This is a genomic window from Pseudomonas sp. NFR02 (assembly GCF_900119375.1).
Lineage (GTDB): Bacteria > Pseudomonadota > Gammaproteobacteria > Pseudomonadales > Pseudomonadaceae > Aquipseudomonas > Aquipseudomonas paracarnis.
The window spans coordinates 57,672-145,862 of sequence record NZ_FPJJ01000010.1 but is presented as its reverse complement, the minus strand read 5'-3'; the positions used below and the strand labels follow the sequence as shown (position 1 = coordinate 145,862).

Below are 88,191 nucleotides of genomic sequence, written 5' to 3'. Positions count from 1 at the left end.
TAGTCCACCGCAACGATGCGATCCAGCTCATAACGCAACAGCAACGAGCGACCCGCGCCGTTATCCAGCCGCTCAATCCGCCCGGAACGATCACGGCAAATGCGTAGACGGTTGTCATACGCATCGCTGATCGCAGTCAGTACACCGTCGCGAAAGTGATAGAACCGTGACGCTTGGGCCAGCACCAACTCGTCAGGCGCCGAACCCAAATAGATCGCCGCTTCCGCCAGGCTATTGGTGATTGCGGGTCGAGAGTCGCTGGGCAATGGAAACTGCGTATGGCGGTTCTCATGATCGGTCCACACCACCGAATCGCCCGACACCACCAGCCGATGAGCCAGCGCATGGCTCCAACCCAACCCCAGCCCACAATCGACCTCCACCGCGCTAGTGCGATACAGCCGTGTCCACTCAAACGGCAAAATCCCGTCCAGCGCGCCGTCGGTGAGGGTGAGCAATTCCTCGCCGGTGACCATCGACACCGGGCAACCGTGGGTAACGGTCTTGTCCGCTGGCGCCGCCGCGTCCCCCTTCGGATTTGAAGCCATGGCCGGCACATCATCGACAGGCTCCTGACGGACCAACGTCGTGCGCTGGGCCTTGCCGCGCACCATCGGCACCGGGTTCGAAACCAGCGTGTCGCCCGCCTTCAACGGCACAGCCGGCACCGTCTTAATCGGCGTCGCCGCACTGCTCAGCAACACCGGCTTGGCGGCCTCGACATGGGTTTCCAGCCGAGGCCCCGTCACCTGCTCGGCCAGCAACTCCAACAACGCCCGCGCCCGCCCGGATTTGACGTGACTGAGCACACGAGCCCCCAATCGCACCACCACGCCCATCGCACCCAAGACGCGAATCAGCAGCAGATTGATCAGCACCTCACCGGTAATCTCACCCCACAGTTCAGCCATCTCCGGTGGCGGGAGCATGCGCATCCAGCTGACCAGCGCCGACAGGTAGATAAACAGCAGCGGCTCATCACTGAGCACCAACAAGCCTTGGGCTATCGCATCACTGCCCAGTGTCAGCAGTTCATCGAGCTCGGTTTGAGAAAGGTATTGCAGCAGTTTTTCGCTGTTGGGCTTGAGGTCGGCCAGCAGCGCAGACAGCTCGCCAAGGTTGTCCCACAGGCTGTAAAGCGCCTTGCCCAACCCACTGGCAAAAGCCGCTTCCAGCAAGCGGCGCCGCTCAAGCGGGCGGGCGTCTGCATAATTTTTCCACTGGGCCTGGAAGGTGTCGGTCCACTCTTTGCGCAGCCGGGCTTCCAACGCTGCGATCACTGACTGGTAGGACGCATACAGTGCTTTGAGGTGATCCTGGGAAACGTTGGGGTAGAAACTCACCCGGTATTGCTGGTTGCGATCACACTCGGTGACTTCGAGGATGCCACTGGGGCCGATGGTCTTGTGGAGGGGATCACCCAGCGGGCCGCCGTTTGGATCAACGCGTTGCACGATCACCGGGGTGTTGCCGATGGGTACGAACCTCGTGCTCTGGAACATATGCACCAGGATCAAGGTACCCGTGGCCTGGCAGGTGGCGACGGTGCTGCTGGGAAACAGGGAGCGATTGATCGGGGCAACCAGCGCGACGTCATCCCCGACCTTGAACACCTGTTCGACGTCCAGCGCGGAGAAGCTCCAAAAGCTTTTGGCCCACTCGTCAAAGGTGTTCAAGCAATCGCGAAAGTCACGGAAGACGCCCTCGACGTCGACCGTTTCCACGTTCATTGGCGTCAGCGCCAGCCTGCCAATGGCCGGGTTCAAGTGGCGGCCCCGTCAGCCGCACGCGTCACGAAAAAAACCATCTGCATTCCCTCGCACTGTTTGATCAGGCGAGGGACTTTGCAGAGGTTTGCCGGGGTGAGGAGTAGAGCTTATCCGGCAGTGGTGTGGGATGTTTCAGTTACTGCCAGGCACTGGGTTCGGCATGCCGACGAACCCCGGTTAGACTTACCTGTCGATATCAGCACTGCCCGGCCCGTCGTTAACCAAGGAAGCCTCATGTATTCAACCCGTCTGCTGTTCTGCCTTATTCCGTTGTGGGTACTGGCCGGTTGCTCCACTTCCCGTGGCCCCCAGCAGCCCGAGCGCAGTGAAGCCGAGGTGAAGGCGCAGATCGTGCGCCTGCTGCCGGCCAAGGTGTCGGACCGCAACGGTTGGGCCCAGGACATCTACACCGCCTTCGACACCCAGAAAATCTACCCCAGCACCGAAAACATCTGTGCGGTATTGGCGGTGACCGAGCAGGAGTCCACCTATCAGGTCGACCCGCCGGTGCCGGGCATGGGCAAGATCGCCCAGGATGAAATCCTGCGCCGCGCCGCCAAGGTGCATGTGCCGGCATTCGTGGTGCGCAGCACCTTGCAACTGCGCTCGCCCACCGGCAAAACCTACGCCGATCGTTTGAATGCCGCCCGTACGGAAAGGGATTTGAGCGGCATCTTCGACGACTTCATCAGCATGGTGCCCCTGGGCAACACCCTGTTTGGCGGGTTCAACCCGGTACACACTGCAGGCCCCATGCAGGTCAGTATCGACTTTGCGCAGAAACAGGCGCGGGGTTATCCCTACACGGTGGACGGTACGATTCGCCGCGAAGTGTTTACCCGTCGCGGCGGCATGTACTTCGGCATCGCCCACTTGCTCGGCTACCCGGTGAGCTACGACCAGCCGCTGTACCGCTTTGCCGATTTCAACGCCGGTTGGTACGCCAGCCGCAATGCCGCGTTCCAGGCTGCAGTCAGTCGTGTTTCAGGCAAAGAGCTGGCGCTGGATGGGGATTTGATCCGCTATGGCTCATTGCTGCCCGGCACCACCGAGCTGGCGGTGCGTTCACTGGGGGCGAAGTTGGATATGCGCAACCCGAGCATCCGCAGCCAACTGGAGCAGGGCGAGCAGTTGGATTTCGAGGACACCACCTTGTACAAGCGCGTTTTCAGCCTGGCCGACCAGGCGGCCGGCAAGCCGCTGCCTCGGGCGATCCTGCCGGGTATTGTGCTCAAGAGCCCGAAGATCACCCGCAACCTGACCACGGCCTGGTTTGCCAAGCGCGTGGATGAGCGTTACCAGCGCTGCATGAAGCGCTGATCAACCGCGACGCTTGACGAACCGGCGCCACAAGCCCACCCACAACCACACCACCGGGAACGCCAGGATCACGAAGGGCAGCACATAGCTGGCACGTTCCAGGGCGTCTGCGGTGCCGTTCACCAGGTTGTCTCCCAGGTTGCTGAACATCCGGGTGAACCTTGACACCTGGTTGGCGCCGTCGGAGGAGCGGAAGTTCAAGGTCACGCGGTTGGTGTCGAGGCGGCGTTGCTGGCCGGCGGCAACCTGAGCCAGTTCCTGCAGCTCGTTTTCAATGCCGGCTTGCTCTTTGCTCAGGACGATCAGGTCGCTGACGGTGATGTCCTCGCGCTTGGCCAGTTCATCGAGGCGTTGCTGCTGAGCTTGCAGGCGGTCCTGGCGGCGGCGCACATCCGCCACGGCATCGGCCAGGTCTTCGGCAGTGGTGATGCGCTGGCCGAGCTTACCGCCTTCGGCCGCCAGGGCGACCATCGGCTCCACACCCGTGGGCGCGATCCGCAGGATGATCTGGCCACCTTGGCCGTCTTCGGTAATGCCAAGGATATTGCAGGCACCAAAGCGCGCCGTTTCACACGCCTCACGAGTGGCCTGCATACGCGGCGCAAGCAGGCCGCCGGGCAGGGCCAGGGTCAATTCATGCTCATAGGCCAGTTGCGCCCCGGCCTTGCCCTGTTCGCCATTGATGACGGTGGCGCGAGAGTGGTCCTTGGGGGAACAACCGGCCAAGGCCAGGCCAGCAAGCAAGATCAACAGCGGCGCGCGAAGCGGGTGGGAGTTGCCGTCCAGGTGGCGCATGGCGTTTCCTTGAAATGTGCAGGAGAAATTGGCCGAGATTAAAGCGGGTCTGGCCCATTAACGCAAAGCATTGCCCGGGATTTGCCCGGCTGATGGTGGTGGCTGCCGGGTCGAGGCTGGCGTACACCTCAAGCCTCACACCAGGGAAGCATCCGCCATGAACGCTCAGACCGTCCCCCAAGGCTTTGTCCCATTGCCGCGCAGCAGCCCGTTGCTGGAACTGCTCGGCCCGGCGTATTGCCGTGGCGAAGGTTTGCAATTGGAAGTCGGCCTGCGCGCCGATCATCGCCACGCCAATGGGCGAGGTACGGTGCACGGCGGGGTGCTGGCGACGCTGGCCGATATCGGCATGGGGTACGCCATGGCGTTTTCCAGTGAGCCGCCGTTGCCGTTGATTACCGCCAGCATGACCGTGGATTACCTGGGCGCCGTGCAGGTAGGGGAGTGGATGGTGGTGCGTCTGGAAAGCCATAAGCGCGGACGGCAGATGGCGTTCGCCACGCTGAGTTTGCAAGTGGAGGAGCGCGTGGTGCTGCGGGCGAGCGCGGTGTTCGCGGTGCCGCAAGCTGACAGGCAGTGAGATCAAATGTGGGAGCTGGCTTGCCTGCGATAGCGGTGTGTCAGTTAGCAATGATCTGACTGATAGACCGCTATCGCAGGCAAGCCAGCTCCCACATTTTTATCGAGTTCATTCAGGGGATATCGATAAAAGAAAAGGCCTGGCTTTTCGTGGAGCCGGGCCTTTTCTGTGTTGCTCTTATTGGCATGGGGGCCGCTACGCAGCCCAACGGGAGCAAGCTCCCTCGCCACAACCGCGATCCGGTTCAGTTGCGTTCGAGCGCCAGGGCCACGCCTTGGCCGCCGCCGATGCACAGCGTTGCCAAGCCTTTCTTGGCATCGCGCTTGATCATTTCGTGCAGCAGGGTCACCAGTACGCGGCAGCCTGAAGCACCGATCGGGTGGCCGATGGCGATGGCGCCGCCGTTGACGTTGACCTTCTGCGCGTCCCATTCCAGCTCTTTGCCCACCGCCAGGGATTGCGCGGCGAAGGCTTCGTTGGCTTCGATCAGGTCTAGATCAGCCAACTGCCAGCCGGCCTTGTCCAGGCAGCGGCGGGTGGCCGAGACCGGGCCGATGCCCATTATGGCCGGGTCGACGCCCGCGTTGGCGTAGCTGGCGATACGCGCCAGTACGGGCAGGCCGAGAGCCTTGGCTTTGTCGGCGCTCATCAGCAGCACGGCCGCAGCGCCGTCGTTCAGGCTCGAGGCGTTGCCGGCGGTGACGCTGCCGTCTTTCTTGAACGCAGGCTTGAGCTTGGCCAGGGATTCGGCGGTGGTGCCGGCGCGGGGTTGTTCGTCCACCGCGAAGGCCACCGGGTCGCCTTTGCGCTGGGGAATCAGGATTGGCGTGATCTCATCGGCAAAGCGCCCGGCTTCGATAGCGGCGGCGGCTTTTTGCTGGGAGGCGGCGGCAAAGGCGTCCTGGGCTTCGCGGCTGATGCCGTACTTGTCCACCAGGTTCTCGGCGGTGATGCCCATGTGGTAATCGTTGAACGCATCCCACAGGCCGTCGGTGATCATGCTGTCGATCATCTTCGCGTGGCCCATGCGCAACCCGGTGCGTGCGGCAGGTAATACGTACGGGGCCAGGCTCATGTTCTCCATGCCACCGGCAATGATCACCTCGGCGTCGCCGCAACGGATGGCCTGTGCGCCCAGGTGCAAAGCCTTGAGGCCCGAGCCGCAGACCTTGTTCAGGGTCAGGCTCGGCACCGCGTGGGGCAGGCCGGCAAGGATCGAAGCCTGGCGTGCCGGGTTCTGGCCGCTGCCTGCGGTGAGCACCTGGCCGAGGATCACTTCATCCACTTGCGCCGGGTCCAGGCCGGTCTGCTCCAGCAGGCGACGGATCACGGCGGCGCCCAGTTCCGGGGCCGGAATGTTCGCCAGCGAACCTTGGAAGCTGCCCACGGCGGTGCGGGTGGCAGCAACAATCACGACGTCTTGCATGGAATCTGTCCTCACTGGAAGTGCATTTCTGGAACGTGGTCCGGGACGATCAGTTTACCGGCGGTCTTGCTCACAATCTCTTCAACGCTGACGCCAGGTGCGCGTTCCTTGAGGACAAAAGCGCCATTTTCGATTTCCAGGTACGCCAGGTCCGTGAGCACACGCTTGATGCAGTTGGCACCGGTCAGCGGCAGGCTGCATTGGCTGAGCAACTTGGACTCACCGTCTTTGGATGCGTGAGTCATGATCACAATGATGTTTTCTGCGCCGGCCACCAGGTCCATGGCACCGCCCATGCCCTTGACCAGTTTGCCGGGGATCATCCACGAAGCGATGTTGCCCTGTACGTCCACTTCGAATGCGCCCAGCACGGTGAGGTCGACATGCCCACCGCGAATCATCGCGAACGACTCGGCGGAGGAGAAGATCGAAGCGCCGATGCGCGCGGTGACGGTTTGCTTGCCGGCGTTGATCATGTCGGCGTCGATGGTTTCTTCGGTCGGGAACGGGCCCATGCCAAGCAGGCCGTTTTCCGATTGCAGCATCACTTCCATGCCGTCGGGGATGTAGTTGGCCACCAGGGTCGGAATGCCGATACCGAGGTTGACGTAGTAACCGTCCTGCATCTCGCGGGCAACGCGTTGAGCCATTTGTTCGCGGGTAAGCGCCATGATTGTTTCCTCTTATTGTTCTGGACGGGGATTATTTGCGGACGGTGCGCTGTTCAATGCGCTTTTCGAAGGTGCCGCAGATGATCCGGTCGACGTAGATGCCAGGGGTGTGGATCTGCGCCGGGTCCAGCTCGCCCGGTTCGACGATTTCCTCGACTTCGACCACGGTGATCTTGCCGGCGGTGGCGGCCAGCGGGTTGAAGTTCTGGGCGGTGTGACGGTAGATAACGTTACCGAAGTGGTCGGCTTTCCAGCCTTTGACGATGGCAAAGTCGCCGGTGATGGACTCTTCCATCAGATACGGGCGGCCCTTGAATTCGCGGGTTTCCTTGCCTTCGGCAACGGGGGTGCCGACGCCAGTGGCGGTAAAGAAGGCCGGAATGCCGGCACCGCCTGCGCGCATTTTTTCTGCCAGGGTGCCTTGAGGGGTAAGCACCACCTCAATCTCGCCGCTGAGCAGTTGTTTCTCGAAGAGGGCGTTTTCACCCACGTAGGAAGCGATCACTTTGCTGATCTGCTTCTGTTCCAGCAGCACACCCAGGCCGAAGCCATCGACGCCACAGTTGTTGGAGACCACCGTCAGGTCGCGGGTACCTTTGCGCTTGATTTCGGCAATGAGGTTTTCCGGAATGCCACACAGGCCAAAACCACCGGAGAGCACGGTCATGCCGTCTTCCAGGCCTGCCAGCGCTTCTTCATAGGACGCCACGCGTTTATCGAAACCTGCCATATGCACCTCTTTTATTGTTTGTGGTCCAGCCAGTGAGTTGAGTGTTGCGCCAGCGGATTGATTTGTTAAGTTGTTTTTTAAGGTTGATTGATTTAGAAAACAGCATAGTCCAGTCGTCGTCCGGAGCTGCGTCATGACCGTTAAACAGATGCGTGCCTTTCTCGCTGTTGCTCAGAGTCTGAGTTTTGCCGCTGCCTGCGAGCGTTTGCACCTCTCCCAGTCGGCGTTGAGCTTGACCATCAAGGGCCTGGAAGAAGGCTTGGGCGGGCGCCTGTTCAGCCGTAATACCCGTAACGTCGCGCTGACCCCTGAAGGTGAGTCCCTGTTACCCCTGGCCCGCCGGTTGATTGCCGACTGGGACAACGCTGAGGACGAACTGCGCCAGCGTTTTACCTTGCAACGGGGGCGTGTCACGGTGGCCGCTATGCCGTCATTCGCCGGCAACCTGTTGCCGCCGATCCTGAAGATATTCCGCGCCCGTTACCCTCAGGTGAACGTGACGGTGCATGACCTGATCAATGAGCAAGTGCTGGAGATGGTGCGCGACCGTCAAGTGGAGCTGGGGGTGGCCTTCGAGCCGTCTGAGGGCTCGTCATTGGCGTTCACGCCGTTGTATCTGGATCGCTTTGTCGCCGTGGTCCCAGGCGATTCAGCCTTGGCACAGTGTGCTGAAATCGACTGGGAAGCCTTGTTGGAACAGCCGTTCATCACCCTGCAACGGCCTTCCACTGTGCGGGTGATGCTGGAAGAACACCTCGGCGCCTTGCAGATGAAATTGCCCGTTGCCTTGGAAAGCCATCAACTGGCGACGGTGGGCAAGATGGTTGCCAGCGGTTTGGGGGTTAGTGCAGTGCCAGCGTTATGCGCCAGGCAGATGGAGGAGGCGGGAGCCCATTGCATTACCTTGACTGGCCCGGTGATCGAGCGGCCGATTGGGGTGCTGACCAAGCCGGGGCATGAACTGTCGGCGGCGGCGCAGGTGTTGTTTGATATCTTTCGGGATGAGGCGAGGAAGGGCAGGTTTCCAACTTTCTAAACCAGTCAATACACCTGTGGGAGCTGGCAAGCCAACTCCCACATTGATTGAGTACTACTTAGTAGTAACGGTCGATCACTTTAACTTGCGAGCTGTCTTTGAAAGACGCCCAGGCATTGTTAAGTGTGTCGAACACTTGCTCGATAAAGTTGCGATCAGCGGCGGCCTTCTTGCCGACATAACCCTGGCCACGGCGGTACATCTTCAGGCGCGCCGCCAGCTCACGGTTGTTACGGTCAAACTCGGCTTCTTCGGTATGGGGCGCCAGGCAGTCAATTTGCACTTCGCCGGATTTGCCAATCCACAGGATATGGTCGTCGAGTGTGTCTTTCTGCGCTGCGAACATCTCAGCCAATTCATCGATAGTGGGTTGGTTGTTCAGATTCATGTGTAAGCCCCTTGACCAGTTGGCGATCTATCAGTTGATTCGTTAATACCAGTAAGTTGTCTCCGGTCACTAAAACCGGGCGTCAGCGACGGGCTGCCGAATACGGGCAGGGTCTTGAAGCTGATGCATGTAGTCTTGCTGATGGACTGCTACGCAATGCTCTGATCACGAAGACAAGCCGCGTTTGAGCGCCTTGTACCTGTCCCTTCCGGGGCCGGTCAGCTTCATCAATCTGCCTTGTGGGCAGTGCACATCCGGAAAAACAGCTCGGCGGTCAGACGAGCCTGTTCAAAACGCTTGTTACCAACGCTCTCGATCCGAGAGACGTCTAGATCATGCAAGGACAAAAAGGTTACGTCAACGGTTATGTAGTGATTATTTTTGCTCACTACATAAATTGCCGCGGGGACGGGGGAATGCGCGAAAACGTGACTTGGGCGTCATTTTCTGTGCGGTGGGTCGCAAGGTTTTGGTGGCGAGTTTACGCAGATCCCCTGTGGGAGCTGGCTTGCCTGCGATGGCGATGTGTCAGTGAGTACATGTTCGCCTGACACACTGCTATCGCAGGCAAGCCAGCTCCCACATGTTGATGCGTCGCTATCTCAATCTCTCGGACAGTAAGGGTAATAGCCGCTCGCACGAGGCCTGGATCTTCACCTGCAACAGCTCATCACCCCGAGTCTTGCCCAGGTTGATGGCGATCACCGGCTTACCCTGATCGACCATCGCCTTGCACAGGCGAAACGCCGAATAGGCCATCAGCGATGACCCCACCACCAACAGTCCTTCGGCATGCTCTACCGCTGTCATTGCCTTGAGCGCCGTCGCTGGTGCGACGTTCTCGCCAAAGAACACCACATCCGGTTTCAGCCGTTCGCCATTGCAATGTGGGCAGCGGGGTACCTGGAAGCGCTGTTCAAAGGCCGGATCGAGCAAGGTGTCGCCATCCGGCGCTTGCACCGCATGAACCTGTGCCATGTGCGGGTTATCGACCTCCATCTGCCGCTGGATCACGTCGCGCTCGCTACGCAATTGGCAATCCAGGCACAGCACCCGATGCAAGCTGCCATGCAGCTCGATCACACCCTGGCTGCCGGCCTGGTCATGCAGGGTGTCGACGTTCTGCGTAATCAGCCCGCTGATGTGGCCACGGTGCTGCAGCGTCGCGAGCGCCAGGTGGGCCTTGTTCGGCTGGGCAATGCGCACCCGTGGCCACCCCAGCATCGCCCGCGCCCAGTAGCGGCGCCGCGCCTCGGGAGTGGCGAGGAATTCCTGGTACATCATCGGTGGCTTGCCCCGGCGTACACCTTCCCCGTCCCGGTAATCCGGGATACCTGAAGATGTACTGATCCCTGCGCCGGTCAGCACCAGGAAACGCCGGCCGGTCATGGCCCGGTGCAGGGTGTCGAGGTGATCTTCCTGATGGTCCAGCGTGTCGAGCATGGGTTCCCCCTATTCGCCGCGGATGTACTGTTCCAGCTGCTGGATCAAGGCCGCTTGTTCGGCAATCGCTTCCTTGACCAGGTCACCGATGGACAGCAGGCCCAGCAGTTTGCCGTCTTCGACCACCGGCAGGTGGCGCAGGTGACTGTCGGTCATGATGTTCATGCATGCCTCGACACTCTTGTGAGTATCCACAGTAATCACTGGCGAGCTCATCACCTCGTGGACCTTGGTGGTAACTGACGAGAGGCCCTTGAGCATAATTTTGCGCGCGTAATCCCGTTCACTGATGATGCCGACCACCACGTCATCCTTGACCACTGGCAAGGCACCGACGTTTTTCTCGGACATCCGCACCAGCGCTTCAAACACGGTGTGGTCCCATTTGATCGTGTGGACGTCCTGGTTTTTCTGATCCTTGGCTTTCAGCAGTTGTGCAACGGTCTTCATGGCGGCCACTCCGGTGTTGTTGTTGGTAGTCCAGATCCCCTACAGAATCCTAGACCGAACTCGCCGGAGCAAGGGCCAATGCGGCGTTAAACCTGTCGAAAAACGTCATGTGCCGGTTTTTTTTGGTATCTATCCCGCATTTACCGGCTTTTTCCCGCGTTTGGGGCTGGCGCCGGCCTTGCGCGGGGCGGCCTTGCGTTTCTTTTTCCAGGGCGTTGCACCTCGTCCAGCCGGGCTGGCGGGGCCAGTGATAGTCATGCGCATGCCGTTACAGCGTGCCACCTGCTTGCTCATCCACGCCGCTTGCTTGGCGACGAATTCCTCCAGGCTCATTTCGCCGCTTTGCACCATGTCCAGTGCCTGTTCCCAGATGGCGGTGGTGCCGGGGTCGGCGATGGCGCGGGGCACTGCGTCAATCAGGCTGAACGCGGCCGGGGTTGCCGACAGGGCCTTGCCGTTTTTCACCAGATAACCGCGGTCCAGCAAGCCCTGGATGATCCCGGCGCGGGTGGCCTCGGTGCCGATGCCAGTGGTGTCCTTGAGTTTTTGCTTGAGCAACGGGTCCTCCACCAGCTTGGCGACGTTTTTCATGGCCTTGATCAGGTCGCCTTCGGTAAAGGGCTTGGGCGGCTGGGTCCACAGGTCCTTGAGGTTGACCTTGGCCACGGCGTAGTCGTGGCCCTGCACCAGCGTCGGCAACGCTTGGGGCGCAGGCGCTTCGCGACCTTTGGCGGGTGCCAGCGCTTCGGGCAAGGCGCGTTTCCAGCCCGGCTCGATGATGACTTTGCCCACCGCGCGCAACGCGTGGCCGGCACAGTCGAAATCGGCCTGGGTGCGGTCGTATTCATGGTTGGGCAGGAACTGCGCCAGGTAGCGCGCACGAATCAGCGTATAGACCGCACGGTGCTTGCCGGTCAGTTGGCTGACCTCCTTACCGGCTCCGGTGGGGATGATGCCGTGGTGGGCGCTGACTTTCGCGTCGTTCCAGGCCCGCGAACGGCGCCGAGGGTCGATGTGCGACCTCAGCTCGTTGACCGCCGTGTCCGCACGGCCCAGCGCCGCAAGAATCTTCGGCGCTTCACTGTGCTGGCTCAACGGCAGGTAGCCGCAATCGCTGCGCGGGTAGGTGATGGCCTTGTGGGTTTCGTACAGGGATTGAGCGATGTCCAGGGTTTCCTGGGCGCCCAGGCCGAGCTTCTTCGAACAGATCTCCTGCAAGGTGCCGAGGTCGAAGGGCAGGGGCGCCACTTCGCGCATGCGCTCGGTACGCAGTTTCACCAGCCGCGCCGTGGCGGCGCTGAGCATGGCGTCGGCGGCGTCCCGCGCCAGTTGCGGGTTGAGGCAACGGCCCTGGTCGTCACAGGCATCGTCAGGGGCGCGCCATTGGGCGGTGAAGGTCATGTGCTCGTGACGCAGGTCGACATCAATGGCCCAATAGGCCACCGGCACGAAGTCGGCAATGCTGCGATCACGGTCCACCACCAGGCGCAGGGTCGGGGTTTGCACGCGGCCTACCGGCAGCACGCCCTGGTAACCGGATTGGCGCCCCAGCAGGGTAAACAGGCGACTCATGTTCATGCCGATCAGCCAGTCGGCACGCGAGCGCCCCAGGGCCGAATGATACAGGCTGAAGGTTTCTGCACCGGGTTTGAGCGCCGCCAGGGCCTTGCGAATGGAGGCGTCGTCGAGCGCCGACAACCACAGCCGCTGGATCGGCCCGCGGTAGCGGCAGTGTTCTACCAGTTCACGGGCGATCATCTCGCCTTCACGGTCGGCGTCGGTGGCGATCACCAGTTCCTGGGCTTCGCCCAGCAAGCGCTTGACGGCCTTGTATTGGCTGGCGGTCTTGGGCTTGACCAGCATCTTCCATTTTTCCGGGACGATCGGCAGGTCGGCCAGCACCCAGCGTTTGTATTTGGCGTCGTAGGCGTCGGGCGGGGCGGTTTCCAGCAGGTGGCCGATGCACCAGGTGACCGTGACTCCATTACCCAGCCAGCACCCATCGCCACGGCGGCTGGCGCCAAGCACAGCCGCGATATCCTTGGCCTGGGAGGGTTTTTCACAGAGGTACAGCCGCATGGTCATCACATCAGATCGGGTTGATGCCTTGCAGGATGCTTATTTGAAGGGGTTTGAGCAACCATTATCTGTATGGATGTACAGCAATTTGTGTGGGTGCCATACGTCGCTGTAGGAGCGAGCTTGCTCGCGAAGGTCGTTAACGATGCCGCGGGGCGCCTGGTGCCCCGCGTTGCTCTCAGGTTCTTCGCGAGCGAGCTCCTACAAGGGAGAGGTATCAGTTTTTTTCGATATCCACATGCCGGGTTTCCTTGAGGCAGAACAACCCGACGATCAGGCTCACGCCCGTCACCACCACCGGGTACCACAACCCATAGAAGATATCGCCGGTGTACACCACCAGGGCAAACGACACAGTGGGCAGGAACCCGCCAAACCAGCCGTTACCGATGTGGTAGGGCAGGGACATCGAGGTGTAGCGGATGCGCGTCGGAAACAGCTCCACCATCAACGCCGCCAAGGGCCCGTAGCACATGGCGGCGATGAAGATCAGCACCACGATCAGCACCACCACCATCAGCTTGTTGACCTGAGCCACATCCGCCGATGACGGGTAACCGGCCAGGGCCACGGCGCCACGCAGGGCCGCTTCATCAAAGCCGTCGATACGCACATCGCCGACGCTCACTTGCACCGGGCTGCCCGCAGGGGCGGCGGCGCTGCTGTAGGGCAGTCCCTGTTTGACCAGGAAGGTCTTGACCTTGTCGCAGGGGCTGTCAAAACGTGCCTTGCCCACCGGGTCGAACTGGAAGGTGCAGGTGGCCGGGTCGGCCAGTACGGTGATCGGCGCCTGTTGGCTGGCCTGGTCCATTGCGGGGTTGGTGTAGTGCGCCAGGCCCTTGAAGATCGGGAAGTACAGCGCGGTCGCCAACAGCAGGCCGAGCATCAGCACCGGCTTGCGCCCGACCTTGTCCGATAGCCAGCCAAACAGAATAAAGAACGGTGCGCCGATCACCACGCTGATGATCAACAGCATATTGGCTAGGGCTGGGTCCATGCGCAGGAACTGGGTGAGGAAGAACAGCACATAAAACTGCGCTGCGTAGAAGGTCACCGCCTGCCCGCCGTTGATGCTGAACAGCGCGATCAGCACCACCTTGAGGTTTTCCCACTTGCCGAAGGACTCGCGAATCGGCGCCTTGCAGGCCTTGCCTTCCTCTTTCATCTTCAAGAAGGCGGGCGATTCGTGCAGGCTCATGCGGATCCAGGTCGAGATGCCCAGCAGCACGATGGAAAACAGGAACGGAATGCGCCAGCCCCATACTTCGAACTGATCGCCGGTGAAGTAACGGCAGGCCAGCACCACCAGCAGCGACAGCAGCAAGCCGAGGGTGGCGGTGGACTGAATCCAGCTGGTGTGCAGGCCGCGCTTGCCCGGTGGCGCATGCTCGGCCACGTAGGTAGCGGCGCCGCCGTACTCACCGCCCAGCGCCAGGCCCTGCAGCATGCGCAGCACAATGAGGATGATCGGCGCGGCAATGCCGATGCTGGCGTAGGTCGGCAGCAACCCGACGCAGAAGGTTGCCACGCCCATCAGGATGATGGTCACGAGGAAGGTGTACTTGCGCCCGATCATATCGCCCAGCCGGCCGAACACCAGCGCACCGAATGGCCGCACCACAAAGCCTGCGGCGAAAGCCATCAAGGCAAAGATAAACGCCGTGGTGTCGTTGACCCCGGCGAAGAACTGCTTGCTGATCACCGCCGCCAGGGCGCCGTAGAGGAAAAAGTCATACCACTCGAACACCGTCCCCAAAGAGGAGGCGAAGATGACCTTTCTTGATTCGTTGGCGGTACTTGCACTGGCCGCCGAGCCCAGGGGTTGAGCATGTTCTGACATCGGGTGTCCCTCACAGTGATTATTTATTGTTTTTCCACTGTCGGCGCCAACCTCGGCGCCGGTGTTTTTCAACTTCATATAGCGTTAATGATTACGCGGGGTGCCCTGTGGTGCGCGGTGCTGTTGGGCTTTTCGCGAGCAAGCTCGCTCCTGCAGTGTTGGGTGACAGGATCAGCTGTGCGGCCTTCTCCGCGATCATCAGCGTGGGTGAGCAGGTATTGCCGGAGGTGATGCGCGGCATGATCGACGCATCGGCAATGCGCAGGCCGGGAATGCCGTGTACGCGCAGTTGGCTGTCGACCACGGCGTCTTTGTCATCGCCCATGCGGCAGGTGCCCACCGGATGGAAAATCGTGGTGCCGATCCGTGCAGCGGCCTCGTGCAGTTGTTCTTCAGTTTGCAGGGCTTCGCCGGGCAGGTATTCCACCGGTTTGAACTGGCTCAGGGCCGGAGCGGCGACGATGCGCCGGGTCAGGCGAATAGCGTCGGCCGCTACACGCAAGTCTTCGGGGTGGCTGAGGTAATTAGGCTGTATCAGCGGCGCATCCGCCGGGTTGGTCGAACGGATATCCACCCGGCCGCGACTTTGCGGGCGCAGGTCGCAGACCGACGCGGTAAATGCCGGGAAGCCGTGCAACGGTTCGCCAAAGCGTTCCAGGGACAGTGGCTGCACATGGTATTGCAGGTTGGCCGAGGTCTGCTCCGGGCCGGAGCGGGCAAACGCGCCAAGCTGGCTGGGCGCCATCGACAGCGGGCCGCTGCGGTCGTACAGGTAGCGCAGGCCCATGCCCATCTTGCCCCACAAGGTACCGGCGATCTGGTTCAGGGTGCGGGCATTTTCCAGCTTGTAGATCAGGCGCAGTTGCAGGTGATCTTGCAGGTTGCCACCAACCCCTGGCAGCTCGTGCACCACGTTGATACCCAGCGGCTTGAGCACATGGGAAGGGCCGATCCCTGAGCGTTGCAGAATCCCCGGTGAACCCACGGAGCCGGCGCACAGCACAATCTCCTTGCGCGCCTTCCAGCTCATCGACTGGCCGTGTTGACGCCCCAGTACCTGGCAAGCACGCCCGTTCTCCAGTAGCACACGCTCAACCTCTACCTCAGTCAGCACGGTGAGGTTAGGGCGCTGGCGGATCGGCTTGAGAAACGCCTTGGCCGCATTCCAGCGCACACCGGCTTTCTGGTTGACCTGGAAATAGCCACAGCCCTCGTTGTCGCCCTGGTTGAAGTCATTGATATTGGCGATGCCGCTTTGAGCCGCCGCCTCACGAAACGCATCGAGGATCGGCCACGACAGGCGCTGTTGCTCGACGCGCCACTCGCCGCCCTCGCTGTGGAATTCAGAGCCGCCGGCAAAATGGTTTTCGCTCTGTTTGAACAGCGGCAGTACGTCTTTCCAAGCCCAGCCCGCGTTGCCCGCCGCCGCCCAGCCATCGTAGTCCTGGGCCTGGCCGCGCATGTAGATCATGCCGTTGATGGACGAGCAGCCGCCCAGCACTTTGCCGCGAGGGTAACTCAAGGCGCGCCCCTGCAGGCCGGCTTGGGGTTGGGTCTTGAAGCACCAATCGGTGCGTGGGTTGCCGATGCAGAACAGGTAGCCGACGGGGATATGGATCCAGGGGTAGTTGTCGCGACCACCGGCTTCCAGCAGCAGGACACGGTGAGCCGGGTTGGCGGACAGACGATTGGCCAGCAGGCATCCGGCAGGGCCGGCGCCGACGACGATGTAATCGTACTCAGCAGTTGCATTGGGCATCTGGGGCCTCGCTTGTTTTTCTTATTGGGCCCATCCTAGTTGTTAGTTTTCGTCTTAAAAATGTTAGTTTTTACCCACCCGCTGTGCGTTTTTAAACAACGCCGGCTGGCCCAGGCTCTGGAGGCGATATGTTCGACTGGAATGACCTGCGGTTTTTTCTCGAGTTGCAGCGCAGTGGCCGCCTGCTCACCGCCGCCCAACGCCTGAAAACCACGCATGCCACCGTGGCGCGGCACATCGACGCCATCGAGAAAAGCCTCGGCACGGCGCTGTTTGTGCAGCACGCCCAGGGCTATGAACTGACGCCCGCCGGCGAAGCGTTGCTCAAGCATGCCGAGGCTATGGAAAATGTGGCACTGCTGGCCGAAGATGAACTCACCCATTCTGCTGCGCCCCTGGGCAAGATCCGCCTCGGCGTAGCCGAAGGCCTGGGCGTGATGTTTCTGGCCGCACGCATGGGCGGGCTATTTGAACGCTACCCAGGGTTGGAGGTGGAGCTGGTCGCGGTGCCGCGCTTTGTCAGCATCCTCAATCGCGAAGCGGAGATCAGCATTCACCTGGAGCGCCCCAGCGCCGACCAACTGGTGACGCGCAAACTCACCGACTACCGCCTGGCGCTCTACGCCAGCCGTGCCTATCTGGCACGCAACCCGCCCATCGAAAAACGTGAAGACCTCGCTGCCCATGCCTGGATCGATTATGTCGATGACTTGCTGTTCAGCCAGGAACTGAAGTTCCTCAACAGCTTCTGCCGTAGCCCCAAGGTGGTGTTCCACAGCACCAGCGTGATCGCCCAGCACCAGGCGGCGCGTTCGGGGTTGGGGATTGCGGTGTTGCCGTGTTTCATGGCAGCTGGCGATGAGGCGTTGGTGCCGTTGTTGCCGGCAGAGGGCATTCAGCGCAGCTATTGGATCAGCTCGCGCCGGGAGCTGCACAAGTCGGTGCGGTTGCGGGTGTTGTGGGATTATGTAGTGGGGTTGTGCGCGCGGGAGCAGGGCTTGTTGCTCGGTGAATCCCGCTGACGCACACGGATTAAACGGTGGGAGCTGGCTTGCCTGCGATGGCGGCGTGTCAACTTGCACATGAGTGGCTGATACACCGCCATCGCAGGCAAGCCAGCTCCCACATTTGGATCGGGGTGTGTCAGGGGCAGTCTAGAACTTTACTACCTGATGCACCTGCTCGGCACAGGCCCGAGCCTCTTCAATCATCTTTCCGAACGCATCGCTGGTGACTTCGGCATGGGTCAGCCAGCGCTTTTTCTGGCTCAGGCGATAGTGGTAGCGCAGCGAGCCGTCCTCGAGTTTGCCGTCCAGGTCGAGGTCGTACCAGGGCGAGCGCACCTTGCAGCCGGGGATGGCTTTTTCCATCTTCCCGCCAGCCAGGGTGTAGGTGTAGTCGTAGGTCTCTGGGTTGCCCAGGTAGAGGTCAGCCTGTTGCCCCTGGCGGCGATAGTTGATGTAGCCCTCCCAGCGGTCTTTCAAGGACGGGTCGGTGTAGACATAGTCATTGGCCAGTTTTTCCAGGGCGCGCTGATCGTTCATGCGGGCGGTGACGCTGTAGCCGTCATGTACCACAAAGCGGGTGGGTTCGCGGGTGATCTGGCAGTCGCTGATATCGTTGCCGAAGTTGGCGCAGATGTTCTGGTCGGTGGCGGTGGTGCCTTGCTGGCGGTCTGCGACGCTCAGTTGCATCAGCGGCAGGCGGCTGAAGGTAATAGTCGCCTTGACCGCGCCATCTCCCTCTTTGCCGTACTGCACCTGTTTGTCCAGGCGTATCGAGACTTCGGGGCGCTCCAGTGGGATGTGTTCTTCGCGCACCTGGCCCTGCGCATCGTTGACCAATACCCAGCGGTCCTGAATGTCGGGCATGGTTTGGCCAGGGGCGAAGACCGGGTTGGTCGGGTCAAGCCACCACACCTGTCCATTCACTTCGGCACGCACGATGGCATGGTTCGGCGCCTGGGTGCCGGGGATCAGCAAGGCATCGACCACGTCGCCACGGCTGACCCACGCGGTCTCAGCCTTGATGCCGCTGGTCTTGAGCATGGCTGTCAGCAGGGTCGCCAGGTCCTTGCAATCGCCGTAGCCGTGCTGCTCGATTTCCGCCAGGCTGAACGGCACATAACCACGCTCGCTGGCGCGCCAGTCGCCCAGGTAGCGGTAGTGATCATTGATGTGCTGCATCAGCGCGGCCACTTGCTCAGCCGGCGCCAGGCTGCGTGCGGCGGCCACCGCGGTGGCGGCTTGCGCCGGCAGGGTGGCGCCGAGGATCTGGTTGTAACGCTGGGCGAAATCACCGAAGTACGCCTGGCGGTCCACGGCGCTGCCCACTTCAAGGCGTGGGACGCGCAGCAGTGCGGCGGCGGAGGATTCATTGATGTAGTTGAGGTAGGTCGGGGCTTTTTGCACCACGTCCAGGGTCTTGCCGTTGCTCGAAGGCGTTACCTTGAAACCGTCGAACAATTCACTTCGCCACTGGATCGGCCGTTCGGCGGTAAAGCGCGCCTTGAAGCGATCGCGGCGGGCTGAGCTGGGCCCGAATTTGAGCACATAGTGGAACTGAGTCATCAGCGGTTTGGCCGGGTAATGCTGGCGTACCGTGTAGCGGATCTGCGTGCCCACGCGCAGGTTGGGGAAGGCCAGGGAGGTTTGCTTGTCGCGGCTGAAGCCTTGGTCCGGGTTGGGTGCGCTGCGGGTATCGATTTGCGTGGCAGCCAGGGCGACCGGCTTGGCGCCAGGCTGAGTGGACTGTGCACTGACCACTTCAAAGGTGTCGGCTTCGGAGTAGTCGAAGTCGATGCGCGAGAGCATTTCGCGGCCGTTGGCCTTGAGAATTGTGTAGCGGTAGGTGGTGGTGCAGTCAGTGCTGGCGTCGCGGTTGAAGTGGCAGTGCAGCTCGGTGTCACTGGCCAGCGGGGCTTCGGCTATGGGTTGCAGGGCCGCGCTGACGGAATGGGAAACCAGCCCCAGACTGATGGCAATCAAAGGGCGGTGAAACGGAAAACGGTACATGGGCGCCTCGGGTGACACATTGAAACAGCTACCCGTCGGGTAGCGAGAAGGCGCCGGATGATAATGGATCTCAACGGCAAAGGCCAGGATTGTTCGACAATTTATCGGGCTGAAAGGCCCGTGCTAGAGCCTTTCTTTGATTTGGATCAAGGTTTTTATGCCGCGAGTGCGTCACGCGCTTAGAGGAACCAGCGATATTCCCGCGCCTGGATCTCCTGCTGGAAAGCCAGGTGGTCCTGGCGTTTGTTCTCGCAATACACCTCGACAAATTCCGCGCCCAGCTTGTCGCGCAGTACTGGTTGCTGCTGCATGGCACGCACGGCGTCGAGCATTTCCACCGGGAAATCGGCGCCGCTGTTGCGGTCCTCGTTCAGTGGCGCGATGGGTTCGCGCTTGGCCTCAAGCCCGTGCTCCAGGCCCACCAGGATCGCCGCCAGCACCAGGTAAGGGTTGGCATCGGCGCTGGCCAGGCGGTGCTCGATCCGCAGGTTGCGCGGGTCGGACTCGGGGATGCGCACACAGGCATCGCGGTCTTCAAAGCCCCAGCTCGCCCGCGTCGCAGCGTTAACCGTGCCGCCCAGGCGGCGGAAGGCATTGTGGTTGGGCGAGAAAATCGGCATGCAGTGGGGCAGTAATTCCAGGCAACCGGCTACGGCGTGGCGCAATGGCCGCTGCTGATGGGCCGCTAGCAAGTTATTGCCCGCTGCGTCGTAAAGGCTGACATGCACGTGCATGCCGCTGCCGGGAAATTGCAGGTAGGGTTTGGCCATGAAGCTGGCGCGGTAACCATGCTTGAGCGCGACGCCACGGGTGCTACGGCAGAACAGGGCGGCCCAGTCGGCGGCGCGCAGGCCGTCATCGCAGTGGCCGAAGTTGATCTCGAACTGGCCGGGGCCGATCTCGGCGGTGATCACCGTGATGTCGATGCCTTGGTCCTTGGCGGTTTGCGCCATGTCGTCGAGCACGTCGCTGAAACGCGACAGCCGTTCGATATGCAGGTTGGGCTGGTCGTCGGCATCCCCACTGAGCGGGTCGCGGGCAAATTGCGGCAGGCCGTTTTCCAGCTGTTTATCAAACAGGTAGAACTCCAGCTCAAACGCCACCACGGGATGAATGCCCTGATGCTGCAAGCGTTCCAGCACCTTGGCCAGGACTTCGCGGGGTTCGAACTCGATGGGCGCTTCGGTGCCGTCCGAGGTGATGAGCATTTGCCCCAATGGCTGCGACTCCCAGTTCACCGGTTTGAGCGTGCCGGGCACCAATCGGCGATTGGCGTCCGGGTCGCCATCGTTGAAGCAGTAGTCGCCAATCTTGAACAGCCCACCCTGGGCTCCCAGTAGCACCGCATTCTGCGGCAGCTTCAGCGGGCTGCCGGCGGCGATTTTTTCAAGCATCTCCACTGGGTAGCGCTTGCCGTAGAAATGCCCGGGAATGTCCAGGGCGATCAGGTCGACATAGCGCACGTCGGGGTGGTTCTGGCGAAAGCTCCGTACTTCGGCCAGCAACGTGGAGGAATGGCTTTTCACGGGTGCAGCTCCTAGTTGTAAACCCACAAGACGCGGGCGGGCAGGTCGGTCAGGTTGGCGTAGCGGCAGTGGGCGAAACTGGCGAGGTGGAAGCTGTCGCCGGGGCTGAGGGTGACTGGCTCGGCTTCGTCATCCACCCACAGGGTCAACTCGCCTTCGAGCACAAATCCGGCCTGTTCGGCACGGTCGCTCATGCTCTGTTCGCCGCTGTTGGCACCGGGGGCCAACAGGCTGTCGAGCATCGAGAACGCGCCGTTCATGCTCGGCGACACCAGGATGTCGGTGATGCCGTTGGCGTAATACACCGTGCGCCGCTCGTTGGGGCGGGTCACCCAATCCACCGCCTTGGGTTTGGGCAGGCTGTAGAAATACGTGGTGGGCACGTCGAGGGCGTGGCTGATGGCGGTTAAATCGGCCACGGTCGGGCGCGACAGGCCACGTTCGACCTGGGACAGAAATCCCACCGACCTTTCGATTTTTTGCGCAAGTTGGGCCAGGGTGAGCTTCTTGTGCTTGCGCAGGTCGTGGATCAGCGCCGCGAGGGTGGCGAGTTCTTCTTGTGGGGTCATGAAATTTATATCGAATAATTTCATGAAAAATTACATGATAAATTTCACGAAAGCAATCTCTGGCCACAGGGAAACCCGGCTGAATGATTGCGCGCCGCCACGGTCGGAATCTGGGTACGCACCATTAATTGAAGGAGCACCCATGAAGTCGAAAACCTTAGCCGCTTGCCTGCTGGTCGCTGCCAGCTTTTCCACCGTCAGTGCTGTCGTGCAGGCCGGCGATACCCCTCAGGAAACCGTGCAACCTTCAAGCATCAACGCCCGTGACTTGAAAGAGGGTGATCGCGCCCCGGACATCTTGATGCGCGAGGAATCAGCGATTAAAGACTGGAAAAAACGCGGGCTCAAACAGCCCGAAGAAGAAAGCCAATGGGCGCGTGTAGGTGACAAGTACGTCCTGCTCAAGACCACCAACGGCACCATCCTGGAGATTACGCCAGTCAAGAAATAATCCCGCCGGGCACCTGCTCGTTTCATGTTTCTTGCGTTAAGGTAACCGACCGCAATGGTCGCGTTACCTTTGAAGAACGAGAGCAGGATGCTTGCCACCATCAGAAACTACCCCCGCACCGTGAACCTGTTGCTGTGCGCCACGTTGCTGCTGACGCTGGCCAAGGCCATCACCTTTCCTTATCTCGTGATCTACCTCACCAGCCACTTCGCCTTGGACATTACCCAGGTCGGCCTGGTAATCGGCAGTTCGCTGATCGTCGGTTCACTACTCAGTGTCTACGGCGGTTTCCTGGTTGACCGCATCAACAGCTATCGCCTGTTGCTCGGCTTGAGCCTGGTGTTTGTGCTGGGGTTTATCGGTACGGTGCTGGCGCAGAATATCTGGGCGTTCTATGGCTGCCTGATCCTGATCAACCTGGCCTACGCCGTCATTGATATTGCGGTGAAAGCCGGCTTCGCCAGCCTGCTGCCCGAAGACGCGCGCAGCGAAGTATTTTCCATCAAGTACACCCTCACCAATATCGGCTATGCCGTAGGGCCGTTCTTTGGCGCGATGGTGGCCAAGCTGGATATCAGCTTGCCGTTTGTTCTGTCGGCGCTGTTGGGGCTGGGGTTTTTTCTGCTGTATGGGCGCTGGGGTGACCGTAACTTGGCCACGGTGGACGCCACGCAAAAGCCGCTGCCGTTCCTTGCCGTCGCCCGCGTTTTGCTGCAGGACCGTCGCCTGGTGTGCTTCACCCTCGGCGGTTTACTCAGCGCGGTGGTGTTCGGCCAGTTCACGGCCTATCTGTCGCAATACCTGGTGACCACCACGACCGCCGAATACACCTACACGGTGATCAGCGCGGTGCTGACCACCAACGCCGTGCTAGTGATTGCCTTGCAGTACCTGATTGGCCGGCGCATCTCGCACCGTTACCTGAGCCAGTGGCTGATCGCTGGCTTGAGCATGTTCATGCTGGGGTTGATCGGCTTCGGGCTGTCCACCAGCGTGGTGGGCTGGGTGCTGGCGATGGCGGTGTTCACCGTCGGGGAGATCATCGTGTTCCCGGCCGAGTACATGTTTATCGACCGAATTGCCCCGGACCACCTGCGGGGCATGTATTACGGGGCGCAAAACCTGTCCAACCTTGGTGCCGCGCTGGGGCCGGTGCTGTGTGGGCTGGTGTTGGCCAGCCTGCCGGCCCATTACATGTTCTACATGCTGGGGGCGTTTATCGTCGCAGGTGGGGTGTTTTATTTCATGGGAGCGGCGATAAAGGCAAATCATCCAGCGTGAGCTTGCCGACGTTGTTGCTTTGCAGCTCGTAGCGCAATTCATCCACCATTTTCGCTACTTCCTGCGGGGTCTGCAGGCGGTTGGTGCTGATGCCAGTGACCACCAGGTCGACGCGGCCGGTCTCGGCATCATAGACCTTGAGGGTCAAGGACGCGTCCCGGCACAGGGTGAATTCGCACGTCAGCGGTGACAGGCCTTCTTCGATGCAGTTGCGCAGCTGAGAGAGGGTAAACATGCGGGTTCCTTCTAGGCATAAATACGATCCCTTGAAGGTTATTGCTTGCACCGCCGCTCAATAAGGCGAATTCGCACTAGACGCACTAGTGCATTTGCAGGGTCAGGGCTTGTTTTTCAGGCGCAAATCACCGGCAAACAGCCCGCGTTCACGAGCCCAGACGATCGCTGCACTACGGCTGTGCACCCCCAGCTTGGAATACACCGTGGCCACATGGTTACGCACGGTGTTGGGCGCCAGTTTCAGGCGCGAGGCGATCTCTTTGTCCGCCAGGCCCTCGCAGATCAGGCCCAATACATCGCGCTCGCGGGCGGTGAGGTCGGTGAAGGAAACATTCGGCAGGTTGGGGCTGTTGACGCTCTTGGCGTTGGCCAGCTTCTCGATCAGGGTCTGGCTGAACCAGGACGCGTCCTGCATGACTTCCTCGATGGCCGCCACCAGTTCCAGCTCCGAGCGTTTGCGCTCGGTGATGTTCATCAGCACCATCAGGTAGCAGGGCACGTCCTGGATAATCACGGTGTCGGCGGATACCACGCAGTCGATCACCTCGTTGCCTTTCTTGCGCACCTTGAGGTCCTGGCCTTCAAGGTTGCCGGCTTTTTCCAGGGTGGCGAACAACTGCGCGCCGGCCTGGGGGCTGTCGATGAAGTTGATGTCTTCGATGGATTTGCCGATCAGTTCCTCGCTGATATAGCCGGTGATGCTCATGAAGGCTTCGTTGATGTCTACCACCTGGCGGTTGTCGGCACTGCATACCAGGGTCGGCACGGGCGTCAGGCGGAAGGATTTGGCGAAGCGTTCTTCGCTCTGGCGCAGGGCGATCTCGGCTTTACGCCGTGGCTCCAGGTCGGTGAAGGAAAACAGCATGCAGTCTTCCTCGTTCATGTCCAACGGTTGGCCGGCGACGATCACCAGTTTGCTGCCACCTTCGGGCAGTCTCAGTTCGGCCTGCATCTGCGGGATGGTCGCGCCTTCGCCCAGGCGCTGGATCGCCAGGTCCTTGCGCTCGGCCTGTTCCAGCACATCCAGTTCATACACGGATTTGCCGATGACCTGGTCGCGGTTGTAGCCGGTCATCTCCAAAAAACCCTGGTTGACCTTGATGTAGCGCAGGTCGCTGAGGCGACAGATCACGGCGGGCGCCGGGTTGGCGTTGAAGGTTTTCTCAAAACGTTGCTCGGCGCTGGCCCATTCGGTGGCGTCGCTGAGGATCAGCACCAGCAACTCCGGCTCACCCTGGGCATCGGTCAGCACCAGGCTGCGCAGGCGATGTACCCAACTGCGGTGTTCGTCGTCGGCGGGCGTGACTTCCACCACCACATCGCTGAACTCTTCACCGGCAGCCACGCGGCTGAGGGGGTAGCTGTCCAGTGGCAAGGGATGGTTGTTGCGATAGCGCAGGGCAAAGCGTTTGGCGTACGCCTCGGTATTGGCGCCCAGTTCCTTGACCTCGCTGACCCCATGCATGGTCAACGCCGCTTCATTGGCCCAGAGAATGGTCTGGTCGACCTCGGCCAGAATCACACCGTCGGACAGTCCCGAGATGATGGTCTGCAGTTGGCGGCGGTTGGTTTCTTTGGCGAGAACATCCTGGGTCATAACGTCTCCGATTAGGGCAGGGCAAGGCACATTGGGTTACGACATCCTGGCGTCAGGATAGTGCAGAGTAATTGCCCACGGGGCAGTGCGAATGCACCAGGGCGCCTGGTGCATATGGGCCAGGACTGAACGTATGTCGTTTCGCCACACTCACACCCATCAAGGCGCATTGCCTTGCTCCTCAATTTGAAAAGGACCTTTGTATGACCACTGTCTATGAAACCAATCGATCGCTGTTTCGAGTGTCGTGGAGCTCGGTATTGGCCGGTAGTGCAATCGCACTGGTCACCTACCTGGTTTTGAGCGTGTTGGGCACCGCCATTGGCGCCAGTGCCGTTGACCCGATGGAAGCGGGCAACCCGTTGAGCGGTTTTGGCACGGGTGCGGGTATCTGGCTGTTTGTATCGACACTGGTCGCCATCGCGTTGGGCGCCTTCGTGGCCGGCCGCACCGCGCCGGATCGTGGCGGTCTGCATGGGGTGCTGACCTGGACCTTGACCACCTTGCTCACCACTTGGCTGTTGGCGGGCCTGGCTTCCAGCGTAGTCGGTACGGCCGGCAACGTGGTGGGTAAAGGTCTGTCTGCTGCGGGCAGTGGCATTGCTGCCGCCGCGCCGGGGATTGGCAATAGCATCAAGCAACAGTTGAATGAGCAGGGCATCGAGCTGGACTGGAACAGCCTGCAAGGCCAACTGGATACGTTGCTCAAGCAGAGCGGCAAGGCTGAACTGGACCCTGCCAATGTCGAGCAGAAAGCCGATCAGGCAGCTGCCGATGGCAAGCAGTCGGCTACCGATGCAGCGACCAATCCTGCCCAGGCCGGTGATGAGCTCAAGCAATGGTTCGAACGTGTGAAAGCGTCCGGCGAGCCAGCATTGAATGCAGCGGATAAAGAGGCGCTGGTCAACATCGTCGCGGCCCGCACTGGCAAGAGCAAAGAAGAAGCCACCCAGATCGTCGACAACTATGCCCAGGCTTATCAGCAAGCCATGCAAAAAGTCGATGAGCTGAAAAAACAGGCTGAACAGAAAGCCCGTGAAGCCGGTGAAGTCGCTGCCAAGCAACTGTCCCGCGCCGCCTGGAGCACCTTGGCCATGCTGCTGTTGGGTGCGGCGTTGAGCTTCTTTATTGGTCGTATCGCGCTGACTACCCGTCGCGTGCCTTTGGCTTAAAGATGTCTGCGGCAAGGACGCCGCCTGTGTGAAGGGGTAAAATGCTGGCATTTTACCCTTATCCCACAAAGGTGACCCTTGAGCGCAGGCAAAGCCGTCGGACTGTTATTACTCACTTCCCTGTTGGCGGCGTGCGGCACCTCGCCGCCACGCACGCCCAACGACCTCTGCGGTATCTTGCGCGAAAAAGACGACTGGTACGACGCCGCCAAGGTCACGCAAAAGCGCTGGGGCGTACCGATCCAGGTGCCGTTCGCCATCATGTATCAGGAGTCGGGCTTTCGCCACGACGCCAAGACCCCGCGTAAATACCTGCTGTGGATCATCCCTTGGGGTCGCGTCTCCACCGCTTCCGGCTATGCCCAGGCCAAGGATGAAGTATGGAACGACTACCGCAAAGCCACCGGCCGCAGCGGCGCTGATCGCGAAGACTTCGACGACGCGATCGACTTTATCGGCTGGTACATGGACAAGACCTACACCATCAATGGCGTCTACAAGTACGACGCCTATGGCCAATACCTGAACTACCACGAAGGCTGGGGCGGCTACCGCCAGCGCACCTACGCCAGCAAAGCCTGGCTGCCGCCGGTAGCGAGCAAGGTACAGGCGCGTTCGCAGATGTATGCGCGCCAATATGCCGGGTGCAAGGATGAGTTGGGGCGCGGGTTCTGGAGCCGGTTCTGGCATTGGTTGTAAAGGGTCGACACAGCGACCTCTGAATGCATGCAGATTTAATGTGGGAGCTGGCTTGCCTGCGAAAGCGGTCGTGCAGTCACAGGGGCATTGACTGACACACCGCCTTCGCAGGCAAGCCAGCTCCCACATTGGATTCTGACGCGGCTGTATGCATTCCAGCGAACGGTCCACCATCACGCTGGCCATTCCCCTGCACTTGCCAAACCCATCCGATTCTGGGAAAACCCCAGCCTTTGACCCCTTCAATGAGAACCCCATGAGCAACGATGAACTGCAGGTCACAGACATCCGCCTGGGCGACGGCAAAGCCGTGGTCAAGGGCGCGCTGATCACCACCCAATACACCGGTACCCTGGAAGATGGCACGGTGTTCGATTCCTCCTGGGAGCGGGGCAAACCGTTTCAGTGCGTGATCGGCACTGGCCGCGTGATCAAGGGTTGGGACCAGGGCTTGATGGGCATGCAGGTTGGCGGCGTGCGCACGTTGTATGTACCCGCGCACCTGGCCTATGGCGAGCGCTCGATGGGCGCGCATATCAAACCCAACAGTAACCTGCGCTTCGAGATTGAATTGCTGGAAGTGCTGACGCGGGATTGAAGAGGTTGAACATGGACGTTGATCTACATCTGTTGCCTGGCAGCTCCTTGGAAGGCATTCGGGTGGTTGAGCTTTTGGGTTGCGATGAGGCTGAGTTGCAGCAGTTTTTTGAACAGGCACCCGATTACTTCATCGCGGTGAATGGCGAACCGGCTACCCCGACCGAAGCACGGGAAGAGTTACGCGGCCAATTGCCCGCTGGCTGGCATTGCAGTCGCCTGTACTGGCTGGGTTACCGCGATGCGCAGGGCCACTTGGTCGCCGTGGTGAATATCGCCGCTGATTTGCTCGCCACCGGGGTGTGGCACATCGGGTTACTGCTGGTGCATGCGCGCTGGCACGGCAGCGGGCTGGCGCAGCGTTTGCACACCGACCTTGAGGCGTGGGCGGTGGCAAAGGGCGCTCAGTGGCTACGGCTGACGGTAGTGGTGGGCAATACCAGAGCCGAGCGTTTTTGGCCCAGGCTTGGCTATGTACAGGTGCGCACCCGTGAGGGGATCACGATGGGCCGGCAGGTGAATAGGGTGTCTATCCAAGTGAAGGTTGTGGCTAGCGCGAGCATTGAAAACTACCTGGCGCTGGTCGAACGGGATCGCCCAACGTGGGGTTGAGAAAGGCGTTCCTGAACCCATCCTGAAGAATTTTCTTATTCACCATGCAGGCACTTTCCTACGGTTTACTCTGCCAACATCGGGGCGTAAGCTTCGCGCGTTTTCATCAATAGCGGAGACCCTCAGTGGGTACTTGTTCGAGTGACAGTCGTCGGCCGGTTTCGGTAACCGGCCTCTTGGCAAGGTAACGCGCATTTTCCAGATGCCGTTGTCTCGCCTCACAAAGCGAGAAGCGGCATCCCGGCGGTGACCAGTCCTGGCACCCGCCTGATTCCCTCTCATCGACGCTGACCAGCACCTGGGTAACGCCTGGATGCTACGGACGCGCCTGCCTGTTACGGCGGGCGGGCCAGGTTCGGCTGTGCCTGTGTGACGGGCGCGGTGTGGACGGGCAGTACCTGCACGACGGTTTTTCCTCGCGCAGGAGTTACACCATGAACCTCACTTTGCTCAAAGAGTTCTTCGCCGGTTTCCTGCGGACCCGGCATATCGCCCGGCATTTTCGCCGCCTGGCGATGCTGGAGACCGTGACCGATGCCAGTGTCAGCCGCGAAGTACCGCCCAGCCTGGCGCAGACATTGGTGGCGTCTGCCAACCGCAGCACTGTGCAATTGCTGGGCGTGCTGGGCAGCCACACCGAGGGCCTGAACACTCAGGAGGCCGACGCCCTGCGCGTGCAGTACGGCCTCAATGAAGTCGAACACGAGCAGCCGCTGCCGTGGTGGGTGCACCTGTGGCATTGCTACAAGAACCCGTTCAACCTGCTGCTGACTCTGTTGGCGGTGATCTCTTGGCTGACCGAAGACATGAAGGCCGCCACGGTGATTTTCTCCATGGTGGTGCTCTCGACCTTGTTGCGCTTCTGGCAGGAGGCCAAGTCGAACAAGGCCGCCGACGCCTTGAAGGCCATGGTGAGCAACACCGCGACGGTGCTGCGCCGCGATGCTGCCAAGCGCATTGAACTGCCGATCAAACAACTGGTGCCAGGCGATCTGATTGTATTGTCGGCCGGCGACATGATCCCCGCGGACTGCCGCGTGCTCAGCGCCAAGGACCTGTTCGTCAGCCAGGCGGCGATGACCGGTGAATCCATGCCGGTGGAGAAGTTTGCCCACCAGCAGGACGCCCACACGCGCAACCCGCTGGAGCTGGAAAATATTCTGTTCATGGGCACCAACGTGGTGTCCGGCGCCGCCACGGCGGTGGTCCTGGCCACCGGCAACAGCACGTATTTTGGTGCATTGGCGCAACGCGTCACGGCGACGGACCGTGCGACCACCTCGTTCCAGCAGGGGGTCAACAAGGTCAGTTGGTTGCTGATTCGCTTTATGTTCGTGATGGCGCCGCTGGTGCTGTTCATCAACGGCTTCACCAAGGGCGACTGGACCGAGGCGTTGCTGTTCGCGCTGTCGATTGCAGTTGGCCTGACCCCGGAAATGCTGCCCATGATCGTCACCTCGACGTTGGCCAAGGGCGCGGTGTTTCTGTCGCGCAAAAAGGTCATCGTCAAGCGCCTGGACGCGATCCAGAACTTTGGCGCCATGGACGTGCTGTGCACCGACAAGACCGGCACGCTCACCCAGGACAAGATTTTCCTGGCGCGCCATGTGGACGTGTGGGGCCAGGAGTCGGACGACGTGCTGGAAATGGCCTACCTCAACAGCTACTACCAGACCGGCTTGAAAAACCTGTTGGATGTGGCCGTGCTCGAGCATGTGGATATCCATCGCGAGTTGAAAGTCGGCACCGCGTTCAACAAGGTTGACGAGATTCCCTTCGACTTCAACCGCCGCCGCATGTCGGTGGTGGTGGCCGAGCAGCATCAACCGCACTTGTTGATCTGCAAAGGGGCGGTGGAGGAAATTTTGTCGGTGTGCAACCGCGTGCGCCATGGCGACGTCGATGAAGCGCTGACCGACGAACTGCTGGCGCGCATTCGCCAGGTGACGGCGGCTTTTAACGAAGAAGGGCTGCGGGTAGTGGCGGTAGCGGCGCAGCCGATGCCGGCAGGGCGTGATACCTACAGCCTGGCGGATGAAAACAACCTGACGCTGATCGGCTATGTGGCATTTCTCGACCCACCCAAGGAAAGCACCGCCCCCGCCCTCAAGGCCCTGAAGGCCCACGGCGTGGCGGTGAAAGTGTTGACCGGCGACAACGAACTGGTCACGGCGAAGATCTGCCGCGAAGTGGGTCTTGCGCAACAAGGCTTGCTGATGGGTAACGACATCGAGGCGATGAGCGACGCCGAACTGGCCCTGGCGGTGGAAACCACCAATGTGTTTGCCAAGCTCACCCCCAGCCACAAGGAACGCATCGTACGGCTGCTCAAGGCCAACGGACATGTGGTGGGCTTTATGGGCGATGGCATCAACGATGCTCCGGCGTTGCGCACGGCGGATATCGGGATTTCGGTGGACAGTGCGGTGGACATCGCCAAGGAAGCGGCTGACATCATCCTGCTGGAGAAGAGCCTGATGATCCTGGAGGAGGGCGTGCTGGAAGGCCGGCGCACCTTCGCCAACATGCTCAAGTACATCAAGATGACCGCCAGTTCCAACTTCGGCAACGTGTTTTCGGTGTTGGTAGCCAGTGCCTTCATTCCGTTTCTGCCGATGCTGCCGATGCACCTGCTGGTGCAAAACCTGCTGTATGACATCTCGCAAATTGCGATTCCGTTCGACAACGTCGATGACGAGATGCTTGCCACGCCGCAACGCTGGCAGCCCGGGGAAGTGGGACGTTTCATGTTGTTCTTCGGGCCGATCAGTTCGATCTTCGACATCACCACGTTCGCACTCATGTGGTATGTGTTCGATGCCAACACTCCAGACCACCAGACGCTGTTCCAGTCCGGCTGGTTCGTGGTGGGGCTGCTGACCCAGACCCTGATCGTGCACATGATCCGCACGCCGAAAATCCCGTTCCTGCAAAGCCGTGCAGCGCTGCCGTTGATGCTGATGACCGGCGTGATCATGGCCGTGGGGATATTCCTGCCGATGGGGCCTTTGGCGCACTACTTCAAATTGCAGGCGCTGCCGTCGCTGTACTTCGTGTTCCTGCCGGTGATTTTGCTGGCGTACATGGCGCTGACCCAGGCGGTGAAGGGCTACTACATCCGCAGGTTTGGCTGGCAGTAACAGGTCCCATGCAACATCGCCAAACCCTGTGGGAGCCGGGCTTGCCCGCGATGACGGTGTATCAGTCGCCAGACTCATGGGTCGGTGTACCGCTATCGCAGGCAAGCCAGCTCCCGCAGGGACCTGCGGTGTTTTTCAATTTGTCGCTGCATTCATGGAGATTTTTTATGCAGGCAATCAACAACATCAACCTCAACTCCCTGGTCGACACCGTGGTCAGCCTCAGCGCTGCGTTTATTCTCGGTGGCCTGATCGGGTTCGAGCGCCAGTACCGCCAACGCACCGCCGGCTTACGTACCAATGTGCTAGTGGCGGTAGGCGCGGCGATCTTTGTCGACATGGCCAACCGCCTGGGCGGTGCGGAAGGCGCGGTGCGCGTGGTCGCTTACGTGGTGTCGGGCATCGGCTTTTTGGGGGCGGGTGTGATCATGCGGGAGGAGGGCAATGTACGCGGGCTTAACACTGCCGCCACCCTCTGGGCTTCGGCGGCGGTGGGCGCCTGCGCCGGGGCCGACCTGATCCTCGAGGCTTTGCTGGGCACGCTGTTTGTGCTGGCGGCCAACACCTTGCTGCGGCCGATCGTCAATAACATCAACCGCCAACCCTTGGACGTGGTGTCGGCAGAGGTCACCAATATCCTCTATGTCATTGCGCGCCGCAGTCAGCAACAGGCGGTGATGGCATTGCTGGAAGCCGAGTTGGCCCGCTGCAACTACCCGGCCAGTGATGTCGATGTGCGGCCGTTCGGCAGCGACGAAGTGGAAATCGAGGCCATCCTGGCCGCCACGTCGGTGGATGGCGATGAACTGGATGCACTGGTGGCGCGCCTCTCAACATCAACCCTGGTGGTACAGGCTTTCTGGAGCCCGAGTACCACCGATTGATCCCCTTTGGGCTGGCCAGGATTGGCTAAGCTTGTTTGTGGAAAAATCCTACATGTAGTCCGGATTATCCCTTCAGTTGAAACATCATTGCGTTGCTAAGGTTGGGCACTTGCGGCTGTTGGGTCGTTGAGGTCCGGCGTCCGTGGTTATGCTGAGTTAATTGAAGGGGCCAGACACCGCCTCGTTACCGTCCTCAGAGGGCAGCGCCGCTCGTCGGAACTGTCAGTTCTCACAGGTACCCAGGTCCGGTGTGATGTGTAAGGGTATTTTGTCCACATAGGGAAGTTTTATGAGCAAAGCATTAATTGTGGATGACCATCCGTTTATCCGGGCGACGGTCAAATACCTCCTGCAAGCGGAGGGGTTTGATGAGATTTTTCAGGCAGGGGATGGCGCAGATGCCATGCAGTTGGCGAGGGAGCAACGTCCCGAGCTGATTATCCTCGACCTGGCAATGCCTAAATTAGGCGGGTTGGAGGTTATCAGCCGCATCAAGGCGTTGGGCCTGCCATGCAAGATTCTGGTACTGACCTCCTACCTGGCGGTGTTTTTTTCTACCCGCTGCATGCGTTCCGGTGCCATGGGGTTCGTCGCCAAGACCGGTGAACTGGATGAGCTGCAAAAGGCTATCAAAGCCATCATGTCGGGCTACAGTTGCTTCCCCAGTTTGCCGACCAGTTCGGTGCGTCGCGACGATCTGCAAGAAACGGAACGGCAGATGATCGACTGCCTGTCGGATCGTGAATTGACCGTGTTGCAGATGCTGGCCCTGGGGCTGGGTAACAAGGAAATCGCCGAGCAAATGCTGCTGAGCCACAAGACCATCAGTACCTACAAGACTCGACTCAAGGAGAAGTTACGAATGTCCTCGGTAGTGCACTTATCCAAGTTTGCCCAGCGCAACCATCTGATCTGATCCGAACTGAAATGGTCACCACCGCGTTGATGAGGTTCGCCACGGTCCTTTGGATGAGCCTGTTACCCCTGATCGCGGTGGCCCTCGAAGAGCCTCACGCTTTGCGGCTGTTGGGGCACTCTCATATCGAAACCCCGCAAGTGACGCTGGACGAGGCCGACTGGCGTTGGCTGCGTGAGCGGCGCTCATTACTGATGGGCGTCTCGGCGCCCGATTACGTACCTTTTGACTTGACTAACAACAACGACGAGCTCGAAGGTATCACGGCCGATTTTGCCGCATTGGTCGGCCAGGCCCTGCATATCTCCATCGAGGTTCGGCGTTACGACACACGCGATGAAGTGATCGAGGCCCTGAAGCAGGGAGCGGTGGATTTCCTCGGTTCCGCCAATGGCTATGAAGCGGCCGATCCGCAACTGCTGTTGTCTCGCTCTTATGCCAACGATCAACCGACCCTGGTGACCCGCAGCGGTGACAGCCAGGTGTTGAATGATGACCTGGCCGGCAAGCGCGTGGCGATGCTGTATCACTATATGCAGCCCGACGCCGTACGGGCGTTTTACCCCCAGGCCCAGCTGGAACTGTTTGCCTCGACCTTCGAAGCCATTGGTGCCGTGGCGTTTGGTCGTGCCGACGTCTACCTGGGGGATGCCATCAGTAGCAACTACCTGATCAATCGCAACCACCTCAACAATGTACGCATGGCGGATTTTTCCGGCCTGGAAGTCAATCCGTTTGCGTTTGCCGTCACCCGGGAAAATACGCGTTTACTGCCCATCCTCAATGCTGCGCTGGAGGCGATTCCCGCCAGCGAGCAGATGGAAATTCTACGCCGCTGGAGCGGGGGTAACCTGGGCATAATCGGCGTTGACCGGCTGCACTTGAGCGCCAGTGAACAACGCTGGGTGCAGAAAAATCCACGGGTCAGGGTCGCGGTGCTCAATGATTTCCTTCCCTTATCGTTTATCGGCGATCAAGGCCAATTCGAAGGGCTGAGTGCCGAAGTGCTGTCGCGCATCAGTTTGCGTACCGGCTTGAAGTTCGATGTGGTGCCAGGCAGTTCGTTGCCGCGCCAGATCAACATTGTCAGCGCGGGCACGGCGGACATGCTGGCGGTCGTCACGCCTAGCGTGGAGCGGGCTGATAAAGTGCGCTTTACCCGGCCCTACTTGACCAACCCCTTTGTGCTGGTTACCCGCGACGGTCCGCACAGCCCGCTCACGCTGGAGGACATGGTCGGCAAACGCCTGGCCATGGTGGTTGGCAATGGGCTGCACGATGAGATAGCGCAGAATTTTCCAGGCGTGATGTTTGTCGACGTGGAGACCCCCCAGCAAGCCATGGCGCTGGTGGCCAAGGGTGACGCCGATGGCGCGGTCAACTCATTGATCAGCGCACGCTATCTGATCAACCGGTATTACCGCGACCGCTTGCGTGTCACCAGTACGGTCGGCACCGAGCCTGCACGCGTGACCTTTGGGGTCAACCGCAGTCAATTGGAGTTGTATTCGATCCTCGACAAGGCACTGCTGAGTATCACCCCGCAGGAAATGGACGAGTTGATTGGCCAGTGGCGCAGCGAGGTCATCATCGAGGACAGTTACTGGTTGCGCTATCGCAACGTGATTCTTCAAGGCTTTGGGTTGGCGGCGCTGTTGTTGGCCGTCACGCTGGGCTGGGCCATTTACCTGCGCAGCCTGATTCGCAAGCGCCTGCAGGCCGAGCGGGCGCTGAGCGATCAGATGCGGTTCATGAGTGTATTGATTGACGGCACGCCGCACCCGATTTACGTGCGTGATCGCCAAGGGAGGCTGATGGCCTGCAATAACGCCTACCTCGACGTGTTTGGCTACAAGCTTGAAGACGTGATCGGCAGGACGGTGGTGGAAACCGACGTCGAAAACCCGCCACAGGCCCAGTCGTTTCATGAGGATTATCTGCGCTTGATGGCTGGGGGCGAGCCGCAGATTCATGATCGAATACTCAAGGTGCCCAACGGCGATGTGCTGACCATTTACCAGTGGATGCTGCCGTACCGCGACGGCGACGACAAGGTGGTGGGTATGATTGCCGGTTGGGTCGACGTGAGCGAGCGGCACCGCTTGCTCGGCCAGCTACAGGAAGCCAAGGACGATGCCGACGCCGCCAATCGCGCCAAGACTACCTTCCTGGCGACCATGAGCCACGAGATCCGCACGCCCATGAATGCCGTGATCGGCATGATTGAGCTGGCGTTGAAAAATGCCGAACAGGGGCGGGTCGACCGCGACGCCCTGGAGGTGGCCTCGGTGGCTTCGCGGGGGATGCTGGAGTTGATCGGCGATATTCTCGATATCGTGCGGATCGAGTCCGGGCACTTGTCGCTGACCCTGGAGCCCGCCAACCTGCATGAGCTGTTGGCGTCGGTCGCACGGGTGTTCGAGGGGCTGGCCCGAGCCAAGGGGTTGGCGCTGCAGGTTGAATTGGACCCGCTGATTGACCAGGCAGTGCTGGTCGACCCGCTGCGATTCAAGCAAGTGGTGTCGAACCTGCTGAGCAATGCCATCAAGTTCACTCCCCATGGGCAGGTCAGCCTGGTTGCACGGGCGGTGGTCGAGGGCGATCGCTTGGCCGTGCAATTATGGGTGCAAGACACCGGCATTGGAATTAGCGTCGCCGACCAGCAGCGGCTGTTCAGCGTGTTTATTCAGGGCAGCAACAATCAGCAGTCGGCACGCAGCGGGTCTGGGCTGGGGTTGGTGATCAGCCGCAGCTTGTGCGAAATGATGGGCGGCCAATTGCACTTGAGTAGTGTGCTGGGGCATGGCACTCGGGTGGACGTGACGTTGGCCCTGGCCATGACCGCCACGCTGCCGGCCCCGATTGAGCCTGTGCAAGAGGCGGCGCCTGAGGGCCGTGCGCTGAGCATTCTGGTGGTGGACGACTACCCGGCCAATCGCTTGCTGCTGGCTCGACAGTTGAGCTTTCTGGGCCACCGTATCGTCACGGCCGAAGACGGTGTGCAGGGGCTGGAGCAGTGGCGAGCGGGGCAGTTCGATGGCGTCATTACCGATTGCAACATGCCCTTCAAGAACGGCTATCAACTAGCACAGGACATTCGCGCGCAAGAGCGTGAGCAGGGTCTTGAACCCTGCCTGTTGCTGGGGTTCACCGCCAACGCCCAGCCGGAGGAAGCTGAGCGCTGCCGGCAGGCGGGCATGGATGGGTGCCTGTTCAAGCCAACCGGGCTTGACGACTTGCGGTCGGCGCTGGCCTCGCGTTTGGCAGACGCGGGCCCGCAGCCTGTGCCGACATTCGATTTGAGCACACTCGTCGCGCTGACCGGCGATGATCACGCAGCGCTTGTCGGATTGTTGGCGCCGTTGCTTAAAAGCCTGGGGGAGGACCGTGCCTTGCTGCCACGCCTGGCAAGCCAGGCAGATTTTGCCAAGCTGCACGACCTGGCCCACCGTGCCAAGGGCGGCGCGCGAATGGTCAAGGCAAACCTATTGATCAGTGGGTGTGAAGCATTGGAGGCCGCATGTGAACAGCGCGACCGTCAGGCATTGGGGCCCGCGGTTGACGGCGTGAACGAAGCGCTTGATGTTTTGCATCGTGGCTTGAAAGCTTATTGCAATCAGCCCTGACTGCGGTTGATCGCCATTCGGGAAATTTGGGAAAACTCTTACACAAACCGGGAACATGCCTGATTTTGTCGTCGGCATATGTCTGGAGAATGGGCTGCGCTCACTGCCGAGCACTGCCTGCCCAGGGGTTTGCCATGCCGAACAAAGCACTGACCATCCTGATTGCCGATGAACAGCATCTGCAACGCTTGTACATCGAGAAAATGCTCAACCAGTTGGGTTATTACCGGATCGTGCCGGTGCAAACATTCGAAGAGGTGCGGATTCTCACTGCCATTCCTGCCGAACCCTTCGACGTGCTGATAATCAATGCGGGGCTGATGGCCCAAGCCCATGAGCCTCTGCCCCAGGTGCGTCATGTACTCGTCTACGAGCATCTGGACCTGGGCGCCCCTTGCGGCGTAACGCCGGCTGTGCGAGTGCGATTGCCGGGTGTGCCGGACCACGTCAACCTCGAACACTTCATGGACATCGTCGACCCCTGCGAGACTGCCAACGGCCTGCGGGTGTTGCCGTGGCTTCGAGAGCTGTCCCGCATGCCGGTGGCCCGGGCCTAGTCCACAGCCATTGTTTGTAGGAGCTCGCTCGCGAAAAACTCGCAGGCGCTGCGTTTATTCAGGAAGCACGCGTTATCGTTGACGTTTTTTTGCGAGCAAGCTCGCTCCTGCACGAAGGCGATTCAAGGGTGCATCGTGTTTACCGTATGCCACGAAATTTACGCGCCAGTTCAATCTTCGCAGAAGCAGGCAAGAGAAGGCATCGAGCACACGCCACTACCGGCCCATGCCCGCCCACTGCAGGAGTTTGCCAAACAGAATTCCAGGCCGATCTAATGTTTTTCACCGATCAGTCGGCTTTGCCGTGTTCCCGCAAACGCTCGGCGGCACTGCGTAACAACTGCTCGGTCCCGTCCCAACCCAGGCAACCATCGGTCACCGAAACGCCGTATTTCATCGACGCGCTCAGCGGCTGGCAGCCTTCGAACAGGTGACTCTCAAGCATCATGCCGACCAGCGAGGTATCACCTTGCAAACGCTGCTCCAGCACGTCATTGAATACCGCCGGTTGGCGCAGCGGGTTCTTGCCGCTGTTGGCATGGCTGCAATCGACCATGATTCGTGGCGCTACTTTGGACTTGGCCAGGTCATGCTTTACGTCGGCCACGCTTTGCGCATCGTAGTTGGGCCCACGATGGCCGCCGCGCAGCACCAAATGAGTGTCGGGGTTGCCGGGCGTCTGGATGATCGCCGGGTGGCCCTGGCTGTCGACGCCGAAATGACGATGCGGGTGAGAGGCTGAGCGCATTGCATCGCAGGCAATGGCGACGCCACCGTCGGTGCCGTTTTTGAAGCCCACGGGCATGCCCAGGCCGCTGGCCAATTCGCGGTGAATCTGCGATTCGGTCGTGCGTGCGCCAATGGCGACCCAAGTGAGCAGGTCATCGAAGTAGCCGGCGGCCATGGGTTGCAGCAACTCGGTGGCCACCGGCAGGCCCAGGCGCAGCATTTCACGCATCAGTTGGCGGGACAGGGTCAGGCCGGCGGCCATGTCATCGCTGCCGTCCAAGTGCGGATCGTAGGCCAAGCCTTTCCAGCCCACAGTGGTGCGCGGTTTCTCGACGTAGGCACGGATCACCAGCAGCATCTGGTCGCTGACTTCAAGCGCAAGCTTCTTCAGATTACGCGCGTATTCCATGGCCGATTCCGGGTCGTGGATCGAGCACGGGCCGACAATCACCAGCAAGCGTGAATCTTCGCCATTGAGGATGGCGCGCACGGCTTGGCGATGGGCGTGGACTTGTTCGTTGAGGAACGGGCTGAGCGGGAGTTGGTGCTTGAGTTCAAGAGCGCTGGGCAAACGCTGGGTCAGGGCTTCATTGGCGCTGTTGAGGGCAGAGACGGGCAAAGCGGCGACGGAGGAGTTCATATTCAAGGCTTCCTGGGCAAGCGGCGGGCGATTCCCGCACGCTTGGCCTACTGGGGTGTTCGACAATTGGCCGTATCGGCTACGTGTGTTGGCTTGCCACCACGGGGTGACCGGTCGGAGGCGGCAGGCTGTCCCGAACGGAGCTGGCTAAATCGCCATGCAGTGCAAGTGTCGTAGCGGTAATAGGTGGCGTAGTTCATGGTGTGATTCCTTTAAGTGAGCGTGAAAAACAAATTGTCAGGCGCTGAAAAAACAAAACCCCCGGTCGGGGAGCCGACCGGGGGTTTAGATTTCTCTGGTAGGCGACCCCTTGAGTAGTGGGCGCCGATTTCAGGTATCAGGCGCGCCAGTGGCTAAACCAATACCCAAAATAAAAGCCGGCCAGTGCGCTCGAACCATTCACATGGGTAGCCGACACCGAGCGCAAGGCGCTGGCAGCAGGGCAAACCTGAGTGTGGGTGAGTGGCAACATGGGGCTCTCCAAATGATGGAGGGAGCTTACTAGAGGCGTGCGGGTGGATTCAATCAGTAATTTCTATCGCGTGGCAGTAGTTACCGCTATGGGCGTAGGTATCTACACAACTTTGCTGCGACGCTGGACCTGTGGCGAGGGAGCCTGCTCCCGTGACGGCCTGACAGCCGGCGCTGATCTGGCTGAGGCACCGCGATCCAAATGTGGGAGCTGGCTTGCCTGCGAAGACGGCCGGACCGTCAACACAGTTGGACCGTGTACATATCCATTCCTGCGGTAACGGCGATACCTATGCCGCTATGGGGCAAGTGTGGATATGCTGACGGCTCTCAAACAATGATTGCCAGGACGCGACCATGACTGCCTTGACCCTTGCTGCGGCGCAAACCGTTTCCATCCCGGGCGATGTCGCTGCCAATATCCAGCGGCACCTGGCGTTGATGCGGGCCGCGGCTGAACAGGGCGTGCAATGCCTGGTGTTTCCAGAACTGTCACTGACGGGCTACGAGCCGTTCCTGGCGGCCGACTTGGCCATCGACCCGCAAGACGCCGTGTTGACGCCTTTGCGTGAGTTGGCGCGGGAGCTGCGGTTGACGGCTGTGGTGGGCATGCCGGTGCGTCTGGCGCCACAAACAGGTGTGCTGATCGGCGCGCTGGTGCTTGGGGCGGACGGTTCAGTAGGCGTCTACACCAAGCAGCATCTGCACCCCGGCGAAGAGCTGGCATTTGCCGCGGGGCAGGGCGGTGAAGCCCTGGAATTGGCAGAGGAGCGCATCGCGCTGGCGGTGTGTGCGGACTTTTCCCAGGCCAGCCATCCACGCCAAGCGGCGGCAGCGGGCGCCACAGTGTATGCCGCAAGCGTACTGATCAGCGAGGCAGGCTACGCGGCGGACAGTGCTTTGCTTGAAGGCTATGCGTCCCAGCATGGCCTGTTGGTACTGATGGCTAACCATGGTGGCCCGTCCGGAGGCTGGGCTTGTGCGGGCCGCAGTGCAATTTGGACCGCCGATGGCAACTTGCTTGTTGCCGCCCCCAGTGTCGGCGACGCGTTGGTGATCGCCCGTCGCGACGGCGGGCAGTGGACCGGCCAAGTGGTCGCCCTCTGAATGAGGTTTCATTTGCGCCGGGCCATCGAGCAGGACCTGCCGTTTGCCCGCACCCTGACCCAGCAGGCCATGAGCCATTACTACCGTCAGAACGGCTTGTTGTGGTCCAGCGACGGCTTCGACGTGGCCTGGGCGGGCCGCGAGAACTGGCTGATCTGCAACGATGACGTCGTCATGGGCTTTATCAGCCTGAGCCGCGATGGCAAGGCCCTGTATATCCGCGAGCTGCACCTGCTGGAATGCTGGCGCAAGCAGGGCGCGGGCACATGGGTGCTGGAGCAAATGGCGCTCAAGGCACGCGTCGAAGGCCTGGGCTTTCTACGTTTGACGGTGTTCAAGACCAACCCGGCAAGAAGGCTGTATCAGCGCTTGGGGTTGAGCATTGTCGGTGAAGAGGATGGCTTCTGGCGGATGGAGCGTGAGTGTCGCGCACTCACATCGGACTAAAACATGCACGTCCTACAAATAGGCGCATACTGCTGTCAGTTAGTGCTTTGTTCGTCGTGGGATTGAGCGCTTGGCTCATCCACGATAACGCCCTCTTTCATGCCCAGAAGTACCGCCACTTTATGGGCTTCTCCACGCCGTCCCTTTTTGCGCCCGGAGAGCACTTGATACGTGGTTGCCGGGTCTACGCCATGCTCCCGGGCGAACGCTTGAACTGACTTTCCTTGATGTTCCAGCCAGGCCTTGGCTTGTGCAGCAGTACGGATTCCGGGCATAGTTCAAAACCGTTCAAGTTTGTTTAACGAAGTGATGGTGTGACACCTCTTGGGGTGTGCCAATTTAGGATCATACATCCAAATGAGTGGAATCGGTTCGCGCTTAAGGCAAGAAAGAGAGCGACTTGGCCTGTCGCAGAAAGTTTTTGGAGAAATTGGAGGCGTTGAAGCGAACGCCCAAGGCAAATATGAAAGCGGTGGTCGTGCACCCAAGGCCGACTATTTGTCTCGCGTCGCCGAAAAAGGTGTGGATATCCTGTACGTGTTGACCGGCAGCCCAACGCCGATCCAGCTGGATAACCTGAGCAAGATCGAAGAGAAAGTGCTGGGCAATTACCGAGCGATGTTCAAGGAAGACCAGGACGCAATCCGTCGCTTGACCAGTACCTTGGCTGAGCATTCATCCGTGGTGAACGGAAAAGCCAAGTCGCCCCCCCAGGAATCCTGACCTTTAGCCCAGGAAACAGGGCTGTTCGCCAGCCGGCGAACAGCCGCAGCACGTTTAATCTCTATATATATGACACTTGCAACTAGGTCTGCGCCTTGGTTTTTTGCTAAGGTGTTCAGCAACCTATAAGACCATATCGCGAGGTGTCTGCTTGATTAGGGTGCTAGTAGTCGATGACCATGATCTCGTTCGTACAGGCATTACACGAATGCTGGCTGACATCGACGGCCTGCAAGTAGTCGGCCAGGCGGAGTCGGGGGAGGAATCCCTGATCAAGGCCCGGGAGTTGAAGCCCGATGTGGTACTGATGGACGTCAAGATGCCTGGGATTGGCGGTCTTGGTGCCACGACCAAGTTATTGCGCAGCCATCCGGACATCAAGGTCGTGGTGGTCACGGTGTGCGAGGAAGACCCGTTTCCCACCCGTTTGCTGCAAGCCGGTGCCGCCGGCTACCTCACCAAGGGCGCAGGCCTGGCCGAGATGGTGCAAGCCATTCGCCTGGTATTTGCCGGCCAGCGTTACATCAGCCCGCAGATTGCCCAGCAATTGGCGATCAAGTCGTTCCAGCCCACCAGCGATTCGCCATTTGATGCGCTGTCGGAGCGGGAAATCCAGATCGCCCTGATGATCGTCGGTTGCCAGAAGGTGCAGACCATCTCTGACAAGCTGTGCCTGTCGCCCAAGACCGTCAATACCTACCGTTATCGTATCTTCGAGAAGCTTGCCATCAGCAGTGATGTTGAATTGACCCTGCTCGCAGTGCGCCACGGCATGGTGGACGCCAGCGCCTGACATGACCACACCGTTTGATCCGAGTGCCTTTCTCTCCACCTGCAGTGGCCGCCCCGGCGTGTACCGCATGTTCGACAGCGAGGCGCGCCTGCTTTACGTGGGCAAAGCCAAGAACCTGAAGAACCGTCTGGCGAGCTACTTTCGCAAGACCGGCCTTGCGCCGAAAACCGCCGCCCTGGTGGCGCGTATCGCCCAGGTCGAAACCACCATCACCGCCAATGAAACCGAGGCGCTGCTGCTTGAGCAGACGCTGATCAAGGAATGGCGGCCGCCTTACAACATCCTGTTGCGTGATGATAAATCCTACCCTTACGTGTTTTTATCCGACGGCAACTTTCCGCGCCTGAGCATTCACCGCGGGGCAAAGAAGCAAAAGGGCAAGTACTTCGGGCCTTACCCCAGCGCCGGTGCGATTCGTGAAAGCCTGAGCCTGCTGCAAAAAACCTTTTTTGTGCGTCAGTGCGAAGACAGCTTCTACAAGAACCGCACACGGCCGTGCCTGCAATACCAGATCAAGCGCTGCAAGGCGCCCTGCGTGGGCCTGGTGGAACCTTCGGAGTACGCCGAGGATGTGCGCCATTCGGTGATGTTCCTCGAAGGGCGCAGCAACGCACTCACCGATGAGTTGTCCGGGGCCATGGAGCAGGCCGCCAGCACCCTGGATTTCGAAAAGGCCGCCGAACTGCGCGACCAGATCTCCCTGCTACGCCGTGTCCAGGACCAGCAAAGCATGGAAGGCGGCACCGGTGACGTTGACGTGATCGCCGCGTTCGTCAACCCTGGCGGCGCCTGTGTGCACCTGATCAGCGTACGAGGCGGGCGGGTATTAGGCAGCAAGAACTTCTTCCCGCAGACCGGTATCGACGAAGACGTGGCAGAGGTCATGGCCGCATTCCTTGGCCAATACTACGTCAGCAGCCCTGAGCGCGACCTGCCGTCTGAACTGATCGTCAACGTCGTGCATGAAGACTTTCCCACCTTGATCGAGGCCATCCACGAGCTGCGCGGCCGCGAGCTGGACATCAGCCACCGCGTACGCGGCACCCGTGCTCGCTGGCAGCAACTGGCCGTCACCAACGCTGAACAGGCCCTGGGTGCACGCCTGGCCAATCGACAGCACGTTGCCGCACGCTTCGACGCCCTGGCCGAGGTCCTCAACCTGGACGAGCCGCCCCAGCGCCTGGAGTGCTACGACATCAGCCACTCCAGCGGTGAGGCCACGGTGGCCTCCTGCGTGGTATTCGGGCCGGAAGGGCCGATCAAGGCCGACTACCGGCGCTACAACATCGAAGGCGTTACCGCAGGCGATGACTACGCCGCCATGCACCAGGCGCTCACGCGGCGATTCAGCAAGTTGAAGGACGGGGAGGGCAAGTTGCCCGATATCCTGCTGGTAGACGGGGGCAAGGGCCAGTTATCCATGGCCCGTGACGTGCTCAACGAACTGGCGGTGCCCGACCTGATCCTGCTCGGTGTGGCCAAGGGCACCACGCGCAAGGCCGGCTTCGAGACGTTGTACTTGAATGATGCCGCCCATGAATTCACCTTGAAGGGCGACTCACCCGCGCTGCACCTGATTCAACAAATCCGCGACGAAGCCCACCGTTTCGCCATTACCGGCCACCGCGCCCGCCGTGGCAAAACTCGGCGAACCTCAACCCTGGAAGGGGTTGCGGGGGTAGGCCCGACGCGACGTCGCGACTTGCTTAAACATTTTGGTGGCTTGCAGGAGCTGTCCCGTGCCAGCATTGACGAGATAGCCAAAGCACCCGGTATCAGTAAAAAGCTCGCTGAGCTGATTTATGCAAACCTGCACAGCGAATAGAATGCCTTCTCACCTCGTAGCCAGTTGTGCCGATGAATATCCCTAATCTGATCACCGTACTACGCGTCCTGCTTATCCCGATTTTCATATTGTTGTTCTATTTGCCGTATGAATGGAGCTACGTCGCGTCCAGTTCGGTATTTGCCTTCGCAGCCGCCACCGACTGGCTCGACGGCTACCTGGCCCGCCGCCTGGAACAGAGCACGCCCTTCGGCGCGTTCCTCGACCCCGTGGCCGACAAACTCATGGTGGCCGTCGCCCTGGTGCTGCTAGTGCAGGAACACGGCAACCTGTGGCTGACCCTCCCGGCCGCCGTCATCATCGGCCGCGAGATCGTCGTCTCGGCCCTGCGCGAATGGATGGCCGAAATCGGCGCGCGCGCCCACGTCGCCGTTTCCAACATGGGCAAATGGAAAACCGCCGCGCAGATGCTCGCGCTGGTGATCCTGCTGGCCAACCCGTCGGACTTCTCGTTCTGGGTGCTCACGGGCTACGCCTTGCTGCTGGTCGCGGCCGGCCTGACCCTGTGGTCCATGCTGCAATATCTGCGTGCGGCCTGGCCCCATCTGCGAACCACCGTTGAAAAGAAATAAAACTTTTTTGAATCAAGGGGTTGACGGGTGCTGAGGATTCTATAGAATGCGCATCACCAAGCGGGAATAGCTCAGTTGGTAGAGCACGACCTTGCCAAGGTCGGGGTCGCGAGTTCGAGTCTCGTTTCCCGCTCCAAGCATTAATGAAAAAGCCACTCTAACGAGTGGCTTTTTTTTGCCTGTGATTTACGGAATAGACGCTTAGGCGTCTTTTTTTGAGTGCAAAACCGTGGGTGCTCAGGGTGATCCGGTAAGACTCAAATTCGTATTTCTACTGGATTCGCTCAGTTCACCTGTCACCAAGCCTGCTACTGTTTATTCATCTTCCCGGCGTGCATCGACCTTTGGTTACGCGTCACTTCTGGTACCGATAATCCTGAGTCGCGGTGGTTTCCAGGCGGTGGACTTGCCCCATTATGCGACAGCAGCAGCTCGCCTTCATCAGCTCAACCCCGACCACCGTCCTATCCTGGCAACTGCTTGAAAAGGCCTCGCTGTGTGATGCGCCCCCAATGCTCACCCGAAGAAGCTATGCGACATGAGAATTGGACCCCATGAACTCGGTGTTTATACTCAGTGAAGCTGCATTGTGAACGGGGCAAAAAACACATGGAGCTTCACAAGGAGCAAGGAATGGTCTACGGCCAACGGAAAGAAACGCACACAGGGCGACGATCAACGACTCTTCGCGCTGCCAGCGCGGAATGGTCCGGCGTGCGTCTGCGGGTAGTGCTGACGGAGTGCAAGATCGCGCCAATGGATTTCGCGCTATTTCTGAAGATCAGCCCCCAGCGGCTGACCAATTGGTTTTCTCGTGGTATCCCACACTCGCAGCTCGATAAGGTAGCCAGGCTGTTGAGCGTTAATGCACAGTGGCTGGAAACAGGGGCTGGCAAGAAATTCCCGGCGACAAGCGAGTAGCGGGGCCTGCGCGAGCACATGGCAGAGAGCCCTCGACAGGCGGGGGCTCAAAGTCTCGTGGTTGATTGGGTTACGGCGTGACGGTTCGCAATATCAGGTGGGTCGCCGTAGCGGCGATGCTCTGCGCGCACATCCCCCCAATCGCCGCAGATGTGCCGGCGCACATAAGGCAGCGGGGTCGAGCAGATCCTGTCGGATCAGGGCGTTCACGCAGCGGGAGATGGTCAGGCCACCGAAGGGAAATCGGGGCTGGAGGTTGACGGAGGCGGCATGGGGATATGCAGATCCTCCACGGCAATGGGGCTTCGTACTCTGGCAAGGTAGAACGTCTCGGCGGCGAGGTCGCGGTCACAATCACGCACGTAATGGCGTTGCCTATGAGGGCAGCAGGCATGCTCTATGGGTAGAAAAATCCATCGCGAGAGTGTTAGTGACAGGCTGCCGGCTAGATGTCAAACCCGCAGGTACTTCCATCGTTCGCTGACCCATGACGGCATCACTTTTTATGGGGGAGGGTGTTCGCCTCGCTGGTTTCCCTGACCGCAAACATTAGGCAGCGCATCGCTTCACGATCCTGTTCCGACAAGCAACGGTAGTAGTGGACCAGGCGCTCTTCTTCTCGATTGAGTTGTCGGGACCGCAGGGCTGTACTGACGGCGGTACGCAATGAGGGAAAAAATGAGGTATTTAGCATGATCCAAGTTCTTCATGAGGTGAATGGAGACGTGGGCTTCTTGCCCGGAACAACTGAATACATAACGTTTATTTTAGAAAAGGGCTTGTCGTTTTTCGTGACTGTTGGGTATTTCAGATGGGGCCGTCGGAAGTGTTTGGAGAAGGTGTAGGAGCGATCTTTCAAAGGCGGTGGAAAACACGCGATAGGGGGACGCTACCGCGGATCGGGTCCTATGCGGTGCCTGAGAGGTCCCAGTGCTGGCTTTCGATCAGGTAGTCACGAGCGGTTTCATTAAATGATTCAGAGGCACAGACCGTCGAGTACGTGCGCTCAGCGTCAAGTAACAATGGGCTGCCTCACCTTGCGACTTAACCCCGGTGTCTTGCCCGTAACACGTTTGAACGCGCGACTGAAAGCGGCCTGGGATGTATAGCCCAAGCGTTGTGCTACCTCTTCGATCGGCAGCCTTTCCAGGGTCAGCCACTGGCTTGCGAGCCGCATTCGCAGTTCGGTGACATAGCGCAGCGGCGTCATGCCAATCGTCACCTGGAAGCGATCCGCGAAGGCTGAGCGTGAGGTATTGCATTGCTCTGCCAATTGCGCAACGGTCCAGTCGCGGCCCGGTTGTTGATGGAGCGCGAGCAGTGCACCGGCCAAGCGTGGATCGCGCAAGGCGGCGACCAGGCCAGAGGCATTACCGCAGGCACACTCTACCCAGCCGCGAACGACCATGGCGGCCACCACGTCGGCCAACCGCGCGAGGATACCGGCGAAGCCCACACGTGCGGCGCTGACCTCGCGTTCCATGGTGGTCAGGATAGGCACCAGTCCAGGGTAGCGCTGGCCGTCGGCATCAATCAACATCAGGCCCGGCATCAGTTTGCCGAGGCCATGGATGCTGCCCAGTTCAAACTCCATACAACCACTGAACAAAATGGTGCTCGGCGTTGGGCTGGCATCGGTTCCGGTGTGCACCGCGCTCACGGTGTCACCGAGGGGGACGCCGTCTAGGCGGTCGATGTCCTGAACGGGTACGTCCGCATGGGAATACAGTTGATGGGCCGCGCCGTGGGAGATGAACACGGCGTTGCCGGCAGACAGCGCGTAGGTGGTGCCGTCCTCCATTCGCAGTACCGCATTGCCGACGGCCATGAAATGGAACCAGGCATGCCCAGGTTTTTCAGCGAAGCCCAAACCGAAACTCGGACTCGTTTGTATACGCCGGTATTCGACGCCACGCAGGCGCATACCGCGCAACAGTTCGTTGATGAGATCCGAGGAAAGAGCAAACTGTTCTGCAGACATTGTTCAGGTGTTTTAGTCAAAAATGAGAGATCTTGGATCATAGATCATCCAGATTCGCGCGCCTAGACTGCGGGTCGCAATGATGATTGGGAGATCGCTGTAATGACTGACTGTGTATGTGACGCCGTATCCAACCGCCATCCCGGCGCCTTCTCGGATGCAGAGCCTGCGGCCCCCGCGTGGATGGCCGTCTTCTCACTGGCAATGGGAGTGTTCGGATTACTGACTGCGGAGTACCTTCCGGCCAGTTTGTTAACACTGATGGCGACTGATCTGGGCGTGTCCGAAGCGCTGGCTGGCCAGGCGGTAACGGTGACAGCAGTGGTAGCGTTGTTCGCCGGTTTGTTGGTGCCAGGCCTGACCCGCGGCATCGACCGACGTTGGGTGTTGCTGGGGTTTTCAACGTTGATGGTTGCCTCCAATCTGTTGGTCGCCGTTTCTTCCAGCTTCGCGGTGCTGCTGTTGATGCGCATCTTGCTGGGGATTGCCCTGGGCGGGTTCTGGAGCATGGCTGCGGCGGTGGCGATGCGCTTGGTGCCGAGTGCTTTGTTGCCTCGGGCGCTGTCGATCATTTTCAGTGGGATTGCCATCGGGACGGTCGTTGCCGTGCCACTGGGCAGTTATCTGGGCGGGCTATACGGCTGGCGCAGCGCGTTCTTTGCAGCGGCGGCGGTAGGCATGGTGACCCTGACGTTTCAGTCATTGACTTTACCGCGCCTCGCGCCGCGCCGGCCAGCACGTCTGCGCACGGTTTTCGACGTGTTGCAGCGCCCAGGCATCGCCATGGGCATGTTCGGTTGTGTGCTGGTGCATAGCGGTCACTTCGCGATGTTCACCTACGTTCGGCCATTTCTTGAAGGTACTACCGGCATCGGCTCGCAAGGGCTGTCGCTGATGTTGTTGGGGTTCGGTGTGGCGAATTTCTTCGGCACGCTGTTGGCTGGCAGGCTGCTGGAGCACCGCCCGCTGGCGACTCTGGTGTTAATGCCTGCGCTGGTCGGGGTTGCAGCACTGGCGTTGGTGCTGTTGCCACCCTCGTTGCCGGGGCAGGCGGTACTGCTGGCAATCTGGGGCTTGGCCTTTGGCGGTGTGCCGGTGGCGTGGTCGAACTGGGTCGCCAGCGCGGTACCTGACCAGGCGGAAAGCGCCGGGGGTATGGTGGTGGCCTCTGTGCAGTCCGCCATCGCCATGGGCGCCGCCGCTGGCGGTGCAGTGTTCAGCCTCGGTGGCAGCGCGGGCGTATTTATAGCGGCGGCGGTGCTGATGTTGCTGGCTGCGTTGCTGATTGCGCTGCGTGTCCGGGTGCCTTCTGTCCATGTCGTCAATGCTGGGAGGGCTAGCGCTCAATAAAATGAGGACTATTGAGTTTCTAGGTAACCCTTGACAGTCCCCCGTGACCCGCACTCAATCGACCCCGGCCATCCGAATCGAGGCCATCTGGCACGTCATCTGAAAAGGGACCAAGGGCATGGGCGTTTTCGATTACAAGGGCATGAAGGGCGACCCCGCCAAGGCGCTGCTGAGCAACGCCTTGGCTTTATCCGAGTACGCGTATGACTCCACCGGCCAACCCCTGGCAACCGGTGGCTGGGCGCCTATCGGTGCGCAGGCCCTGGGCGTGACGCAGCATGTGGACAAGCAAGGCACCTTCTGGGGCGAGACAGCCTTGGCCCCTTCGGCCAACGTCGAGATTCTGGGGCAGTACGATGGGCTTGGCAGGCTGATCGCCATGGGGATTGCCTTTCGTGGCACGTCCTTTGGCTTGACCTGGGATGGCGCGGGCGACGTGGCCAGCGACCTGGCGGCCGCAGCACTGCCTGGATACGCCGCCAATTACGCCAAGTTCGCCTTCAGCGCCTTGCTCGAAAACGTCGCTCGTTACGCCGCGAGCCAGGGCTTGAGCGGCAAGGATATCCTGGTCACCGGCCATAGCCTCGGCGCACTGGGCGCCAACAGCCTGGCGACCTTGAGCCACGATCACTGGGGCGGCTTTTATCAGGATGCCAACTACGTAACCTTTGCCTCACCCGCTCAACGCTCGGGTGATACCCCGGTGTTGAATATTGGCTATGAAAATGACCCGGTGTTCAAAGCCATTGATGGCAAAGGCATCAATACCTCGGCACTCTTCTGGGGCAACGACCGGGGCTGGGATGCGGCCGCCAACAACCTCGTCAGTTTTACCGATAATTACGCGTCGTTCTCGGCACATTTACCTAATAGTCTGAATTGGGGCGTGGCCAAGGCTCACTCCCTGGACGGTTACATCCAAGGTTTGGGGCGTATCGCGTCCTCCGAGTTCTACGACCTGACCAGCAAGGATTCGACCATCGTGGTCTCCAGCCTGACCGAGGCTGCGCGTGAAACCACCTGGGTACAAGACCTGAACCGTTACGCTGAAAAACACACTGGCAATACCTTCATCCTCGGCACCGAGGGCAACGACCTGCTCAAGGGCGGTGTCGGCAACGACTTCCTGGAAGGCGGCGCCGGTCATGATCGTTTTCGCGATGATGGCGGCTACAACATCCTGCTGGGCGGGCAGGGCGATAACGTCTTCGAACTGCACAAGCCACTGGCCAGCTTCGGCTTTGCCAATGATGGCGATGGCACGCTCTATATCAACGACGCCTATGGCGGCATCAGTATGACCCGCGATATCGGTGCATTGGTGAGCCAAGAGCAGTCCTACATCATGTGGAATTCAATCCCCTGGGGTACCCACGATGTAACCTATAACGTAACCGGCCAAGGCCTGCTGGCCGGCACAGCCTTGACGCCCTACACGGCCTCTGCCAACGGCGATGAGCAGGACAATGTCCTCACCGCTCATGCTGCGGGGGAATGGTTGTTCGGTCTGGGCGGCGACGATTATTTGATCGGTGGGCAGGGTAATAATGTGTTCGTCGGCGGGGCGGGCAATGACCTGATGGTGTCGGGCGGGGGCAGCAACACTTTCCTGTTCAACGGCCTCTTTGGCAATGATCGGGTCGAGGGCTACCAGGCCAGCGATAAGCTGGTATTCATGGGGATTCCTGACCTGGGCCAGCAATACGATTACCGTTCCCATGTCTCGATGTTCGAGGACAATGCCCTGTTGTCCTTTGGCGACAACTCGGTGACGTTGGTTGGCGTGAACATGACTCAACTCAATGGTGCAGGCATTTATATTTCCTGAATACCCACACAATGGGCTGTTGAACCTGTGGCGAGTGAGCTTGCTCCCGTGACGGCCCCTCAGCCGACACATACCTACCTGACGCCCCACGGACCAAAATGTGGGAGCTGGCTTGCCTGCGATGGCGGCTGTCAGACCGCTACGGGAGCAGCGGATATCTACCGCGGGTTTGTCATCGAGCTCAAACCCGCTACCTCATAGCCTCCGTTACTTGAGCGTAACGTCGAGCATCGGCGGGATGTAACCGTAGTCATACTCGGCGACCACGAACGTTTGCTGCCCTTTGATCTTGATGCCCACCGTCGGTGCTTCGGTGCCGCCGATACGGATCTGCGTGCCGGTGTTGTCGGTCGGTACGCTGTCGATGAAGGAGGTCACCAGGCCGTTGGGCATGACGCAGTGCGAGTAGGTCTGAAACGGTTGGGAGGACGGGTTGCCCAGTACCAGGCCAGAGCCGTTCAACGGCACATACGGGCCGAACAGCGAATCGGCGACGAAGCCGTATACCCCGTCCGGGCCGGTTACACCGTCGGCGTAGGTGAAGGTGTGGCTGATGGTGAACAGGTAGTACTTGCCGTCCTGGAACACAAAGTGCGGGCGTTCGGTCTGGTCGTTGACGCCGACCGCGGTCAGCAGCGGTGGCAGCATTTCCCAGTCGTCGCCGTCTTCGTCGCGGGCCACGGCGATCCCGACGCAGGCGGTCTGGAAGCGCGAGTTGCCGACCTCTTCATAGCCGGGTGGCACGTCGCCGATTTCGGCGTTACCGACCTTGTGCGAGCCGCGTTCGCCGGCCACGTTGCCTTCGAACAGCATGTACAGCTTGCCGTCTTTCGGGTCGCGAAACGGCCATGGATCGCGAAAGCCCCAGAAGGCGTTTTGCGCTTCGGTCTGGTACATCTTGCCGTCCGCCTCGAACAGCGGCTTGACCTTTTCGAAGCCCACCAGGCTGACGCCATGCTCGGTGGTCACCACGCGGCCACGCACCTTGACGATGGTCGCGCCGGGCGTGACGGCGGTGTAGTACAGGTCCACTTCGCCTTGTTCGTTCAGCAGGATCGGTGTGCCAGCCCATTCGCGCACGGTGGGTGAAACCCCTTCAGCCATCACTCGGCCGCCGAGCTTCCAGTCTTTGCCAGTGCGAGAAAACCAGTAGTACATCTTTGCCCGGCCATGGCGATCGTTCCAGTCGCGGATGACGTCGTAGTTGCCATTCTGATCGAGGTATTGCGGGTCGTTCGGGTGGCGATCCGCAGTGAGGGTGAAGATCACCGACCAGCCGTCAACGGAGGTGATGTTGCCGTCGATATCACGCAGCGGCATGGTGTCCCAGATAAAAACCTCGTCACTCAATACCGGGAAGTTCGCACTGACCAGTGGCTGGGTGGTGGTGGGGTCGTCCGCACGCACTTTAAGCGCATCGGCTCGGGTCCACAGGCTGGGTTGATGGGGTGTTTTTCCAAATTTCGAAGGGGTGTTTTTCATAGGAAACCTCGTCCATGTAGGGATTCAAGTCACTGTATTTATATACAGTGATTCGAATTTAAAAGACTCGGATCTGTGGGTCAAGGATAAAAATGCATTTATGCATTTTTTGAGTTTTTCATTCAGCTGATACGTTTCACCTTGTCCCGTTTACAGAAGTTATTTCATTGGCGTGGCGCAGTGATGGCCATGAGCGAGAGGGTGGTTAGTTCAAGCCACGCATGAACTGGTCACTGATCAGGTCAGCCAGCATCCGCACGGGTTCGGTAAGGCTTTGGCGAGAACGGTGTATGAGTCCGATATCCCGGTGAAAGGTGTGTATGCCCAGATCGAGTGCTCGAACACCCATAGGCCACTCCGGATCTCTGCACGTTTGCGGCACCAATGCGACGCCTACGCCCTTTTTGACTAATTGAAGGATGGCCTCCAGCTCATCCAGTTCGCACACCTCATGCAGCGTGAAATGCATCTGCCGCACAAAACGATCAACCTGCCTGCCGCCGAACGATGAGCGGTCATAGCGAATGAAAGGATGGCTGGACAGCAGCGCCGACCAGTCTTCACCCGGCACTTCGCTCGGTACTATTAGCCGGTAGGGCTCCCGCGCCAGCGTCGTCCAGTGCAGGTCACTCTGGAGCGAGAAGGGCGGGCGAATGATGGTGGCCATGTCGATCTCGCCAGCGTCGACGAGGTTGACCAATTCCATCGACAGCCCTGGAATGACTCGCGTGCGACATTGCGGGCATTGCTGGTGAAACCTGGCCAGCGATTCGGGCAAATATGAGCGCTGCACCGACGCGATTGCGCCGATAGTCACCCGCTCGTTGGTGGGTTGTCCCATCGTCGAGGAACCCAGGTTGTCGTAAAGATTGAGCAACTCCTGAGCTTGCAAGAGTACCTGGTGGCCCATTCTATTGAGATGCGCAGAGCGTCCTTTTCTGTCGAAAATTTCAACGCCCAGTTCAGCTTCGAGGCGCTGGATTTGCGCGCTCACAGCGGCCTGGGTCAGGCCGATTCTGTTGCCGGCAGCGGCAAAAGTGCCTTCCCGCGCAACAGCGATGAGTGTCTTGAGTTCTTTGATCATTCATAAATATTAATTGTGTTTCTAAGAAATATATATTGATTTTTATGTTGGGTTTTCCGTCCTACGATGTTTTCCATTCCCGGCAACGGCTGAGCCAAGCGAGGCAATGACGGGGGAATGTTCGCCAAACCCACAAAAAAAGCACTGGAGATCTGATGAGCCTCTCGCCATTCCACCTCGCAATACCTGTTTACGACCTGGCTTCAACACGGACCTTCTACGGTGAGGTTTTTGGTTTAGAAGAAGGGCGGTCCAGCACTCAATGGGTCGATTTCAATTTCTATGGTCATCAACTGGTGATTCACGAGCATCCCAAAACCGCCTCTCAAGAAAGTGTTCATAGCAATCCGGTCGATGGTCATGATGTTCCTGTTCCGCACTTCGGCATCATTCTGGGTTGGGAGCAATGGGAAGCGCTGGCCGAGCGACTGAAGTCGTTTGGTACCGAATTTGTGATCGAACCGTACATTCGTTTCAAAGGTCAGGTTGGCGAGCAAGCCACCATGTTCCTGTTTGATCCTTGCGGCAATGCCCTTGAATTCAAGGCGTTCAAGGATATGGGCCAGCTCTTCGCGAAATAAGAACACCCATGGCACAGCTGAGCTGTGCCATGGGGGCTCACGTGAGCTGCAAGCTCATGACTCTAGCAACTGCTGATAACGCAGACCTTTCATTCCAACAAGAAGGCTAGACATGAAACGTATTCCCTTGGTGTGGCAAATCGTTGCCGGGCTGTTGCTTGGCGTGCTTGTCGGTTGGTACTTCAATACCCATCCGCTCTATCAGGCATGGGTTAGCGTGCAGGTTCTGAAACCGCTTGGTGACATCTTTATCAAGATGATGAAGATGGTCGTTGTGCCAATCGTGTTCTGCTGCATGATTCTGGGCATTGCAGGTGGCCCAGACAGCAAGTCATTTGGCCGCATGGGTGTGCGCTCGCTCGGTTATTTCTTTGCGATTACCGCGCTGGCCGTCGTCATAGGCTTGTGTTTCGCAAATCTCTTCGAACCGGGAACAGGTACCGATATTTCCGGTGTTTCGCACGGTGCCGCATCCATCACGCTGGAGCCGCCGAAAGGAGCGCTGGTAATATTGCAGAACATCGTGCCCGATAACGTATTGGCTGCGATGTCGGAGGGGAAGTTGCTGTCGGTGTTGTTTTTTGCCGTGCTGTTCGGCCTGGCATTGAACGCCTTACCGAAAGAGAAAAACGCACCGGTCATCGCACTGCTTCAAAGTGTTTGCGATGCGATGTTCAAGGTTGTCTCCATGGTTATGGCTTATGCGCCTGTGGGTGTGTTCGGCATGATCGGCGCGACCGTGGCGACGTTTGGTTTCGCTTCCTTGTTGCCATTGCTCAAGTTGATTGGTGTTGTGTACCTGGCGCTGATTGTTTTCGCGTTGGTGGTACTTGGCGGTATCTGTTACTTGATAGGCGAAAACATTTTCAAGTTGATCCGGTACTTGCGCGATGAGTTGATGCTCGCATTCTCAAGTGCCGCCTCAGCCGCAGTGATGCCGCAGTTGATGACAAAAATGGAAAGTTACGGCGTGCCGCGTCGGATCGTCAGTTTCGTGGTGCCGGTGGGGTATGCGTTCAACCTCGATGGTGCGTCGATTTTTCTTGGGGTGGCGACGATCTTTGTCGCGCAACTCCATGACATCGACCTGTCGTTATCCCAGCAGATCCTGTTGGTGGTGACCATGGTGCTGACTTCCAAGGGCGCAGCAGGGGTGCCAGGTTTCGCCATCATCATCTTGTCAGCGACATTGGCCTCAGCAGGTCTTCCACTGGAAGGCGTCGCGTTGATCGCTGGCATTTTCAGAATCATCGACAGTGGTACCACTACGTTGAACGTGTTGGGCAATGCCATTGCGCCGTTAGTCATCGCCAAGTGGGAAAAGGTCGAGCTCAGACCTTCAACGGATTATCCAGCCGCACGGGTCTAGTCGTTTGCAGGAGCAACGATAGGCGAGAACGCAGGAGGTCATTCGTCAGGTATTGCTAATGTTTTGTAGACGACCGGTCTAGTTTTGGATAGACTCTCGTCATTATGAAAAAATCTAATCTGGACATGCGACAGCACATCATCGATGTAGCGAAGACACTGATGACCCACAAGGGCTATACCGCCGTCGGTCTTATGGAAGTATTGACGACGGCGGGCGTGCCCAAGGGCTCGTTTTATCACTACTTCCGCTCCAAGGAGGAGTTCGGCCAGGCACTACTGGAAGAGTATTTCCAAGAGTATATCGGTCGGGTAGACATCGTCATGGCAGCGCAAGGGACTGGCGCCGAGCGGCTGATTGGCTACCTGAGTTACTGGGCGAAGACACAGGCGTTCGATCATCCCGAGGAGAAATGCCTGGTGGTGAAACTCGGCGCAGAAGTGTGCGACCTCTCGGAGGACATGCGCAGCGTACTTGAAGCGGGCACCGCGCTGATTATCCAGAGGATCACCCGGTGTATTGAACAGGGGATGGCTGACGGGTCCATCACGTCGACCCAGAACGCCGAGACATTGGCTGAATCGTTGTATCAACTGTGGCTTGGGGCTTCACTGTTAGTGAAGGTGCGAAACACAACGGCTGCTTTCGAAACAGCGCTGAACACGAGTAAGCGTCTGCTGGCATAGGGGCGTTTTTTTTTACCACTTTACTAGACGACCGGTCTAATTTATCAAGAGGCTTTATGACCGATATCACCACGGATACCGACCTTTTTTCTCCCATGCATCTGGGGGCGCTGCAATTGGCTAACCGGATAGTCATGGCGCCCGTCACACGTAGCCGGATGGCCGACGACGGTGTGCCAAATGAAATGCACGCCACTTACTACGCTCAACGTGCCAGTGCCGGCTTGATCATTGCCGAAGCGACGAACATTTCTGCCCAAGGACGTGGCTATGCCATGACTCCGGGAATCTGGTCGCAAGAACAGGTGGCCGGCTGGAAAAAGGTCACCGACGCAGTGCACGCGGCGGGCGGCAAAATTGTCAGTCAGTTGTGGCACGTGGGACGTTTTTCCAGTGTCGAGTTGCAACCCAACGGCGAAGCGCCGGTAGCGCCTTCGGCGATCAAGGCTGAAGGTAGCACCTACACCGAAAATGGCTTTGTCGAGGTGTCGACGCCTCGTGCGCTGCAAACCTCGGAGATCCCAGGGATCATCGAGCAATACAAGCGGGCCGCCGAGAACGCCAAGCGAGCCGGTTTTGATGGCGTAGAAGTGCATTCGGCCAACAGCTATCTGCTCGATCAATTCCTGCGTGATTCCACTAACAAACGCACCGATCAATACGGTGGCTCCATTGAGAACCGGGTGCGACTGACCTTGGAAGTCACCGAAGCCGTGGTTTCGATATGGGGTAACGACCGTGTCGGTATTCGCCTTTCACCGGTGACCCCTGATGCCGGTAATACGCCTCCTGACAGCAATGTCATGGCGACTTATGGCTACCTGATCCAGCAGCTCAATCAATTGAACCTGGCGTACCTGCATTTTGTTGAAGGCGCCACGGCGACCTCCCGCACCGTGCCCGAAGGCGTGGACCTGGATGCACTGAGTGCCCAGTTTGAAGGGCCATTCATAGGCAATAACAACTATGACCTGGCGATGGCAATCGAACGCCGGGCGCAGGGCCGGATTGATGCGGTGGCATTTGGTCGCTTGTTCATTTCCAACCCCGACCTCGTAGAGCGTCTGCGTCGCGGTATTGAGCTGACCATCGCTCCACGCGAGAGTTACTACGGCGGGGGTGCAAAAGGTTACATCGATTGGCCAACCGCTGACGCCTCAATAGCAAGGTCCCGCGCTAATTAAGGCGCTGGCGTCGCAATAGCATTCATTGCAAAAAGGTATTGAACATGAATTACCTGCAAAACAAGGTAGTCATCGTCACGGGCGCATCCTCAGGCATCGGCGCGGCAACCACCCGGGCGCTGGTAGCGCAAGGTGCGCGTGTGGTTGCCGCCGCCCTTGATGAAGAGGCGTTGGAGTCTTTCGTCGCTGACCTGCGCGAGGCCGCAAGTGAGGTGGTCGCGTTTACTACTGATGTGACTCAACCGGATCAAACCCAGGCACTTGCCAGGTTTGCCCGTGAAACATACGGCGCCATCGACATTCTGGTGAACAACGCTGGCCTGATGCTTTTTTCCCGTTGGGTTGATCTGGCCGTGCAGGATTGGGAAAAGATGATCGATGTGAACATCAAGGGTTACCTCAACATGACGGCTGCAGTATTGCCGTTCATGTTGGAACAGAAGTCCGGGCAGATTCTCAATATGGACTCTGTTGCGGGGCATCAGGTAGGGCCGTATGCGGGTGTCTACAGTGCGACCAAGTTTTTCGTCCAGGCCATGACCGAGTCCATGCGCAAAGAACTTGGCGTGCAGCACGGTATTCGCGTTAACACGATCAGCCCTGGCGTCATCAATACAGGGTGGGCGGACAAGGTCAGTGATCCGCAGGGGCGCAAGGCTGCCCAGGCGCTGAACCGGATTGCAATTGGGCCTGACGATGTCGCCCGTGCAGTGATTTACGCGCTCAACCAGCCGGAAAACGTCACCGTCAATGACTTGATCATCTCGCCGACGCGCCAGGATTGGTAGCGGGCGGCGGTCATTGACTCATTCAGCAAGACCCCTCGGCTATGTCAGGCGAGCGGTGTGGCATCTCGTCCCCCATGAAAGGAAAAACAAGCATGTCGAAGAATATCAAGGCAGTACCCACCCACGAGTACGACGCTGTCATCGCCACAGCCAATCAGTACGTGGAAGGTCTGCGTACCGGTAATGCTCAAAGCGTTGCACAAGCCTTCCATCAAGACGCAGTGATGTATGGGTTCACCAATGGCGAGTTGCTCGGCGGCCCGATCAACAAGCTGTTTGATTTCGTTGCGAAGAACGGCGGCGCACCCCAAATCACCACTCGCCTTGACGTATTGGCAATTACGCCGAGCACCGCAGTAGTACGTGTCGATATGGAAAACGATGCGATTGGCGCCGATTACAACGACTACCTGACACTGATCAAAATTGAGGGTGTCTGGAAGGTGATTGCCAAGGTGTATCACCAGTTCGACGCGTAAGCATCAACCGATCCCGGCACCCCTGATGTCGGGATCGCCGGGCTGTCTATTCAAAGGGTCATACGATGCCAATGGTTGAATTCTCCGCTGTTTTGAACGCCGTGCACAACGCGCCTGGAGCGTGATGAAGAAGTTTGGTGAGATCCAGCAATGGCACCCTGCGATTGTCAAAAGCAGCCTCGAAGACGGCGAGTCCGATGGGGCTGTTGGGTGTCTGCTTGCTCAGTGTCGATGAGTCCAACGGTAGGCCCTTAAAAATAATGAACCCTGCCTGCGCCTGTGCACCCAAAGTTACATAACCTGGAGGTGCATCATGCAAGCCACTTACTTCTGGATAGGCCTGGCAGTGATCCTCGTACTGCTTGATGCGTGGATCATCAACAGCATCTGGCGCAGCGATAACGCCTCGGCGAGCAAGGCAGGCTGGAGTGCGATAGTCGTGGTCCTGCCGTTCCTGGGCGCCGCAATATGGGCGATTGCCGGCCCAAGGGGTGTCACCAAGGGGCCGTCTTCTCCCGAGCACAGCAAGGGCTGAGTCCGGGCCGCGCTATGAACAACCCAGGCCCCGACGACTTACAGAGCCGCAACTACCCGGTACCGGAAGATATGGCCTTGCAGCGCAAGGTCTGGCGCTTTGAGCGGGTGGGTTGGTACGCGCTGCTGGTGCTGATGGGGCTGAGCCTGGCGGGCCTGTTTTCCAGCGGGCCGCTGAGCACCCGCCAAGTGCGCAGTGCCGATGGACAGTTGCGCGTGGAGTACCAACGCTTTTTGCGCAATGGCGCCTCCGATGGGCTGGTGATTCATGTGCAAGGCAAGGCCCAAGAACCCCTGGAGGTCGAGTTGAGCGGTGAACTGCTGCGCGGCTTCAATATCGAGATGCTGCAGCCTCAGCCGCTCAAGGCCAGGGCTGCCGGGGAGGGTGTAAGCGTCTGGATGCTGAGTGACAGCGCTGGCCAGGCCGTGTTGTACCTGACCTTGCGCAGCGACACGGTGGGCAGTGTGGATACCCAGGTGTCGCGACCAAAAACGGGCGCGTCCGTGCGCTTTTCTCAGTTCATCTACCCTTGAACGCCTGCTCCACTCCTACCGGCGTGAGCGGCACAGTTTTTCGATCAAGGTGATCAACGAATCATGGCCCACGGGCTTGCTGACATGCGCATTAAAGCCCGATTCAGTCGCCTTTTTCTGGTCATTGCCTGCGCCGTAGCCGGTCAATGCAATGGCGGGAGCCTGTCGAAGGTGGCCTACTTTACGCAGCTTCTGCATCAACTCATGGCCATTCATTTTCGGCATGCCGATGTCCGAAATAATCATGTCGTACTGGGCATCCCGGGCTGTTTCAAGCGCGCTCAAAGGGTCGCTGAAGGCGCTCACTTCGGCGCCTTCCATTTCCAGCAGCATGTTCAGCACCTCAAGCACTTCGGCTGAGTCATCGACCAGTAAAACCTTGAGGCCATTGAGGCGCTGATCTTCGTGCTGGGTAGCGCCGCTATCCAGCAGATGATTCTGTTGTTCGCACAGCGGCAACCAGATCGAGAAGGTGCAACCAAAGCCCAGCCCTCGCGAGTGCACACTCACCGAACCACCATGGGCCTCCACCAACTGCCGTACCAGCGACAAGCCAATGCCCAGGCCTTCACGCTGGTGGGTCTGGTGCTGGTTTTCCGCTTGCCCGAACAGGTCGAAGATTTTCTCCAGGCTGTCTGCGGCCAGGCCTGCGCCGCTGTCGATGACATCCAGTTGTGCGCGCCCGTCAGTTCGGCTGACTACCAACTGCACCTGGCCGTCCTCGGGAGTGAATTTCAGGGCATTGTTGACCAGGTTCCAGATCACTTGCTCGATGCGCGTCGGGTCTACGTCAACGATCAGTGGGCCCGGCACCGAAGGGGTTTGAAGGCTGACCTGGCGACGATGACCGTCGGCAAGCACCACGCTGTGAATGTCCTTGACGGTGCGAATCAGGTCGATCGGTTGCTTTTTCAGCTTCAGCTTGCCCGTGCGAACCCGGGCGACATCCAGCAGGTCGTCAATGATCCGCGCCTGGCTGGACACCGCTTCGCAGATGGTATTGACCGCCTTGATGGCCGGGCCCGCGACCTTGGTGGCGGGCAAGCGCCGCAACAGTTCGGCGTTCAGCTGGATCAGGTTCAACGGATGCTTGAGTTCGTGGGACATCACCGCGAAGAACTCATCCTTGAGATGGCTGTTGGTCTGGGTTTCCTTCAAGCGCTGATTCTGTTCGTCCTGGGTGCGTTTGTGGCCGGTAAGGTCCCGGGCAATCTTGACGTAGCCGCGCAAACTATTGCTCTTGAGCTGGGTGACCTCGCCGCTGCAATAGAAGCGGCTGCCGTCCTTGCGCACATGCCAGCGTTCATCTTCGCCACGCCCATGTTCGCGGGCGGTGCGCAGTTCTTTCTCCGGCACGCCAGCGGTGCGGTCTTCCGGGGAGAAAATCAGATCGTAGTAAGCGCCCAGCACCTCGTCCTTGGTGTAGCCGAAGATCAGTTCGGCACCGGTGTTCCAGTCGGTGATGGCGCCATGGTCATCGAGGATGATGATGGCAAAGTCATGGGTGCTCTCGGCGACCAGGCGCATGCGCTCCTCGCCCAGGCGCAGTTCCTCTTCGGCCTGACGCCGCTTGGTGATATCAATGAAGGTCAGCACGGTGCCATCAATGTGATCTTCGCTGGAGCGGTAGGGCAGCAACCGCGCAATGTACCAGCGGTCGTCGTTGCTGCTGATTTCCCGCTCGATCATGCTCAGGGACTCAAACACGGTGGCGGCGTCTTCGGTCATTTGCGGGTAATTGAGGCGGTGGGTGATGTCCAGCAACGAGCGCCCGGTGTCTACCGGCAGCATGCTGAAAATATCCGTGGCCCGGGGCGTGAACCAACGGATGCGCATGTTGCGGTCGACGAAGACCGTGGCGATGTCGGTGGACGCGATCAGGTTGGTCAGGTAATCGTTGACCTTGTCCGTCTCTTCCACCTTGGTCTTGAGCTCGAAATTGACGGTCAGCAATTCTTCGTTGATCGACTGCAGTTCTTCTTTGCTGGTTTCCAACTCCTCGGTGGCCGAGCGCAGTTCTTCGTTGACGGCCTGCATTTCCTCGTTGGAGGCCTTGAGTTCCTCGCTGGAGACTTCCGCCTGTTCGATGGTGTCCTGCAGGTGCAGCTTGGTGCGTTGCAGCTCGCGCTCCAGGTTGCTCATGATCGCGTTTTCGGCCTGGCTGACGGTGTCGATGTCGGGCAGCTGTGGGTCGACGGCGGTTTCCTGGAAGATCACCAGCACGTAGTCGTTTTCGGTCGCTTCATCGCGGTAGGGGCGGGCGCTGATGTCCACCAGGAAGGGGCCTTGCTCGCGTTGGATGCGGATCTTGCGTGAGGACACTGGGTTATTCGATTGCTGGACCTGGAACAGCGTGGTGCGAATATCCAGGCGCAAATCGGGGTGCACCAGCGTGACCAGGTTGTGCGTCACCTCGCCGGCCACGTAGCGCAGGAATCGACCAGCGCCTTCGCTCATGTGCAGGATATCGGCCTGCATATTCACGATAACGCTGGGCGGCGCGGCTTTTTCCAGGGCGCGCAGATGGATGTCTGCGAACGAGACCTTGCTGGGCGCCTTGGTTTCAATCGCCAGCGTCGTGGCGCTCGGGCGCAGATAGCCGCCTCGCGGCATGGTCGGGGCGCGGCGCACGGCGGACGAGCCGGCACGCACTCTGAAAATGCGGTTGCGCTTGTCCACCGGTACAAACAGGTCCAGGCAGCCGTCGGCCGACTCCGAGGAGCCGAGGAACAGGTAGCCACCGGGGCGCAACGCGAAGTGGAACATTTGCAGGATGTCGCGTTGCACTTCGCGGTCCAGGTAGATCAACAGGTTGCGGCACACGATCAGGTCGATCTGCGAGAACGGTGGGTCGGCCAACAGGCTGTGTTTGGCGAACAGTACCTTTTCGCGAATTTCCTTGCGCACCCGGTAGTGCTGGTTCTTCTCCTTGGCAAAGTACTGGCGCAGCCGTTGAGGCGGTACGTCGGTGATGATCGCTTCGGGGTACACGCCGTTGCGGCCATGGGTAATGGCCCGCTCATCAATATCGGTGGCAAACACCTGCATCTTTGCACCGCTGGCGTCCAGCGCCAGTTGCTCGGCCACCAGCATCGCCAGGCTGTAGGCCTCTTCGCCGGTGGAGCAACCCGCCGACCAGATGCGCACCTCCTCACGGTGCGGCACGCTGTCTTCCAGTGACTTCACCAGGTTGGGGATCACGTCCCGCTCAAGGGCTTCGAAGGCCTCGCGGTCGCGGAAGAAGTTGGTCACGCCAATCAGCATGTCGCCCAGCAACGCCTTGGTTTCGTCCGGGTTGGCCTGGAGGAAGTTGTAATAGGTGGCCAGATCGGGTTGAGCCGTGACCTGCAAGCGCCGCTCGATACGACGCAACACCGTGGCGCGTTTGTAATGCTTGAAGTCATGCCCGGTACTGGCGCGCAACTGGATCAGAATATCCAGCAACAGCTGCTCGGCCACGGCGGCATCGCGTTCGGAGCTGGGTGGGATGGTCTTGATCTCAGGATCGTTGGCGGTGGGCAGCACAATCGACTGGGCATTGCGCCACAGTTCCAGCAGCTTTTGCGGCATTTCCACCACCGGCAGCACCAGGTCGACCATCTGGGTTTCGATGGCCGCCAGCGGCATGCCATCGTACTCGGCGTCTTCCGGCGCCTGTACCAGGGTGATACCGCCTTGCTCTTTGATCCGCGACAGCCCCACCGCACCGTCTGAGCCGGTACCAGACAGGATCAGGCAAAACGCGCGTTCTTTATGGGTGTCTGCCAGGTCGCGAAAAAACAGGTCGATGGCAATGTGCGGTCCACCTTCGCGCACGGAAGGTGAGACCGCGAGGTAGCCATCATTCATCTTCAAGAGCTGTGCTGGCGAGATGACGTACACGTGGTTCTTTTCGATGGTCGTGGTGTCATTGACCTGCGACACCGGCATGCGGGTCGTTTCCTGGATGATCTTGTCTGCCACGCTTTGATGGTCGGGCGAAAGATGCAGGACCACCACGAAGGCCATGCCGCAGTCTCCGGGCATGTGCTCGAAGAACGCTTTCACGGCTTGCAGCCCGCCCGCCGAGGCACCGATACCCACCACCGGGAAATTCAAGTTACTGGGGGTCAGATCTTTGCGTTGCGGAACGTTGGGGGACCGCGGGGGGGCAGACTTCATAAATACCAACCTTGGATAACGGCGCACAGGAAGACGGGTGTAGAGGGAAGAACTTGAACAACGAGGGCGAGGGCTGAACCGACAGTGAAATATAGCTGAAAACCTGCTGCCAACAAAAAAAGCCTTGAAGCCACCCGGTCATTCGACGGACCACTTACTGCCGGTTGAGGCACGCAACCTGCGGAAGGTTTAATCAAACTGACGAGTGGCCATCGCGGTTGCACGGTTATCCGATTTTCTGAAAATCCGTCTGAACTTCGCTTCCTGGCGAACCCTCGCAAAGAGAAACCCACCCAGGAGACGTTCTGATGAACAGCTACCCAAAACCCCCCTTCAACGCCCAGCAACAGCCCGTACCCGGTGAGCAGCGCAAGATGGACCCGATGCCCGATTGCGGTGAGCAGTCGTACCAAGGCTCGGGCCGGCTCGCCAATAAAATCGCCTTGGTCACCGGCGCCGACAGCGGCATCGGACGGGCCGTGGCCATTGCCTTCGCACGTGAAGGCGCGGACGTGGCAGTGTCGTACCTGGATGAACATGAAGACGCCAAGGAGACCGCACGCTGGGTCGAGGCGGCGGGTCGTCAATGCCTGTTACTGCCCGGCGACCTGGGCGATGCGGCGCAGTGCACGGCCATCGTCAACGACACCGTGGAGAAGTTCGGCCGCATCGATGTGCTGGTCAACAACGCAGCGTTCCAGATGACCTATCAATCGCTGGAAGACATCCCCGACGAGGACTGGGTGAAAACCTTCAACGTCAACATCACCGCGATGTTTCGCATCTGCAAGGCCGCGCTGCCTCATATGGCCGAGGGCAGTTCGATCATCAACACCAGCTCGGTCAACTCCGATATGCCCAACCCCAGCCTGTTGCCCTATGCGGCCACCAAAGGCGCGATTGCCAACTTCACCGCCGGCCTGGCGCAGATGCTCGGCGAGCGGGGGATTCGCGTCAACAGCGTGGCACCCGGGCCTATCTGGACGCCGTTGATCGTCTCGACGATGACCCCGGACATGGTGAAAAACTTTGGCGGCAACACCCCATTGGGACGCCCAGGCCAGCCAGTGGAAGTGGCGCCGATCTATGTGCTGCTGGCGTCGGATGAAGGCAGCTACATCTCCGGCGAACGCTACGGCGTGACGGGTGGCAAGCCGATACTTTGATCAGTGATTGAGGAGGGCGGTATGAGCGAAGCCTCGAAGCACCACGAACCGAATCCTTCTGAGCGCAAGGTGCGCCCGCCGGCGGCTAAGCGAAACGATAAATCGCAGGCACCGGCAGGCGGACAACAGGCAAAGGAGCAAGGCGGTGTTGCTCCGGGAGGGCCTTCGACAGACCCTGAGTCAGGGGCGTGAACGCGAGGGGATATACACTCGGCCTGACATCCTGATGGGTTGTCAGGCCGCTATCGCAGGCTGACGTTATTTGCGCTTGGAACGATGAATTCGCATCCACTCCCGATAGGCCACTGTACGCTGCGCATCCGCACGTTTCTTCGCCTCGGTAAACCGTGCCCACGTCTGCGCATCGCCGCTGTAGGACTCAATGATCTCGTACGCCAACGCGTCCAATCGATCCGCTTCGAAGAACATCTCGGCGTTTCGCGTGACCTCGTCGTCCCGCCTGTTTGTAGTTGTGTAACCAAGAGTCTGACTGTTCATCCTCTGAGGCCCTCCGCCCATTGAATCTGTGTCGCGCCACTCCAGCGCACCTGGGTAATGCCGTATTTCTCCGCCATCGGTTTGGACACACGCTTGAACGTGTGTTGCCCGAATTTGGGGATCACCGCCACACCAGCGTCACAACTGGCCCAATGCCAAGCCTCGGTATTGTCCATGCGCGGTGCGCGCACGATGAAGGACTTGGGCTCGCCATGCAGCTGGTACTCGATAGTGAATAGGTCGTTGTGTTTCATGAGGCCTCCTTGATACTCATGAACTACAGATATTTGACGTCAAAAATAATTCAAATAAGTTGTCCGACAATTCGATGACTGGGCGCAAGGCATGGATGAAGCCTAATCATCTACCGTAAAGGTGACCCATCCGGGCCCATCGGCCGGGCGTTGCAGCTCGGCGATGACACCGCTGACGGAGGATCCGTCGGGCAAATTGACGGTGATAAAGTTGGGATTGCCAGGCCAATCCATTGGCGTGTCAAAGTCCAGGCGCGCGATGGTCGGTTTACCGCTACCTGTCATTTGGATGCTTTTTGATTCGTTAAGGCATTCATCTGAAGGTGTTCCAAGATGGCGCGAGGCAGTGATGACACTGGCAATACCTTGGTAGTCGTAAGACATGCTGGGTTACCTCATAAAGGGGGGACAACGAAGATCAAATGTGGGAGCGGGCTTGCTCGCGAAAGCGGTGGATCAGTCACATCAATGTTTAATGGACCGACGCCTTCGCGAGCAAGCCCGCTCCCACAGAGGAGTTGTGCTTGATTGGCTGCTATTCGGGGTTTGCCCCGTTTTCATTTGTGACGAGCCGAATATTTGCGCGCAACGACAACGCCGCCCACTAGCAGCGCTGCGCCTATTGCAACCATCCCATAGGGCGTACGGCGGGTTTGCCGCCAGCCGCCTTCGACACGACGTTCGCCGCTTGCCGGGGTGTAGAGGTTGCCCGTAGAGGTCGCGGCGCGCTGGCTGCGCTCCAGGCCGAGGCGGGTGAGCCAACCGGATAACCGGGCAAAGCCGGGCAGCAAAAAATGCGCGACGCGGGCCACGGTGGCAGCGCTGCCTACCGTGGTGCTGTCCCTCGGTTGCAGCGCACAGGCCACCATCGCTTGCGCGACTTTATGTGGGTCGTAGACCGGTGGCGGTGGCGTCAACTCGTGGCCGGTAAAATTGCCGCCATCGCGAAAGCCCGGTGTGTCCATCACGGCGGGATAGATGTCGCACACATGAATATCCGGGTAGTCAGTCAGCTCGCCGCGCAGTGCCTCAGTCAGGCCGCGCAGGCCGTATTTACTGGCCGAGTAGGCGACGGCATAGGGCTGGGCTACCCAACTGCCCAGCGACAAGGTGTTGATCAGAATGCCGCGGTGCTGGGCTTTGAAATAGGGCCACGCCACGTGGGCGCCGCGCAGGTACCCGAGCAGGTCGGTTTGCAGCACCTGTTCGTGGGCTTCCAGGGGCGTGTCCTCGAAACTGCCGACGGCGCCTACTCCGGCATTGTTGATCCAGATATCGATGCGGCCATTGCCGAAGGCCGCCGCTTGTTCGGCAAGGGCGCGCATCTGGTCGCCCTGGGTTACATCGGTTTTAACAGCGATGGCCTCGGCGCCACGCGCAGCGCATTCCTCGACGACCTCTCCCAAGGCCTTTTCATCTCGGGCCGCCAATACCAAGCGGGTACTTTGCTCGGCAAAGGCGTGAGCAGCCGCGCGACCAATGCCACTGGAGGCGCCGGTGATCACCACGGTCTTGCCGTGCAGTTTCCCCTTGGCCTGCATGACGCGAGGCGAATCCTCGGGCACGTGGACGGGCACCGGGTGCAGTTGCAGGCGGGTACCGTCAGTCAGCACCAGGGTCAGGTTCTCGAGGGTGCCAGCGACGCGGTCGGGAAATACCGGTTCGCCTGTGGCGTCGAGCTCATCATAGATAAACGTCTGGCCCTCAAGCCATCCGACTGCTGTCATCAGTTCAGGGCCCAGGTAGTACTTTCCGTCCAGGAAAAACCCGCTGAAGTTCGGTGTGCGCTCCAGGTTTTCCACGGCGTATCGCTCGCCAGGCCTCATTCCGGTTGCGGTATCAATCATCATGACATCCTCCTTTGGCTGGTCTTGGGGTAGAGAAGGGCCCGCAAATGATCGTTCAATCCAAATGACTGAATGGCGGTGTCAATGTTGATGGGCCTTCAGGGTCGGGTCGGCGATCTGGATAACCGTGCCCTGGCGCCACGCGTCCGCGCCGGGCGCGATGGGCGGCGCGGGGATATCGGCACGCGTCTTTTTCTTGTCGGCACTGTCGATGCCCAGTCGTTTATCTCGTTCGGCGACCATACGCGGGTCAGCCTGGCCGTCTGCGGTAAACCCCATCATCAACTGAGGCACGCCTAACGGCAGGCGTTTATCCAGATCGGTATGCCAGGTGTGCCAGGTCTTGCCGTAGGTGTGCACCAGCTTCTCCATCAGCGCATGTTCCGCCGCCTCAGGAATGCCCGGCGCGACCAGTTGCCCTGACTTCACTTCATGCACATGGCTATGCCACAACGCCTTTTCAGGCGCGGGCAGCGTGTTGAACTGCGCCTCGCTGATGATGTACTCCACGCCCATCAACTTGGCATCCTTGCGGTTGCCGTCGTAGATCACGCATTGGATAACCTCTTCATTGAGGATTGCGCAGTAGTGATGGGCTTCCATTTGCACATCGGGATGGCCGTTGTAGAAGTGAAAACCGTCCAGGTAGGCGTTCAGGGCATCAATCGGTGGGCGTGATTGCAGCAGGGCGGCGCCGGCTTCCAGCGTTCGGGTCGAAGGCGTTGTCGGCTTCCCAGGTGCCTCGACATTCGAAGGTGAGTTGTTGCCAGCGCAGGCGCTGAGCAGGGACAGCGCAACTGCGGCGGATAGGGATTTTGTCACTCGATGGGTTGGGGTGTCAGTCATGGTCGGCTGCCTCCTGTTGCCGGTATGGTCACGTTCGAGGATCTGCGTCAGGGCTGATCCTGTTCTCGTTGGAAAGACGCGCGTACAGGGCGTTCAAAATGCTTTGAGTTGAACACTCACTCATTCATCAGGTCGTTTTTTATAGAGGCGCTGACAGCGCAATTGCTTACCTGCCAGTGAGGTGTTCATCCCATGCACAAGACTGAAAATCGAGCGTCGACGCTGCTTACCCAATTGCTCCGGGCACGCGGGCCGGGCGGTCAGGAAGACGAGGTGCGCGCCATTTGCCTGGAAAGCCTGACGCCGTTGTGCGATGAGGCCTGGGTCGATCGGGCGGGTAATGTGGTGGGTTTGATCAAGGGCAAGCACAACGATGCCGAGCCTGCCGGTGCGGTTAAAGTCATGGCACATATGGATGAAATCGCCATGGTGGTTAAACGTGTCGAGGCGGATGGCACGTTGCGGGTGACGGCGCTCGGTGGGGCCAACCCGGTCAACTTTGGCGTGTGCCCGGTGGATATCCTGGGGGGCGCACGCATCCTTCCTGGCGTGCTGTCCTTTGGCTCGATGCACGCCACCAGTAATACGGCACAAGGGGCTGATGTGCTCTCGGGCGATGTGCACTGGAACGACGTTCATGTGATCACGCGATGCACTGCCCAGGCATTGTGCGAGTACGGCATTCGGCCCGGAAGCCGTGTGGTGCTGAGCCGTCATTGGCGTGAGCCCTTCCAAGTGGGCGATGCCATTGCCGCGCATTTTCTGGATGACCGCGCCCCGATTGCTGCCGTTCTGCATACAGCCCAGCTGCTGGCTTCGCGCCGGGAGGCGTTGGCCAGGGATGTCTATCTGGTATTCACCACGCTCGAAGAGGAGTGCAATGCCGGGGCAATGTATGCCGCGTCGACGCTACCCGGCGACACCACCATCGCGGTGGAGGTGGGGCCGGTCATGCAGGAATACGGCACGCGCCTGGCCGTCGACCCGATCATCAATACGGGGGACCAGAAAGGCTATTACACCCGTGCGGTGGTCAACGACCTGGCGGCTGCCGCAGAGCGCTGCGGCTACAGCCCCCAATATGCGCTGTTGGTGGATTTCGCTTCGGATGCCAGTGCGGTCATGAGTAACGGGACCTGCGCCCGCGCCGGCTGCCTGGCCATTCCAACGGAAAATACCCATGGTTATGAATTGATTCTGGATGGGGCGGTGCAGGCCTGTGCCGCGACATTGGCCGAGTACCTTGCAGCCTGATAGACGGTGCAAGGTACGCCGACCGGTGTGGGGCTCAGATTGGGCCGCTTGGAGAATCTGTCTCCTGCCTGATTTCATCGGCCGCATTGGGTTGCCCCAGCTTGCTGTATTGCTCGCGCAATTTTTGCAACTCTCGCGACCCAAGCTTATCCAGGCTTAACGCCGCATTGTGAGCTTCTTTGGTGGCACGAATCAGCTCGTCCAGTTTCAGATGAAGAATATCGTTGTCGCGGTTCTGGGTATTCTGGATCAGGAACACCATCAGGAAGGTGATGATGGTAGTGGAGGTGTTGATGATTAACTGCCAGGTGTCGTTGTAATGAAAGTAAGGCCCGGTGAGCGCCCAAACAGCAATCAAGCTGACGGCTGTCAGAAAGGTTTTTGAGCTGCCCGCCTGGTTGGAGAGTTTTTGGCAGAATTTCGCGAACTTCATGGTGCTGTCTCCTGGGGGATGTTCCTCTGTAGACCCCAGCAGAATTTCGAAATTCTTTTTTACAAATCGTTTTTTTTGACAAAAATCAATGAGCAAATCCCTCTTGCACAGGAGCACTCAGCATGTCGGTCGCTGCTTCTATCGTTGAATACCTCAAGCACCATCAGTTGGTCATCACGACGGCGGAGTCGTGTACCGCAGGCAAGATCATCACCTTGCTTTCGCAGGTCGACGGCAGCGGTTCGTGGATCGAAAGCGGGTACGTGGTGTATTCGCCAGAAGCGAAACAGCGGCTGTTGAACGTGCGTCGCTATACCATCGATACCTTCAATCTCACCAGCTGTGAGGTCGCCCAGGAAATGGCCCAAGGCGCGCTGCGCGACAGCCCCGCTGATGTGGCGGTCGCCACCACTGGCCTGCTGGGGCCGGATGGAATTGATGGCATTCCCCCAGGCACTGTCTGTTTTGCCTGGGCCTATCGAAACGGCGGGGCACTGAGTGTGTTCAGTCGCAAGGAACGCTTTATGGGTTCTCGTGAGCAGGTGCAGTTGGCCGCGTCTCTTCATGCATTGAAATGGCTGCCGCATTTTCACCAACGGGCGATGGCCGGTGAACGCGCCTAATGCTGCCAAGTGCGCGCGTTTACGGCTGCGGTTCGATGTCCATCAGCAAGTCGCCGTTGGTCAAGGATTCAGCCTCCTGCACCACGCCACGATAGGCCTGACCATTCCATTCAAAGCTAATCCAGTGGGCCTTCGGCAATAGCTTTGGCCATGGCGGTGCAAGCCGCAACTGCACGGCGGGCGCAGTGCGCACAAGTTGCCCCATGCATTCGCTGGCGAGCGTGTTCACACCGAACAGCGTGTCATGCAGGTATTGAATGTTGACCGGTTGCAGCGTTGCGTCAGTAGCGTCTGGCATATCTGTTACCCCACCGATGACAGCCAGAAAGACTGTCTGGCGATGACCATTTCTTCACGTATTTCCCGCACAAGCCGGTTGATCCCCGAAACACCGTGATAGTGGGCGCGGTTGATGTTGGCGATGGTGAATTGGTCCATACCGTGCGCCGTTACAGTGACTGAAAGGCTGCCGTCCGCGTTGAGTGCGCACTTGACCGCGCACTTGGGAAGGCGAGCGGACAGGGCCGTTTCGATTTCGGCTTTCGTTAACGTATCCATGAGTTCACCGCATAAAGGACTCAGCGCGGTAAGGCTAGCTCATAATGACGGGGCGTAAATACTGGCAAGGTGATGGCTTTGTAAGAAGGGTCGTCCACAACTTTGCGTCGAAAGCCTCTACTTGAAACTTGGGCTGAAGGTTCGCTCGTTGTTAAATCAAGCGGGCAGGATGAAGGGGGAATTAAGGTGTAGCCTGTTCAAACTATTGGGTTTGAAGGGGCAGCCAGGCTGCCCCTCCTACCGTTACTCAAGAACCCGACTTCCGACCGCCGCCGTGGCTGTGCTGGCCACCCTTGCGACCTGCTTCAGAGGCCTTTTCACGGTCGTTGGCGAAGTTGCCGCCCGACGCTTGGCCGCCTTTTTTACCGGCTTCGGAGGCTTTTTCGCGATCATTGGCAAAGTTGCCCGGGTTTTTATTACCTGTAGTCATGATAGTTCTCCAGTCGCTAAGTTTGCGTTTCGTTAGTTGGCCGTTTCGCAACGGACACTTATTCCGATATTGGCTTTTTGAAAAATGTTTTACCGATTTTTCTAACCGGCGACGAACGGTAATTTGGCTGAAAAAAGTTATACAAAGATGCGGTTGATGCGCCGCTTCGTATAACTTTTATTGCCGGCCAGCGCTTTGATATTAATCAGATCGAAACGGCTGGTTTAGTTAGCGGTCCTGCCATTCGTCTTTTTCGTCGCACTCTAAAAAAGGGTGTGGTTCCAACGAGGTTCCTAACCTGTGAACGGGAGCTTTTCAGCCATGAAACACAACCCATCCAACCCACAGTACCGGCCGCTCGAGCATCCAGACGCACCCAATGAAGACGGCTGCGTCATCGGCACTGCCGGGCGCGACGAAGACCCCAACGCGACCACCGATTGGGACCACCCCGACAGCGCCGCAACACTCGCTGACGCCAGCATCAAGCCCGCCAACGGTACGCCCGGCATCGACGCCGTGCCCGAGTCGGAAAACCACGGCGCCGATTGAGAGAACTGCGCTACAAGTGCCGTTTCGCTTGGCCTGCAGCGCATTACCGCTGGTCGTGATGCGCTGGTTTATTTTGAAATTTTCCACGCGCAGGCCACTTCCCATGCAAGGTAGGCGCGCATTCCAGCAGGGCGCCTTTTTCCGTAAGCCTGAGGAGATTTGTTCATGTTTCTACATAACAAGCGACTTCAATACACCGTGCGTGTCGCCGAGCCCAACCCGGGCCTGGCTAACCTTTTGCTCGAACAGTTTGGCGGCGCTCAAGGTGAGTTGGCCGCCGCGTCCCGTTACTTCACCCAAGCCTTGGCGGAAGACGACCCGGGGCGCAAAGATTTGCTGATGGACATCGCCACCGAAGAACTCAGCCATCTGGAGATCGTCGGCTCCATCATTGTCATGCTCAACAAGGGCGCCAAGGGGCGAATGGCCGAAGGCGTGGAAGAGGAGGGCGAGTTGTATCGTGCCCTCAATGGCGCCGGCAATGACTCGCATATCACCAGCCTGCTGTACGGGGCGGGTTCGCCTTTGACCAACTCTGCCGGCGTGCCGTGGACCGCCGCCTACATCGACACTATTGGTGAACCCACCGCAGACATGCGCTCGAATATCGCCGCCGAAGCCCGCGCCAAAATTGTCTATGAGCGGTTGATGAACGTCACCGATGACCCGGGTGTAAAAGATGCGCTGGGGTTTTTGATGACGCGGGAAATCGCTCACCAGATATCCTTCGAAAAAGCGCTGCATGCGATCCAGCCGAATTTTCCCCAGGGCAAGTTGCCGGGCAAACCGGAGTTCACCCAGGTGTACTTCAACATGTCCCAAGGCGCGGAGAACCTGCGCGGGCCCTGGAACCAAGGTGACGGTTGGGAGTTCGTGGAAAACCCACAACCGGCGGTCGATGGCGGTGACGGCACCGCCAGCGTGCAGTTGGACGCCGACGATGAAGCGGTGCTGAGCGCGATGAAAATCCGCACGCTCTCGGACCCCACCAGCGACCCCACCACCGGCGCTGACCTGGGGGCGGGCCTCAAGCCCAAGCCCGACCTTTGATTGAGAACAGCCGCACGCTGAAGGGCGTGCGGTGCTTTCGACTTTCTTGACGAGGACAACGACATGGCAACCCCACAGGAAAACCTGCTCGACTGGCTACGTGATGCCCATGCGATGGAGCAACAGGCCGAGAAAATGCTCAAGGCACAGTCCGAGCGCCTGGAGAATTACCCCCAACTCAAGGCGCGAATCGACGAGCACATTGAGGAAACCCTTGGGCAGCAGCAACTGATTGACGAATGCCTGACGCGTTTGGGAGGCAGTGCCTCGACCCTTAAAGACGTGGGCGGCAAGCTGATGGCTTTCGGTCAGGCGGTCGGTGGCTCGCTGATGAGTGACGAGGTGATCAAGGGCGCGATGGCCGGCTACGTGTTTGAAAATATGGAAGTGGCCAGCTACACGGTGCTCATCGCGGCCGCGAAGGCAGCGGGTGACGCCGAGACACAAGCGGCGTGCGAAAAGATTCTACCCCAGGAAGTCGCCATGGCTCAGTGGTTGCTCGAGCACTTGCCAGAGCTTACGCAAGCGTTTTTGCAACGCTCTGAGGCGCCTGACACACAAGCCAAGCGTTAATGACACGTGCGGTGCCCTTCGGGGGCGCCGCGTCCGCTCGGCACAAGATGGCACTGCGCAGCGTTTTCACGGTCCATGGAACACGTACCACGTATCTGGAGGTGAACCTTGGCGACAAAGAAGAAGCCTGTGGTCGACGGTATGGAGTTGGCAATGCTGTCTGCCAGCCGCAAAGACCTGTTCTTTGCGGCCATGCAAGCCAGCCACAGTGCAATGATCGTGACCGACCCCGCGGGGCCTGATAACCCGATCATCTTTGCCAACCAGGCGTTCCTGACCCTGACAGGCTTTGAACTGGACGAAGTGATCGGACGTAATTGCAGGTTCTTGCAGGGGCCTCAAACCGACAAAAACGCGCTGCACCAGGTGCAGCGCGCGGTTGAGCAGCACCATGAGGCCTGTGTCGAGGTGCTCAATTACCGCAAGGATGGCTCGACCTTCTGGAACGAGCTGTTCATTTCGCCGTTGTTCAACGAACGTGGGCAACTGGTGTATTTTTTCGCATCGCAGCTGGACGTGAGCCGGCGCCACGACGCAGAACAGCGCGTGCGTCGCGCACAAGACCTGGAAGCGCTGGGGCAACTGACCGGTGGCATTGCCCATGACTTCAATAACCTGCTGCAAGTGATGATGGGTTATCTCGACTTGATCCAGCAGAGCGCCAAGCGCCCCGGTAGCGATCCGCAGCGCATCGTCAACAGTGCCAGCCGTGCCAGGGCAGCGGCGGAAAAAGCTCAGACCCTGACCCAGCAGTTGCTGGCGTTTTCGCGCAAGCAACGGCTCGACAGTCGGGTGATCAACTTGAACAGCTTGCTCAGCCGCCCCGAATTCATGGCACGTGCGCTGCAGGGCGTCGAGTTGCATGTAGAACTTGCCGAAGATCTGTGGAACTGCCGCATCGACCCTGTCCAGGCGGAGCTGGCAGTGCAGCACCTGTTATCCAATGCCCAGGATGCTTTGCGCGGGCGTGCTGACCCAGCGGTAACCGTCCAGACCTGCAACGTCCAGGTACCGGGCGATGTCGGTGCCGAGCGGGATGGGTTGACCGAGGGCTGTTACGTGAGCATTTCGGTCTCGGATAACGGCAACGGCATCGACGCAGGTATTCAGGACAAAGTCATGCAGCCGTTCTTCACCACCAAGGAGGAAGGCCAGGGCTCAGGCCTGGGGTTGTCGATGGTGTATGGCTTCGTCAAGCAATCGGGCGGTACGGCGCGGATTCATTCAGACCCGGGCATCGGTACGACGATTCGCTTGTACTTTCCTGCAGATGACAGCCAGCTGTGGGTCGAGCAGCCCCCCACAGCCATCTCACCGCAAGGTAACGAACGCATCCTGATCGTGGAGGACCGGCCCGAGGTGGCCGAGTTGGCGCAGGTCATTCTGTCTGACTACGGTTACCACACGGACATCGCCCTCAATGCCGCCGAGGCGTTGGGCATGCTCAAGCAGGCGACGTATGACCTGGTGTTCAGTGACTTGATCATGCCCGGCGCGATGAATGGCGCGGCGTTGGCGCGGGAGGTGTCGCGCTTGTATCCGCACATCAGGATCTTGCTGACTACCGGCTATGCGAAAGACGCATTGGCCCGCGCGGAGATAGAGGTGCATGAGTTCGAGTTGATTCCCAAGCCGTATCAGCCTGCTGATTTGCCGCGCAAAATCCGGGCGGTGCTCGATACCTGATCGAGCAGGCCAATGCGCTCAAAATGTGGGAGCTGGCTTGCCCGCGAAGGCGGTGTGTCCGTCACTGCATCTGTTACAGCACGACCGCTTTCGCAGGCAAGCCAGCTCCCACAGTTGATCTTCGTTGCTTTGAGCATTGCATTCCGCGGGTGCCCGCCCGCAGAGCTACCTCAGCACCGCCAGCGCCAGGTTAAGGGCCAGCACCAGCACAATTGAAAACCCGAATATCCTGCGCGCCCAGCCGGTCGGATCAGTCAGCCGTGTACTGCTGGCCGCCAGGGTGAGCCAATACCCCCCAAGCCCGAGCATCACCACAAAATACAGCGCCGCCATCTGCGCCACCGCGCCCAGCATCAGGGCGCTGGCGAGAAAGGCCAGCATGTACGCCTGGATCTGCCGATGGGCTTGGGCCAGGCTCAACAGCGGCAAGCCTGCGGCGCGGAAATCCTCGCGGCGCATCACGGTGATGGCGTGTGAATGCGGCATCTGCCAACAACAGAACACCGCGATCAGCAGCATGGCCGTGAGGTCAAACCGCCCGGTGACCGCGCAATAGCCGATCACCGGCGGCATCGCCCCGGAGACGCTGCCGATCAAGGTGGCCCAGTGGGAACGCCGCTTGAGCCAGTAGGTGTAGACCCCCGCATAGATCACCAGCCCGACCATTGCCAGCCCACACGCCAGCGCATTGCTGCCGGCCCACAGCAAGCCAAAACCGCAGGCGCCCAGGACGATCCCATAGCCTGCGGCAGTGGACACCCTGATGGCGCGCAATGCCAATGGCCGATGACAGGTACGCACCATGCGCCGGTCGATGTCGCGGTCAATGCAGTTGTTGATGACACAACCGCACCCGATCACCAGGGCGGTGCCGAGCAGGGTGGCCAGCCCGTGTGTCACCGATGCCATATGCCCGCTGGCAGCGAGCAGGTAACCGCCCAGCACCGAGGCCAGGTTACCGACAATAATGCCCGGCTTGGTGAGCTCGATGGCGGTATTGAACAGCCCCCGCCAGTGTTTCAGTGCGCCAGCATGTTGTGATGAATACTGTCCATGATCCATAACGAAAGCCCCACCAACAGAAGAATGATGACCGCCGAGAAAATCAGCGCAATCAGGTTCCAGCGTTGTTCTTCGGCCGTGTCCAGGTGCAGGAAGAACTTGAGGTGGACCACGATTTGTATTGCGCCCAACGCCACCACCAGCCAGGCGGTGAAGGTGCGCGGCAGTGACGGGAACATCACCAGGCCGAACGGGATCAGGGTGAGCAGTACTGACACCAGGAACCCGACCAGATAGGAGCGACTGCTGCCATGGCTGGTACCGGCACTGCTGTGAAGCGAGCTTTGCTTGTACATGTCACACCACCCCCAACAGATAGACCACGGTAAAGACGCAGATCCACACCACGTCCAAAAAGTGCCAGAACAGGCTCAGGCAACTGAGCCGGGTGGCGTTGGTGCTGGTCAGGCCGCGTTGCTTGACCTGGACCATCAGCACCGCCATCCAGATCAACCCGGTTAACACGTGCGCGCCGTGGGTGCCGACGAGGGTGAAGAAGGCCGTCAGGAAGCCGCTGCGGTTCGGCCCGTAGCCTTCTGCGATCAAGTGGTGGAATTCGTTGATCTCCATGGCGATGAAGCCCGCGCCCAACACGAACGTGAGCCCCAGCCAGCGCAGCACATCGCGTTGCTTGCCGTGGTTCATGGCGAGCATGGCGTAGCCGTAGGTGATACTGCTCAACAGCAGCAGCATGGTTTCGGCGAGCACATAGGGCAGTTCGAAAATATCCATGCTCGACGGCCCGCCCGCCACGCTGTCGCGCAACACGGCGTAGCCGGCGAACAAGGTCGCGAACAGGATGCAGTCGGTCATCAGGTAGATCCAGAACCCGAACAGGCTCAGGGAACCGGCGTCTTCATGCCCTTGTTCGTGGGTGTGGGCGATGTCTTTTTCCATAACGATATTGGACATGGGTCAAGCCTCTGCCAGGTCTTTGAGACGTGCCGTTTCGATGCGCGCGACTTCCTGCGCGGGCACGAAGTAATCGGTGTCTTCGTCGTAGCTGCGCACCACGAACGCCACCACCGAGGCCACCAGGCCGAACGCCGCCATCCACCAGATGTGCCACACCAACGCAAAGCTGCAGACCAGCGCAAACAGGCTGATCACCAGGCCCGACGCGGTATTGCGCGGCATGTGGATGCTGCGATAGTCGGTGTGGCTGAGGGTGCTGACGCCGCGCTCCTTCATGCCCCAGTACGCGTCCAGGTCATTAACCTTGGGCTGCTCGGCGAAGTTGTACAGCGGCGGCGGGGACGCGGTGGCCCATTCCAGGGTGCGCCCGTCCCACGGGTCGCCGGTGAGGTCGCGGTATTGATGACGGTTGCGGATGCTGACAAACAATTGCAAGGCTTGCGCCGCCACGCCGCAGAGGATGATTGCCACTCCCACCAACTCCAGCAGCAGCCAGGGCCGCCATTCGGGGTTGTCGAAATGATTGAGGCGGCGCGTCATGCCCATGAAACCCAGCACGTAGGAGGGCATGAACGCGAAGTAAAAGCCCACCAGCCAGCACCAGAAAGCGATGCGCCCCAGCTTGTCGTTCAAGCGGAAACCGAACGCTTTGGGGAACCAATACGTCAGGCCGGCCATATAGCCGAACACCGCGCCGCCGATGATCACGTTGTGAAAGTGCGCGATCAGGAACAGGCTGTTGTGCAGCAGGAAATCGGCCCCCGGCACCGCCAGCAGCACCCCGGTCATGCCGCCGATGCTGAAGGTCACGATAAAGCCCAGGGTCCACAGCATGGGCGTTTCGAAGCGCACGCGGCCGCGGTACATGGTGAACAACCAGGTGAAGATTTTCACCCCGGTCGGCACCGCGATGATCATCGTCATGATGCCGAAGAACGCGTTGACGTTGCCCCCCGCGCCCATGGTGAAAAAGTGATGCAGCCACACGATGAACGACAACACGGTGATCGCGATGGTCGCCCATACCAGCGACACGTAGCCGAACAGCCGCTTGCTGCTGAAGGTGGCGGCAATCTCGGAAAACACCCCGAACGCGGGCAGGATCAGTATGTACACCTCCGGATGCCCCCAGGCCCAGATGAGGTTCACGTACATCATCGGGTTGCCGCCGGCCTCGTTGGTGAAAAAATGCATGCCCAGGTAACGGTCCAGGGTCAGCATCAACAGGGTGGCGGTGAGGATCGGAAATGCCGCCAGGATCAGCACCGACGTGCACAGCGCATTCCAGGTGAACACCGGCATCTTGAACAGCGTCATGCCTTCGGTGCGCATCTTCAGGATGGTGACGAAGAAATTCACCCCCGTGAGCAGCGTGCCGATGCCGGATATCTGCAATGACCAGATGTAGTAATCCACGCCGACGCCGGGGCTGTAGCCCAGCTCGGATAACGGCGGATACGCGACCCAGCCGGTGCGCGCGAACTCACCGACCCCCAGCGAAATGTTCACCAGCGCCGCACCCACCACGAACAGCCAGAAACTCAGGGCGTTGAGAAACGGATAGGCCACATCCCGAGCGCCGATCTGCAACGGCACGACGATGTTCATCAAGCCGACCACGAAGGGCATGGCCATGAAGAAGATCATGATCACGCCGTGGGCGGTGAAGATCTGGTCGTAATGTTCCGGCGGCAGGTAACCCGGCCCGCCGCTGGCGGCCATGGCTTGTTGGGTGCGCATCATGATCGCATCAGAAAACCCACGCAGCAGCATCACCAGGGCGACGATGATGTACATGCAACCGATCTTCTTGTGGTCCACCGAGGTGAACCATTCGCGCCACAAATAGCCCCACTTGCGTTTCCAGGTAATCGAGCCCACCAACGCCACCCCGATCAGGCCGACGATGGCCAGGGTGTACATCACAATGGGTTCAGTGGTTGGGATCGCGTCCCACGACAGTTTTCCGAACATGGTTACCGCTCCTCAGCCAGCAGACTTGGGTGTTGATCGGTGCGTTGTGCAGCGTCGCTCAATGGCGAGCGCCGGGGTTTATTTGCCTTGTTCATGCCTTCGTATTTATCGACGATGTCCAGGAACAAGCGCTCCTGTACCGCCGAGTAATAGGTCACCGGGTGCTTGAGGGTCGGCTTGGCCAATTGCGCGTAAGTGCTGTGGTCCAGAGAGGTGGCCGCGCCCTTGACCTTTGTCACCCAGGTTTGAAAGTCGGCAGTGCTCAGGGACAGCGTGGTGAAATGCATGTCGGAAAAACCGGGGCCGTTGTAGTTGGCGGCAATCCCTCTGAACTCACCGGTTTCGTTGGCGATCAGGTGCAACTTGGTCTGCATGCCGGCCATGGCGTAGATCTGCCCGCCGAGTGCGGGAATAAAGAACGAGGTCATGGCCGCGTCGGAGGTGACGGTGAAACTTACCGGCGTGTGTACCGGCAGGGCCAGTTCGTTGACGCTGGCGATGCCCAGGTCAGGGTAGATAAACAGCCATTTCCAGTCGGTGGCCACCACCTGCACATTGATCGGCGGGGTGTCTGACTCCAGCGGGCGATAGGGGTCGAGTGCGTGGGTGGTCTCCCACGTCACCCACCCCAGGACGATGATGATCAGCAGGGGAACGCCCCATACCACCGCTTCGATTTTGTGCGAACTGGCCCCGCGGGGGGAGTAACGCGCTTTTTTATTGGTGGCGCGGTAGCGGTAGGCGAAGACAAACATCATCACAATCACCGGAACGACCACCAGCAGCATCAGGCCCGTAGCGAGAATAATCAGGTCGCGCTCATCGGTTGCTACTTGCCCCTTGGGGTTGAATACCACCAGGTTGCAACTGGTGAGTAAGAAGAGGCTGGTGATAGTGACCAGGCAATAACCCATCGCTCGTTTCATGCCTTGCTCCTGTATTGGAAACTTGCGTTTTGCTGTGCCGAATCAGTGCTCAAGCGTTAACTAAGCGAAGCGCTTGTTAACCTCAGGAGCCGTCAGGTGTTAAACACTCGGCAATAAGGTGCCGTCAGTAGAAAAAGTGCTTCTACTGCTCGGTTTTATTGGCTTTTGCTGTCGCTCTGCAGGGCGCCTTTCGCCGCGCTCCCGAACATTTTGAATAGAGCCCGGTGGGTTGGTTTAACAATTTGTTTCCTCGCCTGACGAACGGTTTAACAGGCGAAACGGTAAAAGGTTTTTATCGGTGCATGATGGAGGTGGCCTTGCAGAAAGTCTGAATTCTGGTTAGGGATTTCAGTCGTTAGTTGATGGCCAACCCCACTAACGGTTTTGGAGAAGCGCTATGTTTATACGTGGCAACACCTATAAAGCCTGGGTCTCAAAAGTACTGAAAGAAAAATGCTTCACCCGGGAAGTCGAAAACGGCTGCCATATCGAAGTCAGGGGCCGAGAGCGGGAGGACGCTGATATTGAAGTGCTGCTCTGCGTTTATACCGCGACGGGGCAATGCGTGGTTGAACGCATCAAGCAGTTGCCGGGTGCCGAATGGACGGTGAATGACGCGCTCAAACGCGGTATTGATCAGGCGGAACGGATTGCCGGAGGTGAGTCCGGCCGACTGCCCTGTGCTGACGCTCACGTGCACGACGACGATTGAGTGGCTCCGCGATCTTGAATGTGGGAGCTGGCTTGCCTGCGATGACGGCCTGACAGCCGGCGCCTATCTTCCTGATCCCAAACGATCCAAATGTGGGAGCGGGCTTGCTCGCGAAGGCAGCCTGACAGCCGACGAGGATTTTGGTCCGACAGGCAAGCTTGGACCTCGGTGCGTCGGTTGGACAAGCGTCGGCTGCCCGGCCGTCACGGGAGCAAGCTCCCTCGCCATAGGGTGTAGCGTGCGGCAAAATAAAAAAGCCCGCACAGAGTGCGGGCAAGACAGGAGTTTTTACCAAGAGCCTGGAGTGAACAGACTCAGTATTAAGAAACAAAAGAAGCATAAGCAGTTTTATTTTTTTAATGCGAGGCCGACGAACGGTAGTGCAACAGCAAGTGCGTGATCGTCGTCATTAAAACATTAAAATTTCTGAACCTTCGTTCTGAGCAAATAACAAAAAAATCAGAAGGAGAGGTTATGAAAAATTCTTTATATGTCATCGAATACGAATACCACCACGAGCCTAAGTCTTTCATTATAAGAGCGGAGGTGATGAATAACGCAGAGGCGTGGCATTGGGCCTGTTGCGATGCAGGCATTGGCATTATTCCCAGGTCGCGTAATGAAAAGATCAAACGCATCAGTAAACCGCTGGCCGAGCGCTACGGTCTTGAGAATGTAAGATGGCGCCCGTCTGGGAGTATCCCGTTTATTGCAAAGCCTTATGTGCCGCCGCCACCCGAATGAATGTATTTTTAATGGACGGTGTCCATGCGGGTGGCGGTAGGGGCGAGGCGCGTGTTTACTGTTGTTTGCGTCGCTCCTGCAACATGCACAACTTTTGCACGCTGCGTTGAAGTGCCTCTTTCATCAGGTCGGCTGCATAGTGTTGCTTGCAGGCCGGGCAGAGCATGTCAGAGGCCGACGACACCAGAAAGTCGGGGTCATCCAGCGTCGATTCGTAGGGTTGTTTGCATTGCAGGCAACTTCGGTTCGCTTGTAGATGGATCACATCGATTCCTCCCTGAATGAACGGCCACTCTCGATTAAGAAATGGGCGTTTTCAACTGCTAAAAAGGAAGAATTCAAACAAGCGATTAGTTGATGTTTTAATGCCAGTATCGAGAGGCGGCGGGGCGGGGATGACGCTTGGACGGCTGCCGATGTTTTAGAACCCTGGCGGGTTTATCGACAGGCGCGTCCTCACTCTCGGCTCTGTGGGTTCAGCTGTTGGGTTTTCTGCTGCGGGTTTTTTGCCCGGCGGCGGTCGCCTGGCGCTTTGATCGGTCCGGGTTGGGCGGGGTGACGCTACTTTCTATCGAGCCTGCCAGGCCGTCAGTCGGCGGGGTTGTCAGCTCCTCCCTGGCTTGTAGCCAGTGCACGAAATCCTGACCGTCAGGCTTCCCTTGCTGTTCCCAAATGCGGTACGCGGTGAGTCGGATCGTTTCTTCGTCCATTGTGAGGCTCCCCTATTGAATAAAAGGTGCTAGGAGTGAATGAAGCTGCTCACGAACTCCGCCTTGATCACGGGCAGTTCGATCCCATGGATCAAGCCGGCGGTCAGCGCTTGTTGCGGATCAAGAATGCGGGGCGCGGCGATCAGGTACTTTTCGGTCTCCAGTTTTTCGACGGCATCGGCGGTGCGCTCGGCCACGATGCGTGCGTACAACTGCAAGTCGTAATCGAGGCTCATCGCGTATTCGGACATGCGCGAATGGTCAACCGCGCCTTGCACATGCCAGTGGAAGGGGTGGAACAGGAATTTGCTGTGCTTGCAGGCGGTCCTGCGCTCACCAGCCAGAAAGATGATATTGCCCATTGATTCCACTGTGCCGAGGTTATGGGTATGCACCGGAATCGGCAGGGACAATAAAAAGTTGTACATCGTAAAGCCGTAGCTGCATTCACCACCCATGGTGGCGATATTCAGTACCAGGCCCTGGGCATCTTGTTGTACGGCCAACGAGGCTTTTTCAATCAGTTGGCTGCACGTAGAAGCGGTGACCGGTGCGGTGAAGTTGATAATGTGTAAAGGCATGGTGTCCCTCATCAATGAAAGCAGGGGAGCACGGCTCCCCTGCATCAAGCACATCAGCTTTTGCGTCCGCCGCCGTGGCTGTGTTCGCCACCTTTACGCCCGGCTTCGGAAGCTTGTTCACGGTCGTTGGCAAAATTGCCGCCACTGTTCTGGCCGCCTTTGCTGCCCGCCTCGGCGGCGCGTTCGGGGTCATTCTTGAAATTGCCCCCGCTGTTCTGGCCGCCTTTGCTGCCGGCTTCAGCGGCGCGCTCGGGATCATTCTTGAAGTTCCCGCCACTGTTTTGGCCACCTTTGCTGCCGATCTCCTGATAGAACTCTTTGTCATGGGACGCAGAAGTGGCCTCGCCGCCTTTTTTACCGGCTTCGTTGACGCTCATGTTGCCTTGCTTGTCTTGAGTAGTCATGTTCAGTTACCTCGTCGTTATGTCGGTAATGTAACGTTCACTTCGATTGTGCTGGAAACGTGCACTTGGTCGCGTGCATCAAGCTGCACGATTACAAGTGCCTTTCACACAAGGGTGGCGTTTTAGATACACTTATCGTGGCTTCGGCTTGTTCAACAAGTTGCTGATGTTCGTAACACGCAGACGTATTAGAACGCAGGCCAGTCCTTGCTTTAGTTTGCACTTCTACAATCGGCCTGCGAGCTGGCTCGCCGCGCTGATTATCAATGGACGCACGCATGATCAATGCCCTTTGTTAACAAACGGAACAGCGGTACTGCCCGTGTGGTCAGGACTTACGCCCCCCACCATGACTGTTCTGGCCGCCTTTACGCCCGGCTTCCGCGGCTTTCTCGCGGTCGTTGGCGAAATTGCCGCCAGAGGCCTGTCCACCTTTCTTTCCCGCCTCTGATGCTTTTTCGCGATCGTTGGCAAAGTTTCCAGGGTTTTTATTGCTCGTCGTCATAACAATACTCCCAGTTTTGAAATGTCGTTTCGCTAGTTGCCCGTTTATGCAACGGACATCTTTTCTGATAAGGGAAAGTGCGCAGATGTTTTGAAATTTTTTAAAAAGGGCGATGAACGGTAGAGTGGCAGATTAAACTTGTACAAGTAGGCTCAGAAAGTGCCGCTTCGTATAAGTTTTTCTGCGTCGATTGATATTGAATTAATAGCGACCTTAACGGTTGGTTTAGCATTCAATACCCTGTTTTGATAGTGGTCATTAAAGGCGCTGGCTCCTCTGGCCGGCGCTCAGCCGCACACTCTGTTGCTGCAGCCCGCACAGACTGCTTGTATGCTGGCACTCTGGAACCGGTTGCCCCTGTGAGTACCGACGTTCGAATGATGGCTGGATGGAAACCGGACTTCCTTAAGGTGCTGACGTGAAGCGTGATACCCGTCTTGTGATGCTCTTGCTGTTGGTGATCGGCTGTTCCCTGACTTCGCTGACGATTTGGAAAGTCCTGTCTTCCCGCGACCGTGCGCTGGCGGAAGTGGACGTGCATGGCTTGAACCTGACCCAGGCCCTTAACACCTATACCGAAGGCATCGTGCGGCAAAGCTCGTTGCTGTTGCTGGGGTTGGTGGAGCGCCTGGAAACCGAAGGCAGTGGCCCGGTGCAAATCCAGCGCATCAGTACGCTGATCAACCGACAGCAGCCGCTGATGCCGCAGCTCAGCGGCATCACCATTTATGATCATCAGGGCCGGTGGCTGCTGTCTTCCAATCGTGCGATTCCGGAGGGCGCCAATAGCAGTGATCGGGCCTATTTCATCCACCATCGCGACGATCCGAGCGCTGAACCTTTTATTGGCCCGCCGATTCAAAGCCGCGCCAACCATGAATGGGTGGTGACCATCAGCCGCCGTTTCAACGACGCGGCCGGCAACTTCGCTGGCGTGGTCGCTGTGACCCTGGGGGTGGAAAACTTTCTGCGGGTATTCGGCAAACTCGATGTGGGCCAGGAGGGCGCCATCGGCCTGTCCTACGCCGACGGCACGTTGCTGGTGCGTTACCCCTTCCGCGAGCAGGACATGGGCCGCAACTTTTCCACCTCGCCTATTTATTCCAAGTACCTCGTCGACCAGCCTGTGGGCACTGCGGCCTATACCTCCAGCCTGGACGGGGTAGAGCGACTCTATGCCTTTCGCAAAAGCGAAACCCTGCCGCTGATCACCACGGTCGCGTTGGGCAAGCACGAAGCCCTCGCGGCGTGGCGCATCGAGGCGGCACTGTCAGCGGTCGTGGTGGCGGGGCTGCTGGGGCTGACGGGGCTGATCGGCTGGTTTCTGATCCTGGATATCCGCAGGCGTACGGCGGCGGAAGAGGCGTTGCGTGTCGCCCAGCAACAGTTGCTCGACTCCAATCGGCAGTTGGCACTCTTGGCGAAGAAGGACGCGCTGACCGGCCTCGCCAACCGCCGCTGTTTTGATGAAACGCTGGCCGTGGAAGCGCGTCGGGCGCAGCGCGAAGGTACGTCGCTGGCATTGCTGATGCTCGATATCGACCATTTCAAACGCTTTAACGATGCCTTTGGTCACGTCGCGGGAGATGCGTGCTTGCAGGCAGTCAGCACGTTATTGGAAACGTGCGTGCGGCGCCCGTCGGACCTGGTGGCGCGCTATGGCGGAGAAGAAATGGCGATCATCCTGCCCGCGACTGACAGCACAGGCGCTGCGGTGGTCGCGCAACGCATTCTTTCGCGCCTACAGCAGGAGAACATCACACACCCAGGCAGCCCCTTCGGGCGCGTGAGCGTGAGTATCGGCGTTGCGACGGGCATGGGCTCACGGCTGGAGCCGGTGTTGGGTTTGGTCGAGGCGGCCGATGCAGCGCTTTACGGTGCGAAGGCGGCGGGGCGCAATGGGTTCAACGTGCATCCTGCGCACGTGACGTCGAGCGGCTGAAACGGCTTTTACCTGGGTATGCGCGGCTCACATCCCAAGCGTCGGGATCATGAGTTCGCCGCACTCCATCAGTTGGCCAGCGGTGACTTGCAACTGCGGGGTGGGTTTGGCCGCATAGCCTGCGATGAAGCCGGCACTGAGCAGTGCCAGGCAGAGGACGGCTTTTTTCACAAGCATGCGCAGGGTCTCAATCGGTTCAAAAGGGTGAACCACAGATTGCGCATTCGAGAAAAGGTTCCCGCCCGCGCAGAAGGCACCTTATGGAGCTCAGCGAATGAACCTGACGTACACACGTTCAGGGTCGTTATCGTCCAGATTCTCGATCTGCCCGCTGGGAATAAAGCCGGCTTTCGTCAGCAGGGCCTGGGACGCGCCGTTGGAGGCATTGGTCGATGCGAACAGCTTGGGCGTCTTGCAGGCTGCTTCGGCCGCTGACAGCAGACGAAGGGCGACGCCTTGGCGCTGGTACAGCGGTGAAACCACCACCAGCGCAATAAACCCATGGTTGAAAAAGTCGTGGGTGAGCACCAGGTAGCCGGCGCACACGTTAGCGTCGGCGGCTACCAAGCATTGCTGGCGAACCACGGCGTCATAGATAAACACACGACGGCTGGCATGCTCGGTTGCGTAGGCATCCAGTGCGACCAAGGCATGCACATCGTCGGGGGTGGCTTGGCGGATCAGCCAGTGTGGGGCAGCGGGGGGCAGAAGGTATTCAGCCATGGTCGTTAAGCATCCTCTGTTTAAACACTTCATTACCCCTCGAGCTTGATTACATCGTCACGACAGCGAACGCGCCGCCTTATCGATAGCATATCGTCCGCGGCAACTGATGCTCAATCAGGTCTTGGACGCAGGCCAGGCGAGCAGCCCGGTGGGCTATGAAAGCGCCTCGCAATTGAGCCGCGAATACAAGCGACTGTTTGGCGCGCCGCCCTTACGGGATATCCGGCGTATGCGTGATGGGGCGTATACGGCTCAATAACGGCTGATGGCAGCCACGCCGGCTTTTAGTCCCAGTCCTATTTGTTTCTTTTTTGGCGCTGATAAGCTTTTTCCCTGAAGAAATAGTCTCGGGAAATTCCTTGTCATGATCCTAAATGTCGCCGTGCCCAACGAGTTCAGCGCGTTACGTGTAATCACGCTGGCATCCGATGCGGCGTGCGCACATCGGCTTGCATCCGCCTTGAGTGGCTTGGGCGTTCTGCCTCTGGCCAACGTCGACTCGCTGGATGCGCTGCAAGCGTGGCTGGATGATTATCCGGTCGATGTCATCGTGTGTGAAATTCGCCCTGAATGCGGCGATGGCTTGATGTTGCCGAGCTTGCTCAAGGCTCGTCACGAGTCAGGCAAACTGGCCCAGTTTCCAGGCATTTTCTGGATGGGCGAAACCACGCTGGGCGCGCCGGGTGGGGCCGCTGACGGTGCACGTACGTCTGTACGTGAAAGGTCGGCCAAGCCGCTGTGGGTCAAGTACATGGGTGGAGTCGCGGTCAGCGCCCTGGAGTCCCATGCCCGTTTGGCGAGGGCGGCGGGCATTTTCGTCGAGATCGTGCGCGAAGGCGGTACTCTGGACCTGGGCGATGCATTGCGCGCCACGGTATTGACCCGCGTGCAACCCGACCCCTCGCTACGCAAAAACACCTTCGACGCCTTGGCCGAAGATGAGGTGATCCATGCGCTGACGACAGGCGACGGGCTGCGCTTTGTGTTTCAACCGCAGTTCGAATTGCTCAGCCGGCGCATTGTGGGGGCCGAAGCGTTGGTGCGCTGGAAGCACCCACGCTTTGGTGAAGTACCGCCTTCGGTACTGATGCCTTTGGTCAACCGCCTGGGCCTGGATTTGCTGTTGTTCAGCCTGGTGGAGATGTGGACGATCAAGGTCATGCTGTCGCTCAAACGCGCGAACATCCAGATTCCCATCGCCGTGAATGCTTCAGCCAAGACGATTTGTACGTCCAACTTCGCCGATCGCCTGGCGGCCAGAATGCGCCAGGCAGAGCTGCCCAATCGCCTGCTCAAGATCGAGCTGACCGAAGACGTCCCCGAACCCAATGAGCTGCACCTGTCGGCTTCGTTAACTGCGATTCGGGCCAAGGGTTTCCAGGTGTCGATGGACGATTTCGGTACCGGGGCGGCAACCTTCGCCTTACTGGCAAACCTGTCGTTTGACGAGATGAAAATCGATGGCTCGTTTGTCCGGGGTGTCGAACAGCATTCCTCGTCGCGCAATGTCATCGCCGGCATCGTCAACTGGGCGCGGCTGCTCAACCTGAGCCTGGTGGCGGAGGGGATCGAGGATGAGTCGACGATCCCGTTGCTGCACCGTTTGGGCTGCCGGGTTGGACAAGGCTATGCCTTGGCGCGGCCGATGGAAATCGATGCCTTCCTGAACTTTGTGACCCAACAGAACAGCAACGGCGCCTCGGCAATTGAGTGAGCCATACGCTTTTAAGAGCAGTCTGATATTCATCGGGGCGCCATTACATTAA

General features: G+C 59.3%; 86 protein-coding genes, 1 tRNA gene and 1 pseudogene. 45 read left to right on the top strand and 43 right to left on the bottom strand.

What is annotated here, in order from left to right:
• On the bottom strand, positions 1-1,730 hold a 1,730-nt coding region (locus BT199_RS25090; RefSeq protein WP_256576038.1), incomplete at its 3' end, for a DUF6531 domain-containing protein.
• A 273-nt stretch (positions 1,731-2,003) separates the two neighbouring features.
• On the opposite strand from BT199_RS25090, the gene BT199_RS25085 reads away from it, so the two are divergent.
• Positions 2,004-3,089 carry a DUF1615 domain-containing protein gene (locus BT199_RS25085; protein ID WP_072435660.1) on the top strand — a complete coding sequence of 362 codons (1,086 nt, stop codon included), beginning with the start codon at positions 2,004-2,006 and terminating at the stop codon, positions 3,087-3,089.
• Here BT199_RS25085 and BT199_RS25080 read toward each other — a convergent pair whose 3' ends face one another.
• A complete protein-coding gene (locus tag BT199_RS25080; protein WP_072435659.1) occupies positions 3,090-3,884 on the bottom strand; it encodes a DUF4349 domain-containing protein in 795 nt (264 codons plus the stop codon).
• 157 nt (positions 3,885-4,041) lie between these two features.
• On the opposite strand from BT199_RS25080, the gene BT199_RS25075 reads away from it, so the two are divergent.
• Positions 4,042-4,464 carry a PaaI family thioesterase gene (locus BT199_RS25075; RefSeq protein ID WP_014717969.1) on the top strand — a complete coding sequence of 141 codons (423 nt, stop codon included), beginning with the start codon at positions 4,042-4,044 and terminating at the stop codon, positions 4,462-4,464.
• A 244-nt stretch (positions 4,465-4,708) separates the two neighbouring features.
• Here BT199_RS25075 and BT199_RS25070 read toward each other — a convergent pair whose 3' ends face one another.
• From BT199_RS25070 to BT199_RS25060, 3 genes are read right to left on the bottom strand one after another with little or no spacing between them, the layout of a single operon-like run.
• Positions 4,709-5,890, bottom strand: a complete 1,182-nt coding sequence (locus tag BT199_RS25070) for an acetyl-CoA C-acetyltransferase (protein ID WP_003190325.1) — start codon at positions 5,888-5,890, stop codon at positions 4,709-4,711.
• 11 nt (positions 5,891-5,901) lie between these two features.
• Positions 5,902-6,561 (bottom strand): CoA transferase subunit B, encoded by a 660-nt coding sequence (locus BT199_RS25065; RefSeq protein ID WP_005786928.1) that lies wholly within the window; start codon positions 6,559-6,561, stop codon positions 5,902-5,904.
• Positions 6,562-6,592: 31 nt separating this feature from the next.
• Entirely contained in the window at positions 6,593-7,291 is a 699-nt protein-coding gene (locus tag BT199_RS25060) for a CoA transferase subunit A (protein WP_003190329.1), read from the bottom strand.
• A 133-nt stretch (positions 7,292-7,424) separates the two neighbouring features.
• Here BT199_RS25060 and BT199_RS25055 point away from each other — a divergent pair, with 133 nt between their 5' ends.
• On the top strand, positions 7,425-8,327 hold the full coding sequence (locus BT199_RS25055) for a LysR family transcriptional regulator (protein ID WP_020303180.1): 903 nt from the start codon (positions 7,425-7,427) through the stop codon (positions 8,325-8,327).
• 58 nt (positions 8,328-8,385) lie between these two features.
• Here BT199_RS25055 and BT199_RS25050 read toward each other — a convergent pair whose 3' ends face one another.
• The 6 genes from BT199_RS25050 to BT199_RS25025 all read right to left on the bottom strand — a co-directional run bounded on the left by BT199_RS25050 (position 8,386) and on the right by BT199_RS25025 (position 16,286).
• Positions 8,386-8,715: a hypothetical protein gene (locus tag BT199_RS25050; RefSeq protein ID WP_003190335.1), complete on the bottom strand. Its 330-nt coding sequence runs from the start codon at positions 8,713-8,715 to the stop codon at positions 8,386-8,388.
• A 597-nt stretch (positions 8,716-9,312) separates the two neighbouring features.
• The gene (locus BT199_RS25045) at positions 9,313-10,158 is read right to left on the bottom strand and encodes an NAD-dependent protein deacetylase (RefSeq protein ID WP_020303181.1); all 846 of its coding nucleotides are present in this window, start codon (positions 10,156-10,158) and stop codon (positions 9,313-9,315) included.
• Positions 10,159-10,167: 9 nt separating this feature from the next.
• Complete coding sequence (locus BT199_RS25040) at positions 10,168-10,608, bottom strand: CBS domain-containing protein (RefSeq protein ID WP_014717973.1); 441 nt, start codon at positions 10,606-10,608, stop codon at positions 10,168-10,170.
• A 129-nt stretch (positions 10,609-10,737) separates the two neighbouring features.
• Positions 10,738-12,687, bottom strand: a complete 1,950-nt coding sequence (locus BT199_RS25035; protein WP_072435664.1) for a DNA topoisomerase III — start codon at positions 12,685-12,687, stop codon at positions 10,738-10,740.
• A gap of 217 nt (positions 12,688-12,904) precedes the next feature.
• On the bottom strand, positions 12,905-14,527 hold the full coding sequence (locus BT199_RS25030; RefSeq protein WP_019821419.1) for an MFS transporter: 1,623 nt from the start codon (positions 14,525-14,527) through the stop codon (positions 12,905-12,907).
• 91 nt (positions 14,528-14,618) lie between these two features.
• Positions 14,619-16,286, bottom strand: coding sequence for a GMC family oxidoreductase (locus tag BT199_RS25025; RefSeq protein ID WP_072435658.1), 1,668 nt, complete (start codon positions 16,284-16,286; stop codon positions 14,619-14,621).
• Between the two features lie 128 nt (positions 16,287-16,414).
• Here BT199_RS25025 and BT199_RS25020 point away from each other — a divergent pair, with 128 nt between their 5' ends.
• Positions 16,415-17,308 carry a LysR family transcriptional regulator gene (locus BT199_RS25020; protein ID WP_014717977.1) on the top strand — a complete coding sequence of 298 codons (894 nt, stop codon included), beginning with the start codon at positions 16,415-16,417 and terminating at the stop codon, positions 17,306-17,308.
• A gap of 132 nt (positions 17,309-17,440) precedes the next feature.
• Here BT199_RS25020 and BT199_RS25015 read toward each other — a convergent pair whose 3' ends face one another.
• The 3 genes from BT199_RS25015 to BT199_RS25005 all read right to left on the bottom strand — a co-directional run bounded on the left by BT199_RS25015 (position 17,441) and on the right by BT199_RS25005 (position 21,395).
• Positions 17,441-19,300 (bottom strand): DUF3857 domain-containing transglutaminase family protein, encoded by a 1,860-nt coding sequence (locus BT199_RS25015; protein ID WP_072435657.1) that lies wholly within the window; start codon positions 19,298-19,300, stop codon positions 17,441-17,443.
• A gap of 179 nt (positions 19,301-19,479) precedes the next feature.
• Positions 19,480-20,826, bottom strand: coding sequence for a glutamine synthetase family protein (locus tag BT199_RS25010; protein WP_058410174.1), 1,347 nt, complete (start codon positions 20,824-20,826; stop codon positions 19,480-19,482).
• A gap of 11 nt (positions 20,827-20,837) precedes the next feature.
• Positions 20,838-21,395, bottom strand: coding sequence for a helix-turn-helix domain-containing protein (locus BT199_RS25005; protein WP_072435656.1), 558 nt, complete (start codon positions 21,393-21,395; stop codon positions 20,838-20,840).
• Between the two features lie 142 nt (positions 21,396-21,537).
• Between BT199_RS25005 and BT199_RS25000 the strand changes: the two genes are divergently transcribed.
• On the top strand, positions 21,538-21,846 hold the full coding sequence (locus tag BT199_RS25000; RefSeq protein ID WP_072435655.1) for an RcnB family protein: 309 nt from the start codon (positions 21,538-21,540) through the stop codon (positions 21,844-21,846).
• A gap of 87 nt (positions 21,847-21,933) precedes the next feature.
• The gene (locus tag BT199_RS24995; RefSeq protein WP_072435654.1) at positions 21,934-23,127 is read left to right on the top strand and encodes an MFS transporter; all 1,194 of its coding nucleotides are present in this window, start codon (positions 21,934-21,936) and stop codon (positions 23,125-23,127) included.
• On the opposite strand, the gene BT199_RS24990 is transcribed toward BT199_RS24995, so the two are convergent.
• Positions 23,090-23,362 (bottom strand): DUF1652 domain-containing protein, encoded by a 273-nt coding sequence (locus BT199_RS24990; protein WP_003190355.1) that lies wholly within the window; start codon positions 23,360-23,362, stop codon positions 23,090-23,092. The two genes, BT199_RS24995 and BT199_RS24990, sit on opposite strands and share 38 nt — an antisense overlap.
• 102 nt (positions 23,363-23,464) lie before the next feature.
• Complete coding sequence (locus tag BT199_RS24985; protein ID WP_014717983.1) at positions 23,465-24,961, bottom strand: PAS domain S-box protein; 1,497 nt, start codon at positions 24,959-24,961, stop codon at positions 23,465-23,467.
• Positions 24,962-25,164: 203 nt separating this feature from the next.
• On the opposite strand from BT199_RS24985, the gene BT199_RS24980 reads away from it, so the two are divergent.
• The 9 genes from BT199_RS24980 to BT199_RS24940 all read left to right on the top strand — a co-directional run bounded on the left by BT199_RS24980 (position 25,165) and on the right by BT199_RS24940 (position 37,164).
• The gene (locus tag BT199_RS24980; RefSeq protein WP_019821429.1) at positions 25,165-26,133 is read left to right on the top strand and encodes a hypothetical protein; all 969 of its coding nucleotides are present in this window, start codon (positions 25,165-25,167) and stop codon (positions 26,131-26,133) included.
• Between the two features lie 78 nt (positions 26,134-26,211).
• Positions 26,212-26,832 carry a transglycosylase SLT domain-containing protein gene (locus BT199_RS24975; RefSeq protein WP_003190361.1) on the top strand — a complete coding sequence of 207 codons (621 nt, stop codon included), beginning with the start codon at positions 26,212-26,214 and terminating at the stop codon, positions 26,830-26,832.
• A 256-nt stretch (positions 26,833-27,088) separates the two neighbouring features.
• Entirely contained in the window at positions 27,089-27,430 is a 342-nt protein-coding gene (locus BT199_RS24970; protein WP_032903474.1) for an FKBP-type peptidyl-prolyl cis-trans isomerase, read from the top strand.
• Between the two features lie 11 nt (positions 27,431-27,441).
• The gene (locus BT199_RS24965; protein ID WP_072435653.1) at positions 27,442-28,041 is read left to right on the top strand and encodes a GNAT family N-acetyltransferase; all 600 of its coding nucleotides are present in this window, start codon (positions 27,442-27,444) and stop codon (positions 28,039-28,041) included.
• A 434-nt stretch (positions 28,042-28,475) separates the two neighbouring features.
• Entirely contained in the window at positions 28,476-31,181 is a 2,706-nt protein-coding gene (gene mgtA, locus BT199_RS24960; protein WP_014717990.1) for a magnesium-translocating P-type ATPase, read from the top strand.
• Positions 31,182-31,348: 167 nt separating this feature from the next.
• Positions 31,349-32,065 carry an MgtC/SapB family protein gene (locus BT199_RS24955; RefSeq protein WP_019821435.1) on the top strand — a complete coding sequence of 239 codons (717 nt, stop codon included), beginning with the start codon at positions 31,349-31,351 and terminating at the stop codon, positions 32,063-32,065.
• A 289-nt stretch (positions 32,066-32,354) separates the two neighbouring features.
• Positions 32,355-32,981 carry a response regulator transcription factor gene (locus BT199_RS24950; RefSeq protein WP_072435652.1) on the top strand — a complete coding sequence of 209 codons (627 nt, stop codon included), beginning with the start codon at positions 32,355-32,357 and terminating at the stop codon, positions 32,979-32,981.
• Positions 32,982-33,034: 53 nt separating this feature from the next.
• The gene (locus BT199_RS24945) at positions 33,035-36,607 is read left to right on the top strand and encodes a transporter substrate-binding domain-containing protein (protein ID WP_371914268.1); all 3,573 of its coding nucleotides are present in this window, start codon (positions 33,035-33,037) and stop codon (positions 36,605-36,607) included.
• A 134-nt stretch (positions 36,608-36,741) separates the two neighbouring features.
• On the top strand, positions 36,742-37,164 hold the full coding sequence (locus tag BT199_RS24940; protein ID WP_032903477.1) for a hypothetical protein: 423 nt from the start codon (positions 36,742-36,744) through the stop codon (positions 37,162-37,164).
• Positions 37,165-37,453: 289 nt separating this feature from the next.
• On the opposite strand, the gene BT199_RS24935 is transcribed toward BT199_RS24940, so the two are convergent.
• Complete coding sequence (locus BT199_RS24935; RefSeq protein WP_072435650.1) at positions 37,454-38,533, bottom strand: 3-deoxy-7-phosphoheptulonate synthase; 1,080 nt, start codon at positions 38,531-38,533, stop codon at positions 37,454-37,456.
• Positions 38,534-39,361: 828 nt separating this feature from the next.
• On the opposite strand from BT199_RS24935, the gene BT199_RS24930 reads away from it, so the two are divergent.
• Both BT199_RS24930 and BT199_RS24925 read left to right on the top strand, forming a co-directional pair.
• Positions 39,362-40,111, top strand: a complete 750-nt coding sequence (locus BT199_RS24930; RefSeq protein WP_072435649.1) for a carbon-nitrogen hydrolase family protein — start codon at positions 39,362-39,364, stop codon at positions 40,109-40,111.
• Entirely contained in the window at positions 40,112-40,558 is a 447-nt protein-coding gene (locus BT199_RS24925) for a GNAT family N-acetyltransferase (RefSeq protein WP_032903480.1), read from the top strand.
• A 35-nt stretch (positions 40,559-40,593) separates the two neighbouring features.
• Here BT199_RS24925 and BT199_RS24920 read toward each other — a convergent pair whose 3' ends face one another.
• Positions 40,594-40,833, bottom strand: a complete 240-nt coding sequence (locus BT199_RS24920) for a DNA-binding protein (protein ID WP_072435648.1) — start codon at positions 40,831-40,833, stop codon at positions 40,594-40,596.
• Between the two features lie 82 nt (positions 40,834-40,915).
• On the opposite strand from BT199_RS24920, the gene BT199_RS24915 reads away from it, so the two are divergent.
• From BT199_RS24915 to BT199_RS24890, 6 genes are all read left to right on the top strand, one after another.
• Entirely contained in the window at positions 40,916-41,281 is a 366-nt protein-coding gene (locus BT199_RS24915; protein ID WP_003190384.1) for a helix-turn-helix domain-containing protein, read from the top strand.
• A 151-nt stretch (positions 41,282-41,432) separates the two neighbouring features.
• Positions 41,433-42,074 carry a response regulator transcription factor GacA gene (gene uvrY, locus BT199_RS24910; RefSeq protein WP_003190387.1) on the top strand — a complete coding sequence of 214 codons (642 nt, stop codon included), beginning with the start codon at positions 41,433-41,435 and terminating at the stop codon, positions 42,072-42,074.
• A gap of 1 nt (position 42,075) precedes the next feature.
• On the top strand, positions 42,076-43,899 hold the full coding sequence (uvrC, locus tag BT199_RS24905) for an excinuclease ABC subunit UvrC (RefSeq protein ID WP_019821446.1): 1,824 nt from the start codon (positions 42,076-42,078) through the stop codon (positions 43,897-43,899).
• 32 nt (positions 43,900-43,931) lie between these two features.
• Entirely contained in the window at positions 43,932-44,492 is a 561-nt protein-coding gene (gene pgsA / locus BT199_RS24900; RefSeq protein ID WP_003190391.1) for a CDP-diacylglycerol--glycerol-3-phosphate 3-phosphatidyltransferase, read from the top strand.
• A gap of 60 nt (positions 44,493-44,552) precedes the next feature.
• Positions 44,553-44,628: transfer RNA gene (locus tag BT199_RS24895), tRNA-Gly, on the top strand.
• 497 nt (positions 44,629-45,125) lie between these two features.
• Complete coding sequence (locus BT199_RS24890) at positions 45,126-45,413, top strand: hypothetical protein (protein WP_072435647.1); 288 nt, start codon at positions 45,126-45,128, stop codon at positions 45,411-45,413.
• A gap of 1,012 nt (positions 45,414-46,425) precedes the next feature.
• Here the strand turns inward: BT199_RS24890 and BT199_RS24885 are convergent.
• On the bottom strand, positions 46,426-47,394 hold the full coding sequence (locus BT199_RS24885) for an AraC family transcriptional regulator (protein ID WP_058410182.1): 969 nt from the start codon (positions 47,392-47,394) through the stop codon (positions 46,426-46,428).
• Between the two features lie 102 nt (positions 47,395-47,496).
• Here BT199_RS24885 and BT199_RS24880 point away from each other — a divergent pair, with 102 nt between their 5' ends.
• Together BT199_RS24880 and BT199_RS24875 are read left to right on the top strand one after the other, a co-directional pair.
• On the top strand, positions 47,497-48,744 hold the full coding sequence (locus BT199_RS24880) for an MFS transporter (RefSeq protein WP_072435646.1): 1,248 nt from the start codon (positions 47,497-47,499) through the stop codon (positions 48,742-48,744).
• A gap of 118 nt (positions 48,745-48,862) precedes the next feature.
• A complete protein-coding gene (locus BT199_RS24875) occupies positions 48,863-50,572 on the top strand; it encodes a polyurethane esterase (protein WP_072435645.1) in 1,710 nt (569 codons plus the stop codon).
• Positions 50,573-50,779: 207 nt separating this feature from the next.
• On the opposite strand, the gene BT199_RS24870 is transcribed toward BT199_RS24875, so the two are convergent.
• Both BT199_RS24870 and BT199_RS24865 read right to left on the bottom strand, forming a co-directional pair.
• The gene (locus BT199_RS24870; RefSeq protein WP_069868370.1) at positions 50,780-52,054 is read right to left on the bottom strand and encodes a glycoside hydrolase family 68 protein; all 1,275 of its coding nucleotides are present in this window, start codon (positions 52,052-52,054) and stop codon (positions 50,780-50,782) included.
• A 205-nt stretch (positions 52,055-52,259) separates the two neighbouring features.
• Positions 52,260-53,138, bottom strand: coding sequence for a LysR family transcriptional regulator (locus BT199_RS24865; RefSeq protein ID WP_072435644.1), 879 nt, complete (start codon positions 53,136-53,138; stop codon positions 52,260-52,262).
• 155 nt (positions 53,139-53,293) lie between these two features.
• Here BT199_RS24865 and BT199_RS24860 point away from each other — a divergent pair, with 155 nt between their 5' ends.
• From BT199_RS24860 to BT199_RS24820, 8 genes are all read left to right on the top strand, one after another.
• Positions 53,294-53,719, top strand: coding sequence for a VOC family protein (locus BT199_RS24860; RefSeq protein WP_014718007.1), 426 nt, complete (start codon positions 53,294-53,296; stop codon positions 53,717-53,719).
• Between the two features lie 112 nt (positions 53,720-53,831).
• Positions 53,832-55,088: a cation:dicarboxylate symporter family transporter gene (locus BT199_RS24855; RefSeq protein WP_072435643.1), complete on the top strand. Its 1,257-nt coding sequence runs from the start codon at positions 53,832-53,834 to the stop codon at positions 55,086-55,088.
• 104 nt (positions 55,089-55,192) lie between these two features.
• Positions 55,193-55,774, top strand: a complete 582-nt coding sequence (locus BT199_RS24850; RefSeq protein ID WP_072435642.1) for a TetR/AcrR family transcriptional regulator — start codon at positions 55,193-55,195, stop codon at positions 55,772-55,774.
• 56 nt (positions 55,775-55,830) lie between these two features.
• Complete coding sequence (locus tag BT199_RS24845) at positions 55,831-56,958, top strand: alkene reductase (RefSeq protein WP_072435641.1); 1,128 nt, start codon at positions 55,831-55,833, stop codon at positions 56,956-56,958.
• 44 nt (positions 56,959-57,002) lie between these two features.
• Positions 57,003-57,746: an SDR family oxidoreductase gene (locus BT199_RS24840; protein ID WP_072435640.1), complete on the top strand. Its 744-nt coding sequence runs from the start codon at positions 57,003-57,005 to the stop codon at positions 57,744-57,746.
• A gap of 92 nt (positions 57,747-57,838) precedes the next feature.
• Positions 57,839-58,225: a nuclear transport factor 2 family protein gene (locus tag BT199_RS24835; protein WP_014718012.1), complete on the top strand. Its 387-nt coding sequence runs from the start codon at positions 57,839-57,841 to the stop codon at positions 58,223-58,225.
• Between the two features lie 313 nt (positions 58,226-58,538).
• Positions 58,539-58,760: a PLDc N-terminal domain-containing protein gene (locus tag BT199_RS24825; RefSeq protein WP_072435638.1), complete on the top strand. Its 222-nt coding sequence runs from the start codon at positions 58,539-58,541 to the stop codon at positions 58,758-58,760.
• A gap of 14 nt (positions 58,761-58,774) precedes the next feature.
• Entirely contained in the window at positions 58,775-59,293 is a 519-nt protein-coding gene (locus BT199_RS24820; RefSeq protein ID WP_072435637.1) for a hypothetical protein, read from the top strand.
• Positions 59,294-59,308: 15 nt separating this feature from the next.
• Here the strand turns inward: BT199_RS24820 and BT199_RS24815 are convergent, their stop codons facing one another.
• Entirely contained in the window at positions 59,309-63,454 is a 4,146-nt protein-coding gene (locus BT199_RS24815) for a CheR family methyltransferase (RefSeq protein ID WP_072435636.1), read from the bottom strand.
• A gap of 308 nt (positions 63,455-63,762) precedes the next feature.
• Here BT199_RS24815 and BT199_RS24810 point away from each other — a divergent pair, with 308 nt between their 5' ends.
• Positions 63,763-64,620: an SDR family oxidoreductase gene (locus BT199_RS24810; RefSeq protein WP_014718015.1), complete on the top strand. Its 858-nt coding sequence runs from the start codon at positions 63,763-63,765 to the stop codon at positions 64,618-64,620.
• A 258-nt stretch (positions 64,621-64,878) separates the two neighbouring features.
• On the opposite strand, the gene BT199_RS24805 is transcribed toward BT199_RS24810, so the two are convergent.
• From BT199_RS24805 to BT199_RS24785, 5 genes are all read right to left on the bottom strand, one after another.
• A complete protein-coding gene (locus BT199_RS24805; protein ID WP_019821471.1) occupies positions 64,879-65,118 on the bottom strand; it encodes a hypothetical protein in 240 nt (79 codons plus the stop codon).
• A complete protein-coding gene (locus BT199_RS24800; protein WP_072435635.1) occupies positions 65,115-65,372 on the bottom strand; it encodes a DUF6555 family protein in 258 nt (85 codons plus the stop codon). The genes BT199_RS24805 and BT199_RS24800 overlap by 4 nt, the downstream gene beginning before the upstream one ends.
• Before the next feature lie 102 nt (positions 65,373-65,474).
• Positions 65,475-65,756 carry a hypothetical protein gene (locus BT199_RS24795; protein ID WP_072435634.1) on the bottom strand — a complete coding sequence of 94 codons (282 nt, stop codon included), beginning with the start codon at positions 65,754-65,756 and terminating at the stop codon, positions 65,475-65,477.
• 173 nt (positions 65,757-65,929) lie between these two features.
• Positions 65,930-67,219, bottom strand: coding sequence for an SDR family oxidoreductase (locus BT199_RS24790; protein WP_072435663.1), 1,290 nt, complete (start codon positions 67,217-67,219; stop codon positions 65,930-65,932).
• Between the two features lie 81 nt (positions 67,220-67,300).
• Entirely contained in the window at positions 67,301-68,065 is a 765-nt protein-coding gene (locus tag BT199_RS24785; protein WP_014718018.1) for an OBAP family protein, read from the bottom strand.
• 192 nt (positions 68,066-68,257) lie between these two features.
• On the opposite strand from BT199_RS24785, the gene BT199_RS24780 reads away from it, so the two are divergent.
• A complete protein-coding gene (locus BT199_RS24780) occupies positions 68,258-69,319 on the top strand; it encodes a M28 family peptidase (protein WP_072435633.1) in 1,062 nt (353 codons plus the stop codon).
• 34 nt (positions 69,320-69,353) lie between these two features.
• On the opposite strand, the gene BT199_RS24775 is transcribed toward BT199_RS24780, so the two are convergent.
• On the bottom strand, positions 69,354-69,752 hold the full coding sequence (locus BT199_RS24775) for a low affinity iron permease family protein (protein ID WP_014718020.1): 399 nt from the start codon (positions 69,750-69,752) through the stop codon (positions 69,354-69,356).
• Between the two features lie 122 nt (positions 69,753-69,874).
• Here BT199_RS24775 and BT199_RS24770 point away from each other — a divergent pair, with 122 nt between their 5' ends.
• Entirely contained in the window at positions 69,875-70,375 is a 501-nt protein-coding gene (locus BT199_RS24770; protein WP_019821476.1) for a CinA family protein, read from the top strand.
• A gap of 19 nt (positions 70,376-70,394) precedes the next feature.
• On the opposite strand, the gene BT199_RS24765 is transcribed toward BT199_RS24770, so the two are convergent.
• The 3 genes from BT199_RS24765 to BT199_RS24755 form a co-directional block, all read right to left on the bottom strand.
• Positions 70,395-70,673 carry a hypothetical protein gene (locus tag BT199_RS24765; RefSeq protein WP_014718022.1) on the bottom strand — a complete coding sequence of 93 codons (279 nt, stop codon included), beginning with the start codon at positions 70,671-70,673 and terminating at the stop codon, positions 70,395-70,397.
• 5 nt (positions 70,674-70,678) lie between these two features.
• On the bottom strand, positions 70,679-70,933 hold the full coding sequence (locus BT199_RS24760; RefSeq protein ID WP_014718023.1) for a hypothetical protein: 255 nt from the start codon (positions 70,931-70,933) through the stop codon (positions 70,679-70,681).
• 247 nt (positions 70,934-71,180) lie between these two features.
• Positions 71,181-71,363: a con-10 family general stress protein gene (locus BT199_RS24755; protein WP_003190457.1), complete on the bottom strand. Its 183-nt coding sequence runs from the start codon at positions 71,361-71,363 to the stop codon at positions 71,181-71,183.
• Positions 71,364-71,684: 321 nt separating this feature from the next.
• Here BT199_RS24755 and BT199_RS24750 point away from each other — a divergent pair, with 321 nt between their 5' ends.
• The 4 genes from BT199_RS24750 (at position 71,685) to BT199_RS24735 (ending at position 75,224) form a co-directional block, all read left to right on the top strand.
• Complete coding sequence (locus BT199_RS24750) at positions 71,685-71,915, top strand: hypothetical protein (protein ID WP_072435632.1); 231 nt, start codon at positions 71,685-71,687, stop codon at positions 71,913-71,915.
• Between the two features lie 165 nt (positions 71,916-72,080).
• Positions 72,081-72,965, top strand: a complete 885-nt coding sequence (locus BT199_RS24745; protein ID WP_014718025.1) for a manganese catalase family protein — start codon at positions 72,081-72,083, stop codon at positions 72,963-72,965.
• A 63-nt stretch (positions 72,966-73,028) separates the two neighbouring features.
• The gene (locus BT199_RS24740) at positions 73,029-73,538 is read left to right on the top strand and encodes a ferritin-like domain-containing protein (protein WP_019821478.1); all 510 of its coding nucleotides are present in this window, start codon (positions 73,029-73,031) and stop codon (positions 73,536-73,538) included.
• 108 nt (positions 73,539-73,646) lie between these two features.
• Positions 73,647-75,224, top strand: a complete 1,578-nt coding sequence (locus BT199_RS24735) for a histidine kinase famiy protein (protein ID WP_175556224.1) — start codon at positions 73,647-73,649, stop codon at positions 75,222-75,224.
• Positions 75,225-75,389: 165 nt separating this feature from the next.
• Here BT199_RS24735 and cyoE read toward each other — a convergent pair whose 3' ends face one another.
• Genes cyoE through cyoA form a run of 5 tightly spaced genes read right to left on the bottom strand, consistent with a single transcriptional unit; the run spans position 75,390 to position 80,101 of the window.
• Positions 75,390-76,286: a heme o synthase gene (cyoE, locus tag BT199_RS24730; RefSeq protein ID WP_072435630.1), complete on the bottom strand. Its 897-nt coding sequence runs from the start codon at positions 76,284-76,286 to the stop codon at positions 75,390-75,392.
• Positions 76,244-76,582, bottom strand: a complete 339-nt coding sequence (gene cyoD / locus BT199_RS24725) for a cytochrome o ubiquinol oxidase subunit IV (RefSeq protein WP_019821483.1) — start codon at positions 76,580-76,582, stop codon at positions 76,244-76,246. The genes cyoE and cyoD overlap by 43 nt, the downstream gene beginning before the upstream one ends.
• A gap of 1 nt (position 76,583) precedes the next feature.
• The gene (gene cyoC / locus BT199_RS24720) at positions 76,584-77,198 is read right to left on the bottom strand and encodes a cytochrome o ubiquinol oxidase subunit III (RefSeq protein ID WP_058410192.1); all 615 of its coding nucleotides are present in this window, start codon (positions 77,196-77,198) and stop codon (positions 76,584-76,586) included.
• Between the two features lie 3 nt (positions 77,199-77,201).
• Complete coding sequence (cyoB, locus tag BT199_RS24715) at positions 77,202-79,175, bottom strand: cytochrome o ubiquinol oxidase subunit I (RefSeq protein WP_014718030.1); 1,974 nt, start codon at positions 79,173-79,175, stop codon at positions 77,202-77,204.
• A 2-nt stretch (positions 79,176-79,177) separates the two neighbouring features.
• Entirely contained in the window at positions 79,178-80,101 is a 924-nt protein-coding gene (gene cyoA / locus BT199_RS24710; protein ID WP_072435629.1) for a ubiquinol oxidase subunit II, read from the bottom strand.
• Positions 80,102-80,498: 397 nt separating this feature from the next.
• Here cyoA and BT199_RS24705 point away from each other — a divergent pair, with 397 nt between their 5' ends.
• Together BT199_RS24705 and BT199_RS24700 are read left to right on the top strand one after the other, a co-directional pair.
• Positions 80,499-80,813: a hypothetical protein gene (locus BT199_RS24705; RefSeq protein ID WP_072435628.1), complete on the top strand. Its 315-nt coding sequence runs from the start codon at positions 80,499-80,501 to the stop codon at positions 80,811-80,813.
• Between the two features lie 474 nt (positions 80,814-81,287).
• On the top strand, positions 81,288-81,557 hold the full coding sequence (locus BT199_RS24700) for a DUF6555 family protein (protein WP_003190473.1): 270 nt from the start codon (positions 81,288-81,290) through the stop codon (positions 81,555-81,557).
• A gap of 55 nt (positions 81,558-81,612) precedes the next feature.
• Here the strand turns inward: BT199_RS24700 and BT199_RS24695 are convergent, their stop codons facing one another.
• From BT199_RS24695 to BT199_RS24675, 5 genes are all read right to left on the bottom strand, one after another.
• Positions 81,613-81,822 (bottom strand): hypothetical protein, encoded by a 210-nt coding sequence (locus BT199_RS24695; protein WP_072435627.1) that lies wholly within the window; start codon positions 81,820-81,822, stop codon positions 81,613-81,615.
• A gap of 211 nt (positions 81,823-82,033) precedes the next feature.
• A complete protein-coding gene (locus BT199_RS24690; RefSeq protein ID WP_019821490.1) occupies positions 82,034-82,267 on the bottom strand; it encodes a DUF2934 domain-containing protein in 234 nt (77 codons plus the stop codon).
• A 29-nt stretch (positions 82,268-82,296) separates the two neighbouring features.
• A complete protein-coding gene (locus tag BT199_RS24685; protein WP_019821492.1) occupies positions 82,297-82,848 on the bottom strand; it encodes an ATP-dependent Clp protease proteolytic subunit in 552 nt (183 codons plus the stop codon).
• A gap of 53 nt (positions 82,849-82,901) precedes the next feature.
• Complete coding sequence (locus BT199_RS24680; protein WP_072435626.1) at positions 82,902-83,252, bottom strand: con-10 family general stress protein; 351 nt, start codon at positions 83,250-83,252, stop codon at positions 82,902-82,904.
• Between the two features lie 328 nt (positions 83,253-83,580).
• Positions 83,581-83,757 carry a con-10 family general stress protein gene (locus BT199_RS24675; protein WP_014718037.1) on the bottom strand — a complete coding sequence of 59 codons (177 nt, stop codon included), beginning with the start codon at positions 83,755-83,757 and terminating at the stop codon, positions 83,581-83,583.
• 418 nt (positions 83,758-84,175) lie between these two features.
• Between BT199_RS24675 and BT199_RS24670 the strand changes: the two genes are divergently transcribed.
• Positions 84,176-85,699, top strand: a complete 1,524-nt coding sequence (locus tag BT199_RS24670) for a sensor domain-containing diguanylate cyclase (protein WP_014718038.1) — start codon at positions 84,176-84,178, stop codon at positions 85,697-85,699.
• A gap of 27 nt (positions 85,700-85,726) precedes the next feature.
• Here BT199_RS24670 and BT199_RS27290 read toward each other — a convergent pair whose 3' ends face one another.
• Positions 85,727-85,876 carry a hypothetical protein gene (locus BT199_RS27290; protein WP_019821496.1) on the bottom strand — a complete coding sequence of 50 codons (150 nt, stop codon included), beginning with the start codon at positions 85,874-85,876 and terminating at the stop codon, positions 85,727-85,729.
• Positions 85,877-85,966: 90 nt separating this feature from the next.
• The gene (locus tag BT199_RS24665) at positions 85,967-86,422 is read right to left on the bottom strand and encodes a GNAT family N-acetyltransferase (RefSeq protein WP_003190483.1); all 456 of its coding nucleotides are present in this window, start codon (positions 86,420-86,422) and stop codon (positions 85,967-85,969) included.
• 100 nt (positions 86,423-86,522) lie between these two features.
• Here BT199_RS24665 and BT199_RS27575 point away from each other — a divergent pair.
• Both BT199_RS27575 and BT199_RS24660 read left to right on the top strand, forming a co-directional pair.
• Positions 86,523-86,684, top strand: a pseudogene (locus tag BT199_RS27575) (AraC family transcriptional regulator CmrA); the annotation flags it as partial.
• 105 nt (positions 86,685-86,789) lie between these two features.
• Positions 86,790-88,139 (top strand): EAL domain-containing protein, encoded by a 1,350-nt coding sequence (locus tag BT199_RS24660; protein ID WP_072435625.1) that lies wholly within the window; start codon positions 86,790-86,792, stop codon positions 88,137-88,139.
• The last annotated feature ends 52 nt before the right edge of the window (positions 88,140-88,191 follow it).

Bases quoted from the DNA above. Each gene is read 5' to 3' on its own strand.
- BT199_RS25085 (WP_072435660.1), top strand. From the start codon at position 2,004: ATGTATTCAACCCGTCTGCTGTTCTGCCTTATTCCGTTGTGGGTACTG.
- BT199_RS25080 (WP_072435659.1), bottom strand. From the start codon at position 3,884: ATGCGCCACCTGGACGGCAACTCCCACCCGCTTCGCGCGCCGCTGTTG.
- BT199_RS25075 (WP_014717969.1), top strand. From the start codon at position 4,042: ATGAACGCTCAGACCGTCCCCCAAGGCTTTGTCCCATTGCCGCGCAGC.
- BT199_RS25070 (WP_003190325.1), bottom strand. From the start codon at position 5,890: ATGCAAGACGTCGTGATTGTTGCTGCCACCCGCACCGCCGTGGGCAGC.
- BT199_RS25065 (WP_005786928.1), bottom strand. From the start codon at position 6,561: ATGGCGCTTACCCGCGAACAAATGGCTCAACGCGTTGCCCGCGAGATG.
- BT199_RS25060 (WP_003190329.1), bottom strand. From the start codon at position 7,291: ATGGCAGGTTTCGATAAACGCGTGGCGTCCTATGAAGAAGCGCTGGCA.
- BT199_RS25055 (WP_020303180.1), top strand. From the start codon at position 7,425: ATGACCGTTAAACAGATGCGTGCCTTTCTCGCTGTTGCTCAGAGTCTG.
- BT199_RS25050 (WP_003190335.1), bottom strand. From the start codon at position 8,715: ATGAATCTGAACAACCAACCCACTATCGATGAATTGGCTGAGATGTTC.
- BT199_RS25045 (WP_020303181.1), bottom strand. From the start codon at position 10,158: ATGCTCGACACGCTGGACCATCAGGAAGATCACCTCGACACCCTGCAC.
- BT199_RS25040 (WP_014717973.1), bottom strand. From the start codon at position 10,608: ATGAAGACCGTTGCACAACTGCTGAAAGCCAAGGATCAGAAAAACCAG.
- BT199_RS25035 (WP_072435664.1), bottom strand. From the start codon at position 12,687: ATGCGGCTGTACCTCTGTGAAAAACCCTCCCAGGCCAAGGATATCGCG.
- BT199_RS25030 (WP_019821419.1), bottom strand. From the start codon at position 14,527: ATGTCAGAACATGCTCAACCCCTGGGCTCGGCGGCCAGTGCAAGTACC.
- BT199_RS25025 (WP_072435658.1), bottom strand. From the start codon at position 16,286: ATGCCCAATGCAACTGCTGAGTACGATTACATCGTCGTCGGCGCCGGC.
- BT199_RS25020 (WP_014717977.1), top strand. From the start codon at position 16,415: ATGTTCGACTGGAATGACCTGCGGTTTTTTCTCGAGTTGCAGCGCAGT.
- BT199_RS25015 (WP_072435657.1), bottom strand. From the start codon at position 19,300: ATGTACCGTTTTCCGTTTCACCGCCCTTTGATTGCCATCAGTCTGGGG.
- BT199_RS25005 (WP_072435656.1), bottom strand. From the start codon at position 21,395: ATGACCCCACAAGAAGAACTCGCCACCCTCGCGGCGCTGATCCACGAC.
- BT199_RS25000 (WP_072435655.1), top strand. From the start codon at position 21,538: ATGAAGTCGAAAACCTTAGCCGCTTGCCTGCTGGTCGCTGCCAGCTTT.
- BT199_RS24995 (WP_072435654.1), top strand. From the start codon at position 21,934: ATGCTTGCCACCATCAGAAACTACCCCCGCACCGTGAACCTGTTGCTG.
- BT199_RS24990 (WP_003190355.1), bottom strand. From the start codon at position 23,362: ATGTTTACCCTCTCTCAGCTGCGCAACTGCATCGAAGAAGGCCTGTCA.
- BT199_RS24985 (WP_014717983.1), bottom strand. From the start codon at position 24,961: ATGACCCAGGATGTTCTCGCCAAAGAAACCAACCGCCGCCAACTGCAG.
- BT199_RS24980 (WP_019821429.1), top strand. From the start codon at position 25,165: ATGACCACTGTCTATGAAACCAATCGATCGCTGTTTCGAGTGTCGTGG.
- BT199_RS24970 (WP_032903474.1), top strand. From the start codon at position 27,089: ATGAGCAACGATGAACTGCAGGTCACAGACATCCGCCTGGGCGACGGC.
- BT199_RS24965 (WP_072435653.1), top strand. From the start codon at position 27,442: ATGGACGTTGATCTACATCTGTTGCCTGGCAGCTCCTTGGAAGGCATT.
- mgtA (WP_014717990.1), top strand. From the start codon at position 28,476: ATGAACCTCACTTTGCTCAAAGAGTTCTTCGCCGGTTTCCTGCGGACC.
- BT199_RS24955 (WP_019821435.1), top strand. From the start codon at position 31,349: ATGCAGGCAATCAACAACATCAACCTCAACTCCCTGGTCGACACCGTG.
- BT199_RS24950 (WP_072435652.1), top strand. From the start codon at position 32,355: ATGAGCAAAGCATTAATTGTGGATGACCATCCGTTTATCCGGGCGACG.
- BT199_RS24945 (WP_371914268.1), top strand. From the start codon at position 33,035: ATGAGCCTGTTACCCCTGATCGCGGTGGCCCTCGAAGAGCCTCACGCT.
- BT199_RS24940 (WP_032903477.1), top strand. From the start codon at position 36,742: ATGCCGAACAAAGCACTGACCATCCTGATTGCCGATGAACAGCATCTG.
- BT199_RS24935 (WP_072435650.1), bottom strand. From the start codon at position 38,533: ATGAACTCCTCCGTCGCCGCTTTGCCCGTCTCTGCCCTCAACAGCGCC.
- BT199_RS24930 (WP_072435649.1), top strand. From the start codon at position 39,362: ATGACTGCCTTGACCCTTGCTGCGGCGCAAACCGTTTCCATCCCGGGC.
- BT199_RS24925 (WP_032903480.1), top strand. From the start codon at position 40,112: ATGAGGTTTCATTTGCGCCGGGCCATCGAGCAGGACCTGCCGTTTGCC.
- BT199_RS24920 (WP_072435648.1), bottom strand. From the start codon at position 40,833: ATGCCCGGAATCCGTACTGCTGCACAAGCCAAGGCCTGGCTGGAACAT.
- BT199_RS24915 (WP_003190384.1), top strand. From the start codon at position 40,916: ATGAGTGGAATCGGTTCGCGCTTAAGGCAAGAAAGAGAGCGACTTGGC.
- uvrC (WP_019821446.1), top strand. From the start codon at position 42,076: ATGACCACACCGTTTGATCCGAGTGCCTTTCTCTCCACCTGCAGTGGC.
- pgsA (WP_003190391.1), top strand. From the start codon at position 43,932: ATGAATATCCCTAATCTGATCACCGTACTACGCGTCCTGCTTATCCCG.
- BT199_RS24890 (WP_072435647.1), top strand. From the start codon at position 45,126: ATGGTCTACGGCCAACGGAAAGAAACGCACACAGGGCGACGATCAACG.
- BT199_RS24885 (WP_058410182.1), bottom strand. From the start codon at position 47,394: ATGTCTGCAGAACAGTTTGCTCTTTCCTCGGATCTCATCAACGAACTG.
- BT199_RS24880 (WP_072435646.1), top strand. From the start codon at position 47,497: ATGACTGACTGTGTATGTGACGCCGTATCCAACCGCCATCCCGGCGCC.
- BT199_RS24875 (WP_072435645.1), top strand. From the start codon at position 48,863: ATGGGCGTTTTCGATTACAAGGGCATGAAGGGCGACCCCGCCAAGGCG.
- BT199_RS24870 (WP_069868370.1), bottom strand. From the start codon at position 52,054: ATGAAAAACACCCCTTCGAAATTTGGAAAAACACCCCATCAACCCAGC.
- BT199_RS24865 (WP_072435644.1), bottom strand. From the start codon at position 53,138: ATGATCAAAGAACTCAAGACACTCATCGCTGTTGCGCGGGAAGGCACT.
- BT199_RS24860 (WP_014718007.1), top strand. From the start codon at position 53,294: ATGAGCCTCTCGCCATTCCACCTCGCAATACCTGTTTACGACCTGGCT.
- BT199_RS24855 (WP_072435643.1), top strand. From the start codon at position 53,832: ATGAAACGTATTCCCTTGGTGTGGCAAATCGTTGCCGGGCTGTTGCTT.
- BT199_RS24850 (WP_072435642.1), top strand. From the start codon at position 55,193: ATGAAAAAATCTAATCTGGACATGCGACAGCACATCATCGATGTAGCG.
- BT199_RS24845 (WP_072435641.1), top strand. From the start codon at position 55,831: ATGACCGATATCACCACGGATACCGACCTTTTTTCTCCCATGCATCTG.
- BT199_RS24840 (WP_072435640.1), top strand. From the start codon at position 57,003: ATGAATTACCTGCAAAACAAGGTAGTCATCGTCACGGGCGCATCCTCA.
- BT199_RS24835 (WP_014718012.1), top strand. From the start codon at position 57,839: ATGTCGAAGAATATCAAGGCAGTACCCACCCACGAGTACGACGCTGTC.
- BT199_RS24825 (WP_072435638.1), top strand. From the start codon at position 58,539: ATGCAAGCCACTTACTTCTGGATAGGCCTGGCAGTGATCCTCGTACTG.
- BT199_RS24820 (WP_072435637.1), top strand. From the start codon at position 58,775: ATGAACAACCCAGGCCCCGACGACTTACAGAGCCGCAACTACCCGGTA.
- BT199_RS24815 (WP_072435636.1), bottom strand. From the start codon at position 63,454: ATGAAGTCTGCCCCCCCGCGGTCCCCCAACGTTCCGCAACGCAAAGAT.
- BT199_RS24810 (WP_014718015.1), top strand. From the start codon at position 63,763: ATGAACAGCTACCCAAAACCCCCCTTCAACGCCCAGCAACAGCCCGTA.
- BT199_RS24805 (WP_019821471.1), bottom strand. From the start codon at position 65,118: ATGAACAGTCAGACTCTTGGTTACACAACTACAAACAGGCGGGACGAC.
- BT199_RS24800 (WP_072435635.1), bottom strand. From the start codon at position 65,372: ATGAAACACAACGACCTATTCACTATCGAGTACCAGCTGCATGGCGAG.
- BT199_RS24795 (WP_072435634.1), bottom strand. From the start codon at position 65,756: ATGTCTTACGACTACCAAGGTATTGCCAGTGTCATCACTGCCTCGCGC.
- BT199_RS24790 (WP_072435663.1), bottom strand. From the start codon at position 67,219: ATGATTGATACCGCAACCGGAATGAGGCCTGGCGAGCGATACGCCGTG.
- BT199_RS24785 (WP_014718018.1), bottom strand. From the start codon at position 68,065: ATGACTGACACCCCAACCCATCGAGTGACAAAATCCCTATCCGCCGCA.
- BT199_RS24780 (WP_072435633.1), top strand. From the start codon at position 68,258: ATGCACAAGACTGAAAATCGAGCGTCGACGCTGCTTACCCAATTGCTC.
- BT199_RS24775 (WP_014718020.1), bottom strand. From the start codon at position 69,752: ATGAAGTTCGCGAAATTCTGCCAAAAACTCTCCAACCAGGCGGGCAGC.
- BT199_RS24770 (WP_019821476.1), top strand. From the start codon at position 69,875: ATGTCGGTCGCTGCTTCTATCGTTGAATACCTCAAGCACCATCAGTTG.
- BT199_RS24765 (WP_014718022.1), bottom strand. From the start codon at position 70,673: ATGCCAGACGCTACTGACGCAACGCTGCAACCGGTCAACATTCAATAC.
- BT199_RS24760 (WP_014718023.1), bottom strand. From the start codon at position 70,933: ATGGATACGTTAACGAAAGCCGAAATCGAAACGGCCCTGTCCGCTCGC.
- BT199_RS24755 (WP_003190457.1), bottom strand. From the start codon at position 71,363: ATGACTACAGGTAATAAAAACCCGGGCAACTTTGCCAATGATCGCGAA.
- BT199_RS24750 (WP_072435632.1), top strand. From the start codon at position 71,685: ATGAAACACAACCCATCCAACCCACAGTACCGGCCGCTCGAGCATCCA.
- BT199_RS24745 (WP_014718025.1), top strand. From the start codon at position 72,081: ATGTTTCTACATAACAAGCGACTTCAATACACCGTGCGTGTCGCCGAG.
- BT199_RS24740 (WP_019821478.1), top strand. From the start codon at position 73,029: ATGGCAACCCCACAGGAAAACCTGCTCGACTGGCTACGTGATGCCCAT.
- cyoE (WP_072435630.1), bottom strand. From the start codon at position 76,286: ATGGATCATGGACAGTATTCATCACAACATGCTGGCGCACTGAAACAC.
- cyoD (WP_019821483.1), bottom strand. From the start codon at position 76,582: ATGTACAAGCAAAGCTCGCTTCACAGCAGTGCCGGTACCAGCCATGGC.
- cyoC (WP_058410192.1), bottom strand. From the start codon at position 77,198: ATGTCCAATATCGTTATGGAAAAAGACATCGCCCACACCCACGAACAA.
- cyoB (WP_014718030.1), bottom strand. From the start codon at position 79,175: ATGTTCGGAAAACTGTCGTGGGACGCGATCCCAACCACTGAACCCATT.
- cyoA (WP_072435629.1), bottom strand. From the start codon at position 80,101: ATGAAACGAGCGATGGGTTATTGCCTGGTCACTATCACCAGCCTCTTC.
- BT199_RS24705 (WP_072435628.1), top strand. From the start codon at position 80,499: ATGTTTATACGTGGCAACACCTATAAAGCCTGGGTCTCAAAAGTACTG.
- BT199_RS24700 (WP_003190473.1), top strand. From the start codon at position 81,288: ATGAAAAATTCTTTATATGTCATCGAATACGAATACCACCACGAGCCT.
- BT199_RS24690 (WP_019821490.1), bottom strand. From the start codon at position 82,267: ATGGACGAAGAAACGATCCGACTCACCGCGTACCGCATTTGGGAACAG.
- BT199_RS24685 (WP_019821492.1), bottom strand. From the start codon at position 82,848: ATGCCTTTACACATTATCAACTTCACCGCACCGGTCACCGCTTCTACG.
- BT199_RS24680 (WP_072435626.1), bottom strand. From the start codon at position 83,252: ATGACTACTCAAGACAAGCAAGGCAACATGAGCGTCAACGAAGCCGGT.
- BT199_RS24675 (WP_014718037.1), bottom strand. From the start codon at position 83,757: ATGACGACGAGCAATAAAAACCCTGGAAACTTTGCCAACGATCGCGAA.
- BT199_RS27290 (WP_019821496.1), bottom strand. From the start codon at position 85,876: ATGCTTGTGAAAAAAGCCGTCCTCTGCCTGGCACTGCTCAGTGCCGGC.
- BT199_RS24665 (WP_003190483.1), bottom strand. From the start codon at position 86,422: ATGGCTGAATACCTTCTGCCCCCCGCTGCCCCACACTGGCTGATCCGC.
- BT199_RS24660 (WP_072435625.1), top strand. From the start codon at position 86,790: ATGATCCTAAATGTCGCCGTGCCCAACGAGTTCAGCGCGTTACGTGTA.